The organism is Belliella calami, from assembly GCF_022549695.1.
In the GTDB taxonomy this organism is placed as follows: domain Bacteria; phylum Bacteroidota; class Bacteroidia; order Cytophagales; family Cyclobacteriaceae; genus Belliella; species Belliella calami.
This window is the reverse complement of the sequence record NZ_JAKZGS010000006.1, coordinates 86,706-202,048: the sequence shown is the minus strand read 5'-3', so window position 1 is coordinate 202,048 and position 115,343 is coordinate 86,706. Positions and strand designations below refer to the sequence as shown.

The following is a 115,343-nucleotide window of genomic DNA, read 5'->3' as shown; positions in this document are numbered from 1 at the left end:
TATTATTTTATTAAAAATTTTTTTTTCTTCCAAAATAGACGTGAAAACTAGGTTAGCCAATTTGTGTAATGATGTGATTACCTATCACTTCCAATTTTTATTTTGATTAGTTATTTATTTTATCAATTCACAATAGAAAATAACGATTTCTAAGGCAAAACATAAGACTATACTTTTGTCTTTATTAATTACTTACCGGTTAATTTTAATAAAATAAGTATATGAAAAGATTAATTCTAGTATTCGCCTTGTTGGCAAGTTCTGTGCTGACAGCAGTGGCTCAAGAAAAAACTTCAGTGGACGGGTGGTCTGGAGCTACCAAAAAGAGTCCAAGTGTAGCTAAAGCCACTCAAAATGCTGAATGGTGGCCAAATCAACTCAATTTGTCTATTCTGAGACAAAACTCTGAGTTGTCAAATCCCCAAGGAAGAGATTTCAATTACATAGAAGAGTTCAACAGCTTGGACTATGAAGCCTTGAAGGCTGATTTGCGCACATTAATGACAGATTCACAAGATTGGTGGCCAGCAGATTTTGGACATTATGGTGGGTTGTTTATCAGAATGGCTTGGCATAGTGCAGGGACATACAGATCAGGTGATGGTCGTGGAGGTTCTCGCTCTGGGCAACAGCGATTTGCTCCATTGAATAGTTGGCCTGATAATGGGAATTTGGATAAAGCTAGAAGGCTTCTTTGGCCTATCAAGCAGAAGTATGGAAACAAAATTTCTTGGGCGGACTTGATGGTGCTTACTGGAAATGTCGCCTTGGAGTCTATGGGCTTTGAGACTTTTGGTTTTGCAGGAGGTAGAGAGGATGTGTACGAGCCAGAATTGGATGTTTATTGGGGGAAAGAAACTGTCTGGTTGGATGATAGCAAGCGCTATTCTGGAGATCGTAAATTGGAAAATCCTTTGGCAGCTGTTCAGATGGGTTTAATCTATGTCAATCCGGAAGGACCAAATGGTAATCCTGATCCTGTTTTGGCAGCCAAGGATATCAGAGAGACTTTTGGAAGGATGGGAATGAATGATGAGGAGACAGTTGCACTGATAGCTGGAGGGCATACCTTGGGCAAAACACACGGTGCTGGACCTGCAGACCATGTTGGTGCAGATCCTGAGTCTGCTCCGATAGAAGAGCAGGGATTTGGATGGAAGAGTTCTTACAAATCAGGCAAAGGTGCTGATGCAATTACATCAGGTCTTGAAGTGACTTGGACTTCTACACCTGCACAGTGGAGTCATGATTACCTTACTTTTTTGTTTAAGTACGAATGGGAATTGACAAAAAGTCCAGCTGGAGCACATCAGTGGGTAGCAAAAGACGCAGGAAATATAATCCCTGACGCATTTGACGCAGAGAAAAAACAACCGCCATATATGTTGACGACTGATTTATCCCTGAGATATGATCCGATCTATGAAGAGATCTCTAGAAGGTTCTTGGATGATCAGGATGCTTTCAATGATGCTTTTGCTCGTGCTTGGTTCAAATTGACACACAGGGACATGGGACCAAATACAACCTATTTAGGACCGGAGGCACCTACTGAAGATCTGATTTGGCAAGATCCAATTCCTGCAGTAAACCATCCTCTGGTGAGCTCAAGTGATATTTCAAATTTGAAAAACCAGATTTTGAATAGTGGTCTGTCGATTTCTGAGATGGTCTCTACAGCTTGGGCTTCTGCATCTACCTACAGAGGATCTGACAGAAGAGGAGGAGCTAATGGAGCTAGAATTCGCTTGGAACCAATGAGGAATTGGGAAGTGAACAACCCTTCTCAATTGGAAAAAGTATTGACTATTTTAGAGAAAATTCAGTCTGACTTCAATGCAAAATCAGGAGATAAAAAAGTTTCTTTGGCTGATTTGATTGTGCTTGCTGGAAATACGGGAGTTGAGAAGGCAGCTGAAAATGCTGGCTATAATCTTGAGATTCCTTTTGCACCTGGAAGAATGGATGCATCTGCTGAGCAAACTGATGTAGAGTCTTTTGAATTGCTAGAGCCTATGGCGGATGGATTTAGAAATTATCTAAAAACACAATACACAATAGCAACAGAAGAATTGTTGGTGGACAAAGCGCAACTGTTGACTTTGACTGCGCCTGAGATGACTGTTTTGGTAGGAGGGATGCGCTCTTTGCATGCTAACTACGATGGATCCAAGCACGGGATTTTCACTGAAGAGAAAGATGTATTGACAAATGATTTCTTCGTAAATCTTCTAGACATGGCTACCGAATGGAAAGCTGCTGACGATACAAAAGAAGTGTTTGAAGGGCGAGATAGAAAAACCGGAACTTTGAAATATACTGCTACAAGAGCAGATTTGATATTCGGTTCCAATTCAGAATTGAGAGCTTTGGCGGAAGTATATGCACAAGAAGACTACAAAGAAAAATTTGTAAAAGACTTTGCTGCAGCTTGGAACAAAGTTATGAATTTGGATAGGTTCGATTTGGTATACAAAAAGTAACTGATATGATTATCCGCAATGTTGCAAGTTGGGTAAGAAGAGGGTTTATGTGTTGCGGATTCTCGTCAACAGACAACTGTCAACAGTCAACAACAAAACCTCAAATCGTTCATCAAACAATCTATTGATTGGCTACGTGCAAGAAGGCGGATAGTCATAATAACTGATCTAATTTAGAAATTAAAAAGCCAGTTTTTTATGAAAACTGGCTTTTTAATTTTAATTCCGAATCTACACTTGTAGATTTAAGTTATTTGTTTACAAAATTGATAAAAATTTTGGCTCTTATTCCGTTTTTTGCAGTGATGATTTACTTCTTTAGTGAAAAAGTGCCAGCACAAAATCAACAAATAAGAACTATCAATTTCAATGCAGAAGTAGTAGAAAGACAAGTGAGTGATCTGGACATCTCTATAATAGCAGAGGGCAAAATTTTAATTGATGAGAAAATCTACCAAAAAGCTGAAGTTAATGATGTTTTGGACAAGGTAATTTTGGGAAATGATCTATCTACCGTCAATCTTAATGTGCAAAATGGCACACCAATGGGGGATATCTCAGACATGCAAAAGTTATTGGTTGAAAAAGGTGTAAGTCACATAGAAGTCAACATGTCGAGCGAAAGTAGAAATGTCCCAAATCTACTTCAGGATAAAGACAAAGCTACTTTTTACAAGGATGCGACTTTCAAAGTTATCGGAAAAGATGGATCGGAAACAACCAAGAGTTATGAAGAGCTCACTGAAAAAAAATGGACAATTACATTGAAGGAGGAGGGATGAAGATCAGGTTTTGTTTCAAGTCTCCCTTCTAAGCTTCTTTCTAGCAAAATACTGGGTTCTTTTGAAAAATTGACGAAAGCTGATGACGGAAAGAACCGAAATACAAGCTGATGTACCTAAAGCTCCACCAAAACCTTCAAAAAATGTACTAGAACGCAGATAGATTAAGCTAAAAATCAAGCCAGCAATTAGGATATATTTTGCCTGCTTGATTTTTTTTCTGGAACTCATACCTATAAATGTCCCCCCAATGCAGAGGTAAGGGATGTGTTGAAAAATATCTGGGAGATCATCAGCGAAAAGTTGATAAAGTCCTGTTACTACAAAAGTTAAAGCGGAAGAAATCAACACTGGATTCTCTGAATACTTTGTATGAAGCAAGTATGTAGCTAATGCGGAGAAAGTTCCGACGAAAACTATAAGTAACAAAAGCATCATAGGAAATTCAGACCAAAGTAAACACTGTAAGTAAGCACAACACCAATAAAAGCCAAAGTGCCAAGTTTGCCTCCGATCCCCACAAGGATAGGTTTGCTCAAAAAGTATAATAGACAAGTAAATGTGGCTGCAATCAGAATGAAAATAGGATCATTAGTGAAGTTCGTCATTCCTATAAATGCACCGCAATAAATAGGTGCTGGAAGAAGTTGGAAAAGAGGGTTTGATTTTTGGAATTTGGGAATAATAGCTCCGATCAATCCCATTCCTGCTGCCGAAAGCACAGGGTCAAAGCCTACCACCTGTAACCCATAAGTTCCCAAAGCTCCAAGATAGATAAAGGTACAATCCCACCATTTGGTAAAATCTATGTGATAATCTTTGGGGTAGGCTTGAAAAGAAGCTGCGATCAACAAAGCAAATAGGACTACAAATATCCATGCTTCCAACTCTTGGGCTTGCTCATAGACGATCATTCCCATAAAAAAACACTGAATGGAAAAGATCAGGAGGATGATGCTATATAATGCGGTAGTTCTCGACTTCATAATTGAAGTCGGCAAAGCTACTACATAAAAAAAGGTTTCACCAAAGTTTTTCGCTTCCAATAATCCAATCTGTGAAAAATCAACAGTTTGTTTCGTGATTTTTTGGAAGGAAATTAAATTGATGAAACCTCAAGGTGAATACCAAAAGTTAATTTCTAAAGCTTAATCGATTGGCTCTACTTTGTAAAGTGCGCCATCACTTTCATCTGTCAAGAGGTATAAGTTTCCATCTGGGCCTTGTCTGACATCACGAATTCTTCCAAGCTTTTTGGAGAAAAGAGCTTCTACAGATTTTACCTCGTTATTTTCTATTTCGATTCTATATACTTCCTCTTTGAGTAATGAGCCTGCAAATAGCGAATTGTTCCATTCAGTGATTTTTCCATCTTTAAAGAATGCCAATCCTGAAGGAGCCATGTTTTCCTCCCAAATATGTATCGGGGCAGTTACCCCAGGAGCTTCTTTTCCAAGTCCAATTTTTTCGTCTGTATCATATTCGGTCCCGAAAGTAACTTGTGGCCATCCATAATTTTTCCCCTTTTCTACCAAGTGCAAAAGGTCACCTCCGTTTGGTCCATGCTCTGTAGCCCAGATTTTGCCAGTATTCGGATCTTGTGCCATTCCTTGGTTGTTTCTATGACCAAAAGAGTAGATTTCCGGTCTTAAATTTCCAGGTGCTAAACCGATTAATGGATTTCCATCAGGGATTCCACCATCTTCTTTGATTCGGATGATTGAACCTGCCGGGTCAGTCAAGTCTTGTGAATTCCATCTCAATCCACGATCGCCTATAGAAAACAATACGGTGCCGTCACCGGGAAAGACGATCCTAGAGCCATAATGTCTTCCAGGGTTGGTTCTTGGTACTTGAGCATAGAGTGTTTCTACATCTGTCAATTTGTTGTTTGCAAGATCTATTTTTGCCCTTGCCAAAGCTGTTCCAGTACCATATTCAGAACCATCAGTCACTGAATCATCATCCCCAGGACTTGAATAAGTGAAATAAATCCATCCATTTTGGGCATAATCAGGGTGTACTACCAAGTCCAACAAGCCTCCTTGATTTCCTCCTTGCGGAGCAGTCAATTGGTCTTCATCAGTGTCAATTTTTGGCAATCCAGTTAGTTCTGTGATTTTTTTTCCATCGACGAGATAGAGCTTGCCTGGTCTTTCTGTCATGAGCATTTTTCCATCTGGAAGCCAAGATACTGCCCAAGGATGTTCCAATCCTGCCACTATTTTTGTGATTTTTACTTTTGCCTTTTCAGTCTGAATATTGTTTTCTACTACTTCTTCCACTGATTTTACTTGGGCAAAAAGAGATGAATTGATTCCAAATAGCGAGCATAAAAGCAGCAATTTTAAATTTTGAAAATTGAAGTGATCGTTCATATTTGTTGGTTTTGTGGTGATAAAATAATGGTGATATTTTTTGGGCTTGAAATGAATAAAAACAACAATTATATTTGATATAATTAATTTGATGATTTATTCAAAAAGAGTTTTATAATTATAATAATAGTATTTTACGTATAAAAAGTTGAATTGTTTGAAATTAATTTAGATAGCAATGTCATTAGAAGTATTCATGTAGATCTTAATAGTTTTTATAAAAGCCTATGAAAAAGGAATTATCTCAGCAAGAAAGTGAAACGCTTTTCAATATTTTGAAATCGCGGTTTGAAAAAAATATGCATCGTCATGAAGGTATAGATTGGGATCAAGTCCAGAAAAGACTTGAAATAAACCCAGAAAAATCTTGGTCAATCTATCAAATGGAGCTTACTGGGGGAGAGCCAGATGTGGTTGGTTTTGAAGAAGATGGTGGTTATGTTTTTTGTGATTTTGCAGCAGAAACACCAAAAGGCAGAAGAAGCGTTTGCTATGACCATGAAGCTTTGGAATCAAGAAAAACCCATAAGCCCAAAAATAGTGCTATGGGCATGGCAGAAGAAATGGGGATTGAACTTATGACTGAAGAGCAGTATTTGAAGCTGCAGCTGTATGGGAAGCTTGATACAAAAACATCCAGTTGGTTGGCTACCCCGTCTGAAATTCGGCAATTGGGAGGTGCTATATTCGGAGATTGGAGATTTGGCAGAGTATTCATCTATCACAATGGGGCAGACTCTTATTATGGAGTTAGAGGATTTCGAGGTATTATTAGGGTTTAAAAAACTTCATGCTTTTCAATATCCTGACAATTCTGTCATGCAAATTCAAACAAAAAACCTCTGCAAGCTCGGTGTATAGCTTTGCAGAGGTTTATAAGGATTTTAAATTTGGATTATATGATCAATCTTCTAGCTCTTTTTTTACGAGTTTCAATTCGTACAAAGTAACCATGTCAGGCTCGTATTCGAGCGCATTGACATTTTGATGTGCCCAAATTCTCCCTTTTTTGTCAACAAAAGATATTCTCCAAGCGTCAGGAAGAAGGAATGGCTTACTATAAGCGCCATTTTCTTCTCTGACAATTAACTTTGATTTATCTTTTTTCATGATTTGACTATACCTTTCCTGTTGATCTTCATTTGGTTCTGGCATTTGGTCAAGTTTTAAACCCGATCTATAAACTATCATAACTTGATCTTTGTGCATAAAAAGGTTAGATATTTGACCTGGTCGATCTTTTTCATTTTCTCGATCTTCTTCGCCACCTAGTGCAAATCCTTTGTCTAAAATAAAATTATCGAAAGGTATTTTCTCTGCTTTGAAGTTTTCTGGGTTTTTTAGGTCATATTCATAGTACATGCTATCATGTGTATGTGCAAAATGGATCAAACCATCACCAACTTGAAAAGTTGGTTTGATTGTGTTATAAGCTGTTTGTGACTCAAAGTATCTGCTTCTCTTATGAAATGGTATGATTGGTTCGTAGGTTTCTTCTTCAGTATCTATAAAATCAAAAGTGTTGTATTCAAGGAAATATTTGGCATCATTGCTATTCAATTCTGTTTGAGCACCTATGATGTAGGCTACATATTTGATCTTCCCGTCAATCTCTATGGGTTGAAGATGGTCATACCCAATAAATAGCATGTAGATGAAATTATTCGAATATGGCTGTTTGATACTTTTCTTGAGGTTAAACTCCAGGTCATATAAGTTCATTTTGTTCATTCCTGTAATTGCGATTTGATCTTTATAGACAGATCCACCTAGAGGAAATTGACCATAAGAATCTGGTGAGTCCATGGGTTTTTTGAATTCAGAAACTATTTCCCCTTCTCTATTGACCAATAGAAGCTCGTTGAATTCCGCTCCAGAAAAAAGAAAATGGTCATTTTCAGAATCTACACTCAGCAGTTGAGGATTTCCCAAAAAATCTATCATCAATGAATCTACAATCTCCAGCTCGTAACTGAAATCCCTATTGCTTACTTCTTCTGTTTGGTTGCTACAAGAATAAAAGAATAGCAAAATGCCACTTAACAAGTAAATTGATTTATTCATTTTTTAGACTTCAGTTTTGTTTTAAATATCAACTCGTAATCCAATTCTTCTTCTTTGTTATAGCTAAGCCAAAAATTGCCTTCACTATCAATGAATTCAATGCTTCGGGTTCTTTTTGGAAACTCCAATGGCTTAAGTTGCCCGTTTTTATCCAGTACAGCGTATGCACTTTGGTTTGCTTTGAAAATGCCCGAAATCATCTCGTTAAAATCGGTGTATTCTTCCTTTATCTTTTCATATTCAGCATCAGATACTCCTTTGGTATAGTTGATGAAAATCAATTCATTATGTACAAAAAAATTGTCGATAGTACCATAAGTGAAGTCTTTCGGATTGATTCCGAAACTTTTATCATCTACTTCACTAGGGCTCATTCCTTCTTTTTCTATGAATTTGCTAAAATTTATGTTAATTTCTTCCAATGGAGTACTTAAGTTATCAATGTCATAAATCCAAAGCTTTGGCTCGTTTTTGAAAGCGAGATAAAGTTTCCCATTACTGATGGTCATCGCGGGCATTGTAGTCAAGACAGTATGGATTTTTTCTGGATTCTTGTATTTTGAACCATCGGGAAAAGGAAGTGCTGCTTCGAAACCACCTTCTTTCAAATCAGCAATTTCCAATTGGTTTGCAGTTGGACTTACATAAAAAGAACTATTGTTTTCTCTTCCCAAATAGTAGATCAAAGCCTTATCCTCATTCAAAAATTGGAGAGTTTTGGCGTTGGATATAGAAAGCGAAATAGAAACGGTGAAATCAGGTTTTGCTGTTCTTGTCAATTCGCCATCAAAGCTGAATGAATAAACTCCTTTTTTACCTAGGATCGCCCATTCATCTGCTCTGACAAACTGAGGTCTTGAAATAGGGTTGCTTCCGATAGCATCTGGTTGGTCTCCTGATTTATTGAATTTTCCCAAAACTTCCCCTTCAGAAGAAAGTAACAGTATGTCAGATGTTTGGTTGTCATAAGCAAGCATATGCTTTCCATCTTTGCTGATGTCAGACCAACTCATTGATCCCAAATAATCTACCATCACAGAGTCTTGGATTTCGAATTCAAAAGATGAAGCGTCTTGGATTGAAGCCTCTTCTGTTTTCTTCTCTCCACAAGATTGAAAAGTAAGAATCGCAATGATTCCTAATGAAAAGGAAAGGGAAATGAGTTTGATTTTTGGTTTAATCATAATCGATTTTGATTTTATAAATGGTGAAATAATCTTCTTCTATATCCATATCTTGGGCTTTGCCTGGAGCAGATAGGAATTAGCTATATCAGAACTGTTAATTGTGCAAAGCTTGTAGCATGCCTAATTAAGTATCATATTTAATAAAAAATAAATTTAGTTAAAAAAGTAATTAAACCAAGTGAATTACAACAATCAGAATTCTTTTTCCAGTTGTTTTCTTAGCCTATCTTCCTGCATCATACGCGTATCCAACTCTTGTGCATAAGTTCTACCTTGCTTGAAACCATACAATGTGTAGGATTTTCCAGCCCAATTTTTAGCAGCTTCTAAGTCGCCAAGGACTTCGTAGCCAACAGCGATATTGTAGCAAAGTCTAGCGGCAGTTTTATCTTCAAGAACATCAATTAGTCCTTCTTCCCAAGTTTGGATAGCATTCTCCCATTCATTGACTTCAGCCATTCTTGCACCTATCGCTAGCGATTGGTTGTCCTTTGGTTTTTGAAAAAGTGTCCTATTGATGCTCAAATACATCGGGGCAATTCTACGTGCATAGCTTGCTCCGGCGATTTGCCCCACATACTGGGTTGCTTTGACTTTGTCTATCATCAGCGCAAGCGCTTGTGTTTTATTCTCTGCCTCTGCTGACCAAAGATTTGTTTTTTCGAAATCTTGTTGATCAGAAATGTTTTTGCTTTTCGGGTCATAAAGCCTAAACCCAACCTTTACCGAAGCAATTCCTTCAGCATACACTCCCTGAACTTCCACTTGTCGTGCATTTCTTCCTTCACCTTCGATTTTCTTGATCAGTTGCTTTTTGTCAGTAACTACAAAGTCTGAACTGAATTTTTCCAATGAAAGCACTGCATCGACATCATATGCATTGCAAAGCTCTTCGATTTGTCTCCAAGTTAGTGGGGTAGGGAATGTTTGGGAAAAAAGGCCGCCTCTAAGCCTTTCACGTGCTCTGATTACTTCAAATCTCGGTGATGTATTCAGCTCTTGTTGTAATTTAACGATGGTAGATTCTACAGCATTTTTCACTTCAAAAGGTGCTTCCCCCGTAAGGATACCCTCAATAACAGAAAACCCTTCGTTTTGCGGAGCAGTTCTATCCACAATCAAAAGCCTTTGAACGTAAATAGGTACATTGATTTCGGCAGGCATCAACCTGCTCATGGTGACGTTTTTGGTGCAAGATGTTGTAGAGATCAGCACTGAAAGTAATAAAATGAAAAATAAGTGTTTGACTTTGAAGTCTGCCATAATTGAAGTATTCATATCCCAAAATTAAAAAAGCCTCTGCAATGCAAAGGCTTTTTTAAGAAATATATTTTATGAATTGGAACGAATGATATTAGCTTCTTCATCCCATTGAGCTAGTTCACCTCTTTCCTCAGGTTTGAGATATGTGTCAAGATATTTTTCAGGGAGCTCAAAACCATGTTTTTTCATGACTTCAGCTGGCACCCCATCCCAAATATTTGGGGTGTTTCCTATATAACCCAAATTTTTGAACCCGGCTTCTGTTGTAAAATAACCTGTTGCAGCAAGGTTTCTGAGCATGTTGAAAAATTTCACACCGCCCTCCATGTCTTGCTTTGCTTTGTCTGGCCATGCGATTTGATCTATGATTTCCATTTTTTCAGACTTACTCAGTGCCATGAATACTTTACCGTAATTATCTTCACTATGATGGTCTAGCCACATCAATCCACCTCGCATTGGTGTTTGGTAGGCTGGGTAGTCTTTCATCATAAACTCTATAAAATCAACAACGCCAGCCTCAGTGGCGCTTGGAGAATCTGAATCGGCAGGAATGATTATATCGACAAGCACATCGAGTTTTTTTCTTTCATCTTCATTTAGAAAAGTTTCCGACAAAAGTTTTTGATCAATCAATTTCTCCTCTTCAGTTCTTCCACCTACGGTTCCACCTTCGATTCTTGGAGTATATTCTAGTTTATTGTCCTCAGGGGCACAGTTGGTCAATAAGAATCCAGATGCCAATGTACCAGTAAATAAAAGCTTAAGGTTTTCTCTTCTGTTCATAATACTGATATTAGATGTTTTTCTTTTTCAATTCTGACACGATAAAATCGGATGTTCTCCAGCTCAAGGCCAAAATAGTCCAAGTAGGGTTTTTGTCAGCTTGTGATACAAATGGCCCTGCATCTACTACAAAAAGATTGTCGCAATCATGTGCCTGACAGTTGCTGTTTAATACCGATGTAGCTGGATTATTTCCCATTCTGGTAGTTCCCACTTCGTGGATGATCCTCCCTGGTGTTGCCAATCCGTATTTGGTTTCAGGTCCTGGCTTTTCACCCATGAGTACAGCTCCTGCATTGGTCAGGATTTCTTCAAAAGTATCGTGCATGTGTTTGGCTTGCTTGATTTCATGTTCAGTCCATTGATAGTGGAATTTCAGTACAGGAATACCATATTTGTCTACAACATTTGGGTCGATCTCGCAATAATTGTGATACATCGGAATACTTTCACCTCTTCCGGACATGCCAAGTGTTGAGCCTTGAATTCGTCGGATGTCCTTTTTCAATCCTTCTCCATATCCGCCATTTGGACTAGGGTTCCCAAATTCGTCTTTGACAAATTTGCGCATGGTATCCATAGAAAAACCTACTCCATAAGATGGCATTCCCATTCCTCCCCAGTATTCGATATGATATCCTCTTGCAAAGTCGAGCTTTTTATTGTCCAGCCACCATGGGGTATATACATGCATGCCGCCCACTCCATCTTCATTGTATCTTTCCCTGTCGATTAGGTCTGGCAAAATCCCCATTCTATCAGCTCCAGTGGAGTCATGGAGATATCTACCTACCATTCCGCTGCTGTTCCCAATTCCATCTGGATGGGATTTGGATTTTGAATTAAGCATTATCCTTGCCGATTCACAAGCTGACGCTCCAAGTACAACCACCCTGGCTTTGAGCTTGTATTCTTTCATATCCACTTTGCTGATAAAAGAGACTCCATTGGCTTTGCCAGAATCATCAGTGGTTACTTTTCTTACCATTGAATTGGTGTAGAGATCGACCTTTCCCTTTTTCATCGCAGGATGGACGAGGCAAGTGCCAGATGAAAAATCTGCATAAGCCTGACATGCCCTGTTGCATTGTCTGCAGAAAAAACAAACTCCTCTATCATTATTGATAGGTTTTGTAAGTACAGATAATCGGGATGGGATTACAGGAATGCTGGCTTTTTTTGCTCCCTTCATCATAAACAGTTCGTGTAATCTTGGTTTTGGTGGAGGAAGAAAGAACCCATCCGGCTCATTGAAAATACCCTCTTTTGAGCCAAAAACCCCAATCAATTTATCGACTTTGTCGTAATATGGCTTTAAATCGTCGTAGCCAATTGGCCAGTCATGTCCTAAGCCGTCTATACTTGCTCTTTTGAAATCATTCGGGCCAAATCTTAAGGATATTCTACCCCAGTGGTTCGTACGTCCACCGACCATTCTGGATCTGAACCAGTCGAAGCTCGTATCTTTTCCTTTTGTATAAGGTTCACCTTCTATGTCCCAGCCACCTATAGCCGCATCAAAATCCCCAAATGGCCTTATCCGTGTTCCATTGCCTCTTCTTGGGGATTCCCATGGGTAGCGCAATTGGGTTCTGTCTTCATCTTTTGCAGGGTCAAAATCACCGCCAGCCTCTATCACTGCTACGGCTAATCCTGCTTCGGATAAAATTTTGGAGGCCATACCACCTCCTGCTCCAGAGCCCACGATGATTACGTCATACGGCTCTGATGAAGATTTGATTTCAATACTCATAAAAGGTTATTTTTGATTATTTGGATAGTAAGTTTGTTAAAAAAAATTGAAAAGAAAAAAAAGTTATGATAAAAATTTTAGAAAGGTAAAATAGGGGATTTATTTCAGTTCCCATTGTTATTGGAATTGAAATAAATTGCGAAAGCTGTGAGTTTAGTTGATTGGTTAAGTTTGAAAAAGTTAATTGGTGATTTTAAGGATTGATTTATTAATGTTATAAAGATGTCATATTCTGAATCTACAGCTATTATCTCATTCCCAAGTTACCAAGCTCACTAATCCTCATAATTTTCATAAATCATTTTCTCAATGTATGGCCAAATTGTTTCAAATACAATCAAATGTCCCTCTTCAGTAGGATGGATGCCATCTGGAAGATTGAGGTCAGGATCTCCTGCAACCCCCTCAAGTAAGAAAGGAATCAAAGTAACATCTTCCTCTTGAGCTACCTCAGGATAAAGTTTTTTGAAATTTTCGGTGTATTCCTGTCCCATGTTTGGTGGGATTTGCATCCCTGCAAGTACGATGTTCGTTTCTGGATATTTACTCCTTACAAGTTGAATGATTGACTTTAAGTTCTTTTTTGTTTCTGACAAATCAATTCCTCTCAACCCATCATTTCCTCCCAATTCCAAAACAAATAAAGCCGGCTCCTCTTCCAAAAACCAATCGAGTCTGCTCAATCCACTTGCTGTGGTTTCTCCGCTCAATCCACCATTGATGACACGATAATCCAATTCTAAACTGTCAATTCTGGCAGCGACCAATCCTGGAAAAGCATCATCTTCATCTATCCCGTACCCTGCAGAAAGGCTATTTCCGAAAAAAAGGATCAGTTTTTTAGACACAGGTTTAGATGCTGTTTCTATTTCTTGAGTAGTATCAGTTTTCTCCTCCTTTGATGAATTGCAAGAAAAGGTTGTAAGCGCTAATATTAAAAAGAAGCTTTGAAAATATGTTTTCATTGTATGTGTTGATTTTTAAACGATGGTTAGCAAAAGTACAATTTCTCAATCAAATGTTTATTTGCTAATTTTTTTTCCGATTAATTAGATGTCTTCTTTTAGATTTTTTTTTTATTCATCCGTATGTAGACCATTCTTACCTACAATTTGTTAACTTTCTGAATTAAAATACCCTTAATATATGAGCATTCTTAGTGTCAAAGATGTTTCCAAAACTTATCAAAGTGGAAACAGAAGGTTAACTGTCCTCGATCAGGTGAATTTCGATATTCAAGCAGGTGAAAGTATTGCCATTGTTGGACCATCTGGTTCTGGCAAGACAACTTTACTTGGGCTTTGTGCAGGCTTGGACTCGTCATCCACTGGCTCAGTGATACTCAACGGGAATGCCTTTGAGAAGTTGAGCGAAGATCAGCGAGCAGCAGCAAGAAGTAGGGATGTGGGATTTATTTTTCAGAATTTCCAACTGCTTCCGACACTTACTGCATTGGAAAATGTAATGGTTCCCCTCGAACTCAAAAAGCGAAAGGATGCTAAAGAAAGAGCTTTGGAGCTTTTGGAAAAGGTGGGTTTGAAAGATCGTGTAACGCATTATCCGACCCAATTGTCAGGAGGAGAACAGCAACGGGTGTCTATCGCAAGGGCATTTGCCAATGAGCCAAAAATACTTTTTGCCGATGAGCCAACTGGAAACTTGGACACAGAAACAGGAGAGATGATTGAAGACCTGATTTTTAATCTCAATAAAGAAAAAGGTACAACCTTAATTTTGGTGACCCATGATCCAGAGTTGGCCAAAAGAACAGATAGAATAATCAATATCAAGGGCGGAAAAATTCAAGAGGAAATACATGGGTAATATAGCTTGGGTTTTGAAAATGGCAATTAGGGACTTTAGAAAGAATTTTTCCCGACTATTGCTATTTGTCTCTTCAATGGTAATCGGTATTGCTGCATTGGTAGGGATAAGTTCTTTTGGTGATAATCTAAAAAATGACATTGAAAATCAATCCAAAGAACTGGTAGGTGCCGATTTGGTTTTGGATAATAGCACTCCTCTAGGTAGTCAGCCAACAGATTCCATTGCATTGGCACAAGCTGACGAAATCAATTTCGCCAGCATGGTGGCATTTCCATCGAGTGGAGAAAGTAGATTGACCCAGGTACGGGTTTTGGAAGGTGATTTTCCTTTTTATGGCAAACTTGAAACTCTCCCTGTGGAGGCAGAGAGCACATTCAGGGCAGGTGGAAGAAAGGCTTTGGTAGAAAAAATACTAATGGCACAATTCAATGCCGTTGTAGGGGATAGTATAAAAGTAGGAGATGTCACTTTTGTGATCGAAGGGGAGTTGCAAAAAGTCCCAGGACAAACTGGAATAGCTGCAACAGTGGCACCTGCTGTTTATATTCCAATGGAATATGCCCAAGAAACTGGTTTGATTCAGTTTGGAAGCCGCTTGAAATATCTTCGTTATTATCAGTTGTCCGATGATGTCAATCCGGATGAGCTTGTTGAGCGCTATGGTGAGCAATGGCAGGAGGACAGGATTGATGCAGATACGGTCGAAGATCGAAGGAGACAGACAGGCAGATCCTTTGATAATCTTACCAACTTCCTAAGTTTGGTTGCATTTATCGCCCTTTTGCTTGGATGTGTTGGGGTAGCAAGTGCGGTCAATGTTTTTGTGAAGGAAAAATTGGCATCTGTAGCCGTACTCAGATGTTTGGGTGTGTCAGCCTGGGATGCAATGAAGATTTATTTGTTCCAGATTCTATTGATGGGCTTAGTAGGTTCGGTTATTGGATCATTTTTGGGTACAGCTTTGCAATTTGTATTACCGACGGTTTTCAAAGATTTTCTTCCTGTGGAGGTAAGCATGGCTGTTTCTTGGTCAAGTGTTGGCTTTGGAATCCTTACAGGGCTAATAGTGGCATTTCTTTTTGCCCTTTTGCCTTTGTTGAAGATGAGAAAAGTCTCTCCAATGGCTACCTTGAGACCTGAAGAAGGAGAAACTACCCTCAAAAAAGATCCATTAAGATGGGCTGTGATTTTGGGAATACTATTGTTTATATTTGGATTTAGCTATATCCTATTGGATGGTTGGAAAGCGGCTTTGGGTTTCACAGGATTTGTAGTTTTTGCATTTGCAGCGCTTTGGGCAGTGGCAATTGGGATCATGTGGGTTATTAAAAGATTTTTGCCAATTAGCTTGAATTATCCGATCAGGCAGGCTTTGGCCAATTTATACCGACCGAATAACCAAACAGTTTCCTTGATTGCCACCATAGGTTTGGGAACAGCGATGATCAGTACACTGTTTTTTATTCAAGGACAGCTATTGGACGAAGCGAAATTTGCTGACAAAGAAGATCAACCTAATATGCTTCTTTTTGATATTCAGGATTATCAAGTTGATTCAGTCATAACTAGCGTCAAAAATAGAGACTTACCAATATTGCAGCAAGTACCTATCGTTACCATGGCCCTTGAATCAATCAATGGAATGACCAAAAAAGGGAATGATACCCTTCCTGATGAAGAAAAAAGATCGAGAGGTTTATACAACAGAGAGTTTAGGGTTACCTACAGAGACACTTTGATTTCTTCTGAGCGACTATTGAAAGGGAAATTGAGAAAAGTGGAAAATCCAGGGGATTCTATTTTTGTATCTTTTGACCAAGGTTACGCTATGAGGACAGGATTGAATGTTGGAGATGAAATCATCTTTAATGTCCAGGGCAGACCAATCAAGACCTACATTGGAAGTTTCAGAGATGTGAAGTTTAATCAAGTTTCAACCAATTTCCTGGTATTGTTTCCGGAAGGAGTTCTTAATAATGCCCCAAAATTTCATGTTGTCATCACCAAAACCAAAAATGATCGTCAATCTGCTGATATGCAAGCGGAAATTGTTAGGAAATACCCAAATATTTCTGTCATCAATTTAGGGGCAATTGTAGAAACACTGGAAGAAATTCTTGGTAAAATCAGCTTTGTGATTCAATTTATGGCATTTTTCAGCATTGCTACTGGGATATTGGTGTTGATCAGTTCTTTGATTATCAGCAAATACCAAAGAATGAGGGAGAGTATTTTATTACGAACCTTAGGAGCCGATAGTGGTGTAGTAGGGAAAATCAATACAATGGAGTATTTCTTTTTGGGATCACTCGCATCCTTAAGTGGAATTGTTTTATCATTCTTAGCAACATACCTTTTGAGTAAATTTGTATTTCAATTACCATTTAGAGGACCTTACCTTGAAGCTTTCATGGTTTACTTGTGCATTACAATCTTGACAATAATCCTAGGTTGGCTCAATGGCCGAAAAATAATCAAAAAAGCACCAATGGAGATTTTGAGGGGGTAGTGGAGAGGAGAGATGCTAGAGGCAAGAATCGAGAGAAGGGTGACACAAGACACAAGACTCAAGACTCAAGACTCAAGATAGCCCTGAAAGGGCTTATGATCCAAGCATCGGGTCATGACCCGATGTCTAAAAAGATTTCAGTTGAACGTTTGCCCTGAAAAGCCTGTCCCGCATCCTTATCGGGAGGCAATTGAATGGCTATCGGAAATAAAGAGAAATCAATAAAAAAGTGTCAAGTAATTTCAGGACGCGACAGGGAAGACGCGACAAAGAAGCGAGCCAGAAGCAAGACGCAATTAACGAGGTTAAAACCACAAAGTGCCCGCCTGCTGCAGGCAGGGTTAAACTTTAAATACTTGTCCGCCGTGGCGGAACCCCGGGTCATAACCCGGGGATAAATGATAATCAAGGAAACAACAACCCCGAAGCGGGTTGAATTCCTCTATTTTAAATAAAAAAAAGTGTCAACCATTTTCAGGACGAGACACTCCGATTAATTTGTCCTTGGAGGATCTCAAGATTGCTAATCATGAATTAAAGTTGATGATGGAGACGACTTAGGTTTGATTTTTTGTGATACATTCTTTGAAATAATTGATACATAAAAATTCATTCTTATCTTTCGTAAAAAATAACCTTAGTTATGTTTAAGAAAGTGTTTTTTACAAGTTTAGTGCTTTTGGCAATTGTTTCTAATCATTCGTTTTCCCAAAGTGCTTTGCGCCCTGAATTTGCGGGAGTCTATCATAGTGGCCTTATGGGTCAAGTTGGTATAGGAACAAATTTGGATAGGAAATATTTTGGTGAGATCCGATTTGGTGCAAATGATGTTTTAAATAGCAGCTTTGGAATCGAAGGGCATTTCAATAGAAATATATATAAAGATGATTGGTTCAATTTTCATGTTGGAGTGATGCTTGGGTATTATTTTTACGATCAAGTTAGGGCTGGTTTACCACTTGGTTTGACTATCAAGCCTATAGAGAATCATAGGAACTTTGCATTTTTGATAGAAGCCACACCTAATATTTTTGTAGATGAAGGATATGCAAATCTTCGGGCAAATATTGGAATTCGTTACACTTTCAGAAAGTAAAGTCGATTTTGTAATACTTACTAGCTAATTTTACGTATAACTTAGATTAGACCCTTAATTACTAGGTTATGCCATATTTGCAAGCAAAAGATGTAAAACTCTATTATGTCAAAGAAGGAATTGGTGAGGAAATCATAGTTTTCTCTCATGGCTTGCTATGGAGTCATAAGATATTTTTGGATCAAATTGAATTTTTCAAAAAAGAATACACAATCATCGCTTACGACCATAGAGGCCAAGGGCAGTCAGAGGTAAGTGATGGTACCTATGATATGGACTTGCTTACAGAAGACGCTGTTGAATTGATCAATCAGCTTGCAGGTAAGGCGGTACATTTTGTTGGGTTGTCAATGGGGGGCTTTGTTGGGATGCGTTTGGCAGTCAGGTATCCGCACTTGATCAAATCCTTGATTCTCTTAGAGACTTCTGCGAATGCAGAACCTGTAGAAAACCTACCAAAGTATAAATTACTAAATGGAGTAGTTCGTTGGTTTGGGGTAGTTCCTTCAGTCGCCAAATCAGTCATGAAAATTATGTTTGCTGAAAGCTGGCTAGAGAACCCTAAAAATAAAGAGCTGTATAAAAAGTGGTACAACGAATTGAAATCCAATAAAAAATCTATCACCAAATCTGTAGATGCCGTGATCTACAGAAAAGGAGTAGAAGAGGAAATTAGATCTATCAAATGCCCGACAATGATCTTGGTAGGGGATGAAGATGTAGCGACGAAACCTGAAAAAGCAAAATTTATCCAAATGGCAATCCCCAATGCAACCTTACACGTAGTTCAGGGGGCTGGACATAGTAGTACAGTAGAAAGGCCTGAACAGATCAATTCCCGACTTTCAGATTGGCTTCAGGTTTTCAATTTCAAAAAATGACAAAATAAAATTAAATATTTTAGCAATCTTGAAACTTTTCCTTACTTTTGTGTGTATATACATTTAATACAAAAGCAATAAATACAAATGAGAATAGAAGAAGCAATCAAACAAAAGGAATTCAAGGATCCTTATAACAAGACGGTTGTCAATCTTCTATATACTAACAGCTATATAGTTTCCAATCAAAGTTCTTTGTTTAAACCTTTGGGTCTATCTCCAGAACAGTACAATGTATTGAGAATCTTGAGAGGCCAAAATGGTAAACCAATTACTGTTTCTTCAATTCAGGAGAGGATGCTAAATAAAATGTCCAATGCTTCAAGACTTGTAGAGAAGCTAAAGCAAAAGGAATTGGTCATTCGGGAAGAATGCCCTTCTGACAGGCGGCAAGTAGATATTATGATTACCGAAAAGGGGCTGGAAATTCTAAAGGTTTTGGAATCTGCTGTTTATGGATTCAATAGGCAGCTCGTAAATCTTACAGAAGAAGAAACAATTCAGCTCAATGCTTTGTTAGACAAGCTCCGAGGGTAATTTTTTTACCCCTATATGTGTATATACATTTAATGTAAAAACAGTAATAAGAACCAATATTAATCATTCATAACTAAAAACTAAACTAAATTAACAATCATGAGTACTACAACAACAAAATGGGCAATTGACCCTACACATTCAGAAGTTTCTTTCAAAGTTAAGCACTTGGTAATCTCTACAGTAACAGGTTATTTTAGAAAATTTGAAGGTTCGGCAGAATCTACGTCGGATGATTTCAGTGGAGCAAAAGTTTCATTCACAGCAGATGTTGATAGCATTGATACCAACCAGGCAGATAGAGATGGACATTTGAAATCAGATGATTTTTTCAATGCTGGCGAATATCCAAAACTTTCTTTCTCAGGAGTAGTAAAAGGTGACAAATTGAAAGGTGATTTGACTATCAGAGAAGTGACCAAAGCAGTAGAACTTGATGTTGACTTCGGTGGTGTTGCAGGAGATCCTTACGGAAATACCAAGGCAGGATTTGAAATCGAAGGGAAAATCAGTAGAAAAGATTTCAACTTGAAATGGAATGCAGTGACAGAAGCTGGTTCGGTAGTTGTATCTGATGCAGTTAGAATCATCTTGAGTGTGCAATTGGTAAAACAATAGTTTCGTACAGATCATAATTTACTGTACAAATTAATCAATAAATCAAAATTCAATAAGAGGCTGAAAGCTTAAAAGCCTTCAGCCTCTTTTATCAAAAGAAATAACCAAAACTATCATGGCAGCACTAATCACAGGTATCCACCATATCACGGCAATAGCCGGAAATCCTCAAAAAAATGTAGATTTCTACACAGGAATCCTTGGTTTGAGGCTTGTCAAAAAGACAATCAACTTTGATTCTCCAGATGTATATCATTTCTACTTTGGAGATGAACTCGGTACTCCTGGGACAGTTTTTACAACCTTTCCCTTTGACGGGGCTAGGAAGGGTACAAAAGGAACAGGAGAGATGACTTATACGGCATTTTCTGTATCAATCGACTCACTTGGATATTGGAAGGAAAGATTGGCAAAATACAATATTCCAACATCGGATGTTTTGACAAGATTTGGGGATAAGCTGATAAGGTTTGAGGATCATGATGGTATGGGAATAGAACTAGTGGCCAATAATAATGATTCTAGAAATGGATGGACTTATGGATTTATTCCAAAAGAACACGTCATCAAAGGATTTTATGGTGCGACCCTCAATCTCAGAGCAAAAGAACTTACAGAGAAGTTGCTCACCCAATTTATGGATTATAAATTCATAGCAGAGGAAGAAGGTCGCTACCGTTATGGTACAGAAGGAAAACCAGGTGATATTGTAGATATCGTCCTAGATAAAAATGGTCGTCAGGGAGTCCAGAGTGCAGGAACAATTCACCACATCGCTTTCAGGACAGCCAACGCTGCTTCACAATTGGAGGTTCAGAAGATCTTAATGAATAATGGCTATCAGGTGACGGAAGTAAAAGATAGAAACTATTTTACATCCATTTACTTCAGAGAGCCAGGTGGGGTTTTGTTTGAAATAGCCACAGACGAACCTGGTTTTGCCATTGACGAAGATGAAGCACATTTGGGAGAATTACTCAAATTGCCTGATTGGGCAGAAGTACACAGAGATAAGATCGAACCGAAATTGGCCAAAGTACAATTAAACGTAGAGAAATATGTCTGAAATAAAGAGAACTGGAACTACACTGGATAAAGCTAAAAAAGTTGCAATTATGCTTCACGGCAGAGGAGCATCGGCTGATAGTATTATAGGACTTAAAGATTATCTAGATTTGGAAGATTTTGCGATATTGGCACCGCAAGCAGTTGGGAATACCTGGTATCCGTATAGCTTTATGGCTCCCGATCAAAACAACGAGCCTTCATTGACGCACGCTTTGCATGCAGTAGGGGAATTGGTAGAGGAAGCTACTTCAGCTGGAATTTCATCTGATCAAATCTATTTTATAGGATTTTCGCAGGGAGCCTGTCTTTCATTGGAATATACATCTAGAAATGCCAAAAAATATGGAGGGGTAATAGCTTTCACAGGAGGTTTGATTGGTGAAAAAATCGATCTTTCAAAGTACTCAGGTACATTTTCAGGAACACCAATTTTCATAGGTTCAAGCTATAAAGATATGCACGTACCTCTGTCTAGGATCGAAAAATCGATAGAGATCATGGAAAAAATGGGCGCTGCCACCAAAACATTGATCTTTCAAGATACAAACCATACAATTCGACAGGAAGAGATTGATTGGGTAAATGTCAATATCCTATCAAAAAATTAATATTTGTTTCTTATAATTATGAAAAATAGCCAGCGGAATCGTTGGCTTTTTTTGTGCCTCAAGGTCTGTGTCCCCACAGACCTTATGTTAATACATAACCCTAACCATGGTCTCTGTTCCAAAAATCAATCAATTTCTTCCTTGGCATTTGGTCTAAAGAATCATCACAAAATTTAATATGAGTATCCGCAATGTTGCACCTTGGTTAAAAAGTAACTTTGTAAGTTGCGGATACTCGTCGGCAGACAACAGTTTACTGTCAACAGAACCACAAATCGTTCAACCGCCATCCTATTGTTTGGCTACGTGCAAGAAAGCGGATACACATAAAATTTAATTAACATTTTAAGATAAATATACCTAAAGAGTGGTTCAAAGCAATTTTTTAAATCCCAAACCAAATATTTGGCGCATCATTATTTTGTGAGTGAAGATGGATTGAATTTGTTTTTGAATCATCCTGACAATCCAAATACCAAAGAAGATGAGCTTAAAATAGAAGTGTTTGATTTTTCAGGTTTGAAACATTAATGCTTTTTGAAAAGAATCATGTAAATTTCTGTTGGGAAAAGTTCGATTTCTCTGTAAACCAAGGGGTTTTACGGTATTTTCCTTTTAAACCAGCATTCCTATGAAGAAGCATTTGTTATTAATATTTGGCCTAGCGGGAGCTTTTGTGCTTGGATGTATTTCCAATTATTTCGTATTTGAGGAAAATAAACCAAGAATAGTAGAAACTAATCTAAACCCAGAAAAAATGAAACTAGGTGCTTTTTCCATCAGTTTGAGCGTCAAAGATCTCAAAACTTCCAAAGAATTCTATGAGAAACTAGGTTTTGCTGTATTTGCAGGAGATTTTGAAAAGAATTATTTGATCATGAAAAACGAAAACTCCCTGATCGGGTTATTTCAGGGGATGTTTGAAAATAATATTTTGACATTCAATCCAGGATGGGATGAAAATGCCCAAGAAATCAACGAGTTTGATGATGTAAGAGAAATTCAAAGCCATTTAAAGAAATATAATATTTCATTATCATCAGAGGTAGATCAAAACACTAAAGGACCTGGCAGTATCATGTTGACGGATCCCGATGGTAACGTAATTTTAATTGATCAGCATAGATAAGCAAGTTGACCCCCAAGGTCTGTGTAATCTCCCAAGGTCTGTGTCCTCACAGACCTTCTTCTAAAGTATATTCTGATAAGGTTATTTGCTCAATATAATTGCTTGTGGAGACACAAGCCATGGTTGGGCACATGATATTGAGACGACAAAAAAGCCTTCAGTAAAACAAAAAAGGAGCTCTGCAAATCAGAACTCCTTTTAAAATAATTAAGGCAAATCAATTTAAAATCCTAATCGATAGAAAGCGTCACTCCATTTCACTTCGTTTTGGAGTTGTCTTAAGTTTGTTTCTTTATCGATTATAATATTTTCCAAACCTGCGATTTTTGCGAAGTCAGTCAGATGCTCTGTAGTTAAACTTTGGCTAAAGCATGTATGATGTGCACCTCCAGCATATATCCAGCCTGCACAGCCAGTGTTCATGTCAGGAAGCGGTTTCCACATTACTCTCGCTACAGGGAGTTTCGGAAGGGCTTGAGGTACTTCTACTGCTTCCACTTCATTGACTACCAGCCTGAATCTATTTCCCATATCCACCAAAGAGGCGTTTAGTGAAGCACCAGCTTTGCCGTTGAATACCAATCTCACAGGATCTTCTTTTCCACCTATTCCGAGAGGATGTACTTCGCAGGTAGGCTTTCCATTGGCCAAAACAGGATCTACTTCCAGCATATGGGCACCAAGAACCATGCTGTTGCTTGGATCAAAATGATAAGTGTAGTCTTCCATGAAAGCATTTCCACCTTCGAGACCTGTTCCCATTACTTTCATGGCTCTCACCAAAGCGGCAGTTTTCCAATCACCTTCACCTGCGTAGCCATAGCCCTCTGCCATCAACCTCTGTGTAGCGATACCTGGCAATTGCTTCATTCCATGAAGATCTTCAAATGTATTTGTGAAGCCTTTGAAACCTCCATCCTTTAAAAATTTGCGCATGCCTATTTCAATCTGGGCAGCATCGATGAGGGAAGCTCTTTTCGCTCCATTTGCTTTCAAGTTGTCAGCAATGGTATAAGTAGCTTCATATTCCTCGACAAGTGCTTTGATTTCAGACTCAGATGCAGCATTGATGAGTTGGACCAAATCACCTACGGCAAAAGTGTTCACAGCAAAGCCAAACTTCAATTCAGCTTCTACCTTATCGCCTTCTGTTACAGCCACATTTCGCATGTTGTCTCCAAATCTTGCGAATTTGGCTCCCTGCCAATCATTCCATCCAGAAGCAGCCCTTGCCCAGGTGTCTATCTGTGCTTTCACATTCGGATCTTGCCAATGACCAACCACTACTTTTCGCTCGATTTTCATTCTAGATACGATAAACCCAAATTCCCTGTCCCCATGGGCACTTTGGTTGAGGTTCATGAAATCCATATCAATTGTGTCCCAAGGAATATCTCTATTGAATTGGGTGTGGAGGTGAAGCATTGGTTTTTGAAGGATTTTCAATCCACCTATCCACATTTTGGCAGGCGAGAAAGTGTGCATCCAAGCGATCACACCAATACAATTTGTGTTTTGGTTTGCTTCTTGGAATACTGCATAGATTTCTTCTGTTGTTTTTACAGTAGGTTTGAATACTATACTGACACTTATATTTTCAGAATCATTGAGTTCTTTTGCAATAATTTGAGAATGCTCCGCTACTTGACGAAGGGTCTCTTCTCCATATAAATGCTGACTCCCTGTAAGGAACCATACTTCGTTTTGTTTAAGATTACTCATAAGTTTATATGATTTAAGGTTTGATAATTTACATCCAGAAGAAATAGTAGAGTAAGCCTACGATCAATACGATCCCGGCAGCTCCTAAATTGAATGGTGTTGCTGTATTGAAAAGCACAGGATCTACAGTCAATGACTTCGGATCTGCAGTTTTCATTTTTACATTAGTATATAGAATTACAGCAAGCATGATAAACATGGTCGCCATCATGAAAATGGACTCAAAACCGATATGCTCAAATTTATTGAAGAAGATTATCCCCAAAATTGTTGACAAAATCCCAAGTACAAAGAAGAAATAGGATGCTTTCAGGGATTTACTGCCTGTCCCATTCTCTTTGTATGCAGGATTTTGGTGGGTTTTCTTTTCAGTAAAACTTATAACAGAAGCAATTGCTACCAAAATGATAAATACATAGCCCATTCTCAATAAGAAAGGCATGTCAGGATACATTACTTTGAAGACAATACCTGCAGGAATAGTGGCGATTGCTGTCCAAAGCGCCGCATTTCCTGTGATTTGTCTCCAGAATAAACCCATGCAGAAGACCGCTACGACACCTGGATAAATATATCCGGTATATTCTTGGATATATTGAAATACCTGATCCAATGAAGCCAATTGTGGTGCTACCAACATCGCAATCAATAAAGCTACTATAGCTACTAGTCTTCCTGATCTTACCAATTGACTATTGCTGGCTTCAGGTTTGAAATAGACTTTATAAATATCCATAGTGAAAATAGTCGAAGTACTATTGATCATCGAAGCGAGTGAGGATACTATAGCTGCTGCCAATGCAGCAAAAGCCAAACCTCGAATCCCAGCCGGGACAAAGTTTTTCAATAGCCAAGGATATGCTTCGTCAGATTTGTTTATAGTTCCTATTTGTTCTATCGGCACATTCAGCATCAATGATAGTTCCTCAGGTGTTGATTTGTTTATCAATACCCAAGCCGCGATTCCTGGGATTACTACCAATAGTGGGATAAGAATTTTTAGATAACCTGCGAAAATCAATCCTCGCTTGGCATCTTCAATACTTTTGGCGGCAAGTCCTTTTTGGATGATATACTGGTTGAAACCCCAATAGCCAATATTGGTCAGCCACATTCCTCCCAGTACTACTGCTACTCCAGGTAGATCTTGGAATGCATCCTTTAAACCTCCCACACCGTCAGGAACCATAATTTCTCCTTTTGGAACTACCATTACAAAATGCTCTCTTGCCCCTTCGTAAAGATTTGCCATACCAGCAATTACACCAGCGCCATCACCTACAGCATCTAGAGCGAGGAAAGTTGTCACCAACCCACCAGCAATAAGAACTACAACTTGTACCACATCTGTCCAAGCTACAGCTTCAAGACCACCGTAGATGGAGTAGATTCCTGAAAATACCAAAAGTCCAATGATTCCATATTGTAAAGGAACCCCCATGATTTTTTCTAGTGCCAAAGCACCCAAATAACTCACAGAGGTGAGATTTACAAACACATAGACAAGAAGCCAAAATACTGCAAAAGCAGTACTTACTCGTTTGTCAAATCGTGATTGAAGAAATTGAGGCATTGTATAAATACCATTTTTGATAAATACAGGTAAAAAATATTTTGCAACAATAATCAAAGTGATTGCAGCAATCCATTCATACGCTGCTATGCCAAGTCCTATTGCAAAACCAGAGCCCGAAGTTCCTATAAAGTGTTCTGCGGAAATATTGGCGGCAATAAGAGAAGCGCCCACTGCCCACCAAGTCAATGATTTGTCTGCAAGGAAATATTCTTGTGCTGTTTTTTGAACACCTGTTTTGGATCTTGATACCCAAAGTCCAACAGCTACTATGACAATGGCATAGACTGAAAAAACAATGTAATCTAAAGTAGAGAATCCAGCTTCCATAAGAGAGTCTGAGTTTTAAAGGGTTTAAATGTTATTTTCACACCATAAATTGCTTGAAAAGGCAATTAAGTGTCATATTTACACCTAAAATTTGAATAAAAAAAATATGGAGTGAAAAATTTATTCCACTCCAGCAGGGATTTCGTTTCTTGGGATAAAATTATGGATATTGGTGAAGTTCTCTTTGTAATGGTCTTCGTCCAAAGAATAGTAAAAAGCACCTTTTTTTGAGCTAGATTTATCTTTGTCGTTTTCTTTTTTCAAAAGCTTGGTTGAAAGTACCTTTCGAGTAAAGTTTCTTTTGTCTATTTTGGTGTCATAAAGACCCTCGTACATAGCCTGAAGCTGTGGCAAAGTGAACTTTTCTGGAAGCAGTTCGAACAGTATTGGGTGAAATGCAGCTTTGTACCTTAATTTGGTCAAAGCAATTTCTACCATCTTTTTGTGGTCAAAAATAAGGTTGGGTAATTCTTTGATAGAATACCACCTTGCATGAAAATCGTCATTGATTTGGGTCTGATACTTTTCAATGTCAATCAAAGCAACATAGGCGACAGCGATGACTCTCTCTATCGGGTCTCTATCCGGTTGGCTGAATGCTTGCATCTCCTCCATATATACATCATGAAGCCCTGTCAATTGCTTTAATATTCTTTCTGCAGCTTCATCTAAAGACTCCTCAGGTTGCACAAACCCACCCATTAAGCTCCATTTTTCTTTTTCTGGAGCAAATCCACGCTGGATCAGAAGGAGTTTGTAATCTGTTCCGTCAAATCCAAATATGATACAATCTACAGCTACTAATAACCTGGTTTGGCTTGAATATTTCATTTAAAAAACATTTTCAATTGTTAACTTTTAGAATTACTTTGAAATTTACTGAATTTATTTTTATAAATCCAAGATAGACACTTAATGTTGGATTTATTTAGGTCCGAAAACTCAAAACAAATTCAAATCTCTTCTAAAATTCAGTTTTTCTGATGCCTTTTGAAATAGAATTTTATTTAGTTTCCATTAGCTTTTTATTTTAATAGTGTAAAAAAGACAATTAATATTTGTGAGTTTAAATTTTATTCTCTAATATTCGTTCGTAATAGCTGCCAGTTAACTTCATAGTTTCTTTATAATTATCAGAAAAGCAGATTAATAGCTTTGCTTTTTTGATTGTTTAAGCACATTTACAACTAAAGTAAATTATTATAATATAATAAACCCTAAATTTTATGAACCTAAAGCGTTTACGATTCAAGTTAGCTTTGCTTCTTTTATTAGGTGTAAATTTTACATTTAATATAAATCAAGCAAATGCTTTCGAAAATTTCGATGTAGTATCAGATGTGAATACTGCAGACATCTCTGTCAGAGGTGTAGTAACTTCCGGTGCTGATCAGCAGCCTATTCCTGGAGTTACTGTATTAATAAAAGGAACCACAGTAGGTGTTGCGACCGAACTTGATGGTTCTTTTTCTATTTCGGTACCGGATGAAAATTCGGTTTTGGTATTTTCTTTTGTAGGCTATACAAGCCAAGAGATCACAGTTGGAAATCAGTCTATCATCAATGTAACCCTCCAAGAAGATATCAGTAATCTAGACGAAGTAATTGTAGTAGGTTATGGTACTCAAAAGAAATCTGATATCACAGGTGCTATTTCTGTAGTAAACACAGAAGAGATTAAAAAATTCTCTACGAATGATGTAGCCCAAATGCTACAAGGTAGGGTTTCTGGAGTTCAAGTAACCTCGGATGGTCAGCCTGGTGCATTTCCAAGTGTAAGAATAAGAGGTATCTCTACTTTTGGAAATGGTCAACCGCTTTATGTAATCGATGGAGTGCCTGTAGGAACTACCCCAAGGGATTTTAATCCTAATGATGTGGAAACTATGCAGGTTTTGAAAGATGCTTCGGCGGGTGCTATCTATGGATCTCGTGCTGCGAATGGTGTTGTAATCATCACGACCAAGCAAGGAAAGAAAAATTCTCCGCTGAAAGTTGAATACAATACTTATGTAGGCGTAGATCAAGTTTGGCAAAGAATCCCTGTTTTGGGAAGAGAAGATTATCAAATGATCATCAACGAAGTTCAAAGAAATGGTAATCAGCCATTGGTACCGGCTAATGATCCCAACAATCCAAACTTTATCTCTGATATAGATACAGATTGGCAAAGAGAGGGGTTGAAAAATGGTTTTAGACAAAACCACAATTTGAACTTCTCTGGAGGAGGTGAATACACTCAATACAATGCTTCGTTGGATTATTTCGAAAACAGAGGGACTCTGGTAGGTAATGGACCAAACTATGAGCGATATTCTATGAGAATGAATACACTTTCTGAAAAAGGAAGATTGAAAGTTGGTACATCTCTTTACTACACCCATTCCTATGAAGATGCGCTTACATTTAGGCCAGATGTGTTGGCAGGAAATAGACCTACCTTAATTGCGGATTTGGTTCAAGCCATTCCTACAATGCCAATTTTCGATCCTAACAATCTTGGAGGATATGGAGGAACGGAAGCGGATCTTCAGAGAGCAATTTCCTTGAATGCCATTGGGGTGAACAATTTGTTTACTGCAAATTCAACAGTCGATAGAACATTTGCTACTGCTTTTGGAGAATATCAGCTTTTGGATCTTGAAAACCACAAATTGTCCTACAAGCTGAACTTGAACTATGACCGAACACATGTAAGGGATTTGGCATACCTTCCTGCATTTAGACTTGGGTTTTTCTTCAATGATGGAACATCCAGAATGGATGATGGACATAGAATACTCTCTACTGGTTTGATAGAAAACACGATTAATTATAGAGGTACTTTTGGAAAGCATAGTCTTGATGTGCTTGCAGGACAGATGTATCAAGAAAGTGGAGTAATCAATAGAAATGGATATTCAGAAAATATAGATGTCAATTTCCCTGTATTGGACAATGGTGTAAACAAACAGTCATCTGGCTCTGAATTTAGAAATGCAATAGCGTCTTTGCTGGGTCGGGTAAATTACAACTATGATGATAGATACCTAATCACTGCTACGATTAGAAGAGATGGATCATCCAAATTTTCTCCAACAACAAGGTTTGGTAATTTCCCTTCTTTAGCTCTTGGATGGAATATCCACAACGAATCGTTTATAACACTTCCTTCATTTATTTCTGATTTGAAAATGAGAGCAAGTTATGGACAATTGGGAAATGCCAACATTGGTGATTATTTATATTTTGCTACAATCAACCCTAATGTCCTTTACAATTTTGGAGGGGATGTAGTGAGGGGTTCTATCCAAACAACACAAATAGATCCAAATATCAGATGGGAGACAAGAACTACTTCCAATATTGGTTTTGACGGAGCATTATTTGATGGGAAAGTAGAATTCTCAGCTGAATATTACAACAGTAAAACAACAGATATTCTTGTTTCGGTGCCTATTCCAGCATCTACAGGTGCTGCTGGTAGTCCAGTGGTAAATGCAGGTAGCTTGAGGAATCAAGGGTTTGAATTTCAGTTGACTTACAGAAAAATGACTGGTGATTTTACTTTCGACATTTCAGCAAATGCAACTACGCTTAGCAATGAAGTCCTAGCATTAGGGGGAGACAATCAGCCAATCTTCGGAGTAGGCTCAAGAACGATAGTTGGACAGCCTATTGGTCATCATTTTGGTCACAGGGCTATTGGGATTTTCCAAACACAAGAAGAGATCGACAATCATGCTTTCCAAAGTGCTGGTACAGCCCCTGGAGATGTCAAATTTGAAGATATTAATGGTGATGGTGTGATTGATTTTGCTGAAGATAGAGTGAATTTGGGAAGTGCTTTACCGACAGTTTATTATGGCTTGAACTTCACAGGAGCCTACAAAAACTTTGACTTTACTGTTTTTGCATCTGGTGCTGGTGGATATTTGATTCATAGCAGACAATATAGAGATATCATGTTGACAATGGATTTTACCAACCGTCATGAAGATATCTTGGAGAGATGGACACCGGAAAACCCAAGTGAGGTATGGCCACGATTGGTAGCAGGGGATCCAAATCAAAACCAAAGAAACTCTGATAGAAAAGGGTGGTTGCAAGATGGGACACACTTAAGGATTCAGACTGTATCAGTTGGATACAAAATACCAAGAGTTAGTGGATTTATGACAAAATTCCAGTCAGCAAGAGTGTACGCTTCAGTCCAAAACCCATTTACTTTCCAATCATACAAAGGATTTAATCCTGACTTTACCTCTGGAGTTTTTGAACCTGGGTTTGATTTCGGGTCGTTCCCAAGACCAAGAACAATGATGCTAGGTCTTCAAGTTTCTTTCTAATTGCAGGTAATACAACCAAAATAATCTAATCATGAAAAAATATATATATTCCCTTTTGGCTGGTGCAATGTTGGCAAGTGCTGGCTGTGAGTCAAAACTGGATCTCAATAACCCAAATATCGCGACGACTGGAACTTTCTGGCAAACTGAGGCAGATGCGGTAGCGGCAGTAAATTCAATTTACAATAGTCTTATTATCGATGGTACATATATGAGAATGATACCTTGCTTGATGGATGGTCGAGCGGATGATTTTCAAGGTGATAGCCCTTGGCCTGATTTGATGTTAGTGGCGAATTTTACAATTCCTACGACTTCTGGCCCAGTTGCATGGGTTTGGGAAGCTCATTACCAGTTGGTATGGAGAGCCAATCAAGTCTTGGCAAATGTGCCTAGCATTGAAATGGATCAAGATCTGAAAAACAGAGTTTTAGGTCAAGCATACTTCTTAAGGGGTTTGGCATATTTCAATCTCGCCAACTTCTACAAGGAGGTTCCACTCATCACAACACTTCCTGCTGATAGAACTGAGTTTTATCCTGAGACTGCATCTGAAGAAGATATTTGGAATCAGATAATTTCAGATTTTACAGAAGCAAAAGCTAACCTTCCTGTAAATTATCTAAATGTAAATGGTCCTGATAGAGGAAATGTAGGTAGAGCTACCAGCGGGGCCGCTACTGGAATGTTAGGAAAAGCACTAGTTTACAGACAAAGATGGGCTGAAGCTACTCAGCAATTCGCTGAATTGGTAGGTGGGCAGCATGGTGCTTACAGATTGATGGAAAATTACAGAGACAATTTCGATCCAAGAACAGAGAACAATGCTGAGTCTCTTTTCGAAGTGCAATTTGCAATGCCTTCTGAAGTAGGTGGATCTGAATTGAATTGGGGAGGAAACCCTAATGCTAACTGGACTCAAGTTTCTGCACAAGCGATCACTTATGCAGCTAGAGGGTATGGGTTCAATGACTTCTTGCCAACAAGAACTTTGTATAATGATTTCCATATAGAGCAAACTATTGACGGTAGAAAAGACCCGCGTCTTTTGGCAACAATAGCTTCTTTTGAGCCTACAGAGAATAGTACCAGATTGTACAATGACCAATGGCCTTATTCCCCAGATGAAATCTACCCAAGAAAATATACAAATGATGGTTTTGGACCTTCAGTTGAAGAACAGTTTAGATCAGGAATCAATTACCGAATTTTGAGATATGCAGATATCTTAATGCTTCATGCTGAGGCATTGAATGAATTGGGGAGAACTGCCGAAGCTTATGGCTTTATCCAACAGGTTCGTAACAGAGCAAATCTACCTGATTTGGCAACAGTAAAACCTGCCATGTCCCAAGAAGAGATGAGGGATCAAATTGCCCACGAAAGATTCTTGGAATTTGCTATCGAAGGACAGAGAATCAATGATTTGGTTAGATGGGGATGGTTTGAAGATCCAGCCAAACTTGCTTTCTTGAGAAGTAGAGATTCAGAGTTCAATACCTTCACTCCAGGGAATCAATGGTTGCCAATTCCACAAGGCGAATTGGATAACAACCCGAACCTTTCTCCAAACAGTGCAAATAATTAATAGGGTAAATAGTTTATAAAAGCGGGTTCGAGGCTCAAACTTCGGATCTTGCCTTTATCATATTTGCCTTATATAAAAATTCATAAACTATTAGTCTATTTTGGAAAATGGAAGAAAGCGAGATCAATAGGATAAGAGCTTTTCTTTCTTTTCCATTTTATAACATTTACAGTTTCGGAAATATGGTTTCAGATTGATGAAGAAAATTTTAACCTAACATGTATGAAATAAAGGTCATTTTGTGATCATTTATCCTAATAAACAAGACCCAAAATGAAAAATTCACTATTGACATTATTGGCTTTTTTTATCTCCTTCACTACTTGGTCGCAAGACCAAGAATATAGTACAGTAATCCCTGTTCATGATCCTGTTATGATCAAAGAAGGAGATACTTTTTTCCTTTTTAGTACAGGGCGTGGGATCGCTGTCTGGTCTTCTCCAGATATGAAAAAATGGAAAAGAGAAGAAGCTGTTTTTCCTCAGCCTCCAACTTGGGCTACTGATGTAGCAGCGGACTTCAAAAATCATATATGGGCACCAGATATTACTTTTCACGAAGGAGAGTATTTCTTGTATTATTCTGTTTCTTCTTTTGCGAAAAATACCTCTGCCATTGGTTTGGTAAAAAATAAGACACTGAATCCTGATTCTCCCGATTTCAAATGGGAGGATCAAGGAATCGTAATCCAATCAGTTCCTGGAAGAGATCTATGGAATGCGATAGACCCAAACTTGGTCTTTGATGAGGAAGGTACACCTTGGTTGAATTATGGGTCGTTTTGGAATGGAATGAAATTAGTCCGTCTCGGAGATGATTTGAAGACCGTTCAAAACGGACCTGACGATTGGTACACTATTTCAAAAAGAGAAAGGTCATTCGAATTGGATGATCGAAATCCTGGAGACGGTGCTGTCGAAGCTCCATTTATTTTCAAGAAAGATGGGTACTACTATTTGTTTGTGTCATTTGATTATTGCTGTAGGGGTGTAAATAGTACCTACAAGATGGTAGTAGGAAGATCGAAAGAAGTTCAAGGCCCATACTTTGACCGAGATGGTGTGAGCATGTTTGAGGGTGGGGGAACTTTAGTGCTAGGAGGTGATAAAGACTGGCATGGTGTAGGCCACAATTCAGCATATGAATTTGGAGGGACAGAATATTTGATTTTCCATGGTTATGATGCCAAAGATAATGGTCGCTCCAAATTATTGATTCGTGAAATGAATTGGGATAGCGAAGGTTGGCCTATAGTAAGTTTAGAAAATTAAGATATTGAAATAAAATAAACCCTAATGATGAAATTAAAAACAATTACTTCAGCACTAGCATTGGGAGTGGCAGTCTTCGGGATTTCTCAAGATGCCCTGTCTCAAAATGCAAGAATCAAAATTGATCTAGATCGAAAGATTGGAGAAGTTGACAAGAAGATTTATGGAAATTTTGTGGAACACCTCGGGAGATGTGTATATGGAGGAATCTACGATCCAGGTAATCCACTGTCAGACGAAAATGGATTTAGATTGGATGTACTTGAGGCTGTTCAAGGTTTGAACGTCACCCTGACTAGGTATCCTGGAGGAAATTTTGTTTCCAACTACAACTGGCTAGACGGGGTAGGTCCAAAAGAGGATAGACCAGCTAGATTGGAATTAGCTTGGAATAGACTTGAATCCAATCAATTTGGAACTAACGAATTTATGGATTATGCAAAATTGATGGATACAGAGCCATATTTTGCAGTTAACCTAGGTACAGGAACGATACAAGAAGCCCAACATTGGGTGGAATATACAAATGTGGAGTCAGGTCCTTATTACGCTGAACTTAGGAAAAAGCACGGATACGAAAAACCCCATAAAATCACCTATTGGGGTTTGGGAAATGAAATGGATGGGCCATGGCAAATGGGTCATTTGAATGCAGAAGATTATTCAAAAAAAGCTAGAGAAGCGGGTAAATTGATGAAGCTTACAGATCCATCAATTAAGCTGGTAGCGGCTGGATCTTCTAATTTCTATCCTGGAGCTGATCCAATGGCTTGGAATAAGACTGTCATAGATGAATTGAAAAATGTAGTTGATTACCTCGCACTACACATGTATGTAGGGAATGTCGATGACAATTATTATGCTTTTGTAGCATCTCCATTGGTATTGGAAGAAAGGACTAAACTGGTATCTGGCATTATCGACGAAGCAATGTCAAGAGCAGATCGAGGTGATAGGGATCCGATTTATATTGCCTGGGATGAATACAATATTTGGTATCGATGGAGATCTTCTGAAACAATGTCAGGAGATATAGCACTAGAAGAAAGATACAATCTTGAAGATGCTTTGGTAATTTCATCTTTTTTGAATGCATTTATCAGAAATGCTGATGTGGTAAAAATCGCAAACATGGCTCAACTTGTCAATGTAATAGCTCCGATTTTCACGAATGAAGAAGGCCTTTTCTTGCAGACAATTTATCATCCTTTGGCTTTGTTTGCACAGCATGCTCATGGTACTTCTTTGGATGTATTTGTGGATTCTGAAAAATACAATACTGGAAGTTTTGCTCTTGGACTTGGAGAGCAAAAGGCAGATTTGAAAGATGTGCCATACTTGGATGTTTCAGCCACAGTTTTGGGTGACGAGCTGATTATTAATGTGGTCAATAGACATAAGGACAAGGCAATTACAACTGACATTCTTGCTATAGAAGGTGAATTTACAGGTGATTTTGAAGTCTATGAAGTGAATGGTCCTGATATAAAATCAATGAATGACTTTGGTGTGACGAATGTGGAAACTAAAGCAAAGTCTCTAAAAGGAAAAGGTGAGAAGGTGACTTATGCATTTCCTGCGCATTCCTTTACAATGATCAAGGCAAAAATTAAGCAGTAACAAATACTAAACATGAAGACTATGAAGTTCAAGTCCCCATTTTATTTTGTTCTCAGCTTAATTATTCTGAGTGGTTTATCAATTTCTTGTGATGGTAATTTAGAAGATAGGCCAGATGTGACCACTCCACCTCCTACAGGTGTAAACAACAACATTGTTGAAGGTATTCCTGTGCCACTATCCGAAATCCAGGATTTTTATGGACAGATATCCTCATTTCAGTTTGCTAATCAATGGGGTCCATACAATTCCCATGATCCTGCTGTAATCAAAGAAGGTGAATGGTTTTACAGTTTTGGGACAGATGTAGCATATGGACAGGCACTTTCAAGAGTAGGAATGCAGGTAAGAAGGTCTAGAGATTTGGTGACTTGGGAATTCAGAGGCTGGGCTACCAGTGGAAGACCACAACAAGGAGTGAATTATATTAGGCAAAATGGCGGTGAGCCTTTTGAAAATGTCTGGGCCCCTTATATTATCAAGATCGGAGAAGAATTTAGATTATATTATTCACAATCTTCCTCAATATTCAAACTAAGTGCAATTGGTCTTTTGACTTCTGATAATGTAGAAGGTCCTTGGGTAGAAAAAGGTCTTGTAGTGACTTCCAATACCAATATTCCTATGACAAATGCCATTGATCCTGCTGTTATAGTTGATAAGGATGGAAAGCATTGGATGTATTACGGGTCGGCTTTTGACGGCCTCTATGTGATGGAGCTAAATCCAGAAACAGGACTTGCAAAAACTAATAACGATAAAGGATTTAGGGTTGTTCAGAGAGGTTTTGCTGGTAGTAGAATTAATGGAAATATAGAAGCTCCTGAAGTGATCTATAATGAAGCAACAGGCTTTTATTATATGTTCCTATCTTATGATTGGTTGGAATCCAAGTACAATATTCGTGTAGGAAGATCCACAAGTCCAACTGGTCCATTTTTGGATTTCAATGGTCTAGACATGAACGGAGAACAGGATAATGTACCTATGATCGTTGCTCCATATAAATTCCAAGATCATGCAGGTTGGCAGGGTGTAGCTCATAATGCTGTGTTTAGAGATGGGGATCAATTCTACATTGCACATCAGGGAAGGCCGACTGCTGATAGATTTTATATGATCAAGCATGTCAGAAAATTATACTGGACAGAAGATGGATGGCCAGTAGCCTCACCTCAGCGATATGCAAACTTACCAATGAAAGATATCCAAAGAGATGATTTGGTTGGGACTTGGGAACAGATTATTCTTGGCTATAGAATAGTTCCAGGATATGCAGAAGAACAATTCCTGCCAGACCTTCAAGTATCTGCTGATCTTACTCTAAATGCAGATGGAAGTATTGGTAATGATTCTGGAAATGTTTGGACTTATGAAAAGCCATGGTTGACTCTTAATTACGGAAATGGTGCTTTCACAGACAAAGTCTATGTGGACAACGAGTATGATTGGGAGAAAAGAAAAGAAACTATAATATATACTGGTTTAAATAATGAAGGAACGGCCATTTGGGCCAAAAAAAAATAGAAAACTATGAGCAGCACTTTGAAACCTATCTACATCTTATTTATCGTTTGTCTTTGCACTTCATCTTTTGCACAATCAGACCGTGTTCAGTTTTTTCCTTTGGATCAAGTTTTATTGCTTGAAAGTCCATTTAAACAGGCACAGGAAGTAGATAAAAAATACATTCTTGAAATGGATGTAGATAGGCTTCTCGCTCCATATATGAAAGATGCAGGGATAGAATGGAAAGCTGAGAATTACGGTAACTGGGAGAATACAGGATTGGATGGACACATTGGTGGACATTACCTTTCTGCACTGGCCATGATGTATGCCTCTACTGGTGATACCGAGATCAAGGGTCGCTTGGATTATATGATAGAGCAGCTGAATTTGGCTCAGGAAAAAAATGGAAATGGCTACTTAGGTGGCGTACCTAATGGTCAAAAGATCTGGAATGAAATCAAGGAAGGAAAGATCAAAGCTGGTGGATTCTCTCTCAACGACAGATGGGTTCCACTTTACAACATCCATAAGATTTATGCTGGTTTGAGAGATGCTAACTTGATTGGTGGAAATCAAGATGCAAGAGAAATGCTTATCAAGTTGTCTGATTGGTTTTATGAATTGACCAGGGATCTTTCAGAAGTACAGTTTCAGGAAATGCTTATCAGTGAACATGGTGGTATGAATGAAGTGTTTGCTGATGTAGCAGACTTGACCGGGGACAAAAAATACCTAATCTTGGCTGAAAAAATGTCCCACAACATCATTTTGGGTCCTTTGGCAAAGCAAGAAGATAATTTGACGGGAATGCATGCCAATACACAGATCCCAAAAGTGATAGGTTTTCAGAGAATAGCACAGCTTTCTGAAGAAAATAAGTGGAATAATTCAGCTACCTATTTTTGGGAAAATGTGGTCAATCAAAGGTCTGTTTCTGTAGGTGGAAATAGCGTAAGGGAGCATTTTCACCCAAAAGATGATTTTTCATCTATGCTTTCTTCCGATCAAGGACCAGAAACCTGCAACACATATAACATGATGCGCCTTTCTGAAAAGCTGTTTGAAAGCAGTCCGGACAGAAAGTACATTGATTACTATGAAAGGGCATTGTTCAACCATATTCTTTCATCCCAACATCCTGACAAAGGTGGCTTTGTCTATTTCACACCCATGCGTCCCAAACATTACAGAGTGTATTCGCAGCCACATGAGAATTTCTGGTGTTGTGTAGGGTCAGGTTTGGAAAATCATGCCAAATATGGTCAGGTGATCTATGCACACAAGAACGATGACTTATTTGTGAATTTATTTATAGCTTCTGAATTGAACTGGGAAGAAAAGGGAATTAAAGTGATTCAAGAAACAAGTTTTCCCTATTCAGAAAATACTACCATAAAATTTGACCACAAAGGAAAAAAGAAATTCAACCTCAAAATCAGGTATCCAAATTGGGTCAATGGAGGTGAAATGGAAGTGAAGGTGAATGGAAAAGATTTTCCAGTCACATTATCAAAAGATGGATATGTAATCATCTCCAGAAAATGGAAATCCAAAGATCAAGTAAATGTGTCCTTACCCATGCATACGAAAGTTGAATATTTGGCTGATGGGTCTCCTTGGGCATCATTCGTCCATGGGCCGATGGTCCTGGCAGCTGAATCAGGAAGGGATGAGTTGAAGGGTTTATTTGCTGATGACAGCAGGATGGGACATGTCGCGACTGGAAAAATGTATCCGATCTTTCAGACTGATATTTTGAAGAAGACAGATCAAATTGTTTTGCCTGTAAAAGCCAATGATGAATTTAAATTTTATTTGGCGCAAAACGACTTCCATGCCAATACTGAGTCAGTTAGCCTTATTCCTTTCTATACAATCCATGAAAGCCGCTATCAAGTCTATTGGCCGATCTTAAGTGAAGGTGAAGTGGAAAGCTTCAAAAAAGATCTTCAATCAAAAGACGAATTGATATTGAAGCTCGAATCTCAAACAATCGATAAAGTTGCTTCAGGTGAACAGCAGCCAGAATCTGAACATAATTTCAAAGCTGTAAGTAGCCTTACGGGTCAGGAAAATGGGCTTTTCTGGAGAAGTACCAAATCTACTTTTCAATATGACTTGAAAAATCCTGCTGGAACAGCAAAAACATTGAGGATTTCTTATTTGACTGGAAGTGATGGTAACCCATTCAAGGTGACGATCAATGGAGAACTTTTGATCGCAGAGAAATTTTCCCCTGAAGAATTCAATAAAGTAGTGGATAGAGATTACGATATTTCCGAGATCAATGCAGAGGAAATTGAATTAAAGTTTGATAGCATTGATGGAAAGGAAACTGAGAGAATACATTATATCAGATTGTTAAAATAAAACCGAATAATCGAATCAAATAAATAAACCTTTAATTACATACACATGATTACAAAAAGCCTAAAAGGGATAATGGTACTGGCTGCAATGCTCGTTTCTTTCTTATCCCCAGCTCAAAATCGCCTAATAGTAAATGCCGATCAAGGCGACATCAAAATCAACAAACATATATACGGACACTTTGCAGAACATTTGGGTAGAAGTATATATGGAGGGATTTGGGTGGGGCCTGACTCTAATGTTCCCAATGAAGATGGCTACAGAAAAGATGTGATGCAGGCTTTGATCAATCTGGAAATCCCAAATTTGAGATGGCCAGGAGGATGCTTTGCAGATGAATATCATTGGACAGATGGTATCGGAGATCCTTCCGAAAGACCTAAGATGGTGAATACCCATTGGGGTGGAGTGACAGAAGACAACTCTTTTGGCACACATGAATTTATGAATTTTGTTGAAAAAATCGGAACAGAACCTTATATCACGGGTAATGTAGGGAGTGGATCCGTGGAGGAAATGTCCAAGTGGATTGAATACATCAATTTTGATGGAGTGAGTCCCATGGCCGATTTGCGAAGAAAAAATGGTCAAGAAGAGCCATGGAAAATCAAATACTGGGGTGTAGGTAATGAAAGCTGGGGTTGTGGAGGAAATATGACTCCTGAATATTACGCTAATGAATATAGAAGATATGCCACATTTGCCAGAAATTATGAAGGTTCTAAATTGTATAAAATAGCAGGTGGTGCAAATGACTGGGATTTAAATTGGACGGATGTATTGATGAAAAATATTCCCTTGCACATGATGGACGGTCTTTCTTTACATTATTATACTGTGACTGGAACATGGGAAAACAAAGGGAAAGCTACAGAATTTGATAAGCAGGAGTACTTAGAAACCCTTAGAAAGGCTGCACGTGTAGATGAATTGCTTACTAAGCACAGTACGATTATGGACAAGTATGATCCGGAAAAGAGAATTGGGATTATCCTTGATGAGTGGGGCACTTGGTTCCAAGTTGAGCCAGGTACAAACCCAGGTTTCCTCTATCAACAAAACACTATGCGTGACGCACATGTAGCAGCTATTTCTCTCAACATTTTCAATAAACATGCAGAAAGATTGCACATGGCAAATTTAGCACAGACGGTAAATGTACTTCAAGCGGTGATTTTGACCAATGAAACAGAGATGATTTTGACTCCTACCTACCATGTGTTTGATCTATATAAGCCTCACAAGGATGCAACTTTGCTTTCTCATGATTTGAAATCTGAAGAAGTGAGTTTTGGCAAAGAAAAAATGGAAGCACTGAATGTATCCACATCAAGATCAGAGGATGGAACGGTAAATATCAGTATTGCAAATATTAATCCTGATAAGAAAATTGACTTGGATGTAGTCCTTAGAGGGATTGATGCGAAGTCTGTGACTGCGGAATTTATCACAGCTCCTGCAATCAATTCACACAACACTTTCGAAAATAAAGAGGTAGTGAAAAAAGCTGATTTTAAGGATTTTAAGTTGAATAAGGAAAATCTTAAAGTTTCAGTCCCTGCAAATTCAGTGGTAATGCTAAGAGCAAAGTAGGCAGAAGCTCCAAAAAAAAATCATTAAAGGTTAACAGCTGATTCAGCTGTTAACCTAGTTGGTTAAAATGATTTCAAAACAAACCAAGCACATGAATAAATTATATTTTAAATTCAATTCAAAACTTCAAGCATTTGTATTAGCAGTTTTGTCCATCTACATTGTTGCATGTGCCAATGGGGAAGGGGAGAATACTTTCGAAAGTCCTGATGGTAAAACAAAAATGAAGATTTCACTAGTAGAAGGGGAATTGTTATATTCTTTGTTTTTTGAAGAGGAAGAAATCTTGGAGGCATCTCGTTTGGGAATGGTTTGGGAAAATTTTGATTTTTCCCAAGGATTAGCATTAGTATCTGTTTCTGAGACAAAAGCAGTAAAAGACAGTTATGATTTGATACATGGCAAACAAAAAAGCCACGATTACAACGCAAATGAAAATATAATTGAGTTAAAAAACTCTGAGGGTAAGTGGTTCCAAATTGCCTTCAGGCTATCAGATAATGGTCTTGCTTTCAAATATGTTTTCCCAGATTTGGGCCAAGAGCAAGTGGCTCTTGTGGAAGAAAAGACAACTTTTAATTTCAAAGCCTCAGCCAAAGCATGGATTCAACCTATGGCTGATCCAAAGTCAGGTTGGGAGAAAACCAATCCTTCTTATGAAGAGTCTTATCAAAAAGGAGTTTCTGTAGGCACACCATCTCCGATTGCTGCTGGGTGGATTTACCCAGCATTATTTCAAACAGAAGATACTTGGTTGCTGCTTTCTGAAACTGGTATTCAACCAAATCATGCTGCAAGTCGATTGGCGGCAGAGTCACCATATGGTGAATACAGAATTACTTATCCTTCCGATCAAGAGAGAATTTTTGACGGAAATGTACTTCCAACTGCAAGCGGTACATGGGAAAGTCCATGGAGGATTTTGGCTATTGGTGGCCTAAAAGACATTGTAGAATCCACATTGGGAACTGACCTTGCTATTCCACAAAGAATTGATTTGGATTTTGGTTTTGTCATTCCAGGTGCAGCTTCTTGGAGTTGGGCTTTGGGAAAAGATGAATCAATCTACTATGATATCCAAGAGAAGCACATTGATTATGCTGCTGACATGAACTGGGAATACTGTCTAGTTGATGTGAATTGGGACACAAATATTGGCTATGACAAAATTGGGGAATTGGCAGCTTATGCCGAGAGTAAGTCGGTGGGTTTGTTATTGTGGTACAATTCAGCTGGTGATTGGAACACAACTCCTTACACCCCAAAAAGCCAATTGCTGACACGAGAAATGCGTATGTCAGAATTTCAAAAAATCAAAGACTTGGGAGTAAAAGGGGTGAAGATTGATTTTTTTGGAGGAGACGGGCAAAGTGTAATGCAGTATTACCATGATATTTTGGAAGATGCCGCAAAAGTAGGGCTTATCGTGAATTTCCATGGGGCTACACTTCCTCGTGGTTGGCATAGAACCTACCCAAATTTGGTTACAGTTGAAGCTGTCAAAGGTTTTGAAATGATAACCTTTGAACAGGATTTTGCAGATGAAGCACCTCGACACATGGCCATATTGCCATTTACTAGAAATGTTTATGATCCTATGGATTTCACACCAATGTCTTTGCATGAAATCCCTGGGATTGAAAGAAGGTCATCAAAAGGCTTCGAATTGGCGCTCTCAGTTTTGTTCTATTCAGGAGTGCAACATTATGCTGAGTCGCCAGAAGGAATGGCTTTACAAGACTCTCAAGTAAAAGAATTTCTCAAGTTATTGCCATCTTCTTGGGATGAAGTGAAATTCGTAGATGGATTCCCGGGGGATTTTGCAGTAATGGCAAGAAGGAGTGGAGATGATTGGTATTTGGCAGGCATCAATGCACAGGATGGTACCAAAAAAGTAACACTTAACTTGCAGAAATTAGGTATTACTCCCAAAAATGCAACTTTAATTTCAGACGCTGATGATCAATCTTGGAAAGTAGAAAACCTAGCGAATGAGAAGCAAGTTGAAATTGAAATGAAAGCAAATGGAGGCTTTGTTCTATACTTTAAGAACTGAAAAATATAAATGAAGTGAAATCAAGTATGAAAATAGATCACAAACTGTGATCTCTCTATAAAATTGGGGAAAGCCATGCGAGATTTTATGTGACTAATGAATAAATAAAATATAAACACATGAATGATAATTATGTAATTGGTCTAGATTATGGCTCTGACTCTGTCAGGGCTGTTTTGGTGAATACAGCTGACGGGAATTGTTTGGCTAGCCATGTCTATTGGTATCCAAGATGGAAAGCCGGAAAATACTGTGACCCCGTTTCCAATAGATTTAGACAGCATCCTTTGGACCACCTTGAAGGTTTAGAAGAGACTATCAAAGGAGTCTTAGCAAAAGCGGATATTGATAAAGCACAAGTAAAGGCGATCTGTGTAGATACCACGGGTTCATCACCTATGCCAGTCGATGAAAAAGGGCAATCCTTGGCATTAAAGCCAGAATTTGCAGAAAACCCCAACGCCATGATGGTCATTTGGAAAGATCATACAGCTATCAAGGAAGCTGATGAAATCAATAAAGTGGCAAGAACTTGGGGAGGAGAGGATTTTACAAAGTATGAAGGAGGAATCTATTCCTCGGAATGGTTTTGGGCGAAGATATTACATGTGGTAAGAGAAGATGAAGCGGTGAAAAATGCTGCATATTCTTGGATGGAGCATTGTGATTTTATCACGGCTAATTTGATAGGCAGCACAGATCCTTTGACTTTCAAAAGGAGCAGGTGCGCCGCAGGTCACAAAGCGCTATGGCATGAAAGCTGGGGTGGGTTACCACCAAAAGAATTCTTGGCTAAGTTTGATCCATATTTGGCAGAAGTGAAAGATAGACTTTATTCTGATACTTTTACTTCTGATGAAGCCGCTGGAAATTTAAGTAAAGTATGGGCTGAGAAATTAGGTTTGTCTGAAGATACAGTTATCGCAGTTGGGACCTTTGATGCCCATGCAGGTGCTGTTGGTGGAGAGATTACGGAAAATACCCTGATCAAAGTGATGGGAACATCTACTTGTGACATCATGGTGACGAACAAAGAAACCCTGGGTGATAAACTGATTCCAGGTATCTGTGGCCAAGTAGATGGTTCTGTGATTCCAGGTACTATTGGACTTGAGGCTGGGCAGTCTGGTTTCGGAGACGTTTTGGCTTGGTTCAAAAGTTTGGTAATAAAGCCATCTATAGCATTGATTGAGAGTTCTGACCATATCACTCAGGAGCAAAAAGATAACTTGATAGCAGAGATTGAAGATAGAATCATCGTCAAGCTTTCAGAGGATGCGCTTAAAATCCCAGTATCTGAATCAACAATAGTGGCCCTTGACTGGATCAATGGCAGAAGAACCCCCGATGCCAATCAGGCATTGAAAGGTGCTATCAGAAACCTAAATATGGGTTCTGATGCCGCTAGAGTATTCAAGTCATTAGTAGAAGCGATTAGTTTTGGGTCAAAGAGCATTGTAGATAGGTTCCGTCAGGAAGGTGTGCAGATAGATGCTGTAATTGGTCTAGGTGGAGTCGCCAAAAAGTCAACATTAGTAATGCAGACTTTGGCAGATGTGTTGAACATGCCGATTAAAGTAGCCACTTCGGAACAAGCCCCTGCTTTAGGAGCAGCCATGTATGCTGCCGTAGCAGCTGGCATCCATCCCAACACCGAAGCTGCTATCAAAGCGATGAGCAATGGCTTTGATAAAGTATATGAACCAATCCCAGCAAATGTCTCTGTTTACGCGAAATTGTATGCTGAGTATGTTGAGTTCGGCAAGCTCATAGAAGGATGAATTAGAAAGGATGAAGGTTGAAAACTGTGACCTTTGTGTTTTTAATCCCCAAAGGTTTCTTTAGTTTGTCAATTTGAATAAAAGAAATCAACAGGAAATGCTTGGCAATGCTTTTTTTTATATTTTAGTTTTAAAAAAACAATACTAATATGGAAAGAGACTTGAAAATCAGAACCAAAAGATTTGCTTTAGATATCATTGATCTTGTTGAGAAACTTCCAAATACGATTTCTGGAAGGGCAATAGCTAATCAGTTAATAAGAAGTGGGACTTCAGTAGCTGCCAATTATAGGGCAGCGACGAGAGGTAGAAGTGATAAAGAATTTATAGCCAAAATTGGAGTTGTTATCGAAGAAGCTGATGAAAGTGAGCTTTGGCTGGAAATGATACAAGAAAAAGGATGGATAGATGTTTCTTCTGAAAAGCAAGAAGCATCTGAATTAGTTGCGATTTTTGTGTCAATAGTAAAAAAAATGAAAAATAAGTAGAAAATCTAACGACTACCTCTCATCCTTCATCCTTCCTCCTTCATCCTTTTACAAAATCTAAAATCTAAAATAAAATCATGTATAAAGAACTAAAACAAGCCTGTTACGAGGCAAACATGCAACTACCACAATTGGATTTGGTGGTCTATACGTTTGGAAATGTCAGTCAAGTAGATAGGGAAAATGGCGTATTTGCTATCAAACCAAGTGGAGTTCCCTATGAAGAATTGAAAGTTGAGGATATTGTAATTGTCGATTTTGACGGCAAAGTTGTGGAAGGCAATATGCGACCTTCTTCAGATACCAAAACACATGCGTTTTTATACAAGCATTGGGAGCATATCGGTGGGATCTGCCATACACACTCTACTTATGCAGTCTCTTGGGCACAGGCTATTTTGGATGTTCCGAATTTTGGGACAACACATGCAGATCACTTGACAGCTGATATACCTTGTGCACCTCCCATGTCTGATGAATTGATCGAAGGAGATTATGAATACAATACAGGTCAGCAGATATTAGACTGTTTTGCAGAAAAAAACCTAAGCCCAAAAGAGGTTGAAATGATCTTGGTGGGTAGCCATGGTCCATTTGCTTGGGGAAAAGATGCTTCAAAAGCTGTTTACAACAGTAAAGTGCTTGAAGAGGTCGCGAAAATGGCTTACCTTACGCTTCAAATCAACCCAAATGCAGCAAGACTAAAAGATGCATTGGTCAAAAAGCACTATGAACGCAAACATGGTAAAGACGCGTATTACGGTCAAGGCTGCTAAAAACCCAAACTTATGAAAAAAACGAATTTTAAATCAGCTGCCCTATTGCTGTCAGCTTTCCTGATTGGAATGTATAGTTGTTCTGCCCCAAAATCTGAGGAAAAGGTAGAAGAAACGAAGGAAATCAAATTCAAAGTCAATGTGCAGCAGGTGCCTATAGGTGAGCACAGTGCCAAGGTATTTCATTTGGAAAATGGAAACGGTATGGAGGTGGAAATTTCCAGCTTCGGTGCAGTTGTTTCCAAATTGATGGTACCTGACAAAGATGGAAAATCAGAAAATATCGTTCTTGGTTACGAATCGATAGATGGTTATGATACCAATGATTATTATCTAGGAGCCACTGCTGGAAGATATGCCAACAGAATTGCAAAAGGTAAGTTTGAGATCGATGGTACAAGCTATCAAATAACGACCAATGATGGAAATAACCATCTGCACGGTGGGGAATTTGGATTTAATAGGAAAAATTGGGATGCTGAGTTTATTGAAGGGGAGGAGTCTATGAAAGTAAAACTAACCTATACCAGTCCTGATGGAGAAGAAGGTTATCCTGGTAAATTGGTTAGTACTGTAATTTATGAACTAACGGAGGATAATAAGCTTTTGATCAGTTTTGAAGCTGAGACAGATAAGCCAACTATTGTAAATCTGACGCATCATGGGTACTTCAACTTAAGTGCAATGAAAGAAGATATCTTGGGACATGAGCTGAAAATCAATGCTGCCAAATATACGCCCGTTGATGATGAATTGATCCCGACTGGTGAGTTGAAAGAAGTTAAAGGAACACCTTTCGATTTCAATACCCCGACTGCGATTGGTGAAAGGATTTCAGAAATTGAGGGAGGATACGATCACAATTATGTAGTAAAAGAACAGCATGATGGACAAATGTCTAAGATGGCTGAGCTATATCATGCAGGATCAGGAAGATTGATGGAGTTGTATGCAGATTCTCCAGCGGTACAGTTTTATTCAGGGAATTTTCTTGACGGAAAATTGACTACCAAAGGTGTCACATATTCCCAATACATGGGGCTATGCTTAGAACCACAAACTTTCCCAAATGCTCCAAACGAGCCTTCTTTCCCTTCTGCTAGACTAAATCCAGGAGAGAAATATAGCCACAAGATTGAGCTACATTTTGGAACAAGATAGAAAAAAGTAAGAATTAGGAAGGATGAAGGATGAATCCCACCTTCATCCTTCATCCTTCAAATTTCATCCTTTCAGACCGGATCAACCCCCTCAGTTGTCATCACTACTCTTTTCAAAGTACCATCAGGATTGTAGTAAAGATAGTCTATGCATACTGATCTTCTGTAGCTACTACCATCTGTAGGGATGCTTCCATTGTGGTAGATAAAGTAGTCTTTTCCTTTGAACTCAATGATAGCTTGGTGGTTTGTGTTTGAGTTTCCTGCTACTTCATTCAGTATACCTTTGTATTCCCATGGTCCTGTGATATTTTTACTCATCGCATAAGCTGTTTTTTCGGGGAATTGATAAGCATATGATAAATAATACCAATCTCCTTTTTTATGTACCCATGGAGCTTCTGTGAAATTTGGAAGCGGAATTTGGTTGATAGAACCATCTAGTTCAATCATATTAGGTTTCAATTTTGCCCAATAGGCAATTGTATTTCCCCAAAAAACATAAGCTTCTCCATCATCATCAATAAAAACCGCTGGATCAATATCATCCCAGCTGATTTCTGTATCAGTTGTCATGTCATTGGTGATTAATGCTGAGCCTCGTGCATCTTTCCATGGACCAATTGGGGAGTCCGATACAGCTATCCCAATGGCTTTTCCATGAATTTCTTTGTGAGTGACAGTTACAAACCAATAGAATTTACCATCTTTCTCAATCGTATGGGCTGCCCAAGCGTCGCCCGATGCCCAATCAAAGGTCTCTACCACATTCAAAGCAGCTCTTTCTTCCCAATTCACCATATCAGAAGAAGAAAATATCAGCCACTCGTGCATTTCATAAAACTCCTTTCGTGCAGGTGCTTCATCATGGCCGACATATAGATAGACCGTGTCGTTATGTACTAACGCCGCAGGATCTGCTGTGTATTTGTGGGTAATGATTGGATTACCAATCCTTTCATTTGATGGTTTTGCTTCAGGCTGATTTTTTTCGTTTTCAGCCGTTGGTTCTGAGCACGCTGAAAATGCGAGAGTCAATACAACAAAGCCTAAATTGATTTTTCTTTTTAAATTTTTCATAGTCCCATCGGGTGTTTTGTTATTAAGGTTTATTTATTCAAAAGCAATATAAATAAATAAGTGTAAAAAATACAATTAAAAAATTATGATTATCTGAAATTCCATCTGAGTCAATATTTTCTAATTGAATTCATTTATATTAGTCAATTGTCAATAGGTATCAGAGGTAATATAAGTCTGTCTTTTTTACTTAAAAATATTTTTATAAACATCTCATTAATAAATATTTATAATACATTTTTAGATTTTACTCAATGTAGCGAGTAAAATTACTCATTAGGATGAAATGACGTTTAGATAAGACCTGCCAGGTTTTCTATTAAATTAGAACAGGTCTCTTATTTGGCAGGGAAGACCAAAAAAAGATTTAAACTTGGCAGGTCTGGATTCTTAACTAAACGACATTGCATTAAGACGAGTAATAAAAAATTCACTCTAAATTCAATATGGTTAAAGAGTCTAAATACCATTCATTAAGACAGTTGCCTCAAAAGCAAGGTGATTAATACTTAATCAAAAATAAAGGCCGAAATCATAGAAATCGGCCTCAATTACCACATAAGGTGTTTTGTTATAAACTTTTCCTGATTTTATCAAATCGAAAAACTTTCCCCACAACCGCAAGTACGGGAAGCATTTGGGTTGACGAATTGGAATCCTTTGCCATTTAGTCCATCAGAAAACTCCAACGTGGTTCCTGCCAAATAGAGTAAACTTTTTCGATCTACCAGGATTTTGATGCCCTTGTCCTCAAAAACATGGTCTGTTTCCACCAGACTTGCATCAAAGCCAAGGTCGTACATCAAGCCAGAACAACCGCCACCCTTCACAGAAACTCTTATATTTTCATTTTCAGATCGGCCTTCCTCTTTTCTTAGCTCCAAGATTCTTTCTCTTGCCTTTTCAGAAACTACTATCATATTTTTATTTTTATAACTACGTGAATCTACTCAAAACAACTTACCTGTTGAAATGATTCAAATACAAATATACCTTTGTCAACATAAAGTTACAAGTACAGTTTTGACGACATGATTTTTTTCACCTTTCCATTGCGTCAAAATAAATAGTTTATTCATGATTTGAATAATGATGTATTACCAGATGTGACTTTTTTCTTGAATTGGTGTCTAAATTACTAATATGAAAAAAAATGAAGATGTACTCCTATTGACCGATGAAGAATTGGCCTTTGGTGTAGGGGTAGATCGAAATGTCAAGTTTTTCGAGGAGCTATACAATAGGTTCTCAAAGAAAGTGTTTAATAAATGTCTCAGCTTTGTCAAGCATTCAGAAATAGCTGAAGATTTAACCCATGATATCTTTTTGCAGTTGTTTGTTACCATCCGTCAATTCAAAGGCAAATCTAAGTTTTCAACATGGTTATATAGTTTGACTTATAATTATTGTGTAAATTACCTCAACAGAGACAAAAATGCCAAAATGCTTCGTGAATCTGTAGAAGTTGATGATTTGAAAGAAACCTCATACGATGAAGATGACGGTGTTTTTTGGGAAATGGAATCAAAAAAATTGGATAAGGCACTTCAAAAAGTGACAGCGGAAGAAAGAATGATACTTTTGTTAAAGTATCAGGATGATGCTTCAATAAAAGACCTTCAAGAAGTGTTGGAAATAGGGCAAAGTGCAGTTAAAATGAGACTGAGTAGAGCAAAGACAAACCTTTTGAAGGAATACAAAAAAATTGAATATGAATACTAAAAATCCATTTAAAAAACTTGAAACAAGGCTTGAAGAGGTGCCTATTGGATTGAAGGAGAAAGTGATGGCTGACGTTTCGAAAGCAAAACTAATATTGGAATTGTCCGACTTATTTACGGAAGCTTTTCCAGTTTCTCTTAATGACCTTTTTAACAACAAACCTAAGCACTAACAATAAAAAAAGCACAGTATCTATGGAGGTAATTACAAATTGGGCGGAAGTAACAATGAATGCATTTCTTAAAATGGGTGAACAATTGAGTACAAACTTGTTGAGCTTACTCGGTGCAATTGTTATTTTGGTGTTGGGATGGTTCATCACGCGGTTGACAGCTTTTCTGCTTAAAAAGATATTAAAGACAAGTAGGTTAGATCATCTTTCTGATAAAGTCAAAGATGCGAAGCTTTTTGGAGAGGCAAATATGGATTTTGAGCTCTCTTCGGTGATTGTGGCGTTTGTTAGGTGGATTTTGTACATGGTTTTTTTGACAGTAGCGGCAGATATTTTGGGTTGGACAATTATTTCCAACGAAATAGGAAATTTAGTTTCTTATCTTCCGAAGCTTTTCAGTGCAATAGCCCTTTTTATCATCGGGCTTTATATAGCCAATTTTATAAAAAAGGCTCTCAAGGGCTTTTTAGATGCACTATCCATTGTAGGTGGTGGGCTTATTAGTAATTTTGTGTTTTTCGTAATCCTGATTATTTTTTCTGTAACAGCCCTCAATCAAGCAAACATAGATACTTCTGCAATTACCAACAACCTTGTTATTGTTTTGTCTGGATTAGTCTTGATTTTTGTGATTTCATTAGGAGTTGGATCCATTGAAATTGTACAGAAAATTCTTTATACCTATTATATCAGGAGAAATATTAATGTAGGTGACAAAGTTATCTATAAAGATTTGGAAGGAATAGTAGAGGCTATAGATAATTTAACGGTTTCAATAAGGGTTTCAGAGGGAGTTCACTCAATTCCTGTAAAAGACTTCATCAATGAAACAATCTTGAAAAAAGAAGCATAGTTTAGGTTTCTACGTTGATTTTCAAAAATAAAAGGTCTATTTCAGATTGACTAAAGCTGTCAATTTTGAAATAGACCTTTTATTTTGCGTGATCCAAAATTATTTGAATGTAAAAAATAACTGTAAGTAATAATATAACATTACTACGCCATCAATAAAGGGAGAGACTGCTGGTGAAGTCATTGTTTTCTTTATTGTCTTTCAAATATAAGACAAGATTTTGTATTATTTTGATTTTTCATGACAAATTTGAAGATTTGGTGTCAATAAAGCATGTGTATTAGATTATTAATAATCTCAAAAGTAGATTATAGAATTTTTTTTCGTTGTTGATAACTTAGTGTTTTATGTTTTTACACCTCCTTAACAGATGCCAACCAAATTGATGTATCTTAAGTCAATTGAAGCTCTCGTTACTAATAGATTGATAGTAAGGGTTATTAGCATGGTTATAGGGAAATTCACTTTTGTAGTCATTTCGGAGAATCAATTGATGATAGCCCACGGTCAACCAAGTTTTTAATCGTTCACACACCAATCAATTGTTTGGCTAAGTGAAAGAAAACTGATACACATATTGTACTACATCACTTACTTATTTGTCATATGAGTTTAGAAAATCTAGAATGTGGTTAGGTTGAAAAAAAATGTGACCGAATAAAAAAGTAAGTGTCTTAAAAAATGTAGAAAAATCGATCAAGTAATAAGTCTTGGTTTAGTTTGATATAGCTTTTTATTTCTAAGGGAAGACTGCTGGTGGAGTCATTTTTTAAAACCCTTAGATTTTTAAAAATTTCAGTGTTGATTATAAAATTTAAAAATTTTATATTTTAAAGTGACTTGTTTAAAAAGACAGTGTCTTAATAAATGTAGGAGAATCGATCAGGTAATAAGTCCTGATAAAGTTTGAAAGAGTTTTTTATTTCTAAGGGGAGACTGCTGGTGAAGTCATTTTTTAAATTCCCTTAGATTTTTAGAACTTCAAAAGTGAGGTTCGGGTTAGGGTAAGATTTTTTTTTATATTTTAAAGTGACCTGTTTAAAAAGACAGTGTCTCAATAAATGTAGGAGAATCGATCAGGTAATAAGTCCTGGTAAAGTTTAAAAGAATTTTTTATTTCTAAGGGGAGACTGCTGGTGAAGTCATTTTTTAAATTCCCTTAGATTTTTAGAACTTCAAAAGTGAAGTTAAGATTATTTTGAGATTTGATGTTGAAACGTGGTTTGTTTAAAAAGATTGTGTGATAAATAGTTTGGGGAAATTATTAATCACTATTAGAATGAATTAAAGATGTGTTTTTTTTTATTTCTAAGGGAAGACTGCTGGTGGAGTCATTTTTTAATTTTCCCCTTAGTTATTCTTCCTATAAACAACTGACCTCACTAAAAATCCTATTATTTTATGATTTTCAGCTTTCTTGCACGTAGTCAAACAATAGATTGTTGGATGAACAATTTTTGGTTTTGTTGATTGTGAACGGTTGTCTCATGCCAAGTATCCGCAACTTACAAAGCTACTTCTTTCCCTATGTGCTCCATGGCGGATATTCATATTTTATTTTCTACCTTCTTCACGTTTTAGATACTTTTTCTTTCTTCTTTATTTCTTTTAGAAAATGTTAATTTTGAAATCAAAACAGTTTAGAAATGAGAAAAATTGAGCATTTAGGGATTGCGGTAAAGGATTTGGAAAAATCTAAGGAGCTTTTCAAAAAGCTTTTGGGAAAATCATATTATAAAGAAGAGGAAGTTTCCGGTGAAGGTGTACTCACATCATTTTTTCAGGTAGGGGACACAAAGGTAGAGCTTTTGGAAGCAACACGTGATGACAGTCCCATAGCGAAGTATTTAGAAAAAAAATCTGAAGGAATCCACCACATTGCTTTTGATGTGGAAGATATTCACGCGGAAGTAGGAAGACTCAAGGCTGAAGGCTTCGAAATATTGAATGAAATACCAAAAGAAGGCGCGGACAATAAATTAGTTGTATTTTTGCATCCCAGATCTACCAATGGTGTTTTGGTGGAATTATGTCAAGAAAGAAAATAAAAATAATGGAAGATAATAAAAGAACAGAAATCGGTGAATTGGGCGAGTTTGGACTGATAGATCGACTGAATCAAAGCATAAAAATAAAAAATGAATCTACTTTTAAAGGAATTGGAGATGATGCAGCTGTCATCGAAGCAGGCGATCATGTGAAGGTAGTGACTACAGATTTGCTTTTGGAAGGTGTACACTTTGACTTGGCTTACGCCCCTCTGCAACATGTTGGATTCAAGGCTGTAGCGGTAAATGTATCTGATATTGCAGCTATGAATGCTATTCCAAAGCAAATCACAGTAAGCTTGGCACTATCTAATAGGTTTTCTGTAGAAGCTGTAGAAGCCCTTTATTCCGGGATCAACGCAGCTGCTGAACATTATAATGTGGATGTAGTGGGTGGTGATACAACCGCATCTAGATCTGGTTTGGTCATTTCTATAACTGCTATCGGAGAAGCCAAAAAAGAAGAGCTGTCTTATCGATCAGGAGCCAAGACCAATGATATCATTTGCGCTACAGGCGATTTGGGTGGTGCATTGGTAGGATTACAGATCTTGGAAAGAGAGAAACAGGTTTTTATGGCAAATCCTGACATGAAACCTGATTTGGATAAATACACTTTTGTGACAGCCCGTCAGTTGAAGCCAGATGCTAGGATGGATATCATTCATGAATTGCGAGAATTGGGAGTAGTTCCTACGAGTATGTTGGATATTTCCGATGGACTAGCTTCTGAGCTTTTTCATATCTGCAAAGCATCTAATGTTGGCGTGACGATCTATGAAGATAAGTTGCCAATCGACAAGCAGACTTTTGATACAGCTGTGGAGCTTGGACTTGATCCAATTACTTGTGTATTGAATGGAGGAGAGGATTATGAATTGCTGTTTACAATAGACCAAAAGGATTTTGAAAAATTGGAAAAGCATGCAGACATCCACTTTATCGGACACACAACCAAGCCAGAAAATGGCAAAAATCTAGTTACCAAGAGCGGTACAGTTGTAGAATTAAAGGCTCAAGGTTGGAAGCATTTTTAATGTATTTTCAATAGTAAAGGGAGCGAAATGCTCCCTTTACTATTGAAAATAGTTGGTTTTTTCTTTATTTTTAGATGTAATCAACTTTTAACTATATGAAGGATTTTTTGAGTGGGTCGAAGTTTTATCCGTTGGAGATTGTGATTGATGATAGGGAGCCTGATGCGATGCTTGAGTATCTGCTTTTTTACAAAAACATCATTGTAAGGAAAGAACGGTTGCTTGTAGGGGATTATCTTCTAGATTCGGAATTAATTGTTGAGAGAAAAACCCCTTCAGATTTTAGTGCTTCTATTAAAGATGGAAGATTTTTTAAGCAGGTTGGTAAGTTGGCTAATTCAAAAGTACCTGCTTGTCTGATTTTGGAAGGTCGAAAAAGAGAATACAAGAATTTAGGTTTTAGCAAAAATGCAGTTCAATCAATTTTAATGTCTGTATCCTTGATTTTCAAAATCCCTATTATAAGAGCTAAGACTCGGAAAGAAACTGTTTCAGTTATGCTCCAATCTTTCAAACAACTTACAAAGGATAAATTGGCAGATTATAAACTTTATCCAAGGCTAAAGCCTAAATTTCAGAAATCAGATAAGTTTTTAAAACAAAAAATCCATATCCTTGAAGGATTTCCAGGAATTGGTGCCGATAGGGCAGAATACCTACTGAATCATTTTGGTAGCCTTCAGCATATATTCAATGCCTCAGAATCAGATTTGCTATCCGTAATAGGAATAGGAAAATCCACTGTGCAGAAAATGAAGGTTATTTTGAATGATGTGAATTGAACTAATTAATCGAAGAAATTTTCTACTGATCACATGGGAGATTCTCAGTTAGTCTGTAAGCACTGGATGCCTCTATTAACTCATTTTCTAAATTGTCATCGTATTGGAATTTCTGTAATTGCCATTTATCTTTTGGTTTATAATAGATAAACATAAACCTTATAGGTTGGCGATCATGTTTTACAAGAAATTTATAAAGCAAATAGTTTTGACCAACGCTTTTATTAGCAATGGCTTCATTATCTTGATAAGAACCAATAAGTTTTGTAAGTTCAATCAGTTTATTTTTCACTTCTTGAGTTTGTGTTTCGTCAATCCATTGATTAGTTGAAAATATAAAATCTAAAGCATCTTGTGGACTTAAATGTAGTAGGAGGGTCAAGTTTGATTTTTGTTGGGATTATATCTCTTCTAGTCTATTATCATAGTCTTTCTCCCTATTCTGGAATTAGAATGTTTTTGGAAGAGAGAAAAAGGAAGAAAAGTAGGCGTAAATGACAATGGTAAAAATCTCTCAATGAATCAATGAATTATCAAATCCTCCGCAACGGACAAGCTCTTCCAATATTTTTGTACCAGTACAATTCCCCTAAACGGAAAAGATGTTCATTGCACAAAGACACCCACATTACGAGGACTCCCTAACCTTCCAACTTTGTAACTTTTGAACATTCCAATTCCCAAACTTCCAATCAACCCCATCAGACAAGTTAATCCAAAAATCTTCTAATCTTCCAATTTTCCAATCCTAATACTCGGGTCAAGTTCTTCCAATTTCTCAATCCCTTGGGCTCCTTTGCTCCACCGCCACATTTGCGAGCACCTTCCTACTCCTCCGGAAATGGAATATAAACAAAACTCGTAAACTCCTTATCCATCACGAAAAGGCAGCAGAATTCATCAGGGTTTTTGTAGTTGTTTTCGAATTCTTCTCGAAGTTCCTCTGCGATCAATTTTCTTTGGATAAATTCATCGATATAGGTAATGTAATAATTCCAATCAAGATTTTTCTCTTCTTTTCCCAAGAGGAGCTGACCGATAGGTTGCTCTTCCTTGGATATTGGAAAAATGGGGAATTTGGAGAATTTCCTACTTCTGACTTGATAAGATGCCTCTTTGAGGATTTCTGAAACATTAAGAAAATCCTTGGTGATCGTTCCAAGGTATTTCCCACTCAATTCCGGGTCGTTAAAGTCTGATATCATGATTTCAGGGTTAGGAGTACTACATTTTCAACATGATAAGTTTGTGGAAACATATCCACAGGTTGAATTTTATCTACACTATATTTCTCTGAAAGCAAAGCAACATCTCTTGCTTGAGTCGCTGGATTGCAGCTTACATAGACGATTTTTGGAGCTTCAAGTTTAAGGAGCATATTGACAACATCATCATGCATACCGGCTCTTGGTGGATCTGTGATAATGACATCAGGTTTGTCATGCGTCGCGATAAACTCGTCATTCAGCATGTCCTTCATGTCACCTGCATAGAATAGCGTGTTTTCCAATCCGTTGACTTTGGAATTTAGCTTGGCATCAATTATTGCTGCCTCTACGTATTCGATCCCAATGACTTGTTTGGCTTGCTTGGCAACAAAGTTTGCAATCGTACCTGTTCCGGTGTACAAATCATAAACTACCTCACCTCCTTTCAATCCCGCAAATTCTCTCGTGACTTTGTATAGTTCATATGCTTGGTCTGAGTTGGTTTGGTAAAATGATTTTGGACCAATTCTGAATTTCAACCCTTCCATTTCTTCTTCAATGTAGTCTTTTCCAGCAAAAGTCACCACTTCAAGATCATTGAAAGTCTCGTTTTTCTTCAAATTGATGATGTAAAGCAATGCAGTGATTTGCGGGAATTTTTCATGAAGAAAATTCATCACCAAGTCAATTTCCGCTTCATTGTCACCACCAAACTGAACAATGACCATGCTTTCGCCAGTGCTTGTGGTTCGGATGATGAGGTTTCTAAGCAGGTCAACTTGATTTCTGATGTCATAGAATGAAAGCTCGTTGCTTAGTGCAAATTTTCTCAATTCATTTCTTACATCATTTGAAATATTACCCTGAAGGTAGCAATGTTCGATATCTACAATTTTATCAAACATCTTCGGAATATGAAAACCAAGTGCATTTCTCTCGAATTCTGCTCCTGAGTCAATCTCTTCGCGTGTAAGCCAACGGTTGTTCGAAAAAGTAAAATCAAGCTTATTTCTATAGTATTGTGTATTTGCAGAGCCTATAATCGGTTCTACCTCGGGAATTTCTACTTTACCGATTCGGGTAAACTGATCTACAACCTGCTGTCTTTTATAGGTTTTTTGTAAATCATAATTGATATGTTGCCACTTGCAGCCTCCGCAGGTGCCAAAGTGGGAGCAAAATGGGTCAATTCTATCTTTTGAAAATTCATGGAATTTAATGGCCTCACCTTCCATGAAGGAGCTTTTACCTCGGGTGATTCTTACATCTACGACATCTCCAGGTGCCACGCCCTGAACAAATACCACTTTACCTTCATGATGTCCAACACATTTCCCTTCAGTAGCAATTCTCTCAATAGTCAGGTTCTCGACAACCTTATTTTTCATTTTTCTCGACATGGGCGCAAAATTAATCAAAAAAGTCAATGTAAATGGGTATTATTGAAATATGCTTTTCATATTTTGGATGCAATAAGGTCAAATCTTTATTTGGATTATATGATTTTCCGCAATGACACTAGGAGGTGAATTTTCGCATGATATCATGCAGATAATCGTCGACGGTCGTCTGTCAACTGACGACAGCATTGAACTTAAGGTATTTACCTATATAAATTTGGATACGGGCATAATTGCGAAAATACATATTGGATAATAATGAAAGTTAAGTTGATTTCGGATTATGGACTTAGAGAAAAAACCATTTCTAAGAATGCAGAATTAGCTGTTGTAATTGACCTTATTGATCAATTGGATTGGAATTTTTATTATCAGATTGTTATTGAAAAAGATTCTATTTATTAAAGATTCATCCTTTTCAAATTCAACTCCTTTGGAGTTGTCAGTAAGATTAGTGAAATGATTTCATTGTCCACCGGATTTTATCCGGGGTTACTCAAATTTGTTCCTTCCAGGAACTAAAGCGTACTACTATCCCCAACGGGGATAAACCTTAATTAACCCCGCATGTCAATGCGGAGGAAAAAAGCTATGCAAATAATGCCATCTGCTTCCAACTCTGAAAGAGTTGAATTTTTTAAGCGTCTTTAGAATTTGCCACAGAACCTTTCCCAATCAAAATCATTCCATACGAAAGCACTAAAAAAAGTATTAAAACAAAAAAAGAATTGATGAATGTTTGTTGAATACCTATCTCGGGGACATTGACAAAAGGATAGGGATAGAATCCTGAAAAATCCCCTCTAAAAAGGATGTAAATAAGATAGACAGCTGGATAAATTAGCCAATTTGGAACTTCAGACCATTTGACCATTTTCTTTTTTTCATATAGAAACCAATAGATCAAAGTAATTACTGGCGTCACTGAGTGAAGCAATTCATCAACTATTTTTTGCATTCCTGTAGGTTCCCAGACTTGCCTTAAGACAAATTGATATACCAACCCAACTACCAATATATAAACAGTGACAGCAGTAAGTCTGCCAGGTTGATCAAAAAATCCAGAGACTTTACTTTTGGTGGATTGACTTGAGAAATAGATTGCGACAATGATATTTGTCAAAATAGTAAAGAAACTAAAAAATCTAATGACAGTTTCTGATATTGAAGAAACCCTATTTTCTATCATTATATAAAACTGAACAATTACTGCAAACCAGGCAATTATTGCGAATAAAATCGCTAGTTTTCTTTTCATTTTTAGCTGGAAGTTAGATAATCTCAAAACATTCTTAAGCTTGAATGTCTTAAGATTTAAGAAATTTAGCCAATTAAATGAATTTTATCAATAAATTGAAAAATGATCAAGGTTGATGCTCAAAATGAAGGTTTCTTTCAAAAGAGGCATCAAAAAAATGTTGCATGTTCCAAAAATCAGAAATTTGATCAAAAAAAATAATCACCGCTAGGCATACATGCTAAATTTTTATCTTTGCAGTCAAATTAAAATGAAATGAAATTTAAGGAAAAGGTAGTTATCATCACAGGAGCAACATCAGGAATAGGTGAGGCATGTGCTTTGGCGTTTGGCAAAGAGGGTGCAAAGGTGGTGATAACAGGTCGAAGTCAGGTTAAGCTTGATAATTCATTGGTCAAACTACAAAACCATGGAATAGCGGCAATTGGTGTATTGGCAGACTCAGCATTAGAAGAGGACAATAAAAGAATGGCTGAGACTGCAATTTCCCAATTTGGGAAAATAGATATTTTGATCAACAATGCAGGTATTTCGATGCGGGCCCTTTTTCAGGATTTGGATATTGAGGTGTTCAAAAAGGTAATGGATATCAATTTTTGGGGTTCAGTTTACGCTACGAAATATTGTTTGGAGTCAATTACCCAAAACAAAGGCAGCATCATTGGGATTTCGTCAATCAATGGATACAGAGGAACTCCGGCTAGGACTGCATATACTGCCAGCAAATTTGCGATGAACGGCTTTTTTGAATCCTTACGTACTGAGTTGTTAAAAAAAGATGTACATGTACTTGTAGCCTGCCCTGGCTTCACTGCTTCTAACATCAGATCAAATGCATTGCTTGCCGATGGCTCCCCTCAAGGTGCTTCTCCACGTGATGAAGCAAAAATGATGTCTCCTGAAGAAGTTGCAGAACATATCCTGAATGCTACTGCCAAAAGAAAAAGAGAGATTGTTTTGACAACTCAAGGAAAATTGGCGGTATTTTTGAACAAATGGATACCGGGAATCATGGATGGCGTGGTCTATAATCAAATGGCAAAAGAAAAAGATTCCCCATTCAAATAGCAAATATGATCAAAAACACTTTTCAGGTATATCTTAATCGTTTGACGGATCTCTCCAGTAGAAATAGGTCTTTGTATCTCCCAAAGCTTTTTTCTTCACAAATGATTGACTTGAAAAGTCTTGAATTTCTAAAGCATTCTGATCCATACGAATATATCAGGGAATTGATTCAGGGAGAAAAATCCATCCCCTTGATTTCTACTTCTGATCCAAGAGACAAGCAGCTTAACCATTTTTCAAAAAATCTTCAATCAATTTTCCAACAAGTAAAAACAACAGAAGAAGAAACTGGAGAGAAAAGTCTTTATGTTGCCTATCCTTTCGTAGAAGGCAAATTGATAAATGATCAAATCATAAGATGTCCCTTGCTGTTTTTTCCTGTTATTCTTGCAAAGGAACATGACAATTGGGTTCTAAAAAGAAATGCTTCTTCACAGATCATATTCAACAAAACATTTATATTGGCTTATCAGCGAGCATATTTGGCGCCTGCTATCAAGGATGAGAATATTTTTGAAGAAGCACCGAAAGAGGTAACTGGTTTTTTATCGATGATTTATGATTTCCTAAAAGAAAATTTTTCTATAAATTTTAACCAAGAACTGTACGAGCAAAAGTTGGCTGGATTTCCTGAAAGCAGTAAGAGTATTGATGAAGAGCAGTTAGCTTCTGGTGTCCTCAAATTAAGACCTTATGCTATTTTGGGACAATTTTCACAGAAATCGAGCTTTTTGATCCAAGATTATGAGCAATTGATGGCAGAAAATGAGTCCGATCTCGAAGACTTGCTTGCTGCCCGTTTTGCGAAAGAAGGAGAGTCAAGCTCACCAAGGGAAGACCAACTGTATAATGTTTTTCCTTTGGATGCAAGTCAAGAAGCTGTAGTAAAAGCCGTGAGATCAGGTGATTCTTGTGTGGTCGAAGGGCCTCCGGGCACAGGGAAGTCTCAGTTGATCAGTAATCTGGCGGTAGATTACATTTCCAGAGGCAAAAAAGTGCTGATAGTCTCTCAAAAAAGAGCTGCTTTAGATGTGGTCTATAATAGACTTGAAGAAAAAGGGTTTGGAGCCTTTTTGGGGTTGATTCATGATTTTAGGACTGATAGGAAGCTGCTTTTCCAGAAGCTGAAAGCTCAAATCGATTCTATTGATCACTATCAAGAGTTAAATAGGGGAATTGATGCAATTCATTACGAACGTCAATTCTCTCAACTATCCAGAGCTATAGACACTTCTTTGGATTATTTTGATGATTATAAAAAAAGTCTTTTTAATACTGAAGAATGTGGAATACCAATCAAACAGCTCTACATGACGTCAAAACTTGATGATGAGTCAATAGATCTGACTCAATTTTACAAGAGTTTTACTTGGGACAGAGTTGCTGATTTTTTGAGAGATTTGAAGGAATATGAGATTTATTACAAAAAGTATCAAAATGCAAAATCTTTTTGGCTTCACAGAGTTGATTTTAGCAGTTTTGGTGTGACAGCTTCGAAGCGTTTGAAAGAAATTCTTTCGGAGATCGAAAGTATTAAATCAGATTTTGATCGAGAGTTTGCGGGAATTAATGGGTTAAACGCATCTTTTTTATTCTCGATTTTTGAGAAAAAGGCAAGCTTATGCAAATTCAAGCAATATTTACACCTCTTAGATAGACAAATTGTTTTTGATGATATCATTGACCAACCAAGTGATGTTTTTGATCTTCTTTGGTTAGAAAATAAATTCGAAACAGTAAAATCTTTGCTTTCAGAAGAAGGGGTGGAGTGGCAAATTCCTGACGGGGAAGTTCAGGATACTTTGTCAGAATTGTTGGAATATATAGAAAGTAGAAAATCCTGGTGGGGTAAAATCAATTTGAAATTCAACAAAAATAAATACCGTAGAGTAATCGAGTTGATCAAAACACACCATTTGAAGGAAAATGACCATGATTTTAGTTTGTTGGTAAAGAAATTGGAAAACAGGTTAAACCTCAATCACCAATATACATTACTCAACCAAAAAGATTGGTTGAACTTGCCCCAGAAGCCATTTGACTTTTCTACATTCAATCATTTTTCCTCAACGCACTTAGATGCTATCCAGGCTAGGTTTGTGATGAAGGATTTAGAGGGTTTGGAAAATGCTATTTTGAGTTCAGATTCGTCATCAAAAGAGGTTTTAAGTTTGATCAATAGGATTGAAAATTTCATTTTGAAATTGGAGTCAAAAATTGATTCATGGAGTATTTATTTGAGTAAAATACAAATTCAACATCTAATTTCGCATCCTCCTGAAAAATCCTTTTTGGATCAAAAAGAGCAAATACCACATGTTTTCGAGGAATTGGTGGAATTTGATAAATTGAGAAAAAGGCTTTCTGTGACTGATATCCAAGTAATGGAGAAGCTTTTGGATGAATTTCCAGACCACGAATATGAACAATTGAGTCATTTGTTTTTGGTAGGATTGAGTACTTCTTGGATAGATCATATTGAGTCAAAATATCCTGTTTTAAGAGAGGTTGGAACTGCCAAGTTCCTGAACTTACATAACGATTTGATAGATGCTGTAGAAGAGAAGTGGAGTTTGTCACAGCATATTTCTGAGCTCAGGATTCGGGAACAGACGTTTAAAAAACTTGAATTTAATAGACTTAATAATAGGACAACTTATCGGGAACTACTACATCAAGTAAGTAAGAAGAAAAAGCTGTGGTCCATCAAAAAGTTGGTTGAAAATTTTGAGGAAGAGATATTTAACTTGATGCCTTGTTGGATGGCTTCGCCAGAGACGGTTTCAGCATTGTTTCCTTTGAAACAAAATTTTGATTTGGTCATTTTTGATGAATCATCCCAATGTTATGTAGAACGAGGACTTCCAGCCATGCTAAGGGGCAAGCAAGTGGTGATTGCTGGAGATTCCCAACAGCTACAGCCTTTTGACTTGTATCAGGTCCGGCTGGATTCTGACGAAGAGGGATTGGAAGTAGATACAGAGTCATTGCTAGACCTATCATCCAGTTTTTTCAAAAAATTTTGGCTGAAAGGACATTACCGAAGTTCTCAAAAACCGTTGATTGAGTTTTCAAATCATCACTTCTATCAAGATAAGTTGGAAATGCTGACTGAAAGAGAGTTGGTGAATGCTAATGAGATACCCTTTGAGTTTATTCATGTCGATGGAATATGGGAAAATCAAGTAAATGCGGTTGAAGCTGAGACCGTAATAGAAACCGTAAAGAAAGTGCAGAAGACCCATCCAAATTATTCTGTTGGAGTCATTACTTTTAATTTTTTCCAGATGGAATTGATTTCAAAATTGGCTGAAATGGAAGAATCTATTGATCGCAGTCATTTGTCAATCAAGAATATAGAAAATGTGCAGGGGGATGAATTTGATTGGGTCATATTCTCCACAGGATATGCGAAAAACAAGGCAGGAAGATTGATAGCTAACTTTGGTATGCTTTCCAAAAATGGTGGCCAAAATAGGCTGAATGTCGCAATCACAAGAGCGAAGAGAAAGATCAGTTTGATTACAAGTCTGACATCTAAGGATTTCAAAAAAGAGCAACTCAATAATCCTGGTATTGAAATGCTCAAGAAGTACTTAAGGTTTGTGGAGGATATATCAAAAGGGAAATCTGTAGAATTTGAACAAAATACTAGTGCAGGTTTCGAAGAAAGTTGGACACTAAAAAACAGGTTATTATCCACGAGTAATGGTGTCAATATATCAAGTTATGACGAATCATCATGGTTGGATTTGGCTGTCAAGAAAGAAGGGGAGGGCTATGTAGAAGCCATTTTGACGGATGACCAAAGACTTTATAATACTAGCAGTTCCAAGGAAGCTTTTGTCTATCACTGTATGCAACTGAAACAAAAATCTTGGCCATATCATTTTTACTTTAGCCGTCAATATTGGATGGGAAAAGATATTCTTGAAAAATAAAAGAGTCCAATTTTCTAATTATTGGACTCTTTTTCTACCTGCTTGAAGCCTATTGCTTCAATTCCTTTCAATTCTTCTACTCGCATGTATTGGACAAACTCTATTTTAGAAAATCGGTTATTACTTTGTAGAGGTAAAGTGTCAAACCTAGTGTAAGAGCTACCAAAACCAGCCCCTGTGGGCCGGCCTTCTTTACTATCAAACAAGGATACATTAAGCAATTGCGATTCAAATTTATTCCCAAGACTATCAGAAAGAAAATACTTGACATAAAGGTTTCTAAACTGATAATCAACATTGTATTTGATTCCGATTAATGAACTTAAAGCTTCATCTGATTGAGGCAAATCAAAAGCAACTGTATCAGCAATGTGCCAAGATTGCGTTTCCATCCCCTTATAATCTTCAAAAACCCGATCGCTATTGCAGGAAAAAACCAATATCAATATAAATGGGATAAGAAATAAACCACCTATTTTATTCATTTTGATCACCTTTGTTTTGGTCTCCTTTATTTCTTGGTGGATATCTTCTTTTAGCCGCCGGTTTGTTTTCTCTTAGTTTATTTTCAGCGTTTCCTTCAGGCTTTGGCCTTGGGTTATTCCTAGGTTTTGGTGTTCCGGTATTTTTATTCCCTTCTACTTTATTCTCGGTTTTATTGTTTTGATCCACATTTTTTCTACCCATCCTGTTCTTCTTGAATCTATTTCTATCTCTGTTACCCTCTTTAGGTTCAGTTGAAGCAATTGGATTTTTCGGGTTTTGTGGTGCAGGCTTATTTTGCCTTTGAGTAGAATCAGCTTGAGGGATAGTTTCTCCTTCCACACGATTTCTAGGTTTTTTCTTTTTCTTCTTTTTCTTTGTAGTTGTCGTGCTGAATTTTTTGTCGAGGGCCTCCAACTCCATATTGGATCTACTGATTTTATCTTCAGCATCTTTAGAGTGGTCATTTTGGAGGTCAAAAGGCTTGATTTCTTTTGCATTCATTAACTGAATAGCCATCACACGTTCGCAGGTGATGGAATGCCAGTTGTTTTCATTGTTGTAGCTAAACCACATCAGTTTCCGGAAAATATCCGTCTTTTGAAGTTTTGCTGGGCCAGCCTCAGTGAACAATGGTTTTTCTACAGTCGGAATATCCTCCAGTGCAGACATATAAGTGTCCAACTCATAATTCAAGCAGCATTTTAACCTGCCGCATTGACCGGAAAGCTTGGTTGGGTTTAGGGAAAGATTTTGGTATCTGGCAGCAGAAGTGCTGACACTTTTGAAATCATGAATCCAAGTAGAGCAGCAAAGTTCCCTTCCACATACTCCGATTCCACCTAGTCTTCCCGCTTCCTGTCTTAGGCTGATCTGACGCATTTCTACACGGATTTTGAATTCCGATGCAAGCAATTTGATCAGTTCTCTAAAATCAACCCTATCTTCTGCGGAATAGTAAAATGTAGCTTTTGAATTGTCAGCTTGAAACTCCACGTCAGACAATTTCATGTCAAGCTTCAGCTCGTCAATGATTTGCTTTGTTCTGTATATAGTAGGAACTTCTCGATTTTTTGATTCTTCCCATTTTTCAATGTCTTTCTGATTTGCGACACGGTATATCCTTAGGATGCTATCATCATCCTTGATTTTCCGTTTTTGCATTTGAAGACGGACTAATTCTCCCTGTAAAGATACCCAGCCAATGTGATGCCCATTGGGAACATCCACGACAATTGGGTCTCCGGTAGTGAGTTGAAGGTGATCTACATTGCGGTAATATTCTTTCCTACCGCCTTTAAATTTCACTTCTACTACATTATACTTATCTACAACTGGGATTCCCATGTGGGATAGCCAGTCGAATGCATTCATTTTATTACAATCGCTCGTACCACAAGTGCCGTTGTTTTGGCATCCTCCACTCGATCCGGTGGTGGTAGAGCAGCTACTACATCCTGCCATAATTATATCAAAAGGGAGCCTTTCGCTCCTCGTTAAATTGGGTTTACTTTACTAACGCCAGAATATCCTGACCAATATCTTTTCTGTGATACTGAGCATCCCAAGTGATTTCAGCTACTTTGCTGTATGCATTTGAAAGGGCCGACTCTACATCTTGACCTATACCGGTAACGGCGATTACTCTTCCGCCGTTTGTCAATACATCGCCATCTGAATTTAGCGTAGTGCCAGCATGGAATACCAACGAATTATTTTCCTTTACTTGCTTACCTAAGCCAGAAATTTTATCGCCCTTTTTGTAATCTCCTGGATATCCACCTGCCACTAACACGACCGTCGTAGAGGTAAAGGATTCCAATTCAATTTTGTAATTATCCAAATTCATCGTTCCCATAGAGTAAAGTAAATCGACAAAGTCACTTTTTATCCTAGGAAGGACAGCTTGAGTTTCTGGATCGCCCATACGGACATTGTATTCTATCACGTAAGGATCTCCTCCAATATTCATCAAACCGATAAATAGAAATCCAGTATATCTAATTTTTTCTTTGTGAAGTCCGTTTACAGTAGGTTTGATCACTCTTTCCTCTACCTTTTGCATAAAATCAGTATCTGCAAATGGGACAGGGCTTACAGCTCCCATGCCACCAGTGTTCAATCCTGTATCTGCTTCGCCTATTCTCTTATAATCTTTTGCCTCAGGGAGGATTTTGTAACTCTTTCCATCTGTAGCCACAAATACCGAAAGCTCAATACCATCGAGAAATTGCTCTATCACAACCTTGGATGAGGCTTCGCCAAATTTGTTTTCCACAAGCATTTCTCGAAGAGATTCCTTCGCTTCTTGGTGGCTTTGGCAGATCAAAACACCTTTTCCTGCTGCCAAACCATCTGCTTTCAAGACAACTGGAATGGTCTGTGCATCAATAAACTTGTAAGCTTGGTTGATGTTATCTTTTGTGAAGGTCTCAGAAGCAGCAGTTGGAATATTGTTTCGTTCCATAAACTGCTTAGAAAAGTCCTTCGATCCTTCCATGGTGGCTCCAAGTTGACCTGGACCAATTATAGGGAGTTCTTTTGTTGCTGGATTGGCTTGAAAATAATCAACTATTCCTTTTACAAGAGGCTCTTCTGGCCCCACTACCACCATTCCGATATTGTTTTCCAATACGAATTCTGTTAAAGCTTCGAAATCGTTGATTCCAATCGAAATATTTTGGGCAATTTGGGCAGTTCCTGCATTTCCTGGAGCTACGAAAAGTTTTGAACATTTCGGGCTGCCTACAATTTTCCAAGCAAAGGCATGCTCTCTACCTCCGCTTCCTAATAATAATATATTCATTTGTGAATTTCAGTTTAATTTGCGTGTTCAGAGATGAATTTTACTCTATACACACGGATTTCTTCTTCGCCAAAATCTTCATCTTCGAGTTCACTCAAAGCTGCTTTGATGTTGTCACTTTCAGCAGTCATGAAATAATCATGTAGAATATCCTCTCGGTCTTCGTCCATGATATTTTCAATGTAATAATTGATATTCAATTTTGTACCACTGTAGATGATTTGCTCGATCTCTTGAAGCAATTCAGCCATGGAGATATTCAAATTTTCTGCTATTTCATCAAGATCGATTTTCCTATCCACTTGCTGGATTATTGAAATTTTTACTTTTGATCTACTTCCAGCAGTTTTGACGACTACGTCTGAGGCTGTCATGATATCATTTTCCTCTACATAGTTTTCGATCAATTTTAGAAATGACGAGCCAAATTTAGTGACTTTTCCCATACCGACGCCATTTATTTGCGCCAATTCATCTCTGGTGGTAGGATAGACGGTTGCCATTTCTTCCAATGAAGGATCTTGGAAAATTACATAAGGAGGTAATCCTTTTGATTTTGCGACTTTCTTTCGCTCTGCTTTGAGCAATTCAAAAAGCTTTTCATCATAGGCTTTTGCTCCATTTGAAATGTCATCTGAGGCTTCTGCTATGAGCATTTTTTCAAAATCGTGGTCTTTGCTCATAGAAATGCTATATGGCTCTTTGATGTATTCTAAGCCTTTTGCAGTTACTTTTATGACTCCATAGTTTTCTATGTCTTTCTCAATGAAATCATTGATCATCGCTTGTCGGATGATAGTTTTCCAAAGTCTTTCATCTTCTTCAGAACCAACACCAAATATACTGAGCTTATCATGACCATAGCTTTTCATGTAGTCATTTTGCTCTCCTCTGATTACTTTGACGATATGCTCAATATTGAAACGGTTGTTGGTTTCTTTGACAGCTTGTATCGCAGAGACCAAATAATCTTTGCCTTCAAACTTTTCATTGGGGTGTTTACAGTTGTCACAGAAGCCACAGTCTTTTTCCATGTATTCGCCAAAGTAGTGAAGTAGCGTTTTTCTTCTACAAACAGAGCTTTCTGCATAAGCAGCCATTTCTTGGAGCAAGACCTTCGCGTTTTCACGTTCTGTTACCGGCTTGTCTTTATTGAATTTGTCTAATTTTACAATGTCTTCGTATTTGTAGAACATCAAGCAATGTCCCTCAAGTCCATCTCTACCAGCTCGTCCAGTTTCTTGATAATAGCCTTCCAGGGATTTTGGTACGTCATAGTGAATCACATACCTTACATCAGGCTTATCGATTCCCATTCCAAAAGCAATCGTGGCTACTATCACATCAAGTTCCTCATTGAGGAAATCATCTTGGTTTTTGATTCTGATACTTTGATCTAGTCCAGCATGGTATGGGGCTGCATTGATACCGTTTACTTGAAGCAGAGAAGCAATTTCTTCCACTTTTTTGCGGCTCAAGCAATAGATGATACCTGATTTGCCTTTGTGGCCTTTTATGTACTTGATGATTTGTTTTTTGGTCTCATTTTTCACTTTTGGCCTCACCTCATAATAAAGGTTGGTTCTGTTGAAAGAAGACTTAAACAGATCAGCCTCTTCCATCTGCAAATTTCGCTGAATGTCTTGTTGTACTTTTGGAGTAGCTGTAGCCGTAAGAGCGATTATTGGTAGTTTCTCACCGATCTGGGCAATTATAGATTTGATTCTACGGTATTCAGGCCTGAAATCATGTCCCCATTCTGAGATACAATGTGCTTCATCAATAGCAACAAAACTTATGTTGGCTTCTTTGAGGAAAAGTACATTTTCTTCTTTGGTAAGAGACTCAGGAGCCACGTAAAGGAGTTTCGTTTTGCCTGCAAGAACTTCTTTTTTGACTTTCGTTGTCTCTGATTTATTTAGGGTTGAATTCAGAAAGTATGCGTTGATGCCAAAGGCATTGAGCTGGTCAACCTGATTCTTCATCAGTGCAATCAATGGTGATATGACTACAGCTGTACCGCCTTTGATCACAGCTGGAAGTTGGTAACATAACGATTTTCCGGCTCCTGTTGGCATGATTACAAATGTATTGCTACCTCCAAGGATGTTATCAACAATGGCTTCTTGATTTCCTCTAAACTGACTGAAACCAAATATTTCTTTTAGATTTTCTTTTACTGATTGATCCACTTCACAATGACGTTTTAATGTTCCGCTTTTGGGTATTCATTAAACTTTAAGGATTTCTTTTTTACCTTTGATACAAATTTAATGATAAAGCCTGTCAAAATTGAAATTAACAAAAAATATTAAAACTAGCGCTATCGAAGTGCTCCAAAAGGAGGCAAATGCGGTTCAAAATCTAATAAATTTTATAGATGATGATTTTGTGGCCTGTGTTGAGGCTATTTTGGCCTCATCAGGAAGAGTAGTGATTACAGGTATTGGCAAAAGTGCAATCGTAGCCAATAAAATAGTAGCCACACTTAATTCCACTGGTACACCAGCTTTATTTATGCATGCCGCTGATGCGATTCATGGAGATTTGGGTATGATTCAAAAAAATGATTTCGTAATTTGTATTTCGAAAAGTGGAAACACCCCTGAGATAAAGGTTTTGGTACCTTTGCTCAAACGATTAGGGTCAAAACTCATAGCTTTAGTCAGTAACGTGAATAGTTATTTGGCTGAAAATGCTGATTTTGTACTAAATGCCACTATTGATCAAGAAGCTTGTCCAAACAATCTAGCACCGACTACCAGTACCACGGTTCATATGGCCATGGGTGATGCACTTGCCGTTTGCTTATTGGAAGCAAGAGGGTTTTCACCAGAAGATTTTGCAGTTTATCACCCAGGTGGGGCTCTCGGGAAGCAACTATATTTGACTGTTTTCGATGTAATACCAAAGAATTTGATCCCGATTGTAAAAAAAGATGCCCTTTTGACCGAAATTATCGTAGAGATAAGCAGCAAAAGGTTAGGTGCAACTGCCGTTGTGGATGAAAATCATAAATTGCTTGGTATAATTACTGATGGGGATTTGAGAAGAATGCTGATATCAGGTGCAGATATCCAACAAGTGAAGGCAATTGAAATAATGACTAAAAACCCTAAAACTATCTCACAGGATGAATTTGCAATCAGGGCTTTGAATAGAATGAAAGAATTTAATATTACACAACTAGTGGCTATGGATGGCGATAAAATCGCTGGGTTTATCCATATTCATGACTTAATGAAAGAGGGTATCGTATAATACTGACCAATGCAGGAAAAACCATATGTAGTAATCATGGCTGGAGGGATTGGCTCTCGTTTTTGGCCATATAGCAGAAACAATAGGCCCAAGCAATTTTTGGATATCCTTGGTACCGGAAGATCCTTGCTTCAGATGACCTATGATCGATTTTTGAGCATGACTGATTCCGATAGGTTTCTAGTGGTTACCAATAAGCATTATTTTGATTTAGTGAGAGAACAATTGCCCGATATTCCAGTATCCAACATTTTGAAAGAACCCCAAAGGAGAGATACGGCAAATTGTATTGCTTATGCGAGTTATAAAATTTCGGAAAAAGACCCTCACGCAAAAGTTATCGTAACCCCAGCAGACCATTTGATACTCAATGAATCAAAATTTATTCTGAATATTGAAACTTCCTTGAATTCATGTGAGCAACATGACCGATTGATTACTATTGGAATTCAGCCGAATAGACCTGAAACAGGCTATGGTTATATCCAATATTTTGTCGACGATTCTAAAGCGGCCAAAAAAGTAAAGACATTTACCGAAAAACCAAATTTGAAGTTGGCCAAGACCTTTTTAGAAAGTGGTGATTTTGTCTGGAATTCTGGGATGTTTGTTTGGAAAGTGGAAAGTATCATCAAGGCTTTTGAGAAATACATGCCTGAAGTCGCAGAGGTTTTTGAAGAAGGAGTGGGATATTACAATACAGATCAAGAACATGAATTTATCATCAAGGCTTATTCTCAAGTGAAAAATATTTCGATTGACTTTGGAATAATGGAAAAGTCAGAGGAGGTATATGTGATTTTGGGAGATTTTGGTTGGTCTGATTTGGGTTCGTGGATGGGATTGTATGAAATACAAGATAAAGACGTTGAGGAAAATGTAGTGGAAGCCAATGCACTTCTATACGACACCAAAAACTGCTATGTGAAAGTTTCGTCCAATAAATTAGTAGTTATCCAAGGTTTGGAAAACTACCTTGTTACTGAATCTGAAAATGTGCTACTAATCTGTAAACTTGATGCTGAAAAGAAGTTTAGGGAATTCGTAATTGACGCCAAAGCAAAAGGTGAGAACTTTGTGTAGTAATTAAATCGATTATAGTTAAAAAAACACATTCAAGAAATTTGAAATCAATAAAGAGGATTTCAAATTTCTTGATTGAATTATATTCTGGATTTCCCCTCAATAGAACTTTTTATCAATCCTGTATGGAATTGACTAGAAGTAGAATTGTAATCTTTTGTAATTGTAGGAATGCTAATTGTTTCCAAAAATGTACCATCTTTTTTGAGTTTTATTCCTGTGAGGCAATGGCCTTTGTATGCACCTGTATCTATATTCCAAGAATTGCTGCTACTTTGGAATTCTGGCCTTCCATCCACCAAAGGTGTATGTCCTATTACTTGTAGTTTGCCTAAATTCACTAAGGATTTTCTATTCCATAATACGCCATCTGTATTGTCGAGATCTAATGGTGAACCTATTCCAGAGAAGCCAGCGTGTGATACTACTACATTTTTATTTTCCCAAAACAAAGGCATGGAACTAAGCCAGCCAAGGTAAGATTCGGGATTTAAATTCTCTTTTTTGAATTGTTCTAGAGTTTCTTTACCACCATTGTTTAGCCAATGGTCAGAATGGTCTTCCCCTTGAAGGTAGTTGATCATCATTTGTTCATGATTTCCTTTGAGGAAATGAACTGAGTTTTTAAAAACCTTTTTGATTTCGAAAGCTAACCTCAGAGTCAAAGGAGAAAAGTTACCTCTGTCGACAAGATCTCCTAGTTGAATGAGGGTCTCTGTTTTTGGCTCCCAATGATCCATCAATTTAAGATATGAATGGAAACAGCCATGAACATCTCCGATGATAAAAAGCGACATATTATTTTTTTTGGTTAGAGTTTTCCGGATTTTTTATGCTGCACTATAGACGAAAGTAAGCGAATTTGGCATCAAATGAGCCTTTTTTTAAAGAAATATTTACATAAATGTTTGATCGCCAATATCCTATATTTCACAAACAAAAAAACATATATGAAGTTAATTTGTTAAAATTCTTTCGAACATGAATTGAATTTCTTAAATTAAAAAACTTCTAACACCCTAATATCCACAAGCTAAGCAAATTTAATTCAAGTATCTCAATGTCTGGGTCAATCCAAACATGTGGTGAAAATAAACTGTTGAAGATATGACCAATTTTGAAACTGGCTAAAATCTTAAACTTTATTAAAAATCGTAAATACACTTATGACATAAATATCTAACTAAATTAATTTAAAATGAAAAATTCACCAGTTTTCTCCTTGGTTATCTTATTGATAATGACAGGATGTTTCTCCCAAAAGGACTTTATTGCAGAATATGATTTCAATTATTCTGCAAATTTTAAAAAGTACAAAACCTTCGGTTTTATAGACAATCCAGAAGAAGATGATGAAGAGTTTGTAACCATAATCAAAAGAACCATCTCGAACAGATTAGGTTCTCAAGGTTTCAAGCTTCAGGATGACAAGCCAGACTTGTTGGTGAATTACAAAGTTTTTAAAGAAGAAGTAAAATATAGAGGATACGAACAACCGAATTTTGATTATTGGTTGCAAAGAAAAGGTGCATTTGTAACAGAAGAAGTTGACGAACTAAAGCCTGAAGACAAAGAAAAAGATGAGAATTACAACAATGTGAAATATTCTCAAAACAATGGGATGCTTGTTATTTTTGTGATTGATAACAAAAAGGGAAATACAATTTGGCAAGGATATACACCCGCAGCATTCGATTTGCTTTCCCCTGACCTTTCTTCAGATCTTACACGTGCCACTTATAAGGTTATGGATCAATTTAGGGTCTTAAGTAGAGCGCGTTAATAAATAGCATGTTTATGTAATCTGAGTATCCCCAATGTTGCATTTTGGCTCAGAAGAGGTTTTATGTGTGGCGGATTCTTGCCATCTGACGACTGTCAACAGTCAACACAACCTCAACTCATTTATCAAATATTCTATTGATTGGCTACGTGCAAGAAAGCGGATACAAATATTATGAAATTATTCCAGGTAGTTTCCACAAAATATTCCGTGACGTAAATCATGTTTTTCAGTTAATTCTAAGTGCTTAATTTGCCATCTGTTTTACTTAAGTTGACCTATGCTTCTTTTCAATAAAAAGGAGAGCGAAATTAGAATCGCTCTCCTTTTTGTTTCTTAGGTTCAATAAACTTTTTCACCTCCGATGTAAGTAGCTTTGACCTTTAAATCCCTCAGCTCATTGTGTGGTGCAGTCATCATGTCTTTTTCAAAAATCACAAAATCAGCCAATTTACCAACTTCGATACTTCCTTTTAGATTCTCTTCAAAATTTGCGAAGGCGGCCCAAATTGTCATTCCTTTCAAAGCTTCTTCTCGACGGATTCTGTTTTCCATCTGGAATCCATCTGAGGGATAGTTGTTGGCATCTTTCCTTACCACAGCAGCATGAAATCCATACATAGGGTTGATGTTCTCAACAGGAAAATCACTCCCCAAGGCCAACATGCCATTTTGGTCTAACAAATCTTTGTAAGCGTAAGCGGTTTTGATACGAAATGGTCCCAATCTTTGACCTGCCCAATACATATCTGAAGTGGCATGGGTAGGTTGAACAGAAGGGATTATACTGTAGGAAGCAAACTTCGATATATCTTCTTTACTTACAATTTGCGCATGTTCGATTCTCCATCTGAGGTCATTTTTCCCTTTCAAATGCTTTGCATAAATATCCAACAGCGTTCTATTTGCAGAATCACCAATGCAATGCGTATTCATTTGAAACCCGTTTTCATACATTTTTTTTGCCAACTCATCAAAAGCTTCCGGTGTATTCAAAAGAAAACCATAATTGGTAGTGTGGTCATGATAAGGTTGCAAAAGTGCTGCACCTCTCGAACCTAAAGCCCCATCTCCATAGATCTTAAAGCTTTTTACAGTCAAATTATCATCTTGATAAGTACCCTTTTCAAAATAATGCTTCATGTTTTCATCTGTAGGATTCACCATTGCATAAATCCTCATTTTCAAGGCCTTCTCTTCGTGCATTTCGTGCATTAGCTCAATAGTGCTCCGTTCCAGTCCAGCATCTACTACAGTAGTCAAACCTACTTCAAAACAATTTTCCTGTGCTGCCAATAAGCCAATTCTAGATTCTTCTTCAGTTGGATCAGGAACTTTTGATGAAACTAATTTGATGGCATTATCTATCAGAACTCCAGTAGGTTTTCCATCTTCTAAGATCACTTTTCCACCAATCATCTCAGTTTTTGCAGTAATCCCACCAAGATCAAGTGCTTTTTGATTCACCAAAGCAGCATGACCATCTATCCTTGTCAACAAAACAGGAGTTTCAGGAAACAGTCTGTCAAGTTCATCCTTAGTGGGAAATTCTTTTGTTTCCCATAGGTTTTGGTCCCAACCTCTCCCCAAAATCCATGGGGCGTCTGGAGTGCTTTCATGCTGTTTTAACACACGCTCTATAAGTTCTTGTTCGGATTCTGCACCAAGCAAATCCACAACTTGAAGCCCAAGTCCATAGCGATAGAAATGTGCATGGGCATCTATTAACCCTGGATAGATTGTCTGGCCTTGAGCATCTAAAATTTCAGCAGCTTCATATTTAGATAAAATATCAGAATTACTTCCTGTAGCAACGAATTTTCCATCTTTGATAGCGAAAGCTTTTACGATGTCAAACCCTTCAGATACCGTGTAGATTGTTGCGTTGTGGACGATAAAATCTACTTGTTCTTTTTGTGAACCACAAGAGACCATCAAGTACAATGCGAGCGAAAAGGATAATGTGTATAACAATTTTTTCATTTGGGTGATTTTGGTTTATATTCTTTAAGTAAAAGCTCCCATCTTTGTGGTATGATTGAGCATAATTATTCTTTTCTACAAGAGCCTTTGAATTTTCCGAACTTCGAATTTAAGCTTCAGGAGGAAAAGAATGGAAAAATAAGCATTTTCGATTCACTTAGAAAGAAGTATTTGATATTGACACCAGAAGAATGGGTGAGGCAACATATCATCCAGGTGTTGATCCAAAAATATAAGTATCCAAAAAGCCTTTTTTCAATGGAAAAAGGCCTAAAATATAACCTTTTGCAAAAGCGTTTTGATGTATTGGTTCATGATCGAAATGGTATGCCTTTTTTATTGGTGGAATGCAAAGCTCCGGAAATTAAATTGACTCAAAAAACTGTTGAACAAGTTTGCATTTATAACAAAACTATCAATGCGCCTTATATCGGAATTACAAACGGTAAGCTGCATTTGTTTTTACAGTTTGATCAAGAGAAAGGACAATTTGTTCAAATAAGAGATTTACCATCAATTGGGCATAATATATAATTTTTCGGGTTTATTGGTGGATTTTCGCTACCTTTAACTACTCAAAAATACCCAAGCATAAATTAAATATCTTGACATGATTAGAGAAAAAAGCAGTCCTTGTGAACTATGCCTTAGTAGAAAGTTTTCCATGTTTTCCGATCTCTCAGATGCTCATTTATGTAATCTTTCAGACAACAAAAATTTCATCTCCCACAAAAAAGGTCAAATCTTATATTATGAAGGAACGAAGCCCTTGGGAGTTTTTTGCATCAGTGGAGGTATTGTGAAAGTTTTCAAAACAGCTTCAAATGGAAAGGAACAAATAATCAGGTTAGCCCAAAAAGGGGAGTTTCTGGGTTATTCGTCCATGCTAGGAGAAGAAGTGTATTCGAGTACAGCAACAATTGTCGAAGATGCTAAAATTTGTTTCGTTCCAAAGGAAGTGTTTTTGAAAATCCTATTGGAAGATAATAATTTTCACAGAAGGCTTACCAAAGCATTGTGCCAAGATATTGGTGTCATGGAAGAGAAATTGACGGATGCTACCCAAAAATCCATTCGTGAAAGGCTTGCTTTTACTCTTCTCAAACTTGGCGATACTTACGGGGTTGATGGCGGTGAAGGTGAGAAAATCGATATCGTCTTGACAAGAGAGGAAATCGCAGGACTTGTAGGAACAGCCACTGAAACAGTCATTAGGTTACTTTCTGAATTTAAGAAGGATGATTTAATCGAATTTGAAGGAAAAAGAATCATTATTTTGAACAAAAAAGGATTGGCAAGACTTAGTGATTTTTATGGGTGATTTTGGTTATACAGGATTGTTGGAAGTATATACTATGGATCTTGGGGTTTTGGTAGTAATGTCTAAACGTTTAAATTAGGCCCAGCCTAGTAAGTGGGAGTTCTTGGTTCATTGTACTGTATATTTGTTACAAAATCACTAAAATATACTTGTGATAATTAGACTTGCAATTTTATGAATTTGAAATATTCAATTTTATTTATATTCCTTTTACTTTCAAATATGTCTTTCGCTCAAAGTTTTGCGTACAAAACATTGCTCAAGGGAGTATATGATAAAGATTTTCCATTAGTAGGGTTAGATGATGAGATTTTGAAAAAGGCTGCTTTTCTTGATGCGAGAGAGAAGGTAGAGTTTGATGTAAGTCATATCAAAGGGGCAAAATGGATTGGTTATAATACATTTTCTTTAGAAGCTGTCAAGACCATTCCAAAAGATCAAAAAATAGTCGTGTACTGCTCCATAGGAGCGAGAAGTCAGGAAATTGGAAAAAAGCTTAAAGAGGCTGGTTATAAAGATGTTTACAATTTGTATGGAGGTATTTTTCACTGGGTCAATGAAGATAAGCCTGTTTACAAGAACGGAGAAAAGACAGAATTTGTGCATGCTTATAGTCGATCTTGGGGAGTTTGGTTGAAAAAAGGGGAGAAGGTTTATTAGAATTGAATAGATACTGGTTGAACCCAAAGCAGCAAATGATTATAACGTGCTGAATACTGACATGAACAATTGATTTTACTTTTTGGTCATCTATGATGCGGATAAACTCGTTTATTAAGAAAAAATAGCAATTATGAAATCCTTCTTCTTTATTTTCAGTCTTTTACTGTTTAATTTCTCTTGTGGAGCTTCCAATCTTGGAGCAAAAGAGACTAAGGCTCCTTCCCATAAAGAATTCGAAGCTCTTCTCAAAAAGCATGTTTCCTCTTCAGGTGTTGTAGACTATAAAGGTTTTATAGAAGACAAAGCTAAATTAGACAAGTATTGCGATTTGTTAAGCAATAATGCGCCAGATCGAAAAACATGGACAAAAGAAGAACAATTGGCTTATTGGATCAATGCTTACAATGCATTTACGATCAAATTGATTGCTGACAACTATCCTGTAAAGAGTATTCAAGACTTACATCCGAAAATTAAAATTCCTCTAGTCAATACTGTTTGGCACATCAAATTCTTTAAAATCGGAGGTAAGGATGCTAGCTTGGATGAAATTGAGCATAAGATTTTGCGGAAGGAATTTGATGAACCTAGAATTCACTTTGCCATCAATTGCGCCTCGTATTCATGTCCACCACTTTTGAACGAAGCTTTTGTAGCAGAAAAAGTTGATGCTCAGTTGGATAAAGTGGCCAAAAGCTTTATCAATGACCCGAAAAGAAATAAAATCAGTACGGACAAAATCGAGATCTCTAAGATTTTCTCTTGGTTCAAGGGAGATTTTACAAAAAATGGAAGTTTAATTGATTACCTTAACAAATATTCAAAAGTAAAAATCAACCCAAAAGCTAAAGTCTCCCATTTAGACTATGATTGGTCCCTCAACGAATAGTACAGATAGGCATGTAGTGATTATCGGAAATGGAATTTCCGGCGTGACCTGTGCTCGAAATATTAGAAAAAAGGATTCCCAAACCAGAATTACCATCATCTCTGGAGAAACAGCCCATTTTTTTTCTAGAACGGCTCTCATGTACATCTATATGGGGCATATGAAATACGAACACACAAAGCCTTATGAGGATTGGTTTTGGGGAAAAAATAGGATCGAACTCAAACAAGCTTGGGTAGATCGAGTTGATTTTGAAGAGAAAAACCTAATTTTTTCAGACAAAACCCAAATGCAATATGACGTATTGGTTTTGGCAACAGGATCAAAACCCAATACATATGGCTGGAAAGGGCAAGAACTAAATGGGGTTCAAGGTTTGTATTCCATGCAGGATTTGGAATTGATGGAAAAAAACACACATAAAATCCAAAGAGCGGTCGTAGTAGGAGGGGGATTGATTGGGATAGAAATGGCCGAAATGCTCATGAGTAGGGATTTTCCAGTTACTTTTTTGGTAAGGGAAAAGAATTTTTGGGATAATATTCTTCCAGTTGAAGAATCTAAATTGATCAATCGCCATATTTTGGAACATCATATAGATTTGAGGTTAGAGACCGAATTGGAGGAAATTATTGATGATGGAAATGGAAAAGTGAAAGCAGTCAAAACAAAGTCTGGGGAAGTAATTTCTTGTGAATTTGTAGGTTTGACCGTAGGAGTAAGCCCGAACATTGGCTTTTTGAAAAATGGTAATGAGTCAGATTCAGAAAAATCCACACTTGAATTGAATCGTGGGATATTGATTGATTCGTACTTCAAAACAAATATTCCTGATGTTTATGCCATAGGTGATTGTGCAGAATTCAAGAATGTTCCAGCTCCAGATCGGAAAAATATAGAACAGGTATGGTACACAGGAAGGATGCATGGAGAGACATTGGCCCATAACTTGACAAATCGTAATTCAGTTCCTTACAAACCAGGAGTCTGGTTCAATTCTGCCAAATTTTTGGATATAGAATACCAAACTTACGGGTTTGTTCCAGCTAATATTGGAGAAAATGAAGATAGTTTTTATTGGGAAGCATTGAATGGAAAGGCCTGCTTGAGATTGTTTTATTCCAAATCAGATCAAAAGTTGCTTGGAGTCAATGCCTTTGGATGGAGATTGAGACACGAGTATTTTGATAAAGCAATCAGTAAGGGATATTCATTGGAAAAAGTCGTCTCTGAAATTGATAAAGCCAATTTCAACCCAGAATTTTATAAGCCTTTTCATTATGAAGTTTTGAAAAAGTACAACATGGAATTTGGGAAAACTTTGAAATTGCAGAAGCAGTCATTTTTCAAAAAACTAATTGGATCAAGGTCATGAATATAATACAGCGAATTGGATTGATACTATTTGTTCTCGGATTGGCGATTTTTTCCGTTTTGCCATTTATTGGTTCTTACCAATTGGAGCAAGAAATGGTTGAAAATGAAGTGAAAGATATTCACATGGATGCAATGGTGGAGGTGTTGAGACCAATGTATGGTCAATATTATGAATCAAACTTTGCTTTCATCTCAGATTTCAATAAGAACTTTGATAACTATAATGAGGAACTCAAGGCCAAGGAAGATTGGGACAATGTGATTTGGGATGATTATACTTACCCTTTGACAAAAGCCGCATCAACAGGCCCCGTTAGTCAAAATCCTTATTTTTACCTTGCCATCACGGTGTGTTTGGGTGTATTGGGAGGATTGATGTATATTTTTCCATTGCATAGAAATAAACCAGAAGGCATCAAGAATGATGGGATCTACTTTTCTTCCATGAAGGCCAGAGGGCTTTTGGGAATCATTACAGGCACATGGTTGATTGTTTTTTATATCATTTTGTATTGGTTTCCTGCCTATTTGACCAATCTGATTTTGATGGTAGATCCTTTGAGCATAGCGCTTTCGGGTAATCCTGCGAGTCAATGGTTTTTGTATGGATTCATTTACACATTGGCAATCGTCGTGATGGGGATCAGGATGTTTAGAAAATATAAGGGGAATGCCTATCAGACTATCAGAACGGCTTCAGTAATGTTTTTCCAATTGGCATTTGCTTTTCTTCTGCCCGAGATCTTGGTATTGCTCAATATGCCTTGGCATGACTTTAAGAATATTTGGCCATTAGATTATTCATTCTTCTATGACTATCGAATCGATGGGATGCTGAATTCTGGAGCTTTGGGGATGTTTATGCTTGTTTGGGGGATTATTTTGATTGTATTGGGAGTTCCCATTTTCACCTATTTTTATGGCAAAAGATGGTATTGCAGCTGGGTGTGTGGATGTGGAGGTTTGGCAGAGACGTTGGGAGATCCCTATCGGCAATTATCAGATAAATCTCTCAAATCCTGGCAAATCGAGAGATATATGATACATGGGGTGTTGGTCTTTGCTGTTTTGATGACAGCAATGACGATTGCAAATTATTTCTCTGGGTTTGCTATTTTGGGAAGTGCTACTGATCAGCTTCATTCTGCCTATGGGTTTTTGATTGGTTCAGCTTTTGCAGGAGTGATAGGAACTGGCTTTTATCCCTTGATGGGTAACAGAGTTTGGTGTAGATTTGGCTGTCCATTGGCGGCTTATCTCGGGCTTGTACAGCGGTTCAAGTCAAGATTCAGAATCACTACCAATGGCGGTCAGTGCATTTCTTGCGGAAATTGCTCCACATATTGTGAGATGGGAATAGATGTGAGATGGTATGCCCAGAGAGGTCAAAACATCGTCAGATCTTCATGTGTAGGTTGTGGAGTTTGCTCGGCTGTGTGTCCAAGAGGTGTGTTAAAATTAGAAAATGCTGATGAAGAAGGCAGAATCAATGAAATGCCAATCATCATCGGAAACAAATCCATTACTGTCAAATCTTAATGATCTTATTATATCTCATCATGGGTATTTACGCCCTAGCGATGTTATTTATTCTCTTATATAGCTTTGCCCAAGCTAATTTGCTTTATCATTTTTTCCAGTTTAGGAAAAATATCCCCAAAGCATTTCAACCTAAATGGGAAGATCTTCCATTAGTTACGGTGCAGCTACCTGTTTTCAATGAAAGATATGTGGTTGAAAGATTACTTGATGCCGCCACGAAATTCAATTATCCCAAGGACAAACTTGAAATTCAAATTTTGGATGACAGTACAGACGAAACAGCTGGGATCATCAAAAAATATATTCAGAATTATCCAGAAATAGATTTTCAATATCTCCATCGACAAGACCGCACAGGATTCAAGGCAGGCGCTTTGAAAGCTGGGTTGGAAGTAGCAAAAGGTGAATTTATAGCTGTTTTTGATGCAGATTTTGTTCCTGATCCTGATTTTTTACTCCAAACGATTGGTCATTTTTCAAATGAAAAAATCGGCATGGTTCAAAGTCGTTGGACACATTTGAATGAAAGTTATTCCCTGTTGACCCGACTTCAGGCATTTGCTTTGGATGCACATTTTATGGTAGAGCAGATGGGGAGAAATCAACAAAAAGCATTTATCAATTTCAATGGAACGGGTGGGATTTGGAGGAAATCCTGTATTGTAGATGCAGGGAATTGGCATGACGATACGTTGACCGAAGATTTGGACTTAAGTTATAGAGCACAGCAAAAAGGTTGGGAATTCATTTATAGGCCAGACATAAAATCACCTGCCGAACTTCCACCAGTTATGTCAGCCATCAAGTCCCAGCAATTTCGCTGGACCAAAGGTGGGGCAGAGTGTGCTACCAAACATTTGAAAAATGTATGGCAGCAGCCATTGGGATTGAGAAAAAAACTCCACGCATCAGCACATTTGCTCAATGCAGTGATCTTTATAGCAGTAGTGATTGTAAGCTTATGCAGCATTCCACTTTGGTGGGGATTTCAGCAGGGGATGATTCCTGGAGAGATTTTCCAAGGAGCAGCGTTATTTTTGATAGGTTTTGTAATTATCGCTTTGGTTTATTTCTTCGCAAATCTCAGTTTGGTAGATTTTTCGACCAAAGGGATTATTAGGTTTCTCTGGGAATTACCGGTTTTTCTATCTGTTTCCATGGGGCTTTCCATTCACAATGCTCAAGCAGTATGGGAAGGCTTGACAGGCAAGAAATCACCCTTTATCCGAACACCAAAATATAACCTGAGCGACAGACAGTCTTGGAAACGCAATATTTATCATCAGCTCAAAGTGCCAATTACGACGTATTTGGAAGGGATAATGGCCTTAGTATTTCTTGTTATGGTGGTGCTTTCAATATATTTCCAGACTTATGAAATGCTGGTGTTTCATGGAATGTTAGCTTTGGGTTTTACGCTTGTTAGTATTGAATCATTTAGAAGTTATAGAATTTGAGTAGGTGTTGGATAAGATAGATATTTATGGATATTGAGTGGAAATTTGGATATTTTTCCATATCATTCCCTAAACCCATTGAATTAACTTTAAGCTATTAAACAATAAAATCTTTTGACCAATATAAAAATAGATGTAATCATCCCAGCTTTCAATGAAGAGAACTCCATTGGTAAAGTGATCAATGACATACCAAAATTGGTTAGAAATGTTGTGGTGGTCAATAATCGATCTACTGATCTTACCAAAGAAGTAGCTCAAAACGCAGGTGCTATTGTTTTGGATGAATTGCAAATGGGGTATGGGAAAGCTTGCTTGACTGGAATGGATTTTATATCCAAACAGAAAGTGCTTCCTGATATCTTGGTGTTTTTGGATGGGGATTACTCTGATTATCCAGAGCAATTGCTAGACTTGGTAAAACCAATCATGGAGGATGATTTTGATATGGTGATTGGTTCTAGGGCATTGGGAAATAGGGAAAGTGGTTCTATGACAATTCCTCAGGTTTTTGGCAATTGGCTTTCAACTTCACTGATGCGTTTGATTTATAAAACTTCTTACACCGATTTAGGTCCGTTTCGAGCTATCAAATGGGATAAATTGACAGCTTTGGGAATGGTGGATCAAAACTATGGATGGACAATAGAAATGCAGATCAAAGCAGCAAAGGCTGGTTATAAAACCACAGAAGTCCCAGTGGATTATAAAAAGAGGATAGGTATTTCCAAAGTGAGTGGAACAGTAAAAGGTGTGTTTGGAGCAGGATATAAGATTCTTTGGACGATTTATAAGTATTGGTGAATTGGCTAAGATTTTATGTTTTCTTCATATAGCTGAATCCATTCATTTACATTCATCTTGCTTACCAATTCTCCAATTAATCTGAATGGAATTTGTTCTTCTTTCTTAAAGCGGATACAGCTTTTTCCCATATCAAGCTTGGTTTTGATCGTTAATGAATATTCTTTGGTAAACCAATCCAAGAGATTCTTATCCGCATAAAGTCCCATGTGATAAAAACCAATATGGTTTTTTTGGCTTGCCAATGCCATAAAAGGAAGTGGATCTGAAGGTTTGCAATGGTAGCCTGATGGGTAAGTTTGATGTGGAACCACATAGCCAATCATTCCATACTGGATAGTTTCTTCAAATCCTTCTGGTAAGTTGTCCAAAATTACAGCTCTCAACCTCTCTACAATTTTCTGTTTTTCTTCTGGTACAACAGAAAGATATTCTTTTACTGAGTTTACATTATATTGCATGGGCTAATTACTTCTTTTATCTAAATTTGTATACTAAATAATTTACAGCTATGAAATTACAAACAATTTTGTTTACAGCATCTATTCTTTTAATAGTTTCTTGCTCAAAGACTCCTACACGTGAAAACATCGATTTTGAAGAATGGGGGAAATATTGGTTTCAAGGAAAAGCTGAGATCAGTAGTTTTGACCTCATACAATACAGGTATGGAGAAGAACGTCAAGGAGAGGCTGTGTTGATCTTTGTTACAGAAGATTTTTCAAGAAAAAAACAGGTGAAATTAGACAATCCGCAGGATGCAGGAAATGATAAAATCGCGGTTTTGAAAATGAATCAAACCCGAGATTTTGTGACAGGTATCTATCCATACCATATCATGCTTTCGGCTTTCACCCCTACCAAAGAAAGGTCTCAAGGACTCAAATTTTCCTCTAGTGTTCAGGAATGGTGTGGTCAGAGTTTTTCTCAAATCAACTTATCTGGTACTGATTCTTATTCTGGAAACCTGAATTCCTACTTTGAATCAGAAGGTGATGCTTCTATTTCAGTGACAGGTCTTGCGGAAGATGATTTGTGGAATCTGATTCGAATTTCTCCTTCGGAGATTCCTTTGGGTGGTGTGAGTGTTTTTCCATCTTTGATTTATCAGCGTTTTAGCCATCAAGAATTGGCTGCAGAAGAAGCTTTTATTAGAATCCAAGATATCAGCAATGATCGAAAGCAGCTAGAATTGACTTATAGCTCCGGTATTCGTGTGTTAAAAATCGATTTTGAAAAAGATTTTCCTTACCAAATAATGGCATGGGAAGAGACTCATACTAGGTCAGACGGTTCAAAAGAAGTAACACAAGCAAAGCGCAAAGCTGTGAAAGTGCTTGACTATTGGAAAAGAAACAAAGTCGAAGACGAATTTTTAAGGGATGAATTGAAATTGAAAAATTGATTTTCAAGAAGCGAGAAGCGAGATAAAAGACTTGAGACTGAGACAAGTCACCTCGATCCCGAAAGCATTCGGGAGAAGCTTGTCCCGCAGAATTGCGGGGAGGTCTTGTCCCTATTTGAAACTGGAAAGTTAAATTGAAGTTGGGGTGTGAAATTCAGTATGAGATTTCTCCCCGTAATTCTACGGGGCAGGCTCTTTTAGTCGAAATGACTTGCCTATAAAACGAGAGGATAAGTATAAAAAAAATGTCAAGTAATTTCAGGACGTGACAAAGATAGCCCTGAAAGGGCTTATGATCCAAGCATCGGGTCATGACCCGATGACTTGAGAATATGGAGAGTGTAAGAAGAATGAAGGATGATAGACATTAGGTAATGTGATTTAAACCCCGAATGGGGTTTAACCTTGAATAGCCCCGCTTAAAATGCGGTGGATAAATCATATATCTCGTCCCGAAAAGATTAACCCCGAAGGGGTTTAATTTTTCATTTTTCAATAGAAATAGTATCAACTATTTTCAGTTCGTGACATTATTTAAATAATTGAATAAAACAATAAAAACCCATTAAAAACCCTTTAAAAGCTTCTTTTTGAAAAACAGAATACAGTTTTATATGGTCATTTTGATCTACGCAATAGCGCTATTTATTATGGGCTATTGCGTAGATCGAAGTGATTTTTTTGTTCAGTTTGGTCTTTATATCCTCTGTTTTGGAGCAAGTTTGTTAATCTACTTTTATTCTGTGAATTGGGAAGTTTCTTTAAAAATGGGATTGATATGTGCTTTTTTGCTGAGATTGATTCTGATAATTTCAGAGCCAGTTCTTTCTGATGACTTTTTCCGATTTGTTTTTGATGGTCAATTGATTCGAAATGGCATAAACCCCTACCTATATTTCCCACATGATTCACTTTCTTTGCTTTCTGACGAGGTGAGTGTTTATTGGCAAAATTTGCTTGAAGGAATGAATTCCCACGAGTATTTCTCAGTCTATCCTCCATTTCATCAATTGTTTTTCTATATAGCTGCCTTAGGAGGTGAGAATTTGCTTGCCAATATTTTAATTCTTCGCTTTCTGATTTTGGTATTTGAAGGATTTACCTTTTATCTTGTTTATAGCTTGCTGAGCTTGTTGGGATTGAAGATTTCAAAACTTTGGCTTTATGCATTCAATCCTCTGGTGATTTTAGAACTTACAGGGAATCTACATTTTGAAGGGATTGTTTTGACAGGGCTTTTGGCTGCGCTCTATTTTTACCATAAAAATCAAACAAAAAGTTCGGGCATCTCCTGGGCTTGGGCAGTGGGTGTGAAGTTGAGCCCATTGATGATTTTACCACTTTGGATTAGAGCATGGAAAGGGAAATCACTAATTTGGTTTTTGGGTGTCTCAATATTTGTAATTGGTGTTAGCCTAATGCCTTTGATCTTTGAAACAGGCTATTTGAATTTTTGGAAAAGCTTTAGATTGTACCAAAGTTCTTTTGAATTCAATGCTTCGATTTATTACATTTTCCGTTGGATTTCTGGTTTTTGGCTAGATTATAATCCGATCCAAACACTTGGGCCTATTTTGAATTTGCTCGCATTTATAACGATTATTATGCTGGTTTTCAAAAGGAAAATTCAGAAAACAACTGAATTGGCTGAAGCAATTGTATGGATATTCTTGGTTTATCTCCTTTTTCAAACTACAGTTCACCCTTGGTATCTTATTCCTGCATTTGGGCTGAGTTTGTTGACAAAAAACAAAGTCTTATTGGCTTGGAGTGGAGCTATATTTCTTTCTTATGCTGCATACAGAAATGATTTGGTAGAAGAAAATGCTATTTTGCTTTTTATTCAATATGGGATTGTTTTTGGTATGATTATTTGGACTTTTTTGAAGAGATTTACGGTAGATTATTAGTCAACTAGCAACATTTCGCTCGCAGCCTAAAAACGATCAACGTTTTTAACTGCTAAAAGTGCTTTGTTATAAAATTTTATGCAATGAAAGTAATTAATAAATATATAATACCTTTTGTAATCATTTTGGTAATAGCGGCCTGTGAAACTTCACCAAACAAAAAAGCTGAGAATATAATTAAAGAATCACAAGAATTCCATGATCCGGAAAGTACCTGGAGTACCTTGGAAAAGTTCTCGGTTTTGAAAAAAGTTGAAGAAATTGATGAATCGGGAAAAGTAAGCAAGTCGAGTGAATTTCGAATGGAGTTTAGATTGAAGCCTTTTTTTGAGGCTAAAAACTCTTGGGAAAAAGACAGTGTAAATCACATTGTCACTTTTGATGGAGTTAATACAAAATATTTGATGGGGGAAAATGATATTCAGAATAAAGGGTTTTTGGCCAATAAAGAAGCTGAAATCAAAAAAGCTTTTATTGCACTCACTCTGCCTTTTGGTGTGATTGACAAGGCTTCGAGGATCAATTATATGAGCAAAATCAAATTGATGGATGAAAAAGAAGTGGAGACTGTGGAATTGGTTTTTGAAGTAGACGGTGGTAGAAATTCAGATGTTTATTCTTGCTATTTCTTACCAACCACAAGTGAGTTTATAGGGTATAAACTTAGTGGAAAAAATGGGTATACAGTTAGCAATACTGCAGAAACGATCAAATATCGCGGGATTGATTTCCCATCAAAAAGGGAAGTTTATGAAGCAGATAGCTTGGGGAATCATATTCGCCTAAAAGAAATTGTGTCGTATAGCTTTATCGATTGATTATGAGAAATTTATTCATTTTACTACTTACATTCTCTGTTTTACTAAGTTGTAAGCAGCGTACAGAAGCAGAAAAAATCGTCGATCAGGCAATTCTAGCACATGGTGGAGAAGTATTCGAAAAAATAAAGATCAGCTTTGATTTTAGAAACCGACATTATACTATATTCAAATCCCAAAATGCATTTGAATATACGCGGGAGTTTATTGATAGCATTGGGATAGTAAAGGACATTTTGAATAATGAAGGTTTTACGAGAAAGATAAACGATGAAATAGTCAAGCTTGAAGAAGAGAGGTTAAAAGCATTCTCGAACTCAGTAAATTCCGTGGCGTATTTTGCTTATTTGCCTTATGGATTGAATGATCCAGCTGTTTTCAAGACCTATATCGGAGAAACAGCTATTGATGGGAAGAATTACCACTTGATCAAAGTGACTTTTTCAGAAGAGGGAGGAGGAGAGGATTTTGATGATGAATTTTTATTTTGGATTAACCAAGATTCTTTTTTGATGGATTATCTAGCATATTCTTACCATACAGATGGAGGAGGAGTCCGATTTCGAAAAGCCATCAATAGGCATAAAATAGGAGGTTTGATTCTGCAAGATTATGAAAATTACAAACCTATCGATGAGACGATACCCGTAGAAGAAATGGAAGCTTTGTATAAAAAAGGGGATTTAGAACTTCTTTCCGAGATTTTGTTGGAGAAAGTGGAGGTGGAGTAGGGTTAGAACTGTTCCGTTCCTAGCCAAATACAATAACCTTCTAAAAAGTTATTTCTTTTAATCTTGAATGTCAACTTTTCTACATTCAAACTCCTTCCAACTATTTACAGGCAATCGGCTTCCATTTTTCAGGACTTGTTGGATAAAATTGTCGCATTCTGTTTCCGAGAGTTGGCCATTCTTGACTGCCTGACAGAGAAAATCCATGGTGGTGAGATAAGTGATTTGATGCATTCTACAGTAGTTAGCAATGTCTTTTAGATTGCTACTGGCAAGGATATCTTTAGAATAACGGACCACGGCGAGGCAAGCTGATTCCCCATCACCTTTGAACATCAATTTCTTGATATGTAAATATTCTTTTTTACTAATGGGTTATTTTCAGGGAAGGCAATTATTTCCAGTAGATTGAAATTAATTAGATTATCCACCTCATTTTTCCTGCCTGGCATTCGAGAGATTTCTGCATAGACTTTATCCAACACTTTGATAGGAAAAGGAAAAATCTGTGGTAGCAAGAGTATTTGGCTGCCTGTAATGAAATGAGAGATGACATCAGCGTCAATTAAAATGATTTTATCATTCTTTTTCATCTCCATTTTTTCTCAAAGTAGAAAAATCTAATCCTATATCTTCTAAAAGTCCATAATAGTGAGTCTCAGAAATTTTATCTTGTTCAAATAATTTCCTAGCGAGAATTCCATAATCACCAATTACTTCACTTAGTTCATTTTTTTCATAAAGCTTATGCGAATACCCGTGATTCATTGCACTTGCTCTGACATTTTCTTTATACTCCTCTTTTTGATTTTTATCTATTAGTTTGAGTTCAAACAAGCGATTAAGTAAAGCCCTTCGTGAGCAGGAAAAGTACTGCTCTATTCTGATTACTGTGGCTAAAGTCACCTTAGCCTTCCTGAGCTCTGTATCGGGAACCAAAGCAAGAATTCCTTCTTCAGGAATTAAAAATTTGGATGCAAAAATGTCTGCATTAAACTCTTCCTTATCTTTTTTATCAAACAAACCCACTTGGCAAACTTGATAATCAAATCCCTCTTGGATAAATAGATGATAAAGCTCGTGACAAATCGTGAAATGTTGATGCCCTAGAGTCCTAGATGTGTTGATGAGCATAAACCGATTGGAATCACTCGATTTGATAGCTATTCCTGACAACTCCATATCCAAAGGTCTGAAGACTGCAAGCACTCCTAACTTATGAAGTAAACTTTTTAAATGAATGCTTTCTGTATTGCTATATCCTCCTTGTGAACGAAAATTAGCAGCATATTTTTCAAGAACGAGTTGGTTCATGCTCTAATATGGATTTCATACTAAGATAATTTCTAACAATCTTCTTGAATTTTGCTATTTGTTCCAAATCAGTAGGCTTGATGTTATCTGCTCTAAAAGCCAAAGCTAGATTAATACTGCTTAGCTTAAAGTCTTCCTCATAAAAATCATATTCATCTACGCCATATAAATTGGCCATTTTGCTAAGGATTTTGGTTGGTGCACTTCGAATACCATTTTCATAGTAACTAATCTCCTCACGATTTATCTGTAAGTATTCAGCCACCTGTTCTTGGTTAAAGCCAAGTTTCTGACGAATGCTTTTTAAATTTTCCCCAATGATTTGATCCTGATGCATATAATTTCATGTTTGAAAAAAAAACATGTTACAAATATAAAGCAATTAATTTATTTAGATGTAAATTGTAACAAATAATTTTTAAAATGAGTCACTCACTATTTAATTAATTCAATACCCAATCCCTTAATAACTAACCACTAATCAACAATAAACATTCTCTCAAAGCTCTTCAAAAGCAGGCTTCATATTTGCCCAGAATCCGTCCAAGGCGATGATTCGAGGTTTGAGGAATGATATGATTTTTGACCAGTCGTTTTGATCCATAATATTTACTTTGGGGATTGTTTTCTGAATTCTTGATACAATCTTTCCTGATTCTTCAACATGGTGCAATTCCCAATCCCACTCTTCATTGAGTTCAGCATGAAGGATTTTTTTGAATTCTAGGAATTGCTCAAAAAACAGCTGCTGAAGCTCTTCATCAGCATGGTTGATCTCAATACCAATGGATGCAAAATCCAACTCCGCCTTCATTCTGAAAAAAATATGTTTGACACCAGTCTTGTAATTCGACCAATTAACACGAACGCCAGTTTCTGAAGGAACCGGTTTCATGTATTGGCCAAAGGCCGTCCAAAAACCCTTTCTGATTTTGGATTTTTCTGCTCTGCTATACATTCCTTATCAGTAACTTTTCGGACTATCAGTAGGAAGGACAATGATGAAGTCAGCTATTCCCTTCGAATTTTCTTCAAGCGCTTTCGTATTATTTTGCTCGACAGTAGCAATAGTAAGAACTGAAGCATCTACAAACTCCTTTCTCAAATACCATACAATACCTTCATAATTATTGGAATGATAAGATCCATTTACATGAAGGATAGTTTTTCCTTTTCCAATAAATTCAAAAAGTGAAAAAGCCATAGTGGCATCTTTTATTGCTTGGGCTTCGACCATAAAATCAACATTCATACTCGATCCATGCATCATTTCTTTCATTCCTTTATACCCTGGCAGTGACATATCTACTTCAATAGGCAATGGAGCGATTGATTTTTTGGCTTCTTCAGAGAAAGATTCCAAGCTTTTCAAACCTTCTCGACTGACTACTGAAGCATATTTTCGGGGAACATTGGTTGCGACGACAGGGATTTTATTTTCTTTTGCAAAAAGCATCAATGGTTTGTAATCCGTTGCGTAATTGTTCCACAACTTTGCTTCGGCTTCAAAGTTTTTGTCGGTAATTCTTCCTTCTAGCCATTCATTGATGTTCAATTGATCATCTCTTTCAAAAAATTCACCTGCCAAAATAATTTCATTCTCGTTTGAATTTAGGTTTTTGAGAATTTGAAGCTGAAGCCAATGTGCTACACTGTTGTTGTGTAATTCACCAAAGAAAATAATTTCTTTCTCATTTAAAGTTTGATAAAAAGCCTTTTCTTCTATCAATTGTCCATCTTTCGTAAAGATCTGATAGAGCTTACTTTGTGAATAAGCTGAAATGCTAAGAAAAGTAAAGCAGAGATAAATTGTGATTTTTTTAAGCATAATCTTCTGGATAAGAAACTGTTACTACAGAGAAGTTGACAACCCCTCCGATAGCAGGGTTATGTTTTTTGATCGTGACAGAGACTTTTTTTGAAGAAGGATAGATTTTTAGGATATCAGTAATGATCAAGTGGGCCAAATGTTCCAACAATTTGACTGGTTCAAGCATGTGGGATTTGGCTATTTGATAAATTTTGGCGTAATCCACAGTGTCTCTGAGTTGATCATGAAGCATTGCGTTTTTGAAGTCTGTATCCACATGGATATCTACAGTAAAGCGATTCCCTAGTTTTGTTTCCTCAGAGAACACCCCATGATATGCATGAAACTCTATTCCTTCTAATGCTACTTTTCCCATCAATCTATATCGTCAAAAAATGATCTGTTCTTGTTTCCTTTGTTTTTATCTTCTTCAGGTTCCTCAATTATGTGGTTGGAAGCGTTTTGTGGCTTTGATATAGGTATAGAAGACCTTTCCTCTTGAGTGTCTTCCAAGTTTTCATCTTCCTGAATATCTATTTTGTTTTCGATGATTTCTTCTTCATCTTGTTCCAAAACAGTGCTTTCATTTAAATTATCAATTTCATCTACCAAGGTATGTTTGACCATTTCATCTTCTTTTAGGTCATTGATATTGGCGATGGTGAATGCGTTGTTTTTATTGAGTGTTTCGACCATTTCCTGATGGACTTTCACGTTGACTTTTTTGATGTCATTGTTTGACATACTGATGTTGTCTTCTATGTCTTCAGCTAGCTTTTTGAGGTTTTTCAAGATCAACTCCCTTTGGTGGATCAAGGATTCGTAACCATTTACCAAGTCGCTGACATCACCTTTCAGTTCAGCCATGATTTGCCTTCCTTTGCTTTCTGCTGAATCTATAAGGTTTCGAGATTGTGTTTTGGCATCATTCAGCATGGATTCTGCGTTTTGATGCGCTTCGTTGACGATGTGGTCAGCAGCTTCATTTGCTTCTTCGATGATGCTTGCGCCAGTATCTTCGGCTGTTTTCAAAGTTCTGAAAAGAGAGGCTTCTACTTCTTTGAGTTTGGTTGCTTCTTTGTCGCTTTGATCTAGCTTTCTCTGAAGCTCTTCATTTTCTGCTACAAGTTTCTCCCATTCAGTAGAAAGTTCGCTCATAAAAGCGTCAACTTCCTCTTTGTCATAACCTCTGAAATTTTTCTCAAAAGATTTTTTACGGATTTCTAATGCTGTTATTTTCATAATTGTCAAATATCTACTTTCCAAATTGAAATGCTTCTATCATCGCTGATTGAGATAATAGTTTGATTAAATGTGCTCCAAAGCACTTTGTTGATGGAGGTACCATGTCCTGCGTGTCGTGCTTTATCTATTACCTTAAGCAGTTTGTGTTCATTGGCATCCCAAATTTTCATGGATTTGTCCATGCTACAAGTTATAAAAAACATGCCATCTTCTCTAAAACAAAGATAATTGATGGCAAACATGTGTGCTATTACATTGTTTGTTTGTAGGAATGAATCTGTGTCCCAAAACTTTAAAGTAGCATCCCTTCCACCACTAACCAGCATGTTTTGTGTAGGAGAATAACCTAAAGCAAATACAGAATTGCTGTGTCCATTAAGTAGTTGCTCAGGTGTGTAGTCTTTGGTATTGATGATTTTGATGGAGTGGTCGCTAAATCCAATCGCCAATTTGCTCTTAGTTTTGTCAAAAGCCATTACCCTAGCGCTTTTGGAACTCAATTTCAGATGTTTTTTAATTGATTTTTTTTCGATGTCTATCACAGCAATTACCCCATCACCCATAGCTACAAAAAGTTCATTGTTTATAGCTTTCATGTCAAAAATTGATTGGTCTGTGATTTTTAATGACCAAATTTCTTTGTTGTTTTCAAGGTCAATTACATGGATTCCTTCGAAGTTGTGCCCAATAAAAAGAAGGTTTTTTTTCAAATCTACTTCTAAAGCATAGACAGAATGTGGTAATTTGGCAATTAATTTACCATCTTTAGGATTCAATAGATCCCATTCTACTACCATGCCATCACCAGAGCCTGTGTAGAAGTATCGAGGATCACAGCCTTCTACCAATGCATAGATGCAATCGTTGTGTCCTGTAAGTGTATGAAGTTTAGTTACTTGAATATCCGCCATATATTGCAGTGTAAGCAATTCAAAACCCAAAAAGGGCAATGCAGACAAAAATAGAAAAAATAAGTGCTTTATCGGCCTTGGCCATTAATAATATTCAAGAAGTTTCTGAAAATGAAGTTGCTTTCTTGAGTTTTCGTGAAAAACTTTCCTTGTCAAATATTTCTCATTCAGAGAAAATGAAAGAATGGAAAGCGGCAAGATTAGCTATCAAATATGCTTTAGATAGTATTTCTTTGCCATATCCCGGGTTTTATAAAGATGAACATGGCAAGTCTCATTCTATGGATGGATATGGTTATGTCTCCCTGACCCACACAAAAGGCTTGGCAGCCGCTATTTTTCATAAGGACATGCCAGTAGGGATTGATTTGGATTTTGTAAGGGAAAAAATTTTGAAGCTTGGCCCAAAGTTTTTAGATCCTTCAGAAATTGAATTCTTAAATAATGATCCTCTTCTATATACTATAGCTTGGTCAGCCAAAGAATCTATCTACAAATGCCAAGGAAGAAAGGGGATAAGTCTCAAAGAAAATATATTACTGAAACCATTTTCAATCGAAGACAAAGTAATCAATGGGAAAATTCGTCTTTCAGATTTTTCAGATCATTTTTACCAAGTAAAAGTTCAGGTGGAAGGAGAAATGGTACTGACTTATACCATTTGGTAGAAAATTTGTAAGTATCTTTATACAAATAAAGAATCTAACTGAATGAAATTCCTATGAAAACCATTCGCATATTACCTATTGTGTTGTTATTTTTTACCTTCCAATCTTTTGGTCAAAAGATAGAGAACTTCAATTTGGAGGATATTCAAACAGGGGAAACGTTTGAATTAGCTGACCACAAGGACTCGAAAGCAATCGTTCTTATTTTCACCACCCTTTCTTGTCCCTTCTCAAAATTATATGAAAACAGGATTATTGATCTATACAACAATTATTCAAAAGACAATTATGTGTTTGCAATGGTAAATCCACATTTTGGAGTCGATGAAGAAGAAAGTAAGGAGAACGTGGAAGGAAGATTCAAAGGAAAGGTTTCTGGACTTTCTGTTCTCAATGACGGAACCCAAATGCTTACCAAGCAGCTGCAAGTAACAAAACTTCCAGAAGTGATAGTCATTACACCAAGCCAAACAGGATTTGCTGTAGCATACAGAGGTGCAATAGATAACAATCCTCAGGTACCTGAAAGTGCAAATATGAAGTATTTGGAAAATGCTCTTGAAAATATTCAAAACAAGAAAAATCCAAGCCCAAGTTCAAGCAGACCTGTCGGTTGCAATATCAGGTTGGTGAATTAGTTCCATTAATCAAATGTTGTTTTTTGATTTGATAGTTTGCAAAATAAAGGATAAGAGCATCCGCAATGTTGCTTGTTGGCCAAGAATCGGTTTTTTGTTTTGCTCTTCATCGGACAACTGTAAACAGTCAATAGAACCTCAAATCGTTCATCAAACATTCTATTGATTGGCTACTTGTAAGAAAGCGGATACACAGAATAAAGAAATCAGAAAATTTTTCCAACTATTCAGTTACAATTTTCAACAATTCTTTTATTTCATTGATTTTTTCTGTTTCCCCCAATTTTTCAAATGAGACGATCAAATTTCTGATGGTTCGCACAATGATATCTTTGTTTGAGCAAGGCTCAAAAAAAACATCTCTAGGTTCGATTTTTAGATGGCTTAGGTAATTATTTATATCCTGTTTATTGAATACCAAGCCTTTGTTAAATGCATTGATGTAAAAGTTTACATCAGCAGATTTGTAGGTCAAGACGAAAAGATTGGGAAGGTTGACACCGTAGATCGGAAGCCCAAGTTTTTTGGCCACCAAAAGGTAGATTGTACAGAGACTTATTGGATTCCCTTTTTTCGTATCCAAAACATTGCTTAGCATGCTATTTCCTGGGGAATGAAAATTTTTGGTATTGGCAGAAAACCTTAAAGAGTTAAACAAAACACTATTGATGATTCTAATTTGCTCGTGGGGGAGAAGGTTGTTTTTGAAAGCTGTCCATACATCAAAGTAGATTTGATGCATATCAGTATTCAATTTGTCAAACTCCAAGTCAGGATATTGATAAGTATTGACAATCCACAGACCAGTCAATAGATCCTGATCAGGAGTGTTGACCCAATCATAAAGCCTTTCTTTGAGTTGGGAAAACTGAAGGTTATGAACTAGGTCCTCTATTTCTTTTTGAAGTTCTGGATTGAAACTGTCTTCCCATTTTTTTTCCAGAATTGGGATCACGTTGTGTCCAATCGATATTATTTTATCCTGAACATGACTTTTAACCTCAGGATCGTCATCGTCAAGAAGTGAAATCAAAGCGTTTAATTCTTTTTCAGTTAGGTCTTTCATGAAAAATTTTCTGTTGTTAACATCTCTAATTTACGTTTTTTTTTGAAAGGCGAAAGTGAAAAAAAGCTTAAAGTTATCTAATGTTTTGTATCGAACATCTTGTGTATTTTCTTTGGCAGATATTCAGTTGAATAAGACCTTCGAGGTTTTGGAAAAAAAAACTCAAAGGTCATGGTGTCAACCTTTGAGGTCTTTTTCAGACCTCGAAGGTTTTAGTTACTGGATTAGACCTTCGAGGTTTTGGAAAAAAAACCTCAAAGGTCTTGCTGTCAACCTTTGAGGACTTTTTCAGACCTCGAAGGTTTTGGTTACTGGATTAGACCTTCGAGGTTTTGGAAAAAAAACCTCAAAGGTCATGTTGTCAACCTTTGAGGTCTTTTTAGACCTCGAAGGTTTTAGTTACTGGATTAGACCTTCGAGGTTTTGGAAAAAAAACCTCAAAGGTCATGTTGTCAACCTTTGAGGACTTTTTCAGACCTCGAAGGTTTTGGTTACTGGATTAGACCTTCGAGGTTTTGGAAAAAAAACCTCAAAGGTCATGTTGTCAACCTTTGAGGTCTTTTTCCGACCTCGAAGGTTTTGGTTACTGAATAAGACCTTCGAGGTTTTGGAAAAAAAACCTCAAAGGTCATGTTGTCAACCTTTGAGGACTTTTTCCGACCTCGAAGGTTTTGGTTACTGAATAAGACCTTCGAGGTTTTGGAAAAAAAACCTCAAAGGTCTTTGGAATTTAGCCTCTCAATTCAATGTTCACTCGTGATCTGTATCTCAGGTCTGAATCACGCCGACATTAAATCTCTCTGTTATAGGAGCGTGGTTTGCGGCTTCTATCCCCATACTGATTACTTTTCTGGTGTCAAGTGGGTCGATTACACCATCCACCCAAAGTCGAGCAGCTGCATAATAAGGACTCAGCTCTTCATTGTATTTAGCTGTGATTTCGTCAAGTAATGATTTTTCATCCTCAGGTGTTATTTCTTTTCCTGTTTTTTTCAATGATGCAACTTTTATCTGTAGGAGCGTCTTGGCTGCCGATGCTCCTGACATCACAGCCATTTGGGCAGTTGGCCAAGAGTAGATCAATCTTGGATCATAAGCTTTGCCACACATGGCATAGTTTCCTGCTCCGTAAGAATTTCCTACGACTATTGTAAACTTGGGAACCACTGAGTTGGCCATCGCATTCACCATTTTGGCACCATCCTTAATGATCCCACCATGTTCAGCTTTGCTACCCACCATAAACCCAGAAACGTCTTGGATGAAAACCAACGGTATTTTTCTTTGGTTACAATTCATGATAAACCTCGCTGCTTTATCTGCCGAATCAGAGTAGATTACGCCACCCATTTGCATTTCCCCTTTTTTGTTTTTGACAATTTTACGTTGATTGGCGACAATACCTATTGCCCACCCATCAATTCTAGCGGTCCCACAAAGAAGTGTTTTTCCATAATCCTTTTTGTATTCTTCAAATTCAGAATTATCGACAAGTCTCTCTATGATCTCGACCATATCGTAAGGTTTGACACGATCCGATGGGAATGTACCATAAAGTTCTTTTTCGTCTTTGCTTGGTTTTTTTGGTTCGCTTCGATCAAATCCGGCTTTTTCGGCAGCACCTATTTTGTCAAATATCTTCCTGATAGCATCGAGGCATTCTTGATCAGAGTCATATTTGTTGTCAGTGACACCCGATATCTCGCAATGCGTAGTTGCCCCACCCAAAGTTTCGTTATCTACAGATTCTCCGATAGCAGCTTTTACCAAATATGAACCTGCAAGGAATATCGATCCTGTCTTGTCAACAATCATAGCTTCATCAGACATGATTGGGAGGTAAGCTCCTCCAGCTACGCAGCTACCCATTATCGCTGCCACTTGGATGATTCCCATGGAGGACATTTTGGCGTTGTTCCTGAATTGCCTTCCAAAATGTTCTTTGTCTGGGAAGATTTCATTTTGCATTGGAAGAAAAACTCCAGCACTGTCCACCAAATAAATGATGGGAAGTCTATTTTCCATAGCGATTTCTTGTGCACGTAGATTCTTTTTGGCTGTCATCGGAAACCACGCTCCTGCTTTGACTGTGGCATCATTTGCCACTATCATGCACATTCTACCGTTCACATAACCCATTCCTGTGACTACACCAGCAGATGGACAACCGCCTTCTTCTTGGTACATGTTGTCTGCAGCTAATGCACCAACTTCCAAGAACTCTGAATCAGAATCTATTAAGTACTCTATTCTTTCACGAGCAGTTAATTTACCTTTTTCATGTTCCTTGGCAATTCGTTTTTCACCACCTCCGAGTTTGACTTGTAGTAGCTTTTTATTGAGTTGAAAAAGTAGATTTTTGTTTAGGTCTTCGTTTTTGTTGAATTCGATATTCATAAAGTTAATTGGGTTTGTTTTTCAATTCTAAATTTAAGCTATAATGATCAAAAGATTCAATTTCTTCAAATCTTTCACTGATTTGAAGAATAAAAAAACCTGATATCGATGGTAACGACAACAGGTTTTTAAAATTTCCCTAAGAATTTGAAGTGATTTTTTCTTGAAATTATAACAAGTCTTTTTTACCAATAAGCTTAATTGAAAAAAATCATAATGATTCGATTTCCTCCTTGTATGCTTTTACGGATCTATAGATTGCAGAAGCAAGGAAAGTCTGTCCATCTTTGCTATTCAAGTATCTTTCTTCATTTGCATTTGAGATAAAGCCAAGTTCAACAAGAACAGAAGGCATACTGGAATTCCACAAAACATACAATGGAGCTTGTTTCACACCTCTACTGTGACGGTTTACTCGCGATGTAAAGTCATTTTCCACTTTTGATGCCAAAGAAAGGCTGTTGGAAAGGAAAGCTTTGTGGGTCAAGTTGAACATCATATAAGATTCTGGGGAAGAAGGGTCAAAGCCCTCGTAGTTTTCTTTGTAGTTTTCCTCCAAGATGATTACGGAGTTTTCCCTTTTTACAATATCAAAATTGGCTTCAAAGTTTTTTGTACCCATCACAAAAGTTTCAGTTCCGTAAGCAGACCTGTTGGTAGCAGCATTACAGTGAATGGAAATGAATAAATCAGCTTTGTTTCTATTGGCAATATTTGGCCTTTCTTTGAGGTCGATTGCTACGTCTGTTTTTCTTGTATAGATCACTTCTACATCAGGAAGATTTTCTTCGATATATTTACCTACTTGAAGTGCGACTTTCAATGTGATGTCCTTTTCTTTGGAATATGATCCTAATGCTCCTGGGTCTCTACCGCCATGGCCAGCATCGATTACTACCTTTTTTAATTTAAATTCAGGAGCCTTTGAACCTGTCGGTAAAAATGCCGTAAAAAAGAAAGAAAATGTTAATAAAGAAATTATAAGAATATTTTTCACTCGTATGCGTTTCATAAGCATTAAATACCATTAACTTTGCTCGTTCGAAATTATAAATTTTTAAACAAATTTGAATCACTCAGTGCAGAATAACAGGCTTTATTTCTTTACTTTCCTTTTATTCTGGGTTTTACCCCAACTTGTATTCTCCCAAGACAGGAGACAAAGACGCGTGGAAAAGCCTATAGCCGCTCCTGATTCGATTCTTAGAACACCCGCCCAGTTGAACCCTGAGGTAGAAATTCCTGAATTAATCCTTCCAGATTCTATTTCACAAGCCGACACTACAAATGTAGTGCCTAAAGGAGATATAGAGACTGTAATCAATTATTATGGTGAAGATAGTATTATTACTGATTTTTCCCAGAATAAAATTTACTTGCATAAGGATGCTTGGTTTGAGTATGGTAACATCAGGTTGGATGCAGATTTGATTATCATCGATTGGGATAAAAGTGAGCTTTTTGCATCAGGAGTAACTGATTCTCTTGGAAATATTACAGGTAACCCGATGTTCAAAGAAGGGAATACTTCCTATGAGATCAGAAAGGAGATGAGATACAATTTCAAATCCCAAAGAGCTATAATCAAAGATGTAGTGACAGAACAGCAAGATGGTTTGCTGAGGGGAGAGACTATCAAGAAAACGCAGGATGGCAGTATCTACATGGATCATGGGTATTATACTACCTGTAATCTAGCCGAACCACACTGGCACATTAGCGCTGCAAAAATCAAGTCTATTCGTGGTAAGCAGGTTGTAACGGGTCCATTTAATCTATATTTCAATGATATTCCTACACCTTTTGGTTTGCCTTTTGGGATAATTCCTGATACTCCAGAAGAAAAAGCTTCTGGTATAATTTTCCCATCTTATGGACAAGAGCAAAGAAGAGGTTTATTTTTAAGAGATTTCGGATATTATTTTGCATTCAATGATTACGTTCATTCTAGATTAACTGGAGACATTTATTCAAATGGTGGATGGGGTGCAAAAACGGCCACTATATACAAGAAAAGATACCGATACAATGGTAGTTTCAATGTCGATTTTCAAAAATTCAAAAGTCCTGAAACACAAGAAAATCCTTTGGATTTTACTTCAGTCTGGGTGAGTTGGCAGCATAGTCCTGAGTCAAGAGGGAATTCAAGATTCTCGGCTTCGGTAAATGCTGGTACTCAGAATTATAACAATTTGGTGATCAATCCTAACAATTTTGCCAACAATGTCAGATCTGATTTTACCTCAAACGTAGCATATAGCAAAACTTTCGCTGGTACACCATTTAGTATGTCTGCAAACTTAAGGCATTCGCAAAATATCCAAACAGGTGAAGTGAACTTGACTCTTCCTGACATTGCAGTCAATATGAACAGGCAGAATCCATTTCAAAATGTGAAGTTTGAGCCATTGAAAACCTTGAACGTAGCTTGGAACTTTAGTCTTCAAAACTCAATCACAAATAGAATTACTCCAACATTGGGAGTGCCAAACCTTTCTTTTCAGCAAGATTTTGGAGAGTTTCAAGAGCAGCAACAAATTGTTCCAGATGTGTTGGATTTCAACTTGGCAAATCTCCCACAATTGCTCAGAGATGCAAACAACGGTGCCAGAAGTACAATTCCAATTTCATCAAACTTTACACTTTTCAAGTACTTTACTGGTACAGCCTCAGCGAATTATACAGAGTTGTGGTATTTGGAAAAAATCAATTATTACTATAATGATTTGGAAAATAGGGTTGATAGGATAGTTGAAAATGGTTTCAACAGAGTAGGTTTCTACACTTCTTCTTTCAATTTGAATACGAACGTTTATGGATTCTACACTTTCAAAAATAGTAAGAAAATAGAAGCAATAAGACATCATGTTCAGCCATCTTTTGGTTTCAATTACACGCCTGATTTTTCTAATCCAGCTTTTGGCTACTACCAAAATGTTCAGGTGGATAGTACAGGGAGAAGACAATTGTATTCCAGACATCAAGGTTTTATCTTCCAAGGTGCACCTTTAGGAGAATCTAGGTCTTTGAGTATTTCGATTAGAAATGTGTTGGAAGCTAAAATTAAAACGGAAAGTGATACTGCTGAAATTCAAACAAAAAAGATCCCATTACTTCAAACTTTAAATTTGACTACCAACTACAACTTTGCTGCTGATTCTTTTCAGTTAGCACCAATCAATTTTAACACAAGGACATCTTTTTTTGAAAATAAGTTATCTGTGAACCTCTCTGCCACTATGGATCCTTATGCAACGGGAACTACTCGAAATTCCCAAGGAGCTGAAGTGACTAGACGGATTAATGATTATGCATGGAGAAGGGGGCAAGGAATCGGTAGAATCAGGAATGCTACCATCAACTTGAATGGAAGCTTGAATCCCAGCAAAACAGAAAAATCTCCAAGTGAAGTCAGAGATGAGGTGACTAATAACTTTTTACAGCAGGGAGGTCAAATGAATGAATTTGTAGAAAATGAAATCACAAGAATTGTCAATGACCCTAGCCAGTATATAGATTGGAGTATTCCATGGAATTTGGGTTTTGGATACAACGTGAGTTATAACCGACAAGCAAGCGGCAATACCAATATCACTCAAGCATTGAATATCAATGGGGATTTGAGTTTGACTGAAAAGTGGAAAGTCAATTTTAACACAGGATATGATTTCTCTACCGCCAAAATCACCCAAACAATGATTTCCATTGCAAGGGATTTACACTGCTGGCAGATGAATGTGTCATGGATTCCATTTGGGACATTTACTTCTTACAGCGTAGATATTAGAGTAAAATCCGCCATCCTACAAGATCTAAAAGTAAGTCGAAGAAGATCTTTCTTTGATAGGTAGAAGTGAAATGTGTGACAAAAGCGAGAATTGAAAAGAAGCAAACATGCAATTAACCACGAAGTGCTTAATTGGCACCAGACAAGGGTAAACTTTAAATAGTTTAATCTTTCAACCTTCCAACACAACCTTCGAACCTTTCAACTTTCCAACATTACAACACAATCTTCCAATTTTAAAATCTTCCAATCCTAAATCTTCCAATCTTAAATCTTCGACCTACTGAGTGGCATAGTCATACACCTTGGGCCTCCAAGTCCTCTTGAAAGTTCAGAAGAAGGGATTTCGAGGACTTCTACACCTAGATTTCTGAGCGCTTGGTTCGTGTGCTTGTTTCTGTTGTAGGAAATAACTCTTCTTGGGCCGATTGCAAATACATTGGCACCGTCAAACCATTGTTCACGCATAGCATAGTCTGGATTACCATCAGCTGTGTGAAGGATTTCCAGATATGGTATTTCTTTTTCCAGTACTGTCAACAATGATTCATTGAGAACCTCTCTTTTGATATTTACCTTATCATCTTTTATCTCTTTGAGCGTGTATAAGGAAGTTTGCAATACAGCATTGAGAGCATCAGGATAAGTAAGTACAAGGTTTTCATCCAAAATTGTAAAAACAGTATCCAAGTGCATGTAATTTCTCTTTTGGGGAAGATGGACTTCATAGACTCTCTCTACAGTTCCTTCTGCAAGAAGTGCTTTGGCTACATGATAGATGGCTTTTTCATCAGTTCGCTCTGAGTTCCCAATCGCAACTGCTTTTTTGGATAAGACGATCACATCACCACCTTCTATACTTGGTGGATTGTCATGACCATTGATAGGGTACAGTTGGTTGACATTTTCCTTGAAATCAGGATGATTTTCAAAAATGCTTTTTAACAGATCAGCTTCTCTTTGTCTCCCGTCCATTTTCATACTTGAGAAAATTATTCCACCTGGTGTGACTGCCATAGGATCCCTTTGAAAATACAAGTTTGGGCTTGGAGGGATTACAAATGCATAGTCCATCAGTTCTCCTGAAGCTAGGTTTGGGATTTTTCTTTTCAATTCATGGACTTTTACACCGGCTGTGAGTGCAGTAGCGCATTCGGCCGTGGACAATCTACCCATAATATGTTCTGTCAGGTGTGTCATACCTGATTTTGTAAGGGCTTGACGCATAAGTTTGAAAAGTAGTTTTTCATCCGAAAGAACTTGGATCAACAACTCGTGAAGCCGAAAAACCTGTGCACCGGTAGTTTGTTTGATCAAGTCTGTGAAAAAATCATGTTCTTTTTGCATTGCATCCAAATATGGAACATCTTCAAACAAAAGAAAATCTTTATTGTATGGTGTCAACCGGTCAATTTCTTTTCCTGGTCTATGCATCAATACAGCCTTTAAGGTTCCAAATTCAGAGTTAAGTCGTAGGTTCATGGTTTGAATTTTTACTAATTTTCTTAAAATTAATGTAAAAAATCTAAAAATTGGTTTAAAATATTGTCAAATATGAAAAAATACTAATTGATTTATGAATGTATTTGAAATTGTTTCTTGTAAAAGAACAGCCTTACCTTTTCCTATGTAAGATAATATAAATATACACTTCTTTGCTTGTAGCTTTAATTCCAAGGTTGATTGCTTGCTTATGTTCAATATCTATGAGTATCTAATATCAATTAATATCGGATCTAAGCTAAATCAGGCTTTTTTTAGTTAGTGGCAAAGTTCCGTATATCCGTATAAGATAAATAAAGATTATGTGTATCCGCCTTCTTACACGTAGCCAAACAATAGATTGTTGGAAGAATGATTTCAAGTTTGGTTGCCTACGCCGCGGCGCACAAGTGTGTACTGCTGTCGGTTGACGAGAATTCGCAACACATAAAACTTCGTTTGAGCCAACGTGCAACATTGCGGATACTCGTATTTATTAATATCTCTTTGATTTGCTCCTTTGGAAGGCTATCAATATCACTTTTGTCATAGATTGATAATTATTATGAATTTGTCAAAAAATCCCAAGTCATCATAATTGTACGATTAGAGCACCCAATAAAAAAAAGGCCGAATCTACCGATCCGGCCTAATCAAAATTCTTAATTCTAAAATCTAAAATCAAAATCAACCTACTCCAACCAACTTTCTACTTCTTCTTTGGTAGGGTTGGAAACATCAAGCTTCAGCTTTTTCCTTCTTCCGCAGACATCATTGAAAAGCTTGTTGGCATCTTGCTCTTTCAGTTGCTCTAATGTATGAATGTTGAGGTCTCTCAAGGCTGGGATCAATCCCTGTGGAATTCCCAATACCATGAAATCTTCATCTGTTGCGATTTTTACTTTTTTCTCAGGACGCATCTGAGGGAAGAAAAGAACCTCTTGGATAGTTGTCTTATTCGTCAGCATCATGGTAAGCCTATCGATACCAATTCCAAGTCCAGAAGTAGGAGGCATGCCATATTCCAATGCTCTCAAGAAATCTTCATCCATTGCCATGGCTTCATCATCACCTCTTGCTGCCAATTTCAGCTGCTCCTCAAATCGTTCTCTTTGGTCAATTGGATCGTTCAGCTCTGAATAAGCATTTGCAATTTCCTTTCCATTGACAAACAACTCAAATCGCTCAACCAAACCTTCCTTGCTTCTATGCTTTTTGGCCAATGGAGTCATTTCAATCGGATAATCTGTGATGTAAGTAGGTTGAATAAGATTATCCTCAACTTTTACCCCAAAGATCTCATCGATAAGTTTTCCTTTGCCCATGCTGGCGTCAGTTTCGATACCGAGGTTTTTGCAGACTTCTCTAAGGCCATTTTCGTCCATCTCACTGACATTGATACCTGTATATTCCAAGATAGAATCATACATACTGATCCTTCTGTAAGGTCCCGCAAAATCAATTTGTTTATCACCAACAGTGACTACAGTAGTTCCGTGGATCGATTGTGTTATTTTTTCAAGGAGTTGCTCTACCATTTCCATCATCCAGATGTAGTCTTTGTAGGCTACATAGATTTCCATGGAAGTGAATTCAGGATTGTGGGTACGATCCATTCCTTCATTTCTGAACATTTTCCCAAACTCATATACTCCATCAAATCCACCTACGATCAATCTTTTCAGATATAGTTCGTTGGCAATTCGAAGGTACAATGGCATGTCCAAAGTATTGTGGTGGGTGTTGAATGGTCTGGCTGCTGCTCCGCCATGAACTGCCTGTAAGATTGGAGTCTCTACTTCTAACCAACCATTGTCATCAAAAAATCTTCTCATATTGGAGATGATTTTTGTTCTGGTGACAAACACCTCTTTTACTTCTGGGTTTACAGTCAAATCCACATAGCGCTGTCTGTATCTCATTTCTGGATCCGTAAATCCATCATATACATTGCCCTCTTCATCTCTTTTTACTACTGGAAGTGGCTTCACTGCTTTCGAAAGTACTTTCAAATCAGTAACATGAAATGAAATTTCACCAGTCTGTGTTGTGAAAATATATCCTTTGACACCAATAAAATCACCAATACCCAAAAGTTTCTTGAATACTGTGTTGTATAAAGTTTTATCTTCCTCAGGGCAGATATCATCTCTTCTTACGTAGATTTGAAGTCTTCCTGTGGCATCTTGGATTTCTGCAAAAGAAGCAGAACCCATGATCCTTCTACTCATCAATCTACCAGCGATGGTGATGTCTTTGTAGTCAGTTTTATTGTTTTCGTAGTTTTTATGAATATCTGCTGCAGTCACATTGATCTGAAATGACTCCGCTGGATATGGATTGATCCCCAGTTTCATCAATTCTTCCCTGTCTTTCCTTCTTTCTATTTCTTGTTCGCTTAACAATTGCATTTTATATAGATTTGATATATGGAGTTGGTTCACTGTTGCCCGACTCCTGTTTTTTTGAATACTAATTATTTACACTCCTTCTTCGGGCTATTTCTTTTTTGATCAGGTCAAATTCCCTGGAACTTTGTCCTGAAACAGATGTGTTTTCCTCGGCTCTTCTGCCAAGATAAGGCATTACCTTTTCTACTGGGCCATATGGGACATATTTGACTACGTTGAATCCTGCATTGGCCAAATTGAAGGAAATGTTATCACTCATTCCGTAAAGTTGTGCGAAATACACAGTTTTGTCATTATGGTTGATTTTGGCCTCTTCAACCAATTTAGTCAAAAGCAAATTGCTTTTTTCATTATGGGATCCTGCCACAAGACTTACATGCCCATTGTTATCTATGCAAAACTTCAGCGCAGCATCAAAATCTCTGTCCGATGAAGCTTTGTCTGGTTGGATTGGGCTTTTGTAACCCTTACTTTTCGCTCGCTCCCTTTCTTTTTCCATATATGCGCCTCGGACGAGTTTAGCTCCAAATTTATACCCTTTGTGAGCTGCAACTGCTTTTGCTGCTTTTAGTCTTTCGAGCATATCATGGCGATACATTTGGTAAGTATTGTAAACAATACAATCTTCCATATTGTATTTTTCCATGGCAGCATAAGCCAAATCATCAATCACATCCTGAAACCAAGACTCTTCGGCATCCACTAGTATTTTTGTTTTGGCCTGATATGCTGCATTGCAGAGTTCGTCAACTCTTTTTTTCAAGTTTTCAAATGCAATTTCTTCTTTGCTATTCAAAGTTTTTCCTTCTTGAACCTTGGTCATGATTTCATAACTGCCTAGACCAGTCACTTTGAAGACAGCAAATGGAATGTTTTCGTCACCAGCTGAGCGTTCTATTGTTCTTAGAATCTCATTTTTGGTAGCGTCATAACTGGCTTCATTTCCTTTCCCTTCTACTGAGTAATCCAAGATTGTCCCAATATTGAAATCAGCTAACTCATCTACTGTTTTTTGGCAATCTTCTATACTTTCGCCTCCACAAAAATGTCCAAACATAGTTTTTTTCATCAAACCTTTGATTGGGAAATTTATTGCAAAGGCCAAATTTGCCATTTTGATGCCCAATTTTACGGCAGTATTGTTGTTCATGGTAGCGAAAATGAGATACATTTTCCGCAACTCGGTATTGGATTTAGAAGCAAAAGCTACTTCTAGATTTTCCAAAGAAATTTTCGTTTTTATAGGCATATTCTGTAAATCGAGGTGCAAATATACGCTATCAATCAAAGCCTTCCAAACCATATATGGCATCTGAAGTGATAGTTTAAAGATTTTTTATTAGTACCCGCAACGTTGCACGTTGGGTAAAAAATAACTTTTTAAGTTACGGATGCTCGTCAGCAACTTGTATGCCGTGGCGTAGACAAAAGCCCACAGTCAACAAAGCCAAAAATCGTTCATCCGACAATCTATTGTTTGGCTACGTGAAAGAAAACGGATAGTCCTTATATTTTTTTTATCATGTATATACACTGCTTAGCCATTCGCTAAAAACAAGTTTCTCAAGCAAGGTAATTTCATTACCGTTTATTGTTGGGAAATGAAGGTTGTTCACAATATCATGGTTTGTTTACACAAACATTTTCAAAGAAGTGTAAAATCATATTTTTTAATTTATGGAATTGCAAGTGTTCTATTTTTCAAACTAAAAAAACATAGGCTTGTTTTTGGTGCATGATTCTTGACAATTTTCTTCACTCACCAGTTTACCACTCAAAAACCGACTCTTTTCTATGATTTTTGATTATTTGGGGAATTGTAGAGAGGCGTTTTGTGGATAAATGCCTCAATATGTAGAATTAAAACTCAAAATGGGGTCTTGTAAATTAAATAGAAATTTTATCGAAGAAAAAATTACCATGAGCAAATTTAACTTAAAAAAGACATCTGTAAATTTGCTTTTGGCAATTTTTATTTTGTTCTCATATTCGAAAAATGTAGCTGCATTTATAATTGCAGAAGAGCCAAAAGAAGTTTCAGGTACTGTTTCCACTTCAGATGGTGTAGTAGCTCCAGGAATAACAGTTGTTCTTAAAAATACAAATTTGGGTACAATTACCGATTTGGATGGGAGATTTTCAATTGAAATTCCCGATGAGAATAGCGTATTGAGGTTCTCTTCAGTCGGGTACAAAACACAAGAAATTGTCGTTGGAAATCGGACGATCATCAATGTGGTAATGGAAGAAGATTTGGTTGGGTTGGATGAAGTTTTGGTGGTGGGGTATGGAACGACAAAAAGAAGTGATTTGACTGGGTCAGTTTCCCGTGTCAGTCCAGAAGAGGTCAATGCTTTTCCAACCTCCAATGTTTTGCAAGCACTTTCCGGTAGATCAGCCGGTGTTCAAATAATTCAAAATAATGGCGCTCCAGGTGGAACTATCAATGTTAGAATCAGAGGGACTAATTCGATTCAAGGTGGGAATGATCCTTTGTATGTAATTGATGGTTTTCCTTTTTCTGGAAATCCCACCAATCTAAACAATGCCGATATAGCGAGTATTGAGGTGCTAAAAGATGCTTCTGCTACGGCCATTTATGGTTCGAGAGGTGCAAATGGTGTAGTTTTGATCACCACAAAAAAAGGTAGGGCAGGACAGTCAACCGTTGAGTTTGAATCAAACTATGGTGTGCAATCTTTGAGAAATAAACTTGACTTGATGAATGGGTCAGAATATGCCACATTACAAAATTTACAAGCAGAGAATGATGGTCAAGCCCCATATTTTACACCTGAACAGATACAAGGCTTTGGACAAGGTTTTGATTGGCAGGATTTGATTTTCCAAAGTGCACCAATCAGAACTACCTCGCTGAATTTTACAGGTGGAAATGATAAGACAACCTATGCAATCGGTGGGAGTCATTTGGGCCAAGAAGGAATAATTAGGGGAAGTGATTATAACAGATATTCGCTCAAATTCAATATCAGCCATACCGTCAATAGCAAAATGAAGTTGGAAATGTCAAACATTTTGACCCGACTGAAAACAGACAGGAGGGACAGTGGGGGAGGAACTCGAGGCAGCTCAATGATCGGAGCGGCGATTTCTGCAGCACCAATATCAAGGCCCTTCAACGAAGATGGTTCCTACACTGTATTGGCTAATGAATACCCATTTATGGCTCCAGATATAATCAATCCACTTAATTTTATCAATGAACAAACAAATACGGTTAGGGCAAATGTGATTTTATCAAATGCAGCATTTGTTTATAATCCTATTCCTGAATTGACAATCAGGATTTCAGGAGGAATCGAAAACAGAGATGACAGAACTGACAATTATCAAACTCGAAATTTTTTCAACTCTCCGGGAGTAGCTTCTGTCAGCACTTCGCAATTCACAAGTTTGCTTAGTGAAAACACTATAAATTACAACAAAACCTTTGCTGATAGACATCAACTTGATGCATTGATTGGATTTACATACCAAGATTTTACCACAACTTTTCTAGCAGCAAATGGTGTGGGATTTCTTAGTGACAGCTTTGGAAGTAGCAATTTGGGAGCTGCAGAGACTCCTGGAATCCCTTCATCGGGCTATGCAAAATCGGTTTTACTATCTTATCTAGGTCGAGTCAATTACAGTTTTGATAATAAATTACTCTTGACTGCGAGTTTTCGTGCAGATGGCTCCTCGAGATACAGTCCAGGCAATAAATGGGGATTTTTCCCATCTGGAGCTATAGCATGGAGAATTTCAGAGGAAGGATTTCTTCGTGACAATTCAGCCCTTTCAGACTTGAAACTTAGAGCAAGTTGGGGAAGGACAGGGAATCAAGCTATTTCACCATATGCCACACTCAACAGACTTTTTCCGGGAAACACAATTTTCGGAAATGAACTTTTCACCACTTTATCTCCAAGCACTACTTTGCCAGGTAATCTAAAGTGGGAAACTACAGAGCAAATCAACTTTGGGATTGATTTTGGACTTTTCAATAACAGAGTGTTTTTAACTGCAGATTATTACATCAAAAACACAACTGATTTGTTGAACACTGTTACTTTACCTAGTTCTTCGGGTTTTACCACAACAATCCAAAATGTAGGTGAAGTACAAAATAAAGGTTTGGAGTTGGGAGTTGATGCAGCTGTTTTTAACCGTGCATTCAAATGGAATGTAAACGGAAATATCACTTTCAATAGGAACAAAGTAATCGCCTTGAATAATGGGGAATCAATTTTAGGGTCTTTTGTCAATGTTTTGGTGGTTGCTGACAATATCAGTATCCTTCAAGAAGGAAGGCCAATAGGACAATTTTGGGGATTTCAAGAAGATGGTTACAATGAACAAGGTAGGATTCAATTCAGGGATTTGGATGGTGATGGTGTCATCACAGAAAATGACAAGACTTTTATAGGAGACCCCAATCCAGATTTCTTTTACGGATTGAATTCCAACATGTCCTTCAAAAACTTTGATTTGAATATTTTCTTTCAGGGAGCTTTTGGAAATGACATATTCAATATCAGTGCTATCCCAAGTACCATGGATTATGGTCAAGGGCTGAATATGCCTAGGGAAGTTTTGCTTGACAACTGGTCGCCACAAAATCCAAATGCAAAGTTCCCAATCATAAGCAGGACAAATTCAGTTAGAATTTCAGATCGATTTGTAGAAGATGGATCATATTTGAGATTGCGGAATATTCAATTGGCATATAATTTCCCAATACAAAATTGGGGTTGGAGAGCTGTAAGTCAAGCCCAACTTTATGTAAGTGGACAAAATCTGCTGACATTCACAAAATATTCATGGTGGGATCCTGAAGTCAATTCTCGGGGTGCTGACACACAAGCTGGAATAGATCACTATAGCTATCCGGTCCCAAAAGTATTAACAGTAGGTGTCAAATTGGGTTTTTAAACCAGTTTCTTTCCAATCAACATTAATCGAAGAAAATGAAATCATCAAATATATACTCAAAAAATAAAGACATCAGCAGACTTCAGTTTAGAATTTGGATGGTGTTAATTCCCTTTATGTTCTTGGCTTCATCCTGTGAAGATCTTTTGGAAGAAAATCCAAGAACTATAGCAGCAGAAAACTTTTACAATACTGAAGAAGAAGTCCGAAGTGCTGTAAATGCCATCTATTCACCTTTGAGAATGGAAATGGCAGAGCAGTTTGCTATCTTGGATACACACACTGATTGGGGATATGGCCGAGGGAGCCGAGCACAATATAATGACTTTGAAGGATTCAATGCAGGAAATATCAATGCCACTACAGTCAGGTGGAATGCCTATTACTTGAGTATCAGAAATGCAAACCTTGTTCTTAGGTACGCTCCCGAAGGAAGTTCCATTTCTGAAGAAGCGCTTGGTAGAAATATTGGTGAAGCAAAATTTCTTAGGGCATTAGCGTATTTTGATTTGGTCAGAAATTGGGGTTCAGTGCCATTGCGTATGGAAACAAACCTTGATCAGTTGGATTTGTCCAAGAGTTCGGAAGAGGAGATTTTTGAATTGATAATTAGTGATTTGACAGAAGCTGAGCAAAAGCTTCCTGAGGTGCAACAGCAAATAGGGAGACCTACACAAAATGCAGCAAAGACACTTTTGGCACATGTCTATCTTACCTTAAACCGTTTTGATGAAGCAAGGACAAAAGCCGCGGAAGTTATCAACAGTGAAAGACATTCTCTAGTGAGAGTGACATCAGTAAGGGATTTTCAAGTCAATCTTTTTGGTCCTGACTTGACTACTACTACAGAGGAGATATTTCACCTAAAATATGCTAGAGAAGTAGCTCAAGGAAATTGGCTGCTGTGGATAGTCAATCATCCAAGTACCAACCTTTATAACCTGGGAGGTGCATTTGCACATTATGCTTTGTCCACAGATCCGTTTTATGTGAATTGGCAGGATGGAGATTTAAGAAAAGCATTATGGATTCCTGTTGATTTTGGGATGGGACCCAATACCTTGGTGACAGGAAAATTCATCGACAATCAAGCAATCTCAAATCGAGGTGCGGGCAATGATCTTCCGATTTACAGATATTCAGATGTACTATTGATGTTTGCAGAAGCTTCAAGCAGAGCTGCAAATTCTCCTACAGAAGAGGCTCTAGAGGCATTGAATCAAGTACACAGAAGAGCTTACGGTTTGGATCCAAATATTGCTTCTGATATTGATTTTCAATTAGCTGATTATGATTCGGAATCATTTTTGGATTTGATCTTGACGGAAAGAGCATATGAATTCCAGTTTGAGGGAAAGCGTTGGCTTGACCTAAAAAGAACAGGAAAAGCGGCTTCAGTAATCCAGGAAGGTAGGGGCAAGACTATTGCAGAAAAGCATTATTTATGGCCTATTCCTTTTGAGGAGCTAAATCTGAACAAAGGACTAGACCCAACTACAGACCAAAATCCAGGTTATTAGTTAATTGAGATACTGAAAAATTAAGTGGGATTTAAACAAAGCCATATTTCTTTTTGAGAGCAATCGAGATAGTTCGTGCTTTTGAAATAGTATCCTTAACATCAGATAAAAGTTTAGCATCAATACTTCCAAGGACTCTTTCCGGGTTTGCGATTAAAAAATCAACAAGCTTTTGTTTATCAAATTCTTTTAATTCTGCGTAATTTATATGACTATCATAATCTAAAAAAGGATGCCGTGCCACATCAATAACCAAATGAAGGTTTTGAAGATTGAAATTCACATATTTAGAAGTATAATGACTTATAAAGTCAACATTACAAAGGTATTAAAAAATATAGTTCAAGATACATAAATCTAAATAGCTAATTTGGTGCCAAGCCAGATTTTTTTCATAAAGGTGAATATCTGTAAGTCTTAATTCAACTCTATTGTGACTAAACAAGCAACTAGACCATCAATTTTCAAAGAATCTACAATCATTTTTCTATCAAGGTTTCAAGTGATTTATTCTGTGGTTTTGCTGATAATACGAGTTATATTGACGAATAACTTATAATTCTTTTTATTTTTATGATTTAATTTTTGTAAAAAGAAATGCATTTATATATTTGTCGCAAGTTAAAATAATGAAAACAATACAAGCAAAATATTGGTGGTGGCATTTGACTTCTTTTCAAGGGGAAGAACCTAACGCTATTGTCTAAAATGTAACGCTTGTTAATAGATATTTAGGCTTGCTGGTTTCTCCCAGTAAGCCTTTTTTTATGCAAAAAAATCACCAAAAAATTACAGGTAATGACAAAAATCAAACTGAATACCCAGTACAAAAAGCTTTTGGCTGACACCATTACACCTGTGAGTATCTACCTACAAATCAGGGATAGGTTTGCCAATCCCATTTTGTTGGAAAGTTCGGATTATCATGGTCAGGAAAATAGCTACTCTTACATTTGCTTCAATCCTTTGGCATCGTTTTCCTTTGATGGTACTGTAGTCAAAGAAGAGCTCCCTTTGGGAAACAGCTCAAGTTATACTTTGTCTGATGGGAAGAAGCTTATTGATGCGCTGAGGGCTTTTTCGGCTAGATTTGAAGAAAAATCTCTTAACCTGAAATTTATTACCAATGGACTTTTTGGATATATGCAGTACGATACTGTTTCCAGGTTTGAAGATATTGATCTCAAAAATACCAAAGAGTCAAAAATCCCGATGATGCATTATGCTGTTTATCAAAATGTGATCGTAGTGGATCATTTTAAAAACGAAATGCATATTTTGGAGCATCAGGTGGAAGGAGCAGAAAAACCCGATAATATCTCCCAACTTGAGACAATCCTCAACAATAAAAACATTCCTTCATACTCATTTAAGTTGGAAGGTGAAGAAGTATCAAATTATACAGACTCTGAGTTCTTGGATATTTTGAAGAAAGGTCAAGAGCATTGTTTTAGGGGTGACGTTTTTCAAATCGTAATTTCCAGAAATTTTACCACCAAATTCAAAGGAGATGAATTCAACGTTTACCGAGCACTACGCTCAGTAAATCCATCACCATATTTATTCTATTTTGATTATGGATCCTACAAAGTATTCGGGTCATCACCAGAAGCACAGATAGTAGTCAAAAATAATGTAGCCACCATTTTCCCAATTGCTGGAACTTTCAAAAGAACGGGTAATGATCAAGCAGATGCAGAATTGGCGCTAAAGCTTTATGATGATCCCAAAGAAAATTCAGAGCATGTGATGTTGGTCGATTTGGCAAGAAATGATTTGAGCAGATCTTCGGTAAAAGTAAAAGTTGAAGTGTTCAAAGAAATTCAATATTACTCACATGTGATTCACTTAGTTTCCAAGGTGACAGGGCAATTGCCAAAAGATGCCAATCCACTACAGCTTGTAGCGGATACCTTTCCGGCAGGAACACTCTCAGGTGCACCAAAGTACAGGGCAATGGAATTGATAGATGAATTGGAAAATACATCCCGAAAATTCTACGGTGGAGCCATTGGGTTTCTAGGTTTCAATGGGGATTTCAACCATGCGATATTGATCAGATCCTTTGTGTCAGAAAACAACCAACTCCGTTTCCAAGCAGGAGCAGGAGTTGTCGCCAAGTCATCCATAGCCTCCGAACTCCAAGAAGTCACCAACAAACTCGAAGCCCTCCGAGTCGCCCTAAAAGCAGCGGAGACTATTTAGGGATTGTAAGAACTTGTCCGCAGTGGCGGATTGTAAGATTGAAGTAAGTGTTAAAGGTTGAAATGTTTGAAAGTTGTAAGGTTGATGGGAATCATTGAATAGTGAGCTTGAGAGATCTAATGTTGTTGATTCGTTAAAAAAAGAAAAGTTATAAAATTGAAAATATTGGGTTATAGTATAATTAGTTTGCAATACGATTTGAATTGAAATGATATGGCAAAGGTTTCGGCATTTGAAGATTTGGAAATATGGAAGGAAGCTGTAAGAATTGCAGTTGAAATATATAGATTGGCAGATTTAAGTCCATTGAGGAATGATTATAAGTCAAGAGATCAAATTATTGGAGCGGCGATTTCAATTTCAAACAATATTGCTGAAGGATTTGAATACAACAATAATAAAGTGTTTGTCAAATACCTACACTATGCAAAAGGATCAGCTGGAGAAGTTAGAAGCCAACTTGCAATCTTGGTAGCAGCAGGTAGAGTAAACAATCAAGATTATGAAAAACTAAAAATGGATTTGTTCACCCTTTCTAGTAAAATAAAATCATTCATTAATTACCTCAATACATATAATCAAAAGAATAACAAATGATAGAAAAACACTTTAATTACTTAGAATTGATATCATAAATATTTGCAATCAAAATAATCGACCTCAGAGCCGAACCTTAAAAACCTTCCAACTTTCTAACCTTAATCAAATCATAAAAAACTAAAATAGCTTATAATTGATATCATAAATATTTGCAATCAAAATAATCGACCTCATAGCCGAACCTTAAAAACCTTCCAACTTTCCAACCTTAATCAAATCATAAAAAACTAAAATAGCTTATAATTAATATCATAAATATTTGCAATCAAAATAATCGACCTCATAGCCTAACCTTAAAAACCTTTCAACTTTCCAACCTTAATCAAATCAT

97 protein-coding genes are annotated in these 115,343 nt (G+C 37.3%); 56 read left to right on the top strand and 41 right to left on the bottom strand.

Annotated elements, in window-relative coordinates; genetic code table 11:
• The first annotated feature begins 221 nt into the window (after nt 1-221).
• Together katG and MM236_RS09920 are read left to right on the top strand one after the other, a co-directional pair.
• Nucleotides 222-2,483 (top strand): catalase/peroxidase HPI, encoded by a 2,262-nt coding sequence (gene katG / locus MM236_RS09925; protein ID WP_241274821.1) that lies wholly within the window; start codon nt 222-224, stop codon nt 2,481-2,483.
• A 278-nt stretch (nt 2,484-2,761) separates the two neighbouring features.
• A complete protein-coding gene (locus tag MM236_RS09920) occupies nt 2,762-3,265 on the top strand; it encodes a hypothetical protein (RefSeq protein WP_241274820.1) in 504 nt (167 codons plus the stop codon).
• A gap of 15 nt (nt 3,266-3,280) precedes the next feature.
• Here the strand turns inward: MM236_RS09920 and MM236_RS09915 are convergent, their stop codons facing one another.
• From MM236_RS09915 to MM236_RS09905, 3 genes are all read right to left on the bottom strand, one after another.
• The gene (locus MM236_RS09915; RefSeq protein ID WP_241274819.1) at nt 3,281-3,703 is read right to left on the bottom strand and encodes a hypothetical protein; all 423 of its coding nucleotides are present in this window, start codon (nt 3,701-3,703) and stop codon (nt 3,281-3,283) included.
• Nucleotides 3,700-4,251 (bottom strand): hypothetical protein, encoded by a 552-nt coding sequence (locus MM236_RS09910; protein WP_241274818.1) that lies wholly within the window; start codon nt 4,249-4,251, stop codon nt 3,700-3,702. The genes MM236_RS09915 and MM236_RS09910 overlap by 4 nt, the downstream gene beginning before the upstream one ends.
• Nucleotides 4,252-4,413: 162 nt before the next feature.
• Nucleotides 4,414-5,643 (bottom strand): PQQ-dependent sugar dehydrogenase, encoded by a 1,230-nt coding sequence (locus tag MM236_RS09905; RefSeq protein WP_241274817.1) that lies wholly within the window; start codon nt 5,641-5,643, stop codon nt 4,414-4,416.
• Between the two features lie 227 nt (nt 5,644-5,870).
• Here MM236_RS09905 and MM236_RS09900 point away from each other — a divergent pair, with 227 nt between their 5' ends.
• Nucleotides 5,871-6,425: a DUF4256 domain-containing protein gene (locus tag MM236_RS09900; protein ID WP_241274816.1), complete on the top strand. Its 555-nt coding sequence runs from the start codon at nt 5,871-5,873 to the stop codon at nt 6,423-6,425.
• Between the two features lie 121 nt (nt 6,426-6,546).
• Here the strand turns inward: MM236_RS09900 and MM236_RS09895 are convergent, their stop codons facing one another.
• The 6 genes from MM236_RS09895 to MM236_RS09870 form a co-directional block, all read right to left on the bottom strand.
• A complete protein-coding gene (locus MM236_RS09895) occupies nt 6,547-7,707 on the bottom strand; it encodes a hypothetical protein (RefSeq protein WP_241274815.1) in 1,161 nt (386 codons plus the stop codon).
• Nucleotides 7,704-8,891: a hypothetical protein gene (locus MM236_RS09890; protein ID WP_241274814.1), complete on the bottom strand. Its 1,188-nt coding sequence runs from the start codon at nt 8,889-8,891 to the stop codon at nt 7,704-7,706. The genes MM236_RS09895 and MM236_RS09890 overlap by 4 nt, the downstream gene beginning before the upstream one ends.
• A gap of 195 nt (nt 8,892-9,086) precedes the next feature.
• Nucleotides 9,087-10,172 carry a DUF6340 family protein gene (locus MM236_RS09885; RefSeq protein WP_241274813.1) on the bottom strand — a complete coding sequence of 362 codons (1,086 nt, stop codon included), beginning with the start codon at nt 10,170-10,172 and terminating at the stop codon, nt 9,087-9,089.
• Nucleotides 10,173-10,226: 54 nt separating this feature from the next.
• Nucleotides 10,227-10,943, bottom strand: coding sequence for a gluconate 2-dehydrogenase subunit 3 family protein (locus tag MM236_RS09880; RefSeq protein WP_241274812.1), 717 nt, complete (start codon nt 10,941-10,943; stop codon nt 10,227-10,229).
• A gap of 10 nt (nt 10,944-10,953) precedes the next feature.
• Entirely contained in the window at nt 10,954-12,696 is a 1,743-nt protein-coding gene (locus MM236_RS09875) for a GMC oxidoreductase (RefSeq protein WP_241274811.1), read from the bottom strand.
• Nucleotides 12,697-12,971: 275 nt separating this feature from the next.
• The gene (locus MM236_RS09870) at nt 12,972-13,661 is read right to left on the bottom strand and encodes an arylesterase (RefSeq protein ID WP_241274810.1); all 690 of its coding nucleotides are present in this window, start codon (nt 13,659-13,661) and stop codon (nt 12,972-12,974) included.
• 181 nt (nt 13,662-13,842) lie between these two features.
• On the opposite strand from MM236_RS09870, the gene MM236_RS09865 reads away from it, so the two are divergent.
• From MM236_RS09865 to MM236_RS09825, 10 genes are all read left to right on the top strand, one after another.
• Nucleotides 13,843-14,520, top strand: coding sequence for an ABC transporter ATP-binding protein (locus tag MM236_RS09865; RefSeq protein ID WP_241274809.1), 678 nt, complete (start codon nt 13,843-13,845; stop codon nt 14,518-14,520).
• Nucleotides 14,513-17,032, top strand: a complete 2,520-nt coding sequence (locus MM236_RS09860) for an ABC transporter permease (protein WP_241274808.1) — start codon at nt 14,513-14,515, stop codon at nt 17,030-17,032. Before MM236_RS09865 ends, MM236_RS09860 begins: the two co-directional genes overlap by 8 nt.
• Before the next feature lie 643 nt (nt 17,033-17,675).
• Nucleotides 17,676-18,128, top strand: coding sequence for a hypothetical protein (locus tag MM236_RS09855; protein WP_241274807.1), 453 nt, complete (start codon nt 17,676-17,678; stop codon nt 18,126-18,128).
• 68 nt (nt 18,129-18,196) lie between these two features.
• The gene (locus MM236_RS09850) at nt 18,197-19,009 is read left to right on the top strand and encodes an alpha/beta fold hydrolase (protein WP_241274806.1); all 813 of its coding nucleotides are present in this window, start codon (nt 18,197-18,199) and stop codon (nt 19,007-19,009) included.
• 87 nt (nt 19,010-19,096) lie between these two features.
• A complete protein-coding gene (locus MM236_RS09845) occupies nt 19,097-19,546 on the top strand; it encodes a MarR family winged helix-turn-helix transcriptional regulator (protein ID WP_241274805.1) in 450 nt (149 codons plus the stop codon).
• A 99-nt stretch (nt 19,547-19,645) separates the two neighbouring features.
• Complete coding sequence (locus tag MM236_RS09840) at nt 19,646-20,164, top strand: YceI family protein (RefSeq protein WP_241274804.1); 519 nt, start codon at nt 19,646-19,648, stop codon at nt 20,162-20,164.
• Nucleotides 20,165-20,279: 115 nt separating this feature from the next.
• A complete protein-coding gene (locus MM236_RS09835) occupies nt 20,280-21,230 on the top strand; it encodes a ring-cleaving dioxygenase (RefSeq protein ID WP_241274803.1) in 951 nt (316 codons plus the stop codon).
• Nucleotides 21,223-21,840 carry an alpha/beta hydrolase gene (locus tag MM236_RS09830; protein ID WP_241274802.1) on the top strand — a complete coding sequence of 206 codons (618 nt, stop codon included), beginning with the start codon at nt 21,223-21,225 and terminating at the stop codon, nt 21,838-21,840. The genes MM236_RS09835 and MM236_RS09830 overlap by 8 nt, the downstream gene beginning before the upstream one ends.
• A gap of 405 nt (nt 21,841-22,245) precedes the next feature.
• Nucleotides 22,246-22,371, top strand: a complete 126-nt coding sequence (locus MM236_RS19700) for a hypothetical protein (protein ID WP_255742366.1) — start codon at nt 22,246-22,248, stop codon at nt 22,369-22,371.
• A 100-nt stretch (nt 22,372-22,471) separates the two neighbouring features.
• Nucleotides 22,472-22,969, top strand: coding sequence for a VOC family protein (locus MM236_RS09825; protein ID WP_369415202.1), 498 nt, complete (start codon nt 22,472-22,474; stop codon nt 22,967-22,969).
• A gap of 222 nt (nt 22,970-23,191) precedes the next feature.
• On the opposite strand, the gene araA is transcribed toward MM236_RS09825, so the two are convergent.
• The 3 genes from araA to MM236_RS09810 all read right to left on the bottom strand — a co-directional run bounded on the left by araA (nt 23,192) and on the right by MM236_RS09810 (nt 27,425).
• Nucleotides 23,192-24,691 (bottom strand): L-arabinose isomerase, encoded by a 1,500-nt coding sequence (gene araA / locus MM236_RS09820; RefSeq protein WP_241274801.1) that lies wholly within the window; start codon nt 24,689-24,691, stop codon nt 23,192-23,194.
• A 28-nt stretch (nt 24,692-24,719) separates the two neighbouring features.
• Nucleotides 24,720-26,594 (bottom strand): sodium/sugar symporter, encoded by a 1,875-nt coding sequence (locus tag MM236_RS09815; protein ID WP_241274800.1) that lies wholly within the window; start codon nt 26,592-26,594, stop codon nt 24,720-24,722.
• 120 nt (nt 26,595-26,714) lie between these two features.
• Nucleotides 26,715-27,425, bottom strand: coding sequence for an NUDIX hydrolase (locus MM236_RS09810; protein WP_241274799.1), 711 nt, complete (start codon nt 27,423-27,425; stop codon nt 26,715-26,717).
• A 395-nt stretch (nt 27,426-27,820) separates the two neighbouring features.
• Here MM236_RS09810 and MM236_RS09805 point away from each other — a divergent pair, with 395 nt between their 5' ends.
• The 12 genes from MM236_RS09805 to MM236_RS09750 all read left to right on the top strand — a co-directional run bounded on the left by MM236_RS09805 (nt 27,821) and on the right by MM236_RS09750 (nt 47,139).
• Nucleotides 27,821-30,922 (top strand): SusC/RagA family TonB-linked outer membrane protein, encoded by a 3,102-nt coding sequence (locus tag MM236_RS09805; protein WP_241274798.1) that lies wholly within the window; start codon nt 27,821-27,823, stop codon nt 30,920-30,922.
• Between the two features lie 31 nt (nt 30,923-30,953).
• Complete coding sequence (locus MM236_RS09800; protein WP_241274797.1) at nt 30,954-32,510, top strand: RagB/SusD family nutrient uptake outer membrane protein; 1,557 nt, start codon at nt 30,954-30,956, stop codon at nt 32,508-32,510.
• A gap of 273 nt (nt 32,511-32,783) precedes the next feature.
• Nucleotides 32,784-33,782: an arabinan endo-1,5-alpha-L-arabinosidase gene (locus MM236_RS09795; RefSeq protein WP_241274796.1), complete on the top strand. Its 999-nt coding sequence runs from the start codon at nt 32,784-32,786 to the stop codon at nt 33,780-33,782.
• Nucleotides 33,783-33,806: 24 nt separating this feature from the next.
• The gene (locus MM236_RS09790) at nt 33,807-35,402 is read left to right on the top strand and encodes an alpha-N-arabinofuranosidase (RefSeq protein ID WP_241274795.1); all 1,596 of its coding nucleotides are present in this window, start codon (nt 33,807-33,809) and stop codon (nt 35,400-35,402) included.
• Nucleotides 35,403-35,423: 21 nt separating this feature from the next.
• Nucleotides 35,424-36,929: an arabinan endo-1,5-alpha-L-arabinosidase gene (locus MM236_RS09785; protein WP_241274794.1), complete on the top strand. Its 1,506-nt coding sequence runs from the start codon at nt 35,424-35,426 to the stop codon at nt 36,927-36,929.
• Between the two features lie 6 nt (nt 36,930-36,935).
• Complete coding sequence (locus MM236_RS09780; RefSeq protein ID WP_241274793.1) at nt 36,936-39,284, top strand: glycoside hydrolase family 127 protein; 2,349 nt, start codon at nt 36,936-36,938, stop codon at nt 39,282-39,284.
• 45 nt (nt 39,285-39,329) lie between these two features.
• On the top strand, nt 39,330-40,877 hold the full coding sequence (locus MM236_RS09775; RefSeq protein WP_241274792.1) for an alpha-N-arabinofuranosidase: 1,548 nt from the start codon (nt 39,330-39,332) through the stop codon (nt 40,875-40,877).
• Nucleotides 40,878-40,968: 91 nt separating this feature from the next.
• Nucleotides 40,969-42,933, top strand: a complete 1,965-nt coding sequence (locus MM236_RS09770; protein WP_241274791.1) for a glycoside hydrolase family 97 protein — start codon at nt 40,969-40,971, stop codon at nt 42,931-42,933.
• 119 nt (nt 42,934-43,052) lie between these two features.
• Nucleotides 43,053-44,714 (top strand): ribulokinase, encoded by a 1,662-nt coding sequence (locus MM236_RS09765; RefSeq protein ID WP_241274790.1) that lies wholly within the window; start codon nt 43,053-43,055, stop codon nt 44,712-44,714.
• A 149-nt stretch (nt 44,715-44,863) separates the two neighbouring features.
• On the top strand, nt 44,864-45,202 hold the full coding sequence (locus MM236_RS09760) for a four helix bundle protein (RefSeq protein WP_241274789.1): 339 nt from the start codon (nt 44,864-44,866) through the stop codon (nt 45,200-45,202).
• 77 nt (nt 45,203-45,279) lie between these two features.
• The gene (locus tag MM236_RS09755) at nt 45,280-45,978 is read left to right on the top strand and encodes an L-ribulose-5-phosphate 4-epimerase (protein WP_241274788.1); all 699 of its coding nucleotides are present in this window, start codon (nt 45,280-45,282) and stop codon (nt 45,976-45,978) included.
• Nucleotides 45,979-45,990: 12 nt separating this feature from the next.
• Nucleotides 45,991-47,139: an aldose epimerase family protein gene (locus tag MM236_RS09750; protein ID WP_241274787.1), complete on the top strand. Its 1,149-nt coding sequence runs from the start codon at nt 45,991-45,993 to the stop codon at nt 47,137-47,139.
• 71 nt (nt 47,140-47,210) lie between these two features.
• Here MM236_RS09750 and MM236_RS09745 read toward each other — a convergent pair whose 3' ends face one another.
• Together MM236_RS09745 and MM236_RS09740 are read right to left on the bottom strand one after the other, a co-directional pair.
• Nucleotides 47,211-48,218, bottom strand: a complete 1,008-nt coding sequence (locus MM236_RS09745; protein ID WP_241274786.1) for a glycoside hydrolase family 43 protein — start codon at nt 48,216-48,218, stop codon at nt 47,211-47,213.
• Nucleotides 48,219-48,811: 593 nt separating this feature from the next.
• Nucleotides 48,812-49,138 carry a HesB/IscA family protein gene (locus MM236_RS09740; protein WP_241274785.1) on the bottom strand — a complete coding sequence of 109 codons (327 nt, stop codon included), beginning with the start codon at nt 49,136-49,138 and terminating at the stop codon, nt 48,812-48,814.
• A gap of 223 nt (nt 49,139-49,361) precedes the next feature.
• Between MM236_RS09740 and MM236_RS09735 the strand changes: the two genes are divergently transcribed.
• The 6 genes from MM236_RS09735 to MM236_RS09710 all read left to right on the top strand — a co-directional run bounded on the left by MM236_RS09735 (nt 49,362) and on the right by MM236_RS09710 (nt 54,832).
• Entirely contained in the window at nt 49,362-49,940 is a 579-nt protein-coding gene (locus MM236_RS09735; protein WP_241274784.1) for an RNA polymerase sigma factor, read from the top strand.
• Nucleotides 49,930-50,112 (top strand): hypothetical protein, encoded by a 183-nt coding sequence (locus MM236_RS09730; protein ID WP_241274783.1) that lies wholly within the window; start codon nt 49,930-49,932, stop codon nt 50,110-50,112. Before MM236_RS09735 ends, MM236_RS09730 begins: the two co-directional genes overlap by 11 nt.
• 22 nt (nt 50,113-50,134) lie before the next feature.
• Nucleotides 50,135-50,965 carry a mechanosensitive ion channel family protein gene (locus MM236_RS09725; protein ID WP_241274782.1) on the top strand — a complete coding sequence of 277 codons (831 nt, stop codon included), beginning with the start codon at nt 50,135-50,137 and terminating at the stop codon, nt 50,963-50,965.
• A gap of 1,646 nt (nt 50,966-52,611) precedes the next feature.
• Complete coding sequence (gene mce / locus MM236_RS09720) at nt 52,612-53,013, top strand: methylmalonyl-CoA epimerase (protein ID WP_241274781.1); 402 nt, start codon at nt 52,612-52,614, stop codon at nt 53,011-53,013.
• 5 nt (nt 53,014-53,018) lie between these two features.
• Nucleotides 53,019-54,050 carry a thiamine-phosphate kinase gene (gene thiL, locus MM236_RS09715; RefSeq protein ID WP_241274780.1) on the top strand — a complete coding sequence of 344 codons (1,032 nt, stop codon included), beginning with the start codon at nt 53,019-53,021 and terminating at the stop codon, nt 54,048-54,050.
• Between the two features lie 95 nt (nt 54,051-54,145).
• Nucleotides 54,146-54,832 carry an ERCC4 domain-containing protein gene (locus MM236_RS09710; protein WP_241274779.1) on the top strand — a complete coding sequence of 229 codons (687 nt, stop codon included), beginning with the start codon at nt 54,146-54,148 and terminating at the stop codon, nt 54,830-54,832.
• A gap of 22 nt (nt 54,833-54,854) precedes the next feature.
• Here MM236_RS09710 and MM236_RS09705 read toward each other — a convergent pair whose 3' ends face one another.
• The 3 genes from MM236_RS09705 to rlmD form a co-directional block, all read right to left on the bottom strand.
• Entirely contained in the window at nt 54,855-55,214 is a 360-nt protein-coding gene (locus MM236_RS09705) for a hypothetical protein (RefSeq protein ID WP_241274778.1), read from the bottom strand.
• A 445-nt stretch (nt 55,215-55,659) separates the two neighbouring features.
• Entirely contained in the window at nt 55,660-56,037 is a 378-nt protein-coding gene (locus MM236_RS09700) for a hypothetical protein (RefSeq protein WP_241274777.1), read from the bottom strand.
• Nucleotides 56,034-57,440 carry a 23S rRNA (uracil(1939)-C(5))-methyltransferase RlmD gene (gene rlmD / locus MM236_RS09695; RefSeq protein ID WP_241274776.1) on the bottom strand — a complete coding sequence of 469 codons (1,407 nt, stop codon included), beginning with the start codon at nt 57,438-57,440 and terminating at the stop codon, nt 56,034-56,036. The genes MM236_RS09700 and rlmD overlap by 4 nt, the downstream gene beginning before the upstream one ends.
• Nucleotides 57,441-57,698: 258 nt before the next feature.
• Here rlmD and MM236_RS09690 point away from each other — a divergent pair, with 258 nt between their 5' ends.
• Nucleotides 57,699-57,845: a hypothetical protein gene (locus MM236_RS09690; RefSeq protein WP_241274775.1), complete on the top strand. Its 147-nt coding sequence runs from the start codon at nt 57,699-57,701 to the stop codon at nt 57,843-57,845.
• A 232-nt stretch (nt 57,846-58,077) separates the two neighbouring features.
• Here the strand turns inward: MM236_RS09690 and MM236_RS09685 are convergent, their stop codons facing one another.
• On the bottom strand, nt 58,078-58,698 hold the full coding sequence (locus MM236_RS09685) for a Pr6Pr family membrane protein (protein WP_241274774.1): 621 nt from the start codon (nt 58,696-58,698) through the stop codon (nt 58,078-58,080).
• 255 nt (nt 58,699-58,953) lie between these two features.
• Here MM236_RS09685 and MM236_RS09680 point away from each other — a divergent pair, with 255 nt between their 5' ends.
• Together MM236_RS09680 and MM236_RS09675 are read left to right on the top strand one after the other, a co-directional pair.
• A complete protein-coding gene (locus MM236_RS09680; protein ID WP_241274773.1) occupies nt 58,954-59,766 on the top strand; it encodes an SDR family oxidoreductase in 813 nt (270 codons plus the stop codon).
• Between the two features lie 5 nt (nt 59,767-59,771).
• Nucleotides 59,772-63,707 carry an AAA domain-containing protein gene (locus tag MM236_RS09675; RefSeq protein ID WP_241274772.1) on the top strand — a complete coding sequence of 1,312 codons (3,936 nt, stop codon included), beginning with the start codon at nt 59,772-59,774 and terminating at the stop codon, nt 63,705-63,707.
• A gap of 14 nt (nt 63,708-63,721) precedes the next feature.
• Here the strand turns inward: MM236_RS09675 and MM236_RS09670 are convergent, their stop codons facing one another.
• From MM236_RS09670 to recQ, 4 genes are read right to left on the bottom strand one after another with little or no spacing between them, the layout of a single operon-like run.
• Nucleotides 63,722-64,192, bottom strand: a complete 471-nt coding sequence (locus MM236_RS09670) for a gliding motility lipoprotein GldH (RefSeq protein ID WP_241274771.1) — start codon at nt 64,190-64,192, stop codon at nt 63,722-63,724.
• A complete protein-coding gene (locus MM236_RS09665) occupies nt 64,185-65,654 on the bottom strand; it encodes a PSP1 domain-containing protein (RefSeq protein WP_305037098.1) in 1,470 nt (489 codons plus the stop codon). Before MM236_RS09665 ends, MM236_RS09670 begins: the two co-directional genes overlap by 8 nt.
• Before the next feature lie 43 nt (nt 65,655-65,697).
• Nucleotides 65,698-66,996, bottom strand: coding sequence for a phosphoribosylamine--glycine ligase (gene purD, locus MM236_RS09660; protein ID WP_241274770.1), 1,299 nt, complete (start codon nt 66,994-66,996; stop codon nt 65,698-65,700).
• 14 nt (nt 66,997-67,010) lie between these two features.
• Entirely contained in the window at nt 67,011-69,188 is a 2,178-nt protein-coding gene (gene recQ, locus MM236_RS09655; protein WP_241274769.1) for a DNA helicase RecQ, read from the bottom strand.
• Between the two features lie 100 nt (nt 69,189-69,288).
• Between recQ and MM236_RS09650 the strand changes: the two genes are divergently transcribed.
• Nucleotides 69,289-70,257, top strand: coding sequence for a KpsF/GutQ family sugar-phosphate isomerase (locus MM236_RS09650; RefSeq protein WP_241274768.1), 969 nt, complete (start codon nt 69,289-69,291; stop codon nt 70,255-70,257).
• Between the two features lie 9 nt (nt 70,258-70,266).
• Complete coding sequence (locus MM236_RS09645; protein ID WP_241274767.1) at nt 70,267-71,340, top strand: mannose-1-phosphate guanylyltransferase; 1,074 nt, start codon at nt 70,267-70,269, stop codon at nt 71,338-71,340.
• An 80-nt stretch (nt 71,341-71,420) separates the two neighbouring features.
• On the opposite strand, the gene MM236_RS09640 is transcribed toward MM236_RS09645, so the two are convergent.
• Entirely contained in the window at nt 71,421-72,137 is a 717-nt protein-coding gene (locus MM236_RS09640; protein WP_241274766.1) for a metallophosphoesterase family protein, read from the bottom strand.
• Between the two features lie 401 nt (nt 72,138-72,538).
• Here MM236_RS09640 and MM236_RS09635 point away from each other — a divergent pair, with 401 nt between their 5' ends.
• Nucleotides 72,539-73,123 carry a DUF4136 domain-containing protein gene (locus tag MM236_RS09635; protein WP_241274765.1) on the top strand — a complete coding sequence of 195 codons (585 nt, stop codon included), beginning with the start codon at nt 72,539-72,541 and terminating at the stop codon, nt 73,121-73,123.
• Nucleotides 73,124-73,465: 342 nt separating this feature from the next.
• Here the strand turns inward: MM236_RS09635 and MM236_RS09630 are convergent, their stop codons facing one another.
• Nucleotides 73,466-75,106, bottom strand: coding sequence for an amidohydrolase (locus MM236_RS09630; RefSeq protein WP_241274764.1), 1,641 nt, complete (start codon nt 75,104-75,106; stop codon nt 73,466-73,468).
• A gap of 51 nt (nt 75,107-75,157) precedes the next feature.
• Between MM236_RS09630 and MM236_RS09625 the strand changes: the two genes are divergently transcribed.
• The 8 genes from MM236_RS09625 (at nt 75,158) to MM236_RS09590 (ending at nt 83,159) form a co-directional block, all read left to right on the top strand.
• Entirely contained in the window at nt 75,158-75,640 is a 483-nt protein-coding gene (locus MM236_RS09625; protein WP_241274763.1) for a type I restriction enzyme HsdR N-terminal domain-containing protein, read from the top strand.
• A 76-nt stretch (nt 75,641-75,716) separates the two neighbouring features.
• The gene (locus MM236_RS09620) at nt 75,717-76,427 is read left to right on the top strand and encodes a Crp/Fnr family transcriptional regulator (RefSeq protein ID WP_241274762.1); all 711 of its coding nucleotides are present in this window, start codon (nt 75,717-75,719) and stop codon (nt 76,425-76,427) included.
• A gap of 222 nt (nt 76,428-76,649) precedes the next feature.
• Nucleotides 76,650-77,087 (top strand): rhodanese-like domain-containing protein, encoded by a 438-nt coding sequence (locus MM236_RS09615; RefSeq protein ID WP_241274761.1) that lies wholly within the window; start codon nt 76,650-76,652, stop codon nt 77,085-77,087.
• Between the two features lie 133 nt (nt 77,088-77,220).
• Nucleotides 77,221-77,979: a DUF547 domain-containing protein gene (locus MM236_RS09610; protein WP_241274760.1), complete on the top strand. Its 759-nt coding sequence runs from the start codon at nt 77,221-77,223 to the stop codon at nt 77,977-77,979.
• Complete coding sequence (locus MM236_RS09605; RefSeq protein WP_241274759.1) at nt 77,957-79,354, top strand: NAD(P)/FAD-dependent oxidoreductase; 1,398 nt, start codon at nt 77,957-77,959, stop codon at nt 79,352-79,354. The genes MM236_RS09610 and MM236_RS09605 overlap by 23 nt, the downstream gene beginning before the upstream one ends.
• Nucleotides 79,351-80,895, top strand: coding sequence for a 4Fe-4S binding protein (locus tag MM236_RS09600; protein ID WP_241274758.1), 1,545 nt, complete (start codon nt 79,351-79,353; stop codon nt 80,893-80,895). Before MM236_RS09605 ends, MM236_RS09600 begins: the two co-directional genes overlap by 4 nt.
• The gene (locus tag MM236_RS09595; RefSeq protein WP_241274757.1) at nt 80,895-82,355 is read left to right on the top strand and encodes a cellulose synthase family protein; all 1,461 of its coding nucleotides are present in this window, start codon (nt 80,895-80,897) and stop codon (nt 82,353-82,355) included. Before MM236_RS09600 ends, MM236_RS09595 begins: the two co-directional genes overlap by 1 nt.
• A 123-nt stretch (nt 82,356-82,478) precedes the next feature.
• Nucleotides 82,479-83,159, top strand: a complete 681-nt coding sequence (locus tag MM236_RS09590) for a glycosyltransferase family 2 protein (RefSeq protein ID WP_241274828.1) — start codon at nt 82,479-82,481, stop codon at nt 83,157-83,159.
• A 5-nt stretch (nt 83,160-83,164) separates the two neighbouring features.
• Here MM236_RS09590 and MM236_RS09585 read toward each other — a convergent pair whose 3' ends face one another.
• Nucleotides 83,165-83,620, bottom strand: a complete 456-nt coding sequence (locus tag MM236_RS09585; protein ID WP_241274756.1) for a DUF1801 domain-containing protein — start codon at nt 83,618-83,620, stop codon at nt 83,165-83,167.
• A gap of 50 nt (nt 83,621-83,670) precedes the next feature.
• On the opposite strand from MM236_RS09585, the gene MM236_RS09580 reads away from it, so the two are divergent.
• The 4 genes from MM236_RS09580 (at nt 83,671) to MM236_RS09565 (ending at nt 88,023) form a co-directional block, all read left to right on the top strand.
• Complete coding sequence (locus MM236_RS09580) at nt 83,671-84,564, top strand: hypothetical protein (protein WP_241274755.1); 894 nt, start codon at nt 83,671-83,673, stop codon at nt 84,562-84,564.
• Nucleotides 84,565-85,154: 590 nt separating this feature from the next.
• Nucleotides 85,155-86,474 (top strand): MptA/MptB family glycosyltransferase, encoded by a 1,320-nt coding sequence (locus tag MM236_RS09575; RefSeq protein WP_241274754.1) that lies wholly within the window; start codon nt 85,155-85,157, stop codon nt 86,472-86,474.
• Between the two features lie 83 nt (nt 86,475-86,557).
• Nucleotides 86,558-87,292 carry a hypothetical protein gene (locus MM236_RS09570; RefSeq protein WP_241274753.1) on the top strand — a complete coding sequence of 245 codons (735 nt, stop codon included), beginning with the start codon at nt 86,558-86,560 and terminating at the stop codon, nt 87,290-87,292.
• Between the two features lie 2 nt (nt 87,293-87,294).
• Nucleotides 87,295-88,023, top strand: a complete 729-nt coding sequence (locus tag MM236_RS09565; protein WP_241274752.1) for a DUF6503 family protein — start codon at nt 87,295-87,297, stop codon at nt 88,021-88,023.
• 57 nt (nt 88,024-88,080) lie between these two features.
• Here MM236_RS09565 and MM236_RS09560 read toward each other — a convergent pair whose 3' ends face one another.
• From MM236_RS09560 to MM236_RS09520, 9 genes are all read right to left on the bottom strand, one after another.
• Nucleotides 88,081-88,359, bottom strand: a complete 279-nt coding sequence (locus MM236_RS09560) for a hypothetical protein (protein WP_241274751.1) — start codon at nt 88,357-88,359, stop codon at nt 88,081-88,083.
• Nucleotides 88,359-88,616: a hypothetical protein gene (locus MM236_RS09555; protein WP_241274750.1), complete on the bottom strand. Its 258-nt coding sequence runs from the start codon at nt 88,614-88,616 to the stop codon at nt 88,359-88,361. The genes MM236_RS09560 and MM236_RS09555 overlap by 1 nt, the downstream gene beginning before the upstream one ends.
• Complete coding sequence (locus MM236_RS09550) at nt 88,603-89,337, bottom strand: ImmA/IrrE family metallo-endopeptidase (protein ID WP_241274749.1); 735 nt, start codon at nt 89,335-89,337, stop codon at nt 88,603-88,605. The genes MM236_RS09555 and MM236_RS09550 overlap by 14 nt, the downstream gene beginning before the upstream one ends.
• On the bottom strand, nt 89,318-89,674 hold the full coding sequence (locus tag MM236_RS09545; protein ID WP_241274748.1) for a helix-turn-helix domain-containing protein: 357 nt from the start codon (nt 89,672-89,674) through the stop codon (nt 89,318-89,320). Before MM236_RS09545 ends, MM236_RS09550 begins: the two co-directional genes overlap by 20 nt.
• 162 nt (nt 89,675-89,836) lie before the next feature.
• Nucleotides 89,837-90,295 (bottom strand): DUF4268 domain-containing protein, encoded by a 459-nt coding sequence (locus MM236_RS09540; protein ID WP_241274747.1) that lies wholly within the window; start codon nt 90,293-90,295, stop codon nt 89,837-89,839.
• A gap of 6 nt (nt 90,296-90,301) precedes the next feature.
• On the bottom strand, nt 90,302-91,165 hold the full coding sequence (locus MM236_RS09535; protein ID WP_241274746.1) for a ChaN family lipoprotein: 864 nt from the start codon (nt 91,163-91,165) through the stop codon (nt 90,302-90,304).
• The gene (gene folB, locus MM236_RS09530) at nt 91,158-91,523 is read right to left on the bottom strand and encodes a dihydroneopterin aldolase (protein WP_241274745.1); all 366 of its coding nucleotides are present in this window, start codon (nt 91,521-91,523) and stop codon (nt 91,158-91,160) included. Before folB ends, MM236_RS09535 begins: the two co-directional genes overlap by 8 nt.
• Entirely contained in the window at nt 91,523-92,389 is an 867-nt protein-coding gene (locus MM236_RS09525; RefSeq protein ID WP_241274744.1) for a DivIVA domain-containing protein, read from the bottom strand. The genes folB and MM236_RS09525 overlap by 1 nt, the downstream gene beginning before the upstream one ends.
• A gap of 5 nt (nt 92,390-92,394) precedes the next feature.
• Entirely contained in the window at nt 92,395-93,303 is a 909-nt protein-coding gene (locus tag MM236_RS09520; protein WP_241274743.1) for a WD40 repeat domain-containing protein, read from the bottom strand.
• Nucleotides 93,304-93,341: 38 nt separating this feature from the next.
• On the opposite strand from MM236_RS09520, the gene MM236_RS09515 reads away from it, so the two are divergent.
• Both MM236_RS09515 and MM236_RS09510 read left to right on the top strand, forming a co-directional pair.
• Nucleotides 93,342-93,971 (top strand): 4'-phosphopantetheinyl transferase family protein, encoded by a 630-nt coding sequence (locus MM236_RS09515; RefSeq protein ID WP_241274742.1) that lies wholly within the window; start codon nt 93,342-93,344, stop codon nt 93,969-93,971.
• 53 nt (nt 93,972-94,024) lie between these two features.
• On the top strand, nt 94,025-94,609 hold the full coding sequence (locus MM236_RS09510; protein WP_241274741.1) for a redoxin domain-containing protein: 585 nt from the start codon (nt 94,025-94,027) through the stop codon (nt 94,607-94,609).
• A gap of 223 nt (nt 94,610-94,832) precedes the next feature.
• Here the strand turns inward: MM236_RS09510 and MM236_RS09505 are convergent, their stop codons facing one another.
• From MM236_RS09505 to MM236_RS09495, 3 genes are all read right to left on the bottom strand, one after another.
• Nucleotides 94,833-95,675: a transglutaminase-like domain-containing protein gene (locus MM236_RS09505; protein WP_241274740.1), complete on the bottom strand. Its 843-nt coding sequence runs from the start codon at nt 95,673-95,675 to the stop codon at nt 94,833-94,835.
• A 768-nt stretch (nt 95,676-96,443) separates the two neighbouring features.
• A complete protein-coding gene (locus MM236_RS09500) occupies nt 96,444-98,072 on the bottom strand; it encodes an acyl-CoA carboxylase subunit beta (RefSeq protein ID WP_241274739.1) in 1,629 nt (542 codons plus the stop codon).
• A 211-nt stretch (nt 98,073-98,283) separates the two neighbouring features.
• On the bottom strand, nt 98,284-99,090 hold the full coding sequence (locus MM236_RS09495) for an N-acetylmuramoyl-L-alanine amidase family protein (protein ID WP_439648016.1): 807 nt from the start codon (nt 99,088-99,090) through the stop codon (nt 98,284-98,286).
• Between the two features lie 49 nt (nt 99,091-99,139).
• Here MM236_RS09495 and MM236_RS09490 point away from each other — a divergent pair, with 49 nt between their 5' ends.
• Nucleotides 99,140-101,923, top strand: a complete 2,784-nt coding sequence (locus tag MM236_RS09490) for a putative LPS assembly protein LptD (RefSeq protein WP_241274737.1) — start codon at nt 99,140-99,142, stop codon at nt 101,921-101,923.
• A 203-nt stretch (nt 101,924-102,126) separates the two neighbouring features.
• Here MM236_RS09490 and MM236_RS09485 read toward each other — a convergent pair whose 3' ends face one another.
• From MM236_RS09485 to MM236_RS09475, 3 genes are all read right to left on the bottom strand, one after another.
• A complete protein-coding gene (locus tag MM236_RS09485) occupies nt 102,127-103,341 on the bottom strand; it encodes an arginine deiminase (RefSeq protein ID WP_241274736.1) in 1,215 nt (404 codons plus the stop codon).
• A 692-nt stretch (nt 103,342-104,033) separates the two neighbouring features.
• Nucleotides 104,034-105,752 (bottom strand): lysine--tRNA ligase, encoded by a 1,719-nt coding sequence (gene lysS, locus MM236_RS09480; RefSeq protein WP_241274735.1) that lies wholly within the window; start codon nt 105,750-105,752, stop codon nt 104,034-104,036.
• Between the two features lie 61 nt (nt 105,753-105,813).
• Nucleotides 105,814-107,001 carry a proline dehydrogenase family protein gene (locus MM236_RS09475; RefSeq protein ID WP_241274734.1) on the bottom strand — a complete coding sequence of 396 codons (1,188 nt, stop codon included), beginning with the start codon at nt 106,999-107,001 and terminating at the stop codon, nt 105,814-105,816.
• A 671-nt stretch (nt 107,002-107,672) separates the two neighbouring features.
• On the opposite strand from MM236_RS09475, the gene MM236_RS09470 reads away from it, so the two are divergent.
• Both MM236_RS09470 and MM236_RS09465 read left to right on the top strand, forming a co-directional pair.
• Nucleotides 107,673-110,687: a SusC/RagA family TonB-linked outer membrane protein gene (locus MM236_RS09470; RefSeq protein ID WP_241274733.1), complete on the top strand. Its 3,015-nt coding sequence runs from the start codon at nt 107,673-107,675 to the stop codon at nt 110,685-110,687.
• Between the two features lie 35 nt (nt 110,688-110,722).
• Nucleotides 110,723-112,207: a RagB/SusD family nutrient uptake outer membrane protein gene (locus MM236_RS09465; RefSeq protein WP_241274732.1), complete on the top strand. Its 1,485-nt coding sequence runs from the start codon at nt 110,723-110,725 to the stop codon at nt 112,205-112,207.
• Between the two features lie 31 nt (nt 112,208-112,238).
• Here the strand turns inward: MM236_RS09465 and MM236_RS09460 are convergent, their stop codons facing one another.
• Nucleotides 112,239-112,490: a hypothetical protein gene (locus tag MM236_RS09460; protein ID WP_241274731.1), complete on the bottom strand. Its 252-nt coding sequence runs from the start codon at nt 112,488-112,490 to the stop codon at nt 112,239-112,241.
• 515 nt (nt 112,491-113,005) lie between these two features.
• Here MM236_RS09460 and MM236_RS09455 point away from each other — a divergent pair.
• Nucleotides 113,006-114,412, top strand: a complete 1,407-nt coding sequence (locus MM236_RS09455) for an anthranilate synthase component I family protein (RefSeq protein WP_241274730.1) — start codon at nt 113,006-113,008, stop codon at nt 114,410-114,412.
• Nucleotides 114,413-114,625: 213 nt separating this feature from the next.
• Nucleotides 114,626-115,009, top strand: coding sequence for a four helix bundle protein (locus tag MM236_RS09450; protein ID WP_241274729.1), 384 nt, complete (start codon nt 114,626-114,628; stop codon nt 115,007-115,009).
• The last annotated feature ends 334 nt before the right edge of the window (nt 115,010-115,343 follow it).

What these genes read in the sequence shown, in the direction of transcription:
- katG (WP_241274821.1), top strand. Translation starts at nt 222, where the DNA reads ATGAAAAGATTAATTCTAGTATTCGCCTTGTTGGCAAGTTCTGTGCTG.
- MM236_RS09915 (WP_241274819.1), bottom strand. Translation starts at nt 3,703, where the DNA reads ATGATGCTTTTGTTACTTATAGTTTTCGTCGGAACTTTCTCCGCATTA.
- MM236_RS09910 (WP_241274818.1), bottom strand. Translation starts at nt 4,251, where the DNA reads ATGAAGTCGAGAACTACCGCATTATATAGCATCATCCTCCTGATCTTT.
- MM236_RS09905 (WP_241274817.1), bottom strand. Translation starts at nt 5,643, where the DNA reads ATGAACGATCACTTCAATTTTCAAAATTTAAAATTGCTGCTTTTATGC.
- MM236_RS09900 (WP_241274816.1), top strand. Translation starts at nt 5,871, where the DNA reads ATGAAAAAGGAATTATCTCAGCAAGAAAGTGAAACGCTTTTCAATATT.
- MM236_RS09895 (WP_241274815.1), bottom strand. Translation starts at nt 7,707, where the DNA reads ATGAATAAATCAATTTACTTGTTAAGTGGCATTTTGCTATTCTTTTAT.
- MM236_RS09890 (WP_241274814.1), bottom strand. Translation starts at nt 8,891, where the DNA reads ATGATTAAACCAAAAATCAAACTCATTTCCCTTTCCTTTTCATTAGGA.
- MM236_RS09885 (WP_241274813.1), bottom strand. Translation starts at nt 10,172, where the DNA reads ATGAATACTTCAATTATGGCAGACTTCAAAGTCAAACACTTATTTTTC.
- MM236_RS09880 (WP_241274812.1), bottom strand. Translation starts at nt 10,943, where the DNA reads ATGAACAGAAGAGAAAACCTTAAGCTTTTATTTACTGGTACATTGGCA.
- MM236_RS09875 (WP_241274811.1), bottom strand. Translation starts at nt 12,696, where the DNA reads ATGAGTATTGAAATCAAATCTTCATCAGAGCCGTATGACGTAATCATC.
- MM236_RS09870 (WP_241274810.1), bottom strand. Translation starts at nt 13,661, where the DNA reads ATGAAAACATATTTTCAAAGCTTCTTTTTAATATTAGCGCTTACAACC.
- MM236_RS09865 (WP_241274809.1), top strand. Translation starts at nt 13,843, where the DNA reads ATGAGCATTCTTAGTGTCAAAGATGTTTCCAAAACTTATCAAAGTGGA.
- MM236_RS09860 (WP_241274808.1), top strand. Translation starts at nt 14,513, where the DNA reads ATGGGTAATATAGCTTGGGTTTTGAAAATGGCAATTAGGGACTTTAGA.
- MM236_RS09855 (WP_241274807.1), top strand. Translation starts at nt 17,676, where the DNA reads ATGTTTAAGAAAGTGTTTTTTACAAGTTTAGTGCTTTTGGCAATTGTT.
- MM236_RS09850 (WP_241274806.1), top strand. Translation starts at nt 18,197, where the DNA reads ATGCCATATTTGCAAGCAAAAGATGTAAAACTCTATTATGTCAAAGAA.
- MM236_RS09845 (WP_241274805.1), top strand. Translation starts at nt 19,097, where the DNA reads ATGAGAATAGAAGAAGCAATCAAACAAAAGGAATTCAAGGATCCTTAT.
- MM236_RS09840 (WP_241274804.1), top strand. Translation starts at nt 19,646, where the DNA reads ATGAGTACTACAACAACAAAATGGGCAATTGACCCTACACATTCAGAA.
- MM236_RS09835 (WP_241274803.1), top strand. Translation starts at nt 20,280, where the DNA reads ATGGCAGCACTAATCACAGGTATCCACCATATCACGGCAATAGCCGGA.
- MM236_RS09830 (WP_241274802.1), top strand. Translation starts at nt 21,223, where the DNA reads ATGTCTGAAATAAAGAGAACTGGAACTACACTGGATAAAGCTAAAAAA.
- MM236_RS09825 (WP_369415202.1), top strand. Translation starts at nt 22,472, where the DNA reads ATGAAGAAGCATTTGTTATTAATATTTGGCCTAGCGGGAGCTTTTGTG.
- araA (WP_241274801.1), bottom strand. Translation starts at nt 24,691, where the DNA reads ATGAGTAATCTTAAACAAAACGAAGTATGGTTCCTTACAGGGAGTCAG.
- MM236_RS09815 (WP_241274800.1), bottom strand. Translation starts at nt 26,594, where the DNA reads ATGGAAGCTGGATTCTCTACTTTAGATTACATTGTTTTTTCAGTCTAT.
- MM236_RS09810 (WP_241274799.1), bottom strand. Translation starts at nt 27,425, where the DNA reads ATGAAATATTCAAGCCAAACCAGGTTATTAGTAGCTGTAGATTGTATC.
- MM236_RS09805 (WP_241274798.1), top strand. Translation starts at nt 27,821, where the DNA reads ATGAACCTAAAGCGTTTACGATTCAAGTTAGCTTTGCTTCTTTTATTA.
- MM236_RS09800 (WP_241274797.1), top strand. Translation starts at nt 30,954, where the DNA reads ATGAAAAAATATATATATTCCCTTTTGGCTGGTGCAATGTTGGCAAGT.
- MM236_RS09795 (WP_241274796.1), top strand. Translation starts at nt 32,784, where the DNA reads ATGAAAAATTCACTATTGACATTATTGGCTTTTTTTATCTCCTTCACT.
- MM236_RS09790 (WP_241274795.1), top strand. Translation starts at nt 33,807, where the DNA reads ATGATGAAATTAAAAACAATTACTTCAGCACTAGCATTGGGAGTGGCA.
- MM236_RS09785 (WP_241274794.1), top strand. Translation starts at nt 35,424, where the DNA reads ATGAAGTTCAAGTCCCCATTTTATTTTGTTCTCAGCTTAATTATTCTG.
- MM236_RS09780 (WP_241274793.1), top strand. Translation starts at nt 36,936, where the DNA reads ATGAGCAGCACTTTGAAACCTATCTACATCTTATTTATCGTTTGTCTT.
- MM236_RS09775 (WP_241274792.1), top strand. Translation starts at nt 39,330, where the DNA reads ATGATTACAAAAAGCCTAAAAGGGATAATGGTACTGGCTGCAATGCTC.
- MM236_RS09770 (WP_241274791.1), top strand. Translation starts at nt 40,969, where the DNA reads ATGAATAAATTATATTTTAAATTCAATTCAAAACTTCAAGCATTTGTA.
- MM236_RS09765 (WP_241274790.1), top strand. Translation starts at nt 43,053, where the DNA reads ATGAATGATAATTATGTAATTGGTCTAGATTATGGCTCTGACTCTGTC.
- MM236_RS09760 (WP_241274789.1), top strand. Translation starts at nt 44,864, where the DNA reads ATGGAAAGAGACTTGAAAATCAGAACCAAAAGATTTGCTTTAGATATC.
- MM236_RS09755 (WP_241274788.1), top strand. Translation starts at nt 45,280, where the DNA reads ATGTATAAAGAACTAAAACAAGCCTGTTACGAGGCAAACATGCAACTA.
- MM236_RS09750 (WP_241274787.1), top strand. Translation starts at nt 45,991, where the DNA reads ATGAAAAAAACGAATTTTAAATCAGCTGCCCTATTGCTGTCAGCTTTC.
- MM236_RS09745 (WP_241274786.1), bottom strand. Translation starts at nt 48,218, where the DNA reads ATGAAAAATTTAAAAAGAAAAATCAATTTAGGCTTTGTTGTATTGACT.
- MM236_RS09740 (WP_241274785.1), bottom strand. Translation starts at nt 49,138, where the DNA reads ATGATAGTAGTTTCTGAAAAGGCAAGAGAAAGAATCTTGGAGCTAAGA.
- MM236_RS09735 (WP_241274784.1), top strand. Translation starts at nt 49,362, where the DNA reads ATGAAAAAAAATGAAGATGTACTCCTATTGACCGATGAAGAATTGGCC.
- MM236_RS09730 (WP_241274783.1), top strand. Translation starts at nt 49,930, where the DNA reads ATGAATACTAAAAATCCATTTAAAAAACTTGAAACAAGGCTTGAAGAG.
- MM236_RS09725 (WP_241274782.1), top strand. Translation starts at nt 50,135, where the DNA reads ATGGAGGTAATTACAAATTGGGCGGAAGTAACAATGAATGCATTTCTT.
- mce (WP_241274781.1), top strand. Translation starts at nt 52,612, where the DNA reads ATGAGAAAAATTGAGCATTTAGGGATTGCGGTAAAGGATTTGGAAAAA.
- thiL (WP_241274780.1), top strand. Translation starts at nt 53,019, where the DNA reads ATGGAAGATAATAAAAGAACAGAAATCGGTGAATTGGGCGAGTTTGGA.
- MM236_RS09710 (WP_241274779.1), top strand. Translation starts at nt 54,146, where the DNA reads ATGAAGGATTTTTTGAGTGGGTCGAAGTTTTATCCGTTGGAGATTGTG.
- MM236_RS09700 (WP_241274777.1), bottom strand. Translation starts at nt 56,037, where the DNA reads ATGATATCAGACTTTAACGACCCGGAATTGAGTGGGAAATACCTTGGA.
- rlmD (WP_241274776.1), bottom strand. Translation starts at nt 57,440, where the DNA reads ATGTCGAGAAAAATGAAAAATAAGGTTGTCGAGAACCTGACTATTGAG.
- MM236_RS09690 (WP_241274775.1), top strand. Translation starts at nt 57,699, where the DNA reads ATGAAAGTTAAGTTGATTTCGGATTATGGACTTAGAGAAAAAACCATT.
- MM236_RS09685 (WP_241274774.1), bottom strand. Translation starts at nt 58,698, where the DNA reads ATGAAAAGAAAACTAGCGATTTTATTCGCAATAATTGCCTGGTTTGCA.
- MM236_RS09680 (WP_241274773.1), top strand. Translation starts at nt 58,954, where the DNA reads ATGAAATTTAAGGAAAAGGTAGTTATCATCACAGGAGCAACATCAGGA.
- MM236_RS09675 (WP_241274772.1), top strand. Translation starts at nt 59,772, where the DNA reads ATGATCAAAAACACTTTTCAGGTATATCTTAATCGTTTGACGGATCTC.
- MM236_RS09670 (WP_241274771.1), bottom strand. Translation starts at nt 64,192, where the DNA reads ATGAATAAAATAGGTGGTTTATTTCTTATCCCATTTATATTGATATTG.
- MM236_RS09665 (WP_305037098.1), bottom strand. Translation starts at nt 65,654, where the DNA reads ATGGCAGGATGTAGTAGCTGCTCTACCACCACCGGATCGAGTGGAGGA.
- purD (WP_241274770.1), bottom strand. Translation starts at nt 66,996, where the DNA reads ATGAATATATTATTATTAGGAAGCGGAGGTAGAGAGCATGCCTTTGCT.
- MM236_RS09645 (WP_241274767.1), top strand. Translation starts at nt 70,267, where the DNA reads ATGCAGGAAAAACCATATGTAGTAATCATGGCTGGAGGGATTGGCTCT.
- MM236_RS09640 (WP_241274766.1), bottom strand. Translation starts at nt 72,137, where the DNA reads ATGTCGCTTTTTATCATCGGAGATGTTCATGGCTGTTTCCATTCATAT.
- MM236_RS09635 (WP_241274765.1), top strand. Translation starts at nt 72,539, where the DNA reads ATGAAAAATTCACCAGTTTTCTCCTTGGTTATCTTATTGATAATGACA.
- MM236_RS09630 (WP_241274764.1), bottom strand. Translation starts at nt 75,106, where the DNA reads ATGAAAAAATTGTTATACACATTATCCTTTTCGCTCGCATTGTACTTG.
- MM236_RS09625 (WP_241274763.1), top strand. Translation starts at nt 75,158, where the DNA reads ATGATTGAGCATAATTATTCTTTTCTACAAGAGCCTTTGAATTTTCCG.
- MM236_RS09620 (WP_241274762.1), top strand. Translation starts at nt 75,717, where the DNA reads ATGATTAGAGAAAAAAGCAGTCCTTGTGAACTATGCCTTAGTAGAAAG.
- MM236_RS09615 (WP_241274761.1), top strand. Translation starts at nt 76,650, where the DNA reads ATGTCTTTCGCTCAAAGTTTTGCGTACAAAACATTGCTCAAGGGAGTA.
- MM236_RS09610 (WP_241274760.1), top strand. Translation starts at nt 77,221, where the DNA reads ATGAAATCCTTCTTCTTTATTTTCAGTCTTTTACTGTTTAATTTCTCT.
- MM236_RS09605 (WP_241274759.1), top strand. Translation starts at nt 77,957, where the DNA reads ATGATTGGTCCCTCAACGAATAGTACAGATAGGCATGTAGTGATTATC.
- MM236_RS09600 (WP_241274758.1), top strand. Translation starts at nt 79,351, where the DNA reads ATGAATATAATACAGCGAATTGGATTGATACTATTTGTTCTCGGATTG.
- MM236_RS09595 (WP_241274757.1), top strand. Translation starts at nt 80,895, where the DNA reads ATGATCTTATTATATCTCATCATGGGTATTTACGCCCTAGCGATGTTA.
- MM236_RS09585 (WP_241274756.1), bottom strand. Translation starts at nt 83,620, where the DNA reads ATGCAATATAATGTAAACTCAGTAAAAGAATATCTTTCTGTTGTACCA.
- MM236_RS09580 (WP_241274755.1), top strand. Translation starts at nt 83,671, where the DNA reads ATGAAATTACAAACAATTTTGTTTACAGCATCTATTCTTTTAATAGTT.
- MM236_RS09570 (WP_241274753.1), top strand. Translation starts at nt 86,558, where the DNA reads ATGAAAGTAATTAATAAATATATAATACCTTTTGTAATCATTTTGGTA.
- MM236_RS09565 (WP_241274752.1), top strand. Translation starts at nt 87,295, where the DNA reads ATGAGAAATTTATTCATTTTACTACTTACATTCTCTGTTTTACTAAGT.
- MM236_RS09560 (WP_241274751.1), bottom strand. Translation starts at nt 88,359, where the DNA reads ATGTTCAAAGGTGATGGGGAATCAGCTTGCCTCGCCGTGGTCCGTTAT.
- MM236_RS09555 (WP_241274750.1), bottom strand. Translation starts at nt 88,616, where the DNA reads ATGAAAAAGAATGATAAAATCATTTTAATTGACGCTGATGTCATCTCT.
- MM236_RS09550 (WP_241274749.1), bottom strand. Translation starts at nt 89,337, where the DNA reads ATGAACCAACTCGTTCTTGAAAAATATGCTGCTAATTTTCGTTCACAA.
- MM236_RS09545 (WP_241274748.1), bottom strand. Translation starts at nt 89,674, where the DNA reads ATGCATCAGGATCAAATCATTGGGGAAAATTTAAAAAGCATTCGTCAG.
- MM236_RS09540 (WP_241274747.1), bottom strand. Translation starts at nt 90,295, where the DNA reads ATGTATAGCAGAGCAGAAAAATCCAAAATCAGAAAGGGTTTTTGGACG.
- MM236_RS09535 (WP_241274746.1), bottom strand. Translation starts at nt 91,165, where the DNA reads ATGCTTAAAAAAATCACAATTTATCTCTGCTTTACTTTTCTTAGCATT.
- folB (WP_241274745.1), bottom strand. Translation starts at nt 91,523, where the DNA reads ATGGGAAAAGTAGCATTAGAAGGAATAGAGTTTCATGCATATCATGGG.
- MM236_RS09525 (WP_241274744.1), bottom strand. Translation starts at nt 92,389, where the DNA reads ATGAAAATAACAGCATTAGAAATCCGTAAAAAATCTTTTGAGAAAAAT.
- MM236_RS09520 (WP_241274743.1), bottom strand. Translation starts at nt 93,303, where the DNA reads ATGGCGGATATTCAAGTAACTAAACTTCATACACTTACAGGACACAAC.
- MM236_RS09515 (WP_241274742.1), top strand. Translation starts at nt 93,342, where the DNA reads ATGCAGACAAAAATAGAAAAAATAAGTGCTTTATCGGCCTTGGCCATT.
- MM236_RS09510 (WP_241274741.1), top strand. Translation starts at nt 94,025, where the DNA reads ATGAAAACCATTCGCATATTACCTATTGTGTTGTTATTTTTTACCTTC.
- MM236_RS09505 (WP_241274740.1), bottom strand. Translation starts at nt 95,675, where the DNA reads ATGAAAGACCTAACTGAAAAAGAATTAAACGCTTTGATTTCACTTCTT.
- MM236_RS09500 (WP_241274739.1), bottom strand. Translation starts at nt 98,072, where the DNA reads ATGAATATCGAATTCAACAAAAACGAAGACCTAAACAAAAATCTACTT.
- MM236_RS09495 (WP_439648016.1), bottom strand. Translation starts at nt 99,090, where the DNA reads ATGCTTATGAAACGCATACGAGTGAAAAATATTCTTATAATTTCTTTA.
- MM236_RS09485 (WP_241274736.1), bottom strand. Translation starts at nt 103,341, where the DNA reads ATGAACCTACGACTTAACTCTGAATTTGGAACCTTAAAGGCTGTATTG.
- lysS (WP_241274735.1), bottom strand. Translation starts at nt 105,752, where the DNA reads ATGCAATTGTTAAGCGAACAAGAAATAGAAAGAAGGAAAGACAGGGAA.
- MM236_RS09475 (WP_241274734.1), bottom strand. Translation starts at nt 107,001, where the DNA reads ATGCCTATAAAAACGAAAATTTCTTTGGAAAATCTAGAAGTAGCTTTT.
- MM236_RS09470 (WP_241274733.1), top strand. Translation starts at nt 107,673, where the DNA reads ATGAGCAAATTTAACTTAAAAAAGACATCTGTAAATTTGCTTTTGGCA.
- MM236_RS09465 (WP_241274732.1), top strand. Translation starts at nt 110,723, where the DNA reads ATGAAATCATCAAATATATACTCAAAAAATAAAGACATCAGCAGACTT.
- MM236_RS09455 (WP_241274730.1), top strand. Translation starts at nt 113,006, where the DNA reads ATGACAAAAATCAAACTGAATACCCAGTACAAAAAGCTTTTGGCTGAC.
- MM236_RS09450 (WP_241274729.1), top strand. Translation starts at nt 114,626, where the DNA reads ATGGCAAAGGTTTCGGCATTTGAAGATTTGGAAATATGGAAGGAAGCT.